Below are 104,196 nucleotides of genomic sequence, written 5' to 3'. Positions count from 1 at the left end.
AAACTTTAGATTACAGCTCAGAGGAGTAAAAGATAAATCTTTTTTTCTTTTTAGATTAACCAAACTTTTTGCGTAATCCACAACTTTTGGTGCTGATCCAATAAGATCCTTTGAAATATTTTGATTTTCGGGTTCCTTCTCTGGATCCCCTTCCCCATTTTCAAAAACATATTCTTTTCCATCTTTATCCAAAAGACTTATGTGAAGTTTATTCTTTTTCCGAACAGCGCGGAATTCATGGGGATTTGTCCATACATCTGCTAAAAGTGTTCTATTTAAAGTGACAACATTTACAAACTGAAGTGTGTTGTTATTAAACTCATATACAAAGTAAGTAGCATATTCTTCGGTAAAACCTGGAAATAATAAAACGCCTGATGAATCTGTACCATTATAAAGTAAATGACAGTCCTCCTCCACTGTTTCCCAGGAACTGTCATAATAAAAATTAACATTACAGAACTTCCAATCAGCAATGATTTTATGATCTATTCTATATTGGACATAAGCTCTGTCTTCAATATATCTGATCTTAAAATTGTAATCTTTAAAACTAAAATCAAAGCTCTGCATTGGTCCTTCTGCGTAATTGCTTACTTTTTTAACCTTCTTAATTTCATTATATATGATTGATCTATTCTCTTCCTCCATTAATCTTTTAAAAGCACTGCTATCTACGACAACAGCTCTGGTATCTATTGTGATACTGCTACCTTTCTGAATTGCATCATTGGTTTCAGATTCTTTTTTGCAGGAATAAATAACAGTCACCAAACTGATTAATAGAAGGAATTTTACTTTTTTCATATCATTAGTTTTTTAGATCAATACATCGCACTAAATATAGATGTATTGATCTTATTTTCTGACTGTTCCAGTAGAATGATAAAAAAGAGTGGACTTCTGCCATTGAGATTTATTACAACAGAACTCTTATTAGAAGGTTTAATAACACTGCCAAAAGACTTCTAACATTGAAAAAAGATACAAAAAGCTTGCATGGTATTATAAAATATTCTATTTTTGCACCACTTTAAAAACGACAAAGTAAATCAAACAATATAATGGTTTCTTAGCTCAGTTGGTAGAGCAATGGATTGAAAATCCATGTGTCCCTGGTTCGATTCCTGGAGAAACCACTTGAAAAGCCTCTGATTATTCGGAGGCTTTTTTGTTTTTATAGTAATCGTATCTGAATATAGTAAGAATAGCTACATCCTAAACAGGTTTTTCCTTTTACCTGACATACCCTAAATGCAAATCACCTGGATTTGATTTCAAAAAGTGATCTTTCACTTTGCTTTTCTACCTTTGATTAATTATGTGTTTTTATTAACTTTCTATTTAAAAACTTTGTTACATTTGGGAAATACGACAAAAAACAATTTTAACTTTTATGAAAAATCTAATCTTTCTTTTTCTGCTATCTCCATTGGCATGCATGGCTCAATTAAATTATAAGGATCTTACTTTTTTAGCCAATAATAAAATCGATAAAAATATCAAATACATTCAAAATAAAGGTTATACTTTCAGGCAGGAAAAAGTCACCGGAGATGGTACAAAACAAGTTTATTATGAAAAGGGAAAACTAAGCCAAACAATGGTCGTAATGCGAATATTAAATAATCTAAGCGTTGTTGTATCTTATGTTCCTGAAAACAAAAATAATTTTGAAAATATACAGAATGAAGTCAATAAAACAGGATTTAATCTGATAGATTCTACATCAAGCGACAGAGATTCCTGCACTTCTTATCAATCAAAAGAATATTTTACTAAGCTGTGTGAAGTACAATTTCCCGGAAGCTCTGAAAAATCTCATAATATTACTTTTTACAGAAATGACATTGCATCAAACAACTAAATGTCATTCCTAACGGATGATGCTGTATTGAAGTCGGTTTATCTTGCTTTAAAAGAATATAAAGTTACTATCGGCTCTGTATATTCATACATCATTAGGCTTCCTTTCTATCAATATTAAATCAATATTATTATCAAAAGAAAATTTTCCATAAATTCTAGATAATGAATTGGAATATTCATTCTTTTTAAAAGTATTATCATAGATATAATAACCGTTTTTGTCTTTATTATAAACAAATGATTTAGAATCAAATATTTAATCATGGAATAGAGTTTCACAGCCCGGAATGCAAAGAATTATTGCATATAAATGAGCCTGATCAAAGCATACTATACGATATAAGTATTGATAAGTATTATTTTCTTTTTGATACTTCTCTTCATTCTTTTATATTAATACAGTATCTACTAAACAGTATTAAGAGAGATACAGCCATTACAATTGAAGATTATATTACGTTTAGTATCCTATTAGTTTCAATAAGATTCCGGATACACTAAATTCACTGATCTTGTCACTTTTGTGGTAAAAGCAAAAAAATAAAATATAAGCAAATCACTGATGAACAAACGATTGGTATTAAAAGAAAGCCCTCATCATCTATCTTTTCAAAAAAACATTAGAAAAACCTTGCATGGTATTACAAAATGTTATACTTTTGCATCACTTTAAAACAACGAAGTAATAAACAAAAACATAATGGTTTCTTAGCTCAGTTGGTAGAGCAATGGATTGAAAATCCATGTGTCCCTGGTTCGATTCCTGGAGAAACCACTTTAAAGCCTCTGATTTTTCAGAGGTTTTTTTGTTTTTATATGGATCAATATTTTAATAAAAAATAAACTCCCTCAAATTAATTTGAGGGAGTTCTTATATTTAAAAGTTATATTGAATTGTATTATTTTTTAATAATAGCCTTCAGGTTTTCTATTTCTTTATTCTGAGAAATGGCATAGAGTGTTAGCTCTTCAATCTTTTGAAGTAATTTAATCTGAAAATCGCCTAAAGACAATCCGTTATCTGTCATTTCTTTTGCAGAAGGAATTTCAGGAAGATGGCTTTTTTCGGTGATAAATTTTTCAAGATCATGAATTCCTCTTAAGTTATAATCGGAAGCAAAAACATGATCTGCTGTAGGGGTGGCAGATACTAAAAATTCTTTAGCTTCCACCTTGCCCTGGATAGCAACATTGCCATTTTCTTTCCAACTCAAGACATTGAATTCGTTATTATCCTTCTTAATTCCTAAAGCACCACCTGTCCAGCCGTAAAGGAAAGGACCATCCAGCAATGAGTTATCACTATTGAATCTTTTATATTTCAAACCATGAGATGAAGAATGCCCACCTAGCTGGATCGGAGATCCTGCAGCAACATTGATACCTCCTGCGACGTCAAGTTTAGCCAAAGGGTTTGCTGTTCCCACACCTACATTTCCATCTTCTCTTACGGCTAAGAGAGCATTTTCATGAGTTCCTTTTGAAACCAGCCAATATTCAGTACCAAGATTTCCAAAAAACCAATTGTTAGTACCATCCAATAATCTGGATTGAATTCCTTGGGTAAATCCACCAAAATTTTCGCTTCTGTCTAAGTAAATAGTGGGTGAATAATCCGAAATTTTTTGGCTTCTGGATTTTGCTTCTCCATACACGTCAATATTTCCATTGAAAGAAGTCTGCCTATTTTCCGGATTAAATGAAACAATCTGATCTTCGTACTTTCCTATATAATATTTGTAGATCCGGTTCTGTTCTCCTACAGCACCAAAACCTCCTATATTTTGAGTTCCATTGTATGAAACAAAGTTATACCCTCTTGCCCACATTGTGTCATATCCTCGGATGGCGGTACCTCCAATAATAGGAGATTCACTATCAAATAATATTTTCCCCTGGATATCCAATGAGGCAAGTGGATTCTGGGTCTTAACTCCTACATTCCCCTCTTTATTGACTTTTAGTCCCACTTTTGCACTTTCGGTTGACACGAGATCTCCCACCCATAGATTCCACTCCTTGGTCATGGGCTGAAGAGGAATAGAAGCAGGATTATTTCCACGGATCTCCATGGCTGTCCATGCATTATTTTTATTAATAGACCGTATTTTTATAGAAACCTTCAATGGTTCATCTACAGAACCAACGGTATTAACGACTCTGATACGAAACTTTTTTAATCCGCCGTTAACATCAATTGTGAAATTATAATTTGAATCCCAGTCAAGATAATTATTTTTATTAATGGTACCACATTCTCTCCAGATATCGGAATTTGCATGCGAAACTGAAGCAATATGTGTTGCCGCAGAGGCAATAAATCCTCTGGTATATACAATAGATACCTCAAAAAAACCACCTGCTCCAACACCAGCAGGACTAAACTGTAAAAATTCTATATAATCTCCAACCTGAAAACCTACCGGAAATTCTACAGTTGTTGAATATTCTGATGATTCATCTTTGTGTACATAACTATCTATCAAGTCCCCAAACTGACTTTCAGTTGGTCTTTTTGCTGCTTTAAAATATTCTTTTAGTGCTGCTATTGTTTTTTTTGCCATGATTATTTTAATTTTAAAACATCAATCTCTTTTTTCATGGAGATCATGTATAGTGTTAATTCCTCAATTTTCTGAAGGAGTTTGATTTGAAAATCGCCTACTGAAACTCCATTTTCTGTCATTTCTTTTGCGGAAGGAATTTCCGGAAGGTGGCTTTTTTCAGAAATAAATTGTTCAAGCTCACTGATCTCTCTTAAGCTATAATCTTCTGCAAAAACATGATCTGCTGTAGTAGTAGTAGCTGTGATGACTACCTCTTTTGTTTCCAGCTTACCTTGAATAGCAACATTACCACTCTCTTTCCAGCTCAGAACATTGAATTCATTATCCCCTTTCTTAATTCCCAAAGCACCTCCTGTCCAGCCATAAAGAAAAGGACCATCCAACAATGTGTTATCACTGTTATTCCTTTTATATTTCAGACCATGAGCTAAATCATTACCACCTAACTGTATAGGAAATCCAGCAGCAATATTGATTCCTCCGGCAACATCAAGTTTAGCCTGAGGACCGATGGTTCCAATGCCTACATTTCCAGTATCGGCAATAGTCATTCTAGAACCATAATTATTTCCGTCAGCAGAATAGCTCCAAAACTGTAGCCCGTCACCATATCCCCCGGTCATATTACGGATTGTCCAGCGCTCAGCATTATTAGGTGCAGTTTTATTAGGATTCTGTAAAACGAAAGCACCTCCTTCACTGCTATTAACCTTAGATGTAATTGATCCTCTTACATCAAGCTTCTCCTGTGGATTATCTGTACCAATTCCTACACTTCCATTATAGTATACTGAATGCTTTTTTTGCCCACCCAATGGTTTAACATATATATCCGAAAGCCTTGCCTGGTCTACATATGCTTTATTATAAGAAAACTGCTTGATTCTGATAGCATATGGGTTTCTATTGGTACTTGTATGGTAAATGGTTAGTTTATATTCATTTCTTTCTGAATCCCATACAATATCTCCAATGTAAATATTATCTAAAATTGTTCCTGCTGCTTCTGCAATTCTGGCCGTAGTGGGATACCAAACACCCCCATCAGGATTAAGACCAATCTCAAATTGTTTTTTTATAATACCAACACTTGTCTGATGCATAAACGTACCTGTAATTTCAATTTCCAAGCTTCCATTCAGATAATTATTTCCTAAAAGAACATCCACTGCCATATCACCTTGTTGATGAGGAAATTCGACATATAAATATTTATAATTATAATTATCCGGGAAAATAGTTTTATCGTCTAAATTAGCATAGCTATCGATAAAATCTCCAAACTGGCTTTCAGTTGGCCTTTTTCCTGCTTTGAAATATTCTTTTAATGCTGCAATTGTTTTCTTTGCCATAATTTTTGTTTTTTGGTGAACAGTTCCCCCTTTTCCTTCCGGTAAGGGGGAATTATTTTTGTTATTATTAATTGTGTGAAAGGTTAATTAAGGTCTTACAATGAAAGTTCCCTGTAAGATCATTCCATCTGTTCCGTCATGAGAAATTCCACCGATGTCGGTCCATGTTTCTTCTTTATAAATAGTAAGAATCTTTTCTTCTGTACTGAACATATTGGATGTATTCTGAGATACCATTTTGAAATGATGATACAATACTCTTCCTTCTTCATCTTTAATTTTCATAGGATCCAGTCCTAATTTTTCAACAGGAAAGAAAAACTCATTTCCGGTCATATCAAATGCTTCTGCAAAGAGCCATTCTTCTGTATTGGTTGCCGGATTATTGCCATACACATAGAGTTTTGCTTTTGAGGTATCTTTTTCATCTGTATCTATTCTGGCAATCTCCTTCCAGTTCCCCGTTGGGCCCATTTTATAAAGATGATATTTCCCTTTATAGCAAACCTGATCCCAGGATAGAATTACCCAATTGATCACATCAGATTCAACCGGCTCTGAATGATACCTTAACACTGGTGCCGGCGGATTATAATTTTCCACCAACATGGTTACCGTTGTCTTTGAAGGTAATGATGGAGCCTGCTCCTGTACCGTTTTAGTAGCAGGTGGTGATACATTATAATCTGTTGTGGTATATTCTACTTTTCTGGAAGCCACTACACGATAGAAAAGCGGATCGCCATAAGGTTTCTCATCCAGATCTTCAAATTCATCATATACCGTCCATGGCCCGTTTTCAGGGTTCACTTCTACATCAGCAATCTTCACTGTTTTAATGTGTTTCATACTTAAGATGGAATCTGCATCCAGTTTGTTGGTTGCCCTGTAAATAGAAATCTCATTGATCTTGTGTACATCAGTATAAGAGTTCACTTCAATCCTTACTTTTGCAGAGATTCCTAATGTTGCATTGTCTACAACCGGCAATAAGCTTAAGATCTTTGGCGGTTCAGCAGGATTGGTATTCACCAGTTTAATAGGTCCCTGAAATTTACTGAACTCACCCATCTGCATTTGATTTCCTAATTCTCTTACTCCGTAGAAGTAGAAGTTATCCGAAGCACCATCAAGCGTAAAATCGGTAAACAATGTTGAATGTGCAGTTCCTCCTTGGCCTTGGCTATATACAGCTGCCATTGGAGCCATGTCAAAATCCTTATGATCAGTAGGTAGTAAATACCCTGAAGCATCCCTGACATTCTGCTTTTTATTTTTAGGTCTGTGCCCTTTCAGACTGTTGAAATCAAAATTATGAATCTGCTGATAAATAATAGGAACCTCCGTAAGAGGCAGGAAACAGTTGATCATCGCTTCTTTGATAAACTGGCCCAGACGTAGCTCACCAGACTGGCCAGATACTGCCTCAATTACAATATAATTAATTGGGTATTCTCCTTTTTTCCATTTTGTTTCATCCAATTGATTAACATATCCACTTTGCCCTACTTTCAATTTAAAATGTTCGTTATGATTTTTAATAAAAAAGTTAATGGCATCAAATAATATTTTACTATTCGGAAGCGGCATGGTAAAGTTTACAGGGTTATCCGGCGGAAATGCTTCAAATGATGTTTTAGTATTATCTTCAAGCATTTTGAAGTCAACAAAATTCATCCATCTGTCAGTAAAAAACTCTTCATCATTCCCTCCAAGAGCATTAAGACTGTTTTTAATTTCCACAATCTTTTCCGGTTCATATAAGGAAGCCAGTAATACTGCATTATTCGCTCTGAAAAACTGTACTGAATATGGTTTATGATCATATTCTGTAATAAAGCTATAGGTTGCCTTTCCGAATTTATCCGGTCTGGTGGCATATTGAGACCCTTTCGGCTTTCTAGGTGCTTTAGGTTCTACAATTCTATTGGCAAACATCACCGCTGGAACACTGAACTTAGATTTGTATTGAGTTCCTGACATATCCAAATTGTCCTTATCTACACTCTTAAATCCAAAGATAGAATACCTTACATCTTCATTCTCAGGTGGTAAAATAGCATCCTCAATTAAATTATTAGCTTCATTTTTATACAGGTATACCCTGTAAGAAGGATAGTAATTGACAAGAAGATTTTTCCCCATAATAGGGTCTGTAGAAAGTGGTACCGGATCCATAACGGGATCTTCTAGACTAGGTTCAAAATTGAAAATCGGTAGATGAGTAGTATCATCCTCCAGGATTCTGAAGTTCTCATCATAGATATAAAGTACAAGATCTTGGTTGATGTTGATATTTTCAGTTTTCACCACTTTAAAAATAGACCTGGATTCTTTAGGAACTCCATTATTATAGTTTTCCACGGTGAACAATCTCACAATACCATTAAACCATTCTACAGAGTTGGCATTCGGTAAATACTGGGAATTCTGTGCAAGTTGGAATCCTGGGAATGTAATCCTATACACTCCCCTGTGAACCTTACGGCTATTAGCTGGATTATCAATAACCTCACCTTTTTTATTCTGATATTTGTCTAGTAATTCGAAATGCAGTTCCACTTTTGCATTTTTCCAGAACCCTCTACTCTTTTCAAGGAATCTCTGAACAGATCCGTCTGATTGCTGAGTATGAATAATCTCTCTATGGATTTTCCAATCATTAGTCCCAATCTTCACCTTCAGTGAGTTCGGATTTTTAGGACCCCAGGTTGGTGTATTCTGCATATTTTCAGTGGCGCTGAACAACCCTTCAGTTCCGGGACTGAATGCAGGAAGCACTAAACTGCTCTGATCGATTACTGGTGAAGTACCGGAAATAATAGCCGCACTTGGTGCTTTTTTAAACACCGTAAATTTCAATCCTAAAGGTTTTACTTCAATACCATTAATGATATAACTTTCACCATCCAATAAGAAAATTCCTCCGATAAAATCATTGACGGTAGTTCCTGCAGGAATTTCCGATTTTAAAGTATTCTCCTGAATTGAAGGTTGGGCAGGATTAGCAGATCCTGAAGGAATAGTTCCTCCTGAACTTGGAAGGATATAATCTACCGTTTCAATCTCAGCCAAAAGTTGGTTATGCGGGTGATGGTTGATACTTGCGACCTTCGCAGAAATCTCCTTCATGGTATAATTTCTGTAGAAAATATCCACTTCATCTGCCATTACTTCTTTATCATCCGGGAAGATGGCATCCGGATCCAGGTAGTAATCATCATCTAACGTAGAATCAAATGGAATAGGATATACAATTTCGTCCTGATAAATATGATGATCAAAGCCTAATCTTACCAAAGTCTTATCCGGATCTGCGATGTTACTTCGACGGGTTTGTTCTCCTCCAGAAGTAAGGGTTACCGGATTTTCTTTCTGAATAAGGAAAGCTGTTGTTGCTGTTGGAGGTAATAACCTGTTGTTGGGTTTAATCTTGGTATCTATTGACAATTCCTCTCCTCCAATCTGTGCTCTTGAAAACCAGTTGATTCCATATCCTTTATAAAAATAAGTTCCGCTTTTATCCTGCTTATGCATATACAATGGTGCATAAGTATTGGGAATCTGAAGAGGCAAGGTTTCATAAGAATTAGGGGAATTATCTACATTAAAATATTTTGTATCATGACATAATTCCGGTTTTATCCATGTGTAATCATCTGCTTTCCCAGGTTCTACAACACGGTATTCAAGACCTGCATATACAGGAACCGTGAATGAAGATGCATCAAATTTCTGAGTTGATCCAAAGAAAACAGGGTTTACTTCAAGTTCAGGAATCTGATGATTATAAATACTGATGTAACGGTATTTTCCATTATGAGAATATCCTTCTGCATCATATAACCCTGCAGACTGCGGATTATCAGCATCCATTCCTTTATTCAGTTTCAACAGTTTTACAGGCAGTGAAAGTCTTTCGATTTCAGTAGAAACAGGAAGAGACATTGAAAGCAGCTGATAGCTCTTATCCTCTGAATTGATATCCAGATTTTTATTGGTATAGTATTCTGCAATGTAAATAAATTCTCTTCCGAAAACATCTTCTTTGATATCAAGATATCCTAACCCCAACATTCTTGCTACATGGTAATCCAAGGCAGCAATATTTAAAATATCCAGATTGGAAACCTGCATATCGCCTTGCTCAGGAAGGTTCGTGCTAACTTCAACCACCTGCTGTGAGCCTGTAGGTGAAAGGTTAATTGAAATGGTTTCATTGGCTTTTGGATTCTGCTGATCATTACTCAGCTCTACATATCTTTGAACTACCGTTTGAATATCTCTGTCTAAAGGCCCCACAGATGAATGTTCCCATTTTTTATGGTAGTTCCCGATATTTACATAAGCTTTATCATTATATCTTAGCCATGCTCCATCAACAGGATTCTCACCAGGTAAGGGATCTAACCTTTCAAAAGCGATATCTGCTTTATCCGTAAGAGAGAATTCTCCCATTAGTTCCCATGCGTTAGCCTGATTTCTACTGGTGATAAAATCTGAATAGAATTCAAAGTTAATTTCAGTAACAGTACAATTCTTAGGTCTAAAACGTAAGGTTTTTCCGTTCTCTACATTAAAATAAGTGTAGTTAAGATCGTTCCCGTAAGGCATTGCTCTATATGAAAGCTGCTGTTGAGATGTGTTATTCGGTTCTCCTACAGAAAGTGCCTCCAGCTCCAGACGTGAATCTGTCTGCGATTCTATTTTCAGTTCTGCAGCAAAGAAAATATCTGTTTTACAAAGAATCTCTATAATTTCATAACCATATAGCTGCATGAATTTAAGAGGATCAGCCATTGGATCTACAGACATTCTTACCTGTGCATATTTTGTTTTATTTTTGAAATAGACATAAAAAATTCTACTGTCATTATTAAACTTATACACCCACATTTTCTTATTGTCATCAATAAGCTGAGGAACGTGTGCAAATTCTAAAGTGAAAATCTGCTTTTCATAAGGAGCTCTGTATACATTTACAAAGTCACTAGGTTTGTTGAAATTGTTTTTATTGTCTGTCAATTTTCCTTTAGGAAGGTGATTTTCTCCTAATTCACCTCCAAATCCCCATCTCAGATGGATTCCCTTGGTACTGTCTTCTCCTTTGGAGCCTGCAGCCTGGAGATAGAAATTAGGGGTTTGCAGCCCCGAAAATTCATTGAAAGGAATTGTAATTCCATTTCCACTACATGCATCGCCCTGAGTACGTAATTTGTTTGTGATATTAAAATTCAGAGGTTCTTGCATCCAACCTGCACGATTAGTATGATAAGGAGCCTTCTCTTGCTCAAAAGTTCTTTCTGATAATCTAAATTTATTATCCTGAGATGTGTTACAGGTATTAATTGTATTGTCTACAAGCCCTGTAAAATAGGAGTTATAAAACCCTCTAATTGTCACCTCATTATCAGCAATCTGATCAATAACCATTTCTCTGCCATTGGCTTTTTTAACCCATATTGGGTCATAACCCGATGCAGGATCTGCATATAAAGAAAAGCTAAAGTTACGTCCCTTTTCTGTCTGAGCATAGAAAAAGTCTTTTCCATAAGTAAATGTAGCTGGTTTACCTTCCCAAGCTTCATATAAAAACACATTTTTTCGATTGGCAACCAATGCAGGAATATTGTTAACTTTACCAGACATATACAACTCATATGAACTGTTAACCTTTCTGCAATGAACCCCATTCAAAACGATAGGTTTTCCGCCTGCAGAAACATACGTCACAGAATCTGCCGGTGTATATACCTGTCCAGATAAGCATACTCCACGTTCTACCTCATCGAGAGTTTCATTAGCACTGATAAAAACCAATTCACTGTAGGTGCTAATCCCGGTAACTTCCAGAGTTGCCTCTGGATTACCGTTATTAATAATATCTGCACTATACTCCGCTTTTCCATCACTGCGTAATATAAGAGTTTTGTTGGTCTTTTTGTCTACATTATGAAAAGTAAGATAAACCATTGAATCAACAAATATGGTTGCATAAATGTGACTTTCATCTGTTTCAATGAATGGATAGCTATAACACCATGCTATTTGTCCATTTCCGTTGATTTTCATCACAACAGGAGTTATCTTGGAAGTTATCCCCACAACAGCAAAATTACCGTCTTTGAATGGTAACACCTTAACAAAGGTTGTATCTTCTCCCTGAGGAGACTGAAAAGCTTTACTCCATATTGGATTCCCGCTTTCGTCAAGAACTGTAATCAGTCCCGATGAATCTACGGTTCCTACCTCCATTACATATCCCTGATTCTTCGCAGAAGAATTAATTATTCCACTAGAACCTGAATAATTATAATTTTTAAAAAAACTCATTTTAGATTTAATTAATTGTTTAGTTTTAATTCGTTGATTGTTACCGTAGATTTCACCTCATATTTGGTTCCATCCCAAGATTTGTAATTGAACTCTAATGCTAATTTTGAATCTTTGATCTTATTGCTCTTGTGTACCACTAAAATCTGAGAATAATCTTTAGCATAAATGAGTTCGAAACCTTCAGTATGTTTGTTTAAAGCATTAAGAACCTTAAGACATTCCTTCATATCACCCAATGGAATTCTCGGATCATTGAATGGTTCCGGATTCCTTATCAGTAAAGCAACCACATCATTATTGGTGTTCACTATTTTGACAAATTCTGTATGGGTAGGAGGATTTAATGGTTTTAATCCCATTACTCCTTCAAAAGCACGATCAAATAATTCTGAATAGGTATTAGCTAATGTTTTTAAATTTGGATTTTCAGCACCTTTTGAAGCTAAGATATAAAGGTCATCAAGCTGCTGCTGTTTAAGGTCTGCTTTCACTTCATATATCGCATCTTTTTGTCCTATTACCACATTATTATCATCGTATTCTTTCAGCTTATAGCTTTCTACCTGCTCTTTGAAGTCCCTGTATCTTGAAGTCCTGAATACAAATTCATGGATCTTCTGGTTTTCTTCATATACTTTCTTAGGATCTTCCACTGTTGGTGCAGGTTGCGGTTTATAGAGTCCATCCCCGTCATCATCAAAAGCATTGTATACAATTGCTGTATATAGTTTCTCCGGATTCAGATCCTCCAGTTCCACTGAGTAGTTATATGATATTGGTTTAATAGGTTTTCCGAGATCAATGCTACATGCCATCCCCGTGTTTCCTTGATTAACATGATTTACATAGTTAAACATCTGCTGGATACCCAATGGTAAATTTGGATCACCTTCAATCCAACTTGGTATCACTCCAGGCACCGTTTCTTTTTTGGTCCAGTTCTCAGGTAAAGGATACGGAACACTCACATCTGTTATTGGATCTTTAATCACAATATTGATACTTCCTTTAATGTCTTTCACTCCCATTCCTGTATGGGCAGACCAGTTCTTAAGCATATTGTAGACATAAGGCTTGGTAAAGAAAAACTCTATTTTACACTGTTTATTACCGTAGAATAATGGTTTTGACATTAAAAGATCTCCATCTACATTAGGATATGATTTCTTCTGATCGATATATGATTTCAGAGAAGTAATCGGATATTCATCTATGTTTTTCCTTTTATTCGTCAGGTTTCCATCAGCATCTTTAAGTTTTTCAATGTATTTGTCATTTTTCTTCTCAAAATGTCCGATAGGTCCAGCTGTTTTAAAGGCAAAATAATAATCAATGATATGTGGTGTATCTCCATTTACATTATCTTTCAGTTTAAGATTGATATAATATACACTGTTTGGTCTCCAAACCGGCTGCACCACTTTACTCATCGCTTCCTGCATCAATTGCATATCTGCCTGTACAGCAAGTTGTGATGGAATAGTCTGCTGATATTCGTGCTCTTCAGCTGTAATCCATCTCACTCTATGGAATAAAGTATAACAATTTACCACTGTATTTCCAGGATCGTTATTGTCATCACTGCATCCGCAATTCCCAAGATTAAAGATGATATTATTAATTTCCTGTACCATTTGCAGACCTCTGTCCTTTGTAGCTCCTGGGGTATATAGGTATTTATCCAATTTGGCTAAAAGATCTCTTACATACCCCGGATCCTTCTTAACCAAACCATAGTCATAATTCCCACTATCAAACCTGTAAATCATTGATATATAAGTTTGAAAACACTTTTCATAATTAATCAGCGCATCTCCTCCATAAGAAGAAATACAATTATACAGTTTGCTAATAAGCTCTTTAAGGAAATCACAAAGTTTCGTATCTTTTGTACATGGTTCTTCTTTTGGAACACATCCACAATCAGGCGTAAACTTCAGGTTCAGAGGTTTTTGAGTCGTTTTACTTACTTTAATGATCACCGCCTTATTAATCTGTTCTTTCGGATAATCACTTGAGTAGCAAATATCAATACCTTCTGCCTTATCTGTAATTTTTGTAATAACGCTGTTATACTTAACCAAATCATTACCAGAGTTTCTTGGTAAATACAGGAAGATCACAGAATGGGTATTGAAGTCCACAAATGGCGGAGTATCACCTCCTGTTATCATTTTATACGGAACTTCATAATCTTCCCATTTAGTCGCTATCCCGGACATGCTAAAGTTTACAGGTCCATTTCCAAATCCTCTATAACCATTCTGCACATGCATTACATTGAAGTCAAGCTCCTTACATTGAGAAGTCGTACATCCTCCTGATTTCAGGTATTTTAATTTCTCAAGAAGCTCATTATATTTTGCCTGTTCTCCCGGAGAAAGTACAATGCTGGTTACTTCACCGGTTGTATTGGCTGTTGCATGGGCCCAGATCTGATCTATCTGTGCATTGATATCATCAATCTCCTGCTGGTTGACATTATATGGAATAATTTCAATTTTACTCACATATTGACCGCCATAATTAACTGATTCATATGACAGCTCTGATGCCAGTTCCGCTTTCGTTTTGGTTACTTCTGCAATCAATTCATAATTCTGATAAATCGCAGTAGAGAATACATTTTTATAGTATCTGATGGTTACCGTACTTGCCATCGTAGAAAGCAATAAATTTACTTTTGCAGATGATTCAGGAAGCAGAACAACCATTGTATTTCCATTGGTCATCTTCAACGACTTCGGTTCATTATGTGGATTGGAAGCATTAGAAACCACCATATAGTCTGTAGTATCCGATAATGTTCCCAGGAGGTTATAATACGCTCCATTAATGAAGTTATATGGTGCTCCTGCCGGCTGGTTATAAACCGTTCCTACTGTTTTGTCCAGTACATTAGACTCATGCCATACATCTTCCGTTTTTGTACAGAATAATGAAGAAGCTGTGATTCCGTATTGTTCAGGAATAAACCACCCCGGTTGTGCAGCATCTAAGAATGAGAATGGTGTAGACGCCAAAATCCTGATGGTATCATATTTACCATTTATTTTCTGCCAGAATCCTAATTTGAATTTATCAATATTAGAGATACTGTTGGCTTCATCCTCAGTCAATACAGCTCTGTAAGGATTGTACTTTTTCCAATCCAACTCATGATTATTAGGATCACTATTTTTCTTAGCAAGAATCTTAATCTCTACATCTTCAATAGAATACTGGTGTTTTACCTGACGGAGTACATGACCTCCCGGCTGGGTTTTCTGAGGCGGGATCAAATCTGTATATTCACTTGCTCCGCTGGTATGTCCACCAATTTTCTCACCTGCAACCGGAGTTGGAATAAGCCCCTTTTCGATTTTAATATCAATATAGGTATCCAATGGGATTGTTGGCAGATCAGGATTGTCTTTAATAGATGGTGCCGGTGCATTAAAAATCTCAACTACAGGAAGATCAAAGGTCTCATTGGTCAACATGTGAACTCCTTTCACCGCATTATTCAATCGTGCTTCTTTCGGATAATCAATTTCTGGTCGATCCGATTCATAAGTAAGAGGCGGTACAGCACTTGTATCTACCTTATCATTTTTTTCCCATTTGATACTTAAATGAACTTTAAGCTTAATTTTCAAGAGAAACAGCTTGATCCTAATTTCAAATTTAAGTTCTGCCAGGATCAGGAACGGGAAGATAAGTTCTACTCTGAAATAGATCGAAACAAATAAGGCTACACTGATAATGAAAAGATTGATCTCTGCTCCTCCTTCTACATAAATATATCCTCCTACCTGAGGTCTTTCAAAACTGATGTGAGCTCCTACTTCAATAGCAGCATAAACTTTTACAATGATCAGATTCAGGTTAAAATCTACCCTTGCTCCGGCTTCAATTCCTTTGGCAGCAATCATCAGATAAGACTCTGCCCTGATATTCACGGAATCTTTAAACAGGCTGGCTCTGATCGGTTTTTCCCTTGTTCCGAAATTGACATACCATGGTCTTTGATTTTTAAAGAAGAAGCCCATCTGAACCTCAGCCTTAATATCAATAAATGACCCGTTATTTTTGTTGAGCTGGAAGTTACCTCCTGCTCCAATTTCCAGTGAATTGTCCCCTACGATAACAAATGCATAGAATGGCGGAACTTTAGGGTCATCTTCTGTCAGCCCAAGACGTTCACTGATGATTGTTAATCCGGCATCAATGGCAAACATACTTGGTACTGAAAGCAATACCATTGCACGTAATGAGGCAAGACGTCCATCTAAGGTTGCCAGGGATGCTCCTGCTCCGAAGGCGAATGGTGCACTATACTCCTGGGTAAACTGAGGCCCGATAAACTTATCGGTATTGATTCCTCGCTGCGGATGTACATAATAATCATACCAGGTATCACTTTCTGTCATTCCGATAGCCTTTTTATGAGCAACATATCGGTATCCGATCAGTCCTCGGAATCCGAAAATACCAAATGAACCTAACGGAATCACAAATGGCAGTTCAACACTTGCATCTACCAAGAATCCCGGGTATTTAGGATCGAAAGCCATTTCTGCAGAACCGGAAATATTCATTTTCGGCAGCTGAAGAGAAACCTTCCCTCTATATTCTGTAGATACCCCTGGTTCCGGAATAGTAAGAGCTCCTTTGATAATGGCTACTGCAGAAGTTGCACTCGCCGTTCCAGGAATTACCAAGTCAACTTCTAAGGTTGAGATATGGAAATAAGAATCTCCAGCACCACCATATTGATCGTTATCAGCAGTATAATAGTATTTAACCCCATTCCCTCTTACATCAAGACCTAATGGGTTGATATTGATTCCCCCATCAAATCCGATATAATTATAGGTACGCATATTGCCGTCATACATACGCTGTATGGTTCCCATATGGACAGCTGTAACCGCCATACGTACAGGTCCTAAATTCAGGTGAAGGTTGGTTGGAATAATAGAACTTCCTCCGGCAATTTCAAATTTACCATTGGCGTAATAACGGATTGCCGGAAGATCAATTCCTTCTTTTCCCAGCAATCTTTCTCCAAATGTACCCTCAGGGAAACTGATTTTGGTATCGGCTTCAATATAGAAGTTATCATCTTTCTTACCAATTTCTATTCTCTGTAAGTTAAAGATCAGGAATTTAAACAGGTTCATTTCCAACCCTTTCGGAAGAAATGCAGCCGCAAGTTTAAAGTTTTCTTTACTTTCCCATTCTCCATCTACGGCAATGATTAATTCGGAATCTCCATCAGCACCTTTAAATTTTTTGATCTTCAGTGCAGCACTCAATGAGGAACGTACTACCTGTCCCTGATGGAAATCAATATCAAAATGACTGAATCCTAATTCCCATGCTTTTTCAGGATCTTTCCCAAGATCAAACCACAGCGTACGGTCCTTGTCCGAAAGGCTGTCTACGGAAAGGCTGGACAGAAATTTATAATAATCTTCTTCTTTCTGGAACTCCTTATGCTCTCCCGCAGTAGTTGTTAATCCGAAAGGATATACAAACTTAAGCTGAGATGGTGAATCTAATCCATTTATGAAAGTCTTCAGTGCCTGCATATCAGCAATAGTATGCTCCGTAGGATCAGACATTGATTTCACTTTTAGATTTTGATACTTAAGGGTGAAAAACTCACTGAAATAATCTACCACTTCTGTCTGTGTTCCCACAGCTTTAACGGCATAGCTAGGTCTGATAGCAATATTTCCTGAGAGACCTCCGGTTCCAATCAGCATATGATTGGCTGAAATACCGATGGTCTGTTTCTTATCTAATGCAGGATCTTTCTTTTTAAACCATTTTTTTGGCAGGAATATTTCGGTGTATTCCATATAGACCCCCATAAATTCCTTGGGTCTTCCGTCGGCATCAGCTTCTGCAATATTTTCCGTTTTACTCAGATCAATTTTCAGATTGTGAATATCGATCACAAAACCTGTATTTCCGATCTGAGCAGGATGGCTCATATTCAGAACCAAATCCATATTATATCCGAAACCTTTTTCTGTATCGGCATAAAATAAAGCCTCTCCAAAACTGATGGTCACTTTTTGAGATTCATCCTCTATAACCTCTAAAGGAGCAGTCGGGTGCTTTAGTGGGTGAACCGGTTTTAAAATACTTCTTGGAAATTCAATCGCTGCAGACAATACTAAAGTTGCCTTAAATTTCGGAACAACCACTTCTTTGATGAACTCATCAATATCCTGCGGCATCAGAGATTTAAAGAATGTTTTTACTTTATTTCCTGTTTCCTGAAGATCGCTTGTTAACAAATAAGCTCCAAATGCTGCTAAAGAAGCATACTTCCCTGCTCTTGAAAAAATCTGTTGTACAACTTCAGTAATTGTTGTTGCATTGGTAGGAACAGGAATTGGATTTCCGGACCATCCTCCATATACTGCATTCATATCTTTAACGAACTGCATCAATGGAGTGATATCCTGGTTTTCAGGTTTCACAAATGTATTCACAAAATGAGCAATGGCCTGTTCTTCCGTTACATTGAGCACTCTAAGTGCAACCTCGAAGATCTGCTGGGGTTCAAAGGAAAAGTTTCCTAAGCTGAAATAGCGTAAATACGCCAGGATCTTCCATTGGTATTCAACGGTGATGGGAAATGCAGAAATTTTGGAATCATTGTCTTTAAGATCCGGATTCAGAACCAAAGCGATTCCTGTTCCGGGAATTTCGATATCGATTCTTTTCGAAACGATCGATAAACTGTAAAAAGCCGAGTCTCCTTTTGGCCCTTTACTATACTGTAAATCTTTATAGTAGATTTTGTCGAGGAGGTTGGTGACCCCATCTTTTATGAATCCCAGCATATCCGGGATGTCGTCTTTTGTAACCACAGAGGATAACCTCGGGTAATACCTGTGTGTTACCGGTGTTTGATTTGACATAAAAATAATTTTGTGTTTGGGTGAGTGGAAGGCTTTCGTTTAGGCAAACAAAAGCCTTATTAAGTAGGGTTTACTTAATTTTCTCGTGGTATTTATATTCTTTCGATAGAATAATTTCAAAAGAATAGAATTTTTAATTTCCTAAAAACACATGACACCACTCGAATAATATTTATACATTTAATATTTTTGTGAAAATATTATTATAATTTAATCGAAATAACTCACCAACATTGGGGTGTTCAAACTTAAAGATCGCTGTAAAAGCATCTTAATTTCACTAGCAATATCAATATAGTATTCCATACTTTCTGGTACATAATCAGATAATATACATAATTCTGAACTCCAATTATTAGCTGTATTATTATTTATCTGTGCTTTTAAAGAAGCAAATCCTCCATATTTCCCCCACATATCTACAGTTTCATTTTGCATTGAAGGAATAAGAACAGTAGTTATAAAAGAAATCCCATCCTGCAAAAATGATGTGTTAAAGTAAGCAGGTAAATCTTCAGATGGATCTAGATTTGTATTAATATCATTTAATAATTCGTACATCGTCTTCTTTCTTAATGAAAAAAAAAGCTTTGATGCAATATTATCATTTATATTCTTTGCATAAAAAAGAAAAACAGATATATCTTCAGCTCTCAAGACTGTATCAAGGTTATCTATTTCATATCGTATGTCTGTCATAATTATTAATTTTAATCAGTTATTATTCTGTAATATAAACTTTCTATTAAGTCTTCTCTAGTGGTACCAAATGTATTAGGATTTATCTCAGTAAAATCACCTACAACATACGGAGTAGGTTGCAATTTCTGTTTAAATTGTTGTAGTGACATAAACTGTTCAGCATTATTCACATCTATATATCGTATTTCTATATAATGAATCTGTGAAAGCATATTTCCTTTTTTTACTTGTCCCCATACATTTTGCTTTTGCCCAATTATAAACTGCTTTGCCTCATCTATATTAATTGGTAAATTCCTAAAAAACTCTAATTTCTGTGCGTCTGTATATGCAGTTGAACCTTTACCTTTAAAAGATTTTTTTACATCCATCTTTGCACTATATGGAACCTTTATTTTATTTGAAGTCTTATCGATTAATAATCCATCAATATCCAACATTTCACGTTTTAAAACTCTTGAATTATCTGCTTTTCTAAATACAATATCTACACTAAACATTAATTCTTCATTCACATCTAATCTATCTTTTAAATAAATTCGCATTGGCATTTCTATAATATTTCCTTTTTGAAATTTAGCCGTTTCATTTAATAACTTCTCTGCCTTTACTTTATTTACTACATTTAAAAATAAATCATTATCTTTAAATACATCTACAGCATCTAGAATATCATCTTTAAACGAGTCTATATATTCATATCTATAGTTATTACTTAACCAGAAGTTTTTATTATCTTCTAATAATTTCCTACTTGCAGCATTTTTACTAATATATTCAGTTATTTTACCAGAATTTCTTCTAAAGCCATCAAAAAGTTTTTTTTCTAATCTACCAAACTTATTACAAAGTTCAATCTTATCAGCTATACTACATGCTTTAAACTCATCTATTAGATTCGGTTCAAATCTAAGCTGTTTCCAAGAATCAACAAAGTATATGTTACCTTTAATTTCATTTATCTGAGTAATAGAAGCTGTTTCAAATTCATCTAGAAATTTCAATCTTTTTTGAGTACTCAGCGCAGAAAGTGCTTGTCTCGTTTTGTAAGATTGATAAAAGTTAATAATATTATTTGTTCTAACATTATCTTTAATAACCTCAATTAGATTTCTATCAATAATATTTGCTGTATATAATTTATCCCAGTTTGCAATTACGTCTGCATTATTCATTTGAAGCAAAACATCATCCGGAGCATTTTTAAAGTCATCAAAAAACACATTCTTCTTTCCTTCTCCCCAAAGGTCAAATTTTGATGTAATTTCCTGATGAGCTCCAATTCTATTTTGGCGGAAGTTTTCAATTTGAGCAACTTCAACACCTGCTAAACTATTTACAGAATTTCTTACTTCTAATGGAAGGCTATCAAAATAAGATGCTCCTTTCACTAGTTTAGCTTGGTTTATAGCTAAACTCTTCATTGCTAAGGATGCTCCAGCCCCTAATATAGTCAAGTAAAAGAACATTTTATGTAAGGCTTCATACTTGGTAGTATCTTCTCCAGCATCAGCTTTTTCTTTCATAAAATCATAATATCGTGTACAGGTTGAGCTTAATAAAGTAAAAATCTCAGCAGCTGAACCCATTCCTTCTAATACAAGCACCGTATATGCAGCTCCCTGACCTGCTTTAAAAGCTCTACCAATTACAGTAATATACCTTAAATAGCTAAAGCTTTTAATAATACCAACTCCTCCACTTATGAAAAACAAACCAACATCGAATGCAACCCCTAAAGCAAAATTGAGTGTGGCATCCATTTCTTTCATTAGCTGATAATCTCTCGTATAATACCATAAGAATGCTGGAATATAAGGTACAGTAGGAAAGTTAGCTGATAATTTTTCATCAATTTTTAAACCATGTAAAGTTATAGGCTGATAAAGATGGAAAATTAAAGGTTGAGGAAAACCAACCGTTCCAGGTTTAACATCACCATCTGAACTGGTATAAAATGTATTATTAGACATTGATGATTGCAGAATAATTCCCTTTATAATAGGATCTGTATAACTTCTTACAATTGATCTTACCACCTTAATATCTTCCTGATTGGAATAAGGCTCACTATTTCCCTGCCATACAGTCCCATACTCAATAGTAAGATTACTAATCCTATTATCAACGGCATCATTATAATAATCCAATCCCTGCCCAGGGGTTAGAAAGAATGACTGTGTATTAATATTATTTTCAGGATTCATACTGTTGGAGAAGTAGTACATATTGTATTTAGATCTTTTCCATAGTTTGTATATCAAGAAAATATAGTTTGTCCTGTAATCTTTTTTTTGTAAAAAGAACCCAATAATAGGTGCAATTCTCATTATTCTTCCTACACTGAATTTCTTTTCCAGGATCTCAAAATTACTAAGATTATCATTACCTATCTGTAAAAGAAAATTGAGAAACGATTCCCCATCTTCCGGTACAGAATAAAAAGAAGACATAATTCTCAGACACTGATCTTCATCTTCTTGCGAAAATACAGGATTCTTTATAAAATCCTTGATAAGTCCCTCTCTGATTGAATAAGGGAGTAATGACAATGCTGAAGGAGGTAATATACTTTTTAATACTTTCAACCTTTCATCACTTCTCCACTTAAGTAATGCTGCCCCTTGTAATGGAATTGTAAATGAATTATGATAACCCAAATAGTAAGGTGAAGGATACATAAAAGAGTAATTGGATGGCGGCGGATTAAGCGGAAATAATCCATCTTCATTCTTCTCTCTTAAATTATGATAAAAATTATCCAGTGCTGAACTATAGTTAGAAAAAGCTTCATAATATCCATCATAGAAATAATCATTTTGAGGAATAGGAATAAGTTCTCTTGTATTATCTAAACCAGCGAATCCCCAGTCTCTTAATAAATGCCCTATAACCCGATCAATCTCTTGAAATTTATATTCTTGTCCTATTTTCTGGTCAATTGTTCCATTTTTGGAAGCTTCTTCAATACTCGCAATAGGATCCATTGCAAGGATATCCAATACTTCCTGTCTAATCCAGTAAATGGCAAAACAAATATTCATCATCTTCATGTAAAGTACTTTTTTTGCCGACAATTGAAGATTTGTTGAAGTTCTTATTTTATTGAAATTCTTTTCAAAGAAATGGCCTTCTTCTGTATCCAATCTTGATTTAAGAGAAACTGTTCTGACATTATATTTCGGACTTTGCAAATCTCCATTTACTACAGTAGGATAGGTATTATAATCATTATACTGAATAGTATCATCTCCCATTTTAAAGGATTGATCTAAAAAAGTATAATAGGTACTAAGATTATCATCAAAAATAAGTCGCCCTATCTGAAAAATATCACCTGTAGATCCTAGCTCCAAATGATTATCAAACCAGATCGAATCTATATTATTAATATTATGTATAACTTTATAAGCATTGACAGGATCATTCTTTAAACTAATAAAGTAAGATTTTTTTAAGAAACCCTGCCTCCCGTCATCTCTCTGTGAAGCTAAATAATAATGATTTTTTCCAGTAAATATATAGGTATTATCCAGATTAGGCAGTGCATCATTGACAGTAAATTCGACTATTTGTCCTTCTGCATCAAATCGCATATTTGTCAAAGAATATGTAGCATTTTGTTTTCCTAATCTATCTATACCACTACTTTTTATTACTTGCCCTTTAGGCGTTAAAAATGCTGTACTCATATTTGTGGTAATTTCATGTTTTCTGATACTCCTGAAAAATCGTAAGAAGAAGGCATCCATTTTGCGTACTCGTCCGAAGTAAATGTTACATTATCAAATGTATAAACATAGACTTGTTGCGTTGGTGCTACTATAATTAATTCACCTGCCTGATCTTCTCCAATAACTGACAAAGAATACTTCTTATATACTCTTTGTTCCTGAGAAGTATAACTTGCATTAGGATCTTCTAATAAATTCCTAAAATAGAATTTAGGATTGTTAATTTGTTGCTGATTAATTAATGGAATAAACAAAGAGTTTTCAGTAAATGTAATCCCTAATATTTTTTTACTTGAAACACTACCATCTTCGAGATGTAAAGACAAACTGGTTACTCTTTTTGCCTCATTATCAGTATAAGCAACAGGCTGTAAATAATATGGTTTTTCAGGAGTGTAAAAATTATTTATCTTATCACTATAGGAAACTGTGCCGCTGTTAGAATTATCCTGATAAGCAGCTCTACTTTCAAAAAATGCTCCTACATTCTGTCTAATATTATTCAACAGCGTCTCATAAGTAACTCTCTTTAAACTTTCCGTATCATTTTTCATGATCACATCCTCTACTTTCTTGGTAGTCACGGTTGCAATGTCTTTTCCGCCTGCTTTATTTTCAAAATCAATCAATAATAAATTCTGATCGATAACATAGGTAAGCTCATTTCCACCTTTAGACTGAACTTTCGGAGTCACATTAATCAATCCGAAGATGTCATCAATATCTTTCAAATCGTAAGCTGTGCTTACAACAGGATCACCCGGATTTGGGCCAGGAGTTTCAGAAGTAATTTTCACGGTTTTCCCTTCATAAATCAGCTGCACAAACGAAGCAACCGTTTTATTGGCACTTGTTTTACTTAAACTGAAGGTAATAGGTTTGGTAAAATTGGTATCTACTCCATTTCCCTCTTCCTGAAGCAAGTTTTTTCCTCTGATAAAATAATCTTCATTAGGAGTATCTGCATGTAGAACACCTTGTTTTACATACATCGCAGCGGCATCATTGTTATCGGTAGTCAACTGAATGACTAATAATGGCTGTGCCACCAGCTCTTTTACCGGCCAGCCTGCTTCAAACTGTTCTAAGGAAAGGTTATCAGCTGTTGGTCCGATTTTAATATTATGGGTACCTCCTTCCAGATTCTGATTTCCATAGAAATTGTAGGATCTCTGTCTGCTTCCCTGGATGTACAGATAGGTTGTGTCAGCTGTTTTAAAGCCTGAAATCTGACCGGCAATTTCTTCTGTCGTTTGCAACACAGAATTATCACTCATATGAACCTTCCCTTTTCCCTGTGTATGTAAGCCATAAAAAGCTGCTACATCAAGGAACTGAGTAGCAGTTTCCCTCATCAGCTTCTTTTCAAAAGCAGTATTCCCCTTCGCCTGGTCTAAAACGTGATCAGTACTTCGGGCAAAAGCCAGGTTTAATTTAAAAGGATTCGGGTCATTAGCTACCGTATAATCTCCTTCATTCAGTACGATATCAATTCCTACACTTCCTGTAGCATTTCCAAGATGCGTTCCTCTTGGGATCATAGGCAGTTCAAAAGCTTTTTTAGAGTCTACCTCAGTAGTGGTACTTCCGGTAGTCTGAACTTTAGAGATCTTAAGGAAATAGTCATCAATAAGGTCATCTGCTGACTGAGAATTTCCTACCGGAAACCCGATATGCTGAGCAGTAAACGGGGGTACAGTAATCCCCAGCATATTATACAGACCCGTAAACTCTTTTTTGATGACGTCTACAAAACCAGTTGTAGCTGTTGATTTGATAAGATCTCCTTCAAAGAAATCTGATCTGTTCAGGCCTCTGTATACGATATATTTGATCGCCAATCCTTTAACCGGCTGATTAAAAGGCTTCAGGATCGCATTTACTTTAGTGGAATCTCCTCCACAAGGTTGTAAAAATACCTGTCCCTGGCAAATAGTATATATTTTGCCGGTACCGTTAAGGCTTACTTTGGAGGTGGTCCTGAATACAGTTCCATTGGCTCCAAATTTTCCGTTCGTGTCCTGACTGAATGTCTGCCCTTTCTCCAGAAAGAAGAAAGACTCCGGCAGAAGATCAGGCCGTACGTTAAGCCCTTTGCTGTCGGGAGCTGTTGATAAGCTTCCCGATGGAATATTTTGTGGCATTTTTGTAATTTTTGGTGTTAATAAAAGATAAGACGGAGTAATGATAGGTCTTATAAAACCTGAAAAGTATCTGAACCCTTAAGGTTAATGAAGGCTGTAAGAATAATGAGCCTGGTTATTTTTTAAAGAGTGTTTTCCTAAAAATTTGATGTGATTTTTCTTCATGCATCTTAGCGGCTTCAATAATTTTTTTATTCAGAATTTTTTAGGTTGCAACAAGTGTTCAATAAGAAGTGTTTTATTTTTTTCCGGTAAAGACAAAACCCTTCCTGTACAATCATTCCGGTTGATTGTAGTATTGATTTTCACTGTGAAATAATCCTAGAATTATTGGGTGAAAATTACATATCCGTCTTTATCTTTTGGTAAATTTTGTAAGTTTCTCCAGGTTGCGTTGATCTTACGCTCTCCTTTCCAGATAAATCTGCGCTCAAAGTGAGACAGGTCTTTGAATGTTTTCCAGTTTCCGCCCCATTCCCAGCCATGTCTGGCAAAGATCTTTACACATTCGTACCAGTCGGCTACGCCATCATTATCCCAGTCTTTCGCAGTGTCCCAGCTTGCTATTTTTCCGTCGATAATCAGGCAGATATCTACCGCTAATCCGTAATTGTGAATACTTTGACCGGCTTTGGCATTGGTGACTTTCTTTCCGGCTTTCGTTCTTCCCTGCGCATATAATGCATCTTGTTCTTTAAAGGATCTTAATCCCTGGGTAATTCTTACTTTTGCTCTCCCGGTAAGGGCTTCATCACACTCTTTTACAATCTGTGTGACTTCTTTCCTTACCAATGGATGGAGATTTTTTATTCTGTTTTCACTTGGTTTATCCATGGATGATTACTATTTTGTGATTTGGTGTTTGATTCTTAAGCAAAGCTATTTCAGGCTGACGCCAAAACTTGACGTGTTATATTTTGTAATTAAAAAAAAGGAAAAGTTTACAGTCCTTTGTTATGATCTTTGATTTTCGGATAGGTGAATATCATGTTCATAAAAAGTAATATCATTATAGCTTGTTGTTTAATTCTGAAACAAAAGTATAGGCCGCTAACGTCAAAACTTGACGTATTATATTTTTTCCGATTTTCTAACAGATTTATCAACCACATTTCCGGCTGTTGCTGGGGGCTCATTATACCAGTCTACTTCCCACAGGCTCTCACATTCTTTACAAGCAATCTGAAAAACAGACCTATAGAAGATTATGTGTGACGCCCAGGGATCAACAAAAGCTTAATGAAACTGAGAAGAAAAAAGTGAACTGATATTTCATTTCTCCGAATTAAAGTATAATTTTACAGAAACAGTTCTGTTTTTTGGAAGTCATTTTTATGAAAACGCAAAGAAAAATATTCAGATGTTTTATTTTAAGGGGGCTAAGGTTTGCGGTAAATAGCTGATGAGGCGATAGGCTATACATCATTTAATCAGTAAAGTAAAATTATTGAATAATTATTCGCTTAAAATATGCTTCCATTGTTGTAAAACTTCTATAAACTCTTCCAATGGCATTTCTACAACAGATTCCTGTATAAGGATTTCATTTTCCAGGTAGAATACCTGAGTGTCTGCATTGACATAGCCATTTAAATCATCAAATGCGATCACTGTAAACCAGTTTCCAGAGACATTATGGGCTTCTAATCCTTCCCAGTCCCAATATCCTCCTAATCTTGTTTCAATAAATGTGTCTCTTAATTGGATATTATTCCAATGTTTTTTTAAATACAATAATTCGTTCAAAAAACTGTCTAAAGTTTTCAGATGATTAAAATCTGAGTTTAATAAGTTTTGAAGGTTATTATATTGGGGATCATTAAAATTAATTTTATGATGAGTGATGATATAGTTCTTCAAATCCATTGTCTATGATGAATAATGTGATAGTATTGGGTAATTATTTGCTTAGAATTTGCTTCCATTGCTGTAAGACGTCTATAAACTCTTCCAATGACATATCAATAACTGCTTCATTAGGAAGTAGGGAGTTTTCAAGATAAAAAGTTTTGGTATCAACATTAATATAACCTCCGAGATCTTCAAATTTGAAAAATGTAAACCAGTTTCCTGTTACCTTAGAATCCAGAAGGTCCTTCCAATCCCAATAACCGCCTTCTTTTTCTATAAATGCTTCTCTAACCGCTATATCTTCCCAATTTTCAATCAGGTTTATCAGTTCGGTTAAAAATTGGGTTACAACTGAGGTAGTTTTAAAATCGTTATTCAATAAATTTTCCAGATTGGCGTAATATGGATTATTAAAACTTATTTGGTGACTGATAATGGTAAAGTTTTTTAAGTTCATCATCATTAAAACTGTGCTAAAAATGGATTAAAATGGATCACGATACTTCTTCTTCATATCAATCCTATGATTTATAAAAGCAGATAATCTGCACAAGCACGAAATAAAAGAAACTTTGTATTCTTCGCAATACAATTCAGCATGCCGAACTATAGGATCATCCCCTTCATCAAGATGAACAAATAAGAAAGATTCTGCAAAATCACAGATTTCAATTACATAGAACGGGTGGTTAATTGCTTTATTATTCTCTTCCATCCATTCTCTGGGATCTTCCTGAAATTCATTAATTTCAAGAATATTATGTTCCAACACATAACAGTATTTCCCAGCCAGAAATAAAAGCTCCCGTAATGCTTTAGGAAAAGGTTTTCCATTATTATAGATCATTTCATGGTTTTGAATTTCAGAGAAAGACATTGGTTGTATTCTGCCTTCATATTCCTTATTCTCTGGGTAAGCTGCCGGATTGTCTCTTAAATAAGTTAAAATTTCAATTTCCACAGTGTTTAACTTTTAAAATGTTTAGTAATATTGAATAGATGAATAGGCTGGTAAGCTATTTTTCAAATTCCCAGTTTCCATTTTTTTTCTTTAATCTCAGCCCGATAGTCCCAAACCTTACTTGTTCTTCGGGAAGATCAATCTGAATATAGGCTCTTTCTCTGCTTTTGTCGAACAAAACTCTGTGGAATGTATAATGTCCTACATAATTCTCATCCTTAACTGCTTTCGTCACTTTTTTTAGATTTTCAGGATATTCTACCTTGCTAAAGTCGATCGGAACAGCCTTGTCTGATCTATTTTCAATCTCATTAAAGTAATAGGTCTGATGAAGAGCATCCCGGTTATCTTTTGGAATGTTCACAGGAACAAGTGTGTCAGACATCGTGAAAGTATATTTCTCTTTTTTCCTATAGCTGTCTATAATCGATATAGCCTCAGGGCCGCTTATCTTATATTTGGTTGCCGTATCTGATACAGCTCTTGGATCTAATTCTTTAAAGACAATTTTACTTATTGCTAAATTTAAAATCTTGTATTCATCGTTATCCAATGAATTACAGGAGAACAATAGTGACAATAGAAATAAAGCTATTAATGTATTTACTTTACTTTCTTTTAACATTCTCATATTATCTTTTCTAGTTTTCATTTAGTATGAAAGATTTATTTTATCTAAAAATTGGGAACAAGGGGTTCTGCATGGGTATAATAGTATATTTCTTCTTCAGAAAGACCCATTTCCTGAAAGAAATTACCCGCAGCGCGAAAAAACTGGGTCGCAGTATAAGCAAAATCATTACTAAAAAGAAAATCACTTACGTGCACTGCATCTAGCTCTCCATCTTCACCAAATCTAAAAAAAATTTCAGAATCCTCATCAAATACCGATCCTGGTTCTCCCCATGGAATAGGTTTATTTCCAAATTTATAGATTTTAAGCCCGCTTTTTACCTGGTGAGTAACGCTGTCATAAGTTATAATAGCGATCTCAATTCCTTCAGTATCTGAAACGATTCTTGTATAAGTAGTCTTCTTTACCAGATTATCATAACTTTTACAATCCCAAACTGGATAACCGTTGATAACCTGTTTATTATCTTTAATAGTCCAGTTCAGGCTTTGCCCCAATGCGATCAACACCTCTGTAACATTTTCTTCAGGTGATAGATAATAAACTCCGCCCCAAAGTTTATTTTCTCTATAAGATTCTTCTTTTTTTAAAGCATTATTGATCCATATATGTTTTGTATAGTTCCCTGCCTCCAATGCTTCTTCTTCAGTAAGAAATTCATCATCATAGGCAGTGGTAAAAAAAATCATTTTTGCGCTCATTTCATTAGTTTTTATTCGTTGTAGGATGAATACTTATTGTTCCGTTACATTTTGAATCTCTTACCATAATTCATTAACAAGTTAATATTTTGAAATTTGATTCATAGATATCAGTGAGAATTTGATTCATTATATATATCCAGATACCTTTTTTAGGAGTAAAGTATTTCGTAAAAACATCTAATATCCATAGAAAATTTTATATTCAAAGACAGTTAAAAATCTGACACACTTTAGCAGCACCTGATGGAGTTGTCTTCAGGAAATTCCTCCATTCTGTAACAATTTTTTTAAAATCCTGCAATGGAATACTGCTTACATATCCTTTAACATCATCATAAAAATTGACCTCATTCCTGTGCATAATGACATCTACCGTCGCAGAATCACTATCAATTTCTTCATCTGGATTGTTCAATGCATCATTAATATCCGGTAACAACGAGGCATTGATCTGTTCTGCAGAGTTCCAGCTGTTCAGGAAAATGGCTAAATATTGATTGTTTGTACTTACAGTTTTATTGATGCTCTTCCCTTGTATTCCCCAGTCCTGTACTTTATCTTCAAAAGTGAGATTGTACTGATCTGCTATATTATTATTCATTATTTTTTTTTGCTATTAATTTCAAAGTTGTTTTGTCTACTCGATTATAATCCACTATGCAAGCCCCATATCCTGGATATCATTTATTTCAAAATATTCTGTCCATGCCATTAAAATTTGTTTTAAATCTAAAGTAGGAATTTCCAATGGTACTTGTTTTCTGATACTCTTCACGAAACAATTTGCTTTCCCTGTCGTTACACTGGCAAACGTTGGACAACCATCCTCAGTTGGGTCGTAGTCAATATCATTGAGAGCTCTCTCAATATTTCTTAAAATAGTTTCAATAAATCCATCCGGATATCCTTCTATAAACAGATCTTCCAAGCTTGCACTTAATTTGTTTTCAGGATCTGTTGTTCTCACAATACCTGTTTTTCTTCCATTCATCATTATAATCGAGAATTCTAAATGATACTGGGTTAAAATTTGATAATTCATTTTTAAAAATTAGGGTAAACATCACCATTCACTACAAACTCCCGCCAGATTTTAACGATTTCTTTGAAGTCTGCTGTAGGTAAAGTAAAATCTGCTGTAATATCCGGATTTGAATCATACCTAGCAGAGTCGCGATAGATTTCAGTGGTAGCGTGTGTAATTTTGATAAGCTGCAACCCTTGTGTTGTATACAGTATTTCTCCCGGTGAGGATGGGGCCAGCTTAAGATTAATGGCCCCTAATAAATTATCACAATTAATAATATTCCTAAACTCAGTAATAATTGAATCCAAAGAAGAACTTATAGTACGTATGAACTTAAAATCACGATCATGAATTCTTTTAACCCCAAAACTTATTTTATAATCTATTACAATACTCATTATTTTTTTCGTGCTTTATTTCGATAATATTAAGGCTGTTTATTCAATAAATACCTCATACGTTTTATTCAGAATCTTCACTCTCTGATAAAAGTTTTTCAATTCTAATGTTTTCTGCATTAAATTAGGTATATATCCTGTATATCCCTCAATACTATTACTTTCATCAATTCCAATATACCCTAAATATACAGGCCCATCATAATATAGATTTAAAAAATTTCGCACTCCTCCATAAATATCTGTAACTATATCTTTATGCTGTAACGAGTTTTGCAGCGAAGGTATTAACTGACCATCGATAAAATGAATTAGCTCTTCCATATGATCCGGTCCATAGTGGGCTGAAGAATTATCAATGGTATAATTTCCTCTTGGTAAATCTTTTTCAACCCTATAGCTGTATTCAGATAATGTTGAATTCATCATTTTTTCGCCCATTACTGGATTTAAATTGTTTGCGAAAAAAATTAACGTTGCTATTGAACCTAAATCCGGATTAATTTTTTGGGTCCAATCAGTTTCTTCTGTTATTTCAAAGTATATTCTTCTTGACATTTTTAACTTAATTATTAATCTAGATTTAAAATTGAAACATTATTTTATGTGTAGAACTATTTTCTATCTATCCAAAGATAAAGGTAATAAAGGTTGTAAAGTATGATAGTATGAATGCTTATCCCAAAAATCTAAGCCCATCAACTCAATAAAGCCATCTTTGTTTTGTGTATGAATTTCACCTGTTGTTTCATTGAGATCTTTAATATAAGTAACAAATTGATTGGTAGTTTCATTAAATTCATATGTAAACATTAACTCTAAATTAGCCAGACCATTTGCTATATCTTCCGATGAAGCATAATAATACTTTATGGGTAGCGGAAACTTTTTAATCTCATTAGTTTGTATATCAAAATATACTCTTAAAATCAGTCTATCTTGAGAGTCAAATACAACTTTACTTTTAGCAATAAGTTCTCCGGTATTTGAGTAATTTTCAAAGTCCCACATTTTAAAACTAAAAGCGGTTTGCAAATTAGAATAAATACCAAGCCGATAATCATTAGTTTCGTCTGTATACTGTGGAATAATATCAGATTTGTTTTCCCCGGAATCAAGATAATATTCAAAAAACTTATAAGGTTGATTTCCTCTTTTTAATTTAAGTGTTTCTACTTTTTTGAGTAAGCCAGACTGATCATCTGTAGTATGAATCGCATATTCTTTTAATGAACTTATCTGTTGTTCACTAATTGATTCACCATTAAGATTTTTATATTGTATCATTATAATATTAGTATCTAAAAGTTATTCCCTGTGATTCATCATATTTGTCTTCTTTTATTAAAATAGCGAAATTTGAGTAAGTGCTGCTGCTTATTTTATGTTTAACAAAATCTGAGAGAAGAACGTTTAATCATAGTAGTAATCTATATCCATATCATAGTTTTTATGATCCCAATCTCCTTCAAGCATTTGAATCAAAGCATCTAACATCTTAATTAACTCAGCTGTAGGAAAAGGTTTTCTGTAAAATAGTTTAAAATCACCATCCACAGTTGGAATAGCCTGTAACTCCGTTAAAGGGATATAAGTTCCTTTATTATAAATCCTGGCTTTTACAATTTGAAGAATCTGAACCATCGTCTGTTCTTCTGAAGCATTTGATATATACTCATCCCAGAGAAAGGCAAACCAACCTGCCATCTGGCCATTTACTACAGTCTCATGATGATCTGTAAGAAGTTCTTTCCGAATGAAGGCATATTGGTCTTTTTTAAACTCTTCATGAATATAATAAAGGGCTAACTGCATAAAAATATCGGATGTTATAAACCCTTTATTCTTATAGTCCATTGGTTCTGTTGCCATCTTTTGGTATTTTTTCCTTGCTTCTCCAACTGTATGCTTTATCTTCAGGAGTATGATTGTATTGATCTGTTATTTTCTGATTCATTATATTCATGGACATTAACGCTTTAAACCATTCTGTCAAAAAATTCTCTTAATTTTTGCCATCCCTCCGGAGGAAATTTATTTTTTGTGATATTTATTGCTGCTTTATTCAGGCAGTAAAGGTTCTGAATATTGATAATATTCGAAACTATTCCAGGTAAAGGAACACCTGGGATTTCCGATCTCCCAACCAAAAATATCCTTTTCTCCATCGGTTTCATTATGAATCATAAAACAGTTTCCGGACTGGTCATATTCGAAGGTATAAGATGACGTTTCATCTTTATAATATTTTTCGGTTGCGTTATTAATCAATAATCCTGTAATGGTGTCAAATTTTTGTAAACAGATATATTGATCATTTTTATTCATGATCCATTTCTTTTGTTCTGTTAATCTTCCTTTTTCATATAAAAAAACATATTCAATTCTATAAGAACCTATATCAGTTATAGTAGAAAACGAAACTTTTTGATCCGGATAAAGAAGCAACAACTCATTGATAGATTCTGAAGCATCCAAATGATAATAGGTAATCTCTACTACTCCATTTTCTAACTGCTCTATTTTATTTATGACTCCATCCACAAAAGTCTCTACAGAATATTGCGTTGAAACTTCTGCTTCTTCTCTGGAAATTTCATTTCCAAAAAAGTCCTTGAATTGAGTTGTTGTCATAATTATTAATATTTTTCTGTGCTAAATAATATCTGACTCCGGTAAAAAAGGGACCGCCGAGTGAAAATAAGGATGCTGATCCCACGGAAATGCTCCTATACGAGCGTCCATAATAATCAATTCCTCCTTATCCATTGGCCATCCTCCTCCGAGTCCCCAAGTATCTTTTCTATCCAATATATATGATAAATTGTTTTGATTATTATATTCAAATATCAAAATGGATTCAGTATCTTCTCCTTTGAAATATCTTTTTGTTGCCCTTCTCATTTTATTACTTGATAAGTCAATAGAGCAATTAAAAATTTCTCTATTTTTTATATCAAGTACTCTTTTTCCTTTAAATATTATAGCTCCAGTATTATCAATATCGACCCAATTCCATAAAGTATAACCAAATGAAGAAGATTCTTTTGTGTGAAAAATCCATCTTTGTCCAGCTTGTACACAAAACTCTTGTATTTTTGACTGAAGATTTTCTGTATCATCTAAATAATATGTCCCTATAAAATACTTAGGAGTAATATCTTCAATCTTTTTAAGTTTCCCATCAAGAAAATATTTAATATAAAACTCATCCAATTGATCAGCTTCCTGTTCTGTGATTTCTTCAAAGTATCCGTTGTAGTATTTTTTATAATTCATGATTATCTTTTATTTCAGGAAAGAGAGGTGATGCGTAATTATAGTAGCTTTCAGGAAATTCTCCGGAAAATATCCCTCCATCACCTTCCTCAATGACATATACTTTACCGGATGCATCATAATAATACATATAGGCAATATCTCCGGAAGCATCATATTTCGTTTTAACAACTCTATCTTTTTTCACTTCTCCCGTTTCTGAATCATAAGATCCAAAGCAAATACATTGTTCCGTAGCATGGTGCACTATACTAAATGCACGAAGTCCACTCACATGATCATTATAAGTAACAATCTCTTCTCTCAGGTAATTTCCATGAATTTCCTTTCTATGAATAATATCAACCCCTATTGGTGGCGGATATAGGTCTAAAATATCAGCAATGGTTTCGGCTTCCTGGTAATAAGTGACCTCAACAATCGTATTTCCAACATATTCTTCTCTGATTTTTGTTTGGCCATTGATCTTTACAATTTTCACAAACTCATGGGAAAGCAGTGCCTCTTTCTCTGTGACAGGCTCAAAATATTCGTTTTCGTAACTTATTGTTATGTCCATTTACATTAATTATACTTCAGGAAACAGTGGTAGCACATTATCATAATATGATTCAGAGTATTCATTACATCCTCTTTCACCACTACCTTCTTCAATATACTCTATTTTGCCTGAACTATTATAACAGTAATTATAAGCAATATCCAAAAATTTATCGTATTGTATTTTCATGACACTTTTTAAGATAATATTACCTGTCTGTGAATCATAGTCCCCAAAACAAATGGTTTTTCCCGTTAAAGTATGGTCTATATTGAATGAATGTAGTTTTAATCCTTGATTTCTAAGATACCCAAAGACCTCTTCCCTTATATAATTCCCTTGAGCTTCTTTTCTTTTTGCTACATCAACTCTATTAAGTCCGGGATATTGATCAAATATTTCATCAATAGTCTCTCCTTCCTGATAGAATACCACATTACTCAATTCTCCATTGAAAAACTCTTCCTTAATTTTTGTTATGGAATCCACCTTAATAACTCTGGTAAACCCCTGCATCTTTTGAGCCTCTTCTTCCGTAATAAGCTGATAATGCTCATTTTCATAGGTTATTATTTTCATCTCTATTTTTTACACTTACTGTAATCTGAAATGATCCTGATCAGGTTTTCTTCATTCTTAAGATCAAGACTTTCATTTTTTAGCTGATCAGAAACAGACTTACAATCTTTAAGATAGTCTGCCAGCTTTTCGGATAACTTATCATTGGATCTGCTGTCCAGCATTTGCCCTTTAGGCTGCAGATCTGTTTTGATTACATATTTTTGAAGCTCTACAGGATCCTGAAGGAGCATAACTTTATTCTCTTTTGCAACCAATCTATAGAAATAGGAATTATTACCATGCAGACTTCCATAATTCTGAAGCTTTTTCATGAGCTCTCCTTTTACATCCAGTCCGTAGTAACATTCTTCATTTCCATTTGGAGAAACACAGAAATGGACTCCTGAATCGGCATCATATATTTTGGTAGCCATACTGTTCATACCCGGTAATCTTTTCTTCAGGGTTACACGCTGCCCAAAACGATCGGCACCATCCTGAGGAAGCTTTTGTCCCGTTCTTTCCGGATCCAGCATTTCAAACCAGATGGTCATTGCTCCTTCTGTTTTCTTACCTGACTTCTCAACCAAATATCCCGGAACGTCATATAAATTGATGCTACGGTTCACTGCATCATTCATTTTTGCCTGATGAAGTTCCTGATTTTTATAGTAAGCCTGATGTTCAAGAGTATAACCTTCAATAAAAAGATTAGCTACAAATTCATTGATAAACGCATAATCTGAAGGTGCATAAGGTCTTGTGGCTGTAAAGGTAAATTCATTATTATCAAAAGTTCTTACCAAATACGTCTTTAATCCCTGATTGGTTTGATACATAGAGGCCACCTTCACTCCATCCAGATCGCTCACTTCCAGACAAGAGCCGGTATTATTGAATCCTACACAGTTAAACGCTCTTGAATATCCAATAATTTTAGATTGATAACCTCCGCTATTGATCAAAATTTCTCCATTGGATCCCATTCTAGGGTTATAAAGACTTCTGATATTATCCAACCTGCTTTTTCTTGCATTATCTTCTGCAATACTATTGGTTTTTGCAGCCAGATATTTGTCACCCAGATTTTCTCTTGAGGTGCTAAAGAACTTTTCCAATTCTGTTTTATCAAAACCGTTTTCATTGAAGAGGTGATATTTTACCGCCAATTGATAAGCTACAATTCGATCTACCTTAAATGAGGTAACCAATACTTCATAAGGAATCTGAGTGGTTTTCCCATCTGCAGATTTCATATCGAGATAATAAAGAAACTGCTCTTTTGCTAAGGTCACTCCTTTTAAATCGGCATCAAAAACCTTCTCATTCGCCAGGTTATAAAACTCAAAGTGGTCTCTGTAAGGCGATTTCAGGATTCCCACTTCCTTTTCATTGAATAAAATCTTATCTTTTTTCAATTGTATCTTTTGTGAAAATACAGCTCCCGAAAGCATTACAGTAAGAAATAAGTATATTTTCATAGTCCTGAGTTTAAACAATTAATTTTAGCATGGAAAATACGAAAAAAATGAATAGGGGAAGGATGGGAAGCTGGAAGAGGGATGATGGAAGTTACTGTTCTATTATGAATGTTTACTTGTCTTTTGATGAACTTGGAGCTATATTCTATTTAGTTCATTAAAAATAGATATAACGCTACAAGGGTGACAAAGTGCAGATAAAAAAACTTAATCAGATATACTGACTACAGGTACCTCCAACATCCAGCATCTTTTCAACTAAAAAAATAACCACAAAAGTCACAAAAGACTTTAAACACTTAAGTAAGTTTAAGTTAAAAACATTGAGTATAAGAAGTACACATAAGTTTTAGAAAATCTCTGGTTTTCGTATCCGCAAAAATCTGTGGGAGGTTAAAAATCATCATAATACTTTATTTATGAGCTATGATGAGCAATTTCATCATTGATAAAGCTATATGATTCTTATGTGGTTAATAAAAAAACTATATAATCCAGCGAGGGTAATCTGGAAATGAGATGGCGAGATTATTCCTTCGTCAGAAACCGAAGATTCGGCGTACCCAATGACAAATATGGAAATTCAAAAAAGACTTAATGATATATTTTAACTACAAGTACTTCCCTCTTCCAGCATCAAGCTTCCAGCCCCTTATTGATTTTTCAACCAGTTCAGACACTCCGTGATCTGCATTTTACTGATAAACACCTCATCACTTACTTCAGGTTTAGGAGATAGCTGTAATTCTACTTTCTGACTTGAATGTTTGATGATTTCTGTAATCGCCTCTTTATTGATGATAAACTTACGGTTCACTTTAAAGAAAACCTGTGGATTCAGTTTTTGAATAATGTCTTTGATGGTATCATCATAAATATAGGTCTGATTATCCATTGTGGTAAGGAAAAGATATTTTCCCGAAGCAAAGAAGTAGGCTGTATTCTGCTCATCTACAGATCTCAACTTATTCCCTTCTCTTACCATAAAGCGTTTCATCACCTCAGTATCTTCTCCCTGACGTAATGTGGAAATGGATTTCAATAAAGGTTCCGGATCAAAATTATTTCTGATGGAAACAAATTTCTGTAATGCCTGATGAAGATCTTCTTCTTCAAAAGGTTTCAATACATAATCTATCGTGAAATGTTTGAAAACCCGAATAGCATACTCATCAAATGCCGTAATAAAGATAATGGGAGCGAAAAGTTCTACCTGTTCAAAGATCTCCAGGCTCATCCCGTCACCAAGATGAATATCCATAAAAATAAGATCGGCAACATCGTTTTCAAAAAAGTCTATTGCCTTTTTTTTGGAACGAAGAACCACTGTTTCCGTGACAGGAACTATGTTTTGTTTATCTAAAAGATCTTTCAGATAATTAACAGCCAGCAATTCATCTTCTATAATGGCAATTTTCATAAATGCAAAAGTACAAAAAAACCGCTAGAACGATTAAGTTCTAACGGTTTCAAGGGTTGTTAATATGAAGTGTTATAAATTAGGATTATTCTTCTTTGCACTTTGTGGATATGCAATCGTATATCTCGGATCATTCTGCTCAAGAATAAAATCCTTTCCTCCTAGCTTATGAGTAATCTTTTTCTGATTTGCTCTTCTTAAATCAAACCAACGATGACCTTCCACAGCAAATTCTCTAAACCTTTCATCCAGAATAAAATTCATGAAATCTGTAGTGTTCATTGAAGCTACATCATTTTGAACTGATGTATATCCTTCAGGAGTATATCTGTTTTTTAATACTTTTAATAAAGTCTCTTTTGCTTCATCAAGCCTATTCAACTTCAATAATGCTTCAGATTTGATAAAATACATTTCAGATGTTCTGAAGGTTACTTTAAATTCTGAATCTCCTTTTTTAATTATATTATAGCGGTCTGGAGCTTTTTCAAAATAAAGTCCAAATCTTTTATCCGTTGTTTTATTATATGCTGAAATCAACTCAGGAGCAGCAAAAGATAAATTATTCTTTACAGAACCGTCAAACGCTTTTTCTAAGGCAAGGATTGATTCTACAGAAGCATAATGGTGAGGCGCTACATTGGTTGTATTTAAATCACTCAATCCATCTTTGATTGCAAGCACCTGCTGTGAATAATCTAAAGCTCTGTTCCAATCTCCCTGGTACAATGCCATTCTTGCCTGTAAAGCCTTTAAAGAAATTTTGGAAAATCTGTAATTAATTCCTGCTGACTGCTGTTGTTCCTGCATCAATACCTCAGCTTTTGCAATATCAGAATGTACCTGATCATATACCTGCTGTACAGTAGAAGGCTTCAGTACAGCTTCTACATCAATTTCTAAACTAAGTGGTACTCCTTTATCAGTGGATGCAGTAGCAGCATTGTATTGCTTACCATATAAATTAATCAAATCAAAATAAGAATAGGCACGTAATGCATATGCTTCCGCCAATATTTGCTGCTTCACAGGAGAATCCGTCATGGTCTTACTTCCTTCATTGATGATCTGATTCATATAAAAGATCACAGAATAGAATCCTACCCAAGGAAATTCTGTCGTGTTTGAATCATAACCGGTATCTTTCCACATCGCGAGTTCACGATTGTAAGCAAACCCACTGGCATTTTCATCCAGACTAAGCTCATCTGTACGCAATGCCACTAAAGATTTGTGAGTCGGATATCTTGAATAAGCGGATGTAAGTACCTTTCTGTAATCCTCAGCGTTTACAGGAACTACTTTACCTTCCGGCTGTATATCTAAAAATCTATCACAGCCTATGCTGGTAAAACTAAGCGCTGCTAATGCGATAAATGTTGTTATTTTTCTCATTTTTTTCAAGTTTTAAAAAGAAACATTAAATCCAAAGGTCACTGAACGGGAGATAGGTTGTGCGTAAATATTTCCATACGTTTCCGGATCGAAATATCCTTTATAGCCATTACTGAATACAAACAGGTTACGCCCTTCAACACTCAGTCTCAAACTACTGATTCCCATTGGGCTGGTAAATTTCTTGGGAAGTGTATATCCTAAACGGATACTACTGATCCTAATATAGCTAATCTCCTTCGCCCATATATCTAACAGATTATAGACGTTATAGTCGTTGTTAAGAAGCCATTTATTCCCCATCCATCCAGGGTTACTATCTGCTTCAGGACTTGTAATCCCCGGAAGTGTAGTTCCTGCCTGATAAATATCTCTTGTATAGTTTCGCCCTCTATCCAACTCCATTCCTTTGTAAGACGGTGTCTTCATAACGGTCTGTTTAAGATTGAACGTTGCAGAAACCGTCAGGTCAAAGTCATGTATTTTAAAAGTATTGATAATACCTCCTGTAAATTTAGGATCTCTGTCTCCCACATATGTAAATAACTCTCTTAGCTCTTTACTTGAAAGCTTTGACTGTGAGAAGTATCCAGGAAGGAAATCTTCATAAGGATCATATAATCCAAATAGATCTTCAATTTTTACTTTTTCATTACCTTTCCAGAACATTGGGTTTCCGTTTTCATCCATTCCTGCAGTTTTCAATGCAAAAACAGCATTTACAGGAAGTCCTTCTCTGGTAGGAAGACGGGCATTATCACGAGGCTGCTCCGTTATCACATTACTTTTGTTATGTGCAAAATTGATCGTAGTTGACCACTTGAAGTTTTCTTTATTAATATTTCTGGTAGAAACAGCCAATTCAAAACCTTTATTGGTAAGACTTCCCCAGTTTGCCATCGTATATTCGAATCCTGATTCAAGAGGAGTTGATCTCATACTGATCATATCCGTCCCTTTTCTGTTGTAAACATCAGCAGTAAGGTTGATTCGGTTTTGGAATAACCCCAAATCGATACCAAAGTTGGTATTCGTTGTTTTCTCCCAACGAAGCTTGTCATTTGGCGGACTGATTACGTTGATCACATTTTCATTTACTCCAGGTAATATGGTTGTATTATTATATTCCCCGATAAAGAATGGAGAAGTATTACGATCAATATTTCCCTGTAGTCCATAAGACGCTCTCAGTCTAAGATTAGAGATAACAGGAACATTGCTCATAAAGTTTTCCTTTGTTACCAACCAAGACCCTGAAAGTGCCCATATCGGTAAATATCTATACTTTTTATTTACCCCAAATAAGTTTGTTCCATCATATCTCACACTTCCGAAGAAAGTGTACTTTTGATCATAAGTATAAGAAGCCGTAGCAAACATTGATGCATAAGCATTCTCTACAACAGGCATTTCACGGTATGTTTCATACTTCTTGTCTGCTGCAAAATCCGAACTAGGAAATACAATAGGAATACCTGCCTTAGTAAGACTGTTGAATCCAAAGGCTCTTGTAAGTGTAGTATTATCTTTTGTTCTTCTGATTTCTGTTCCAGCCATCACATCAATTTCATGTACTGAATTGATCTTTGTGCTGTACATCCCCTGCAACTTCCAGTTATATTGGAAATACTCATTATCCCAATTCTGCTTTATACCTCCTGCAGGTAAGAAATATTGGTATCCTCCGTTTTTGAAATAAGAGGTTCCTTCTCTGAATTTTCTTGTAAAATAAGTATTTTCAGCAGCATATTTCTCTGTCTTATTGGAGTCATACTGAAGTCCCAACTGTGAAGTAAACTTCAAACTTTTTGAAACCTTATATTCTAAATCCAATATTGCTTTTACCGAATGATTTTTCAGTGTATAGTTTGTATTTTCTCTTTCCTCCAGGAAGTTGAAAGGAATATATACATCTTTGTAACCATCCATATCCTTATCATATCTGTAGCTCCCATCAGCATTGTAAGGAGACAGATAAGGATTGGCATTTCTTGAATAATTAACAGGGCTTGCAGCGGCATCCGCATCTGTCATAAACGACTCCTTCTCACTTTTGGTACCAAAAATGGAGACCCCCGCGTTTAATTTATCGCTTATTTTATAATTGTTTTTTAAGGTGAAGTTATAACGCTTAAAACCTGTACCAATTGTTGTTCCCTCTTCATCATAGTACCCTAGAGACAGGTAATAATCAGAACGGTCACTTCCTCCTGAAATACTTAATCCGTATTGTTTATTCACTGCATTTCTATACAGTAATTTACCCCAATCGGTATTGTTATTTCTTAAAGCATTAATTTGTTGTTGTGTCAGTAAATTCAAAGCCCCAAAACCTCCGTTTCTGAAATTCTCCAACTGCTTGTTCTGAGTTAAAATTCTCATTACTTCCCCTCTATCAGAACGATATGTTAATCCTGCATTTCCAGCAAGGGATAATTCAAGGTCAACTTTTTCTGAAGCGTTCAGAAGATTAAGTTTATCAAAATCAGGACGAGCTGTAATAAATGTATCTGCTGAAAAGTTTAATCTCAAGTTTCCTTTTTTCCCTTTTTTTGTGGTAATAGAGATTACTCCGTTGGCTGCTCTTGCTCCATAAATTGCTGTTGCTGCAGCATCTTTAAGAATCGTAATATCTTCAATATCGTTCGGGTTCAATCCTGCAATAGAAAAGTTCTGAAGCTGGTCGATATTATCCTTATCGCTGAAATTAGGTACATCATTTCCTTCTAATGGAAGACCATCAATTACCCATAACGGATCCTGTGGTCCGGACAATGATGCTGTACCACGAATTCTGATTTTCGCCGGACTTCCCGGAGATCCTGTTTCAGGAGTCACCACTACCCCGGCAATCTGACCGGATAGCATCTGATCTACACTTGCTACCCCAGCCTGGCTGATATTATCCATTTTAACCGTAGCAACCGCTGAAGTCTGCTTACGTTTTTCAATTTTCTGGTATCCGGTAATGATAACTTCCTGAATCTTGTTTTTATCTGAAACCTCAGCAGTAAGTCTTACCGTATAATTGGTTTTGTCTTCATTGATGAGAATAATTCTGGATTCATAACCCGGATAGCTTACCAACAGAGATTTTGTTCCTGCCGGGATTTCCAGTGTAAATTTCCCGTCTTTATCAGCCACCGTACCTACGGACACACTTTCGATAATGCCATCCAGGTCGGTTTTGGTAGAAACAGACTGTGCTTCAATTTTTATAGATGCTCCTGCAATTACGCTGGAAGTATTACCATCTTCTACCTTTCCGGTAATTGTTTTCTTTTCCTGAGCAAACGCAACCTGAGCAGCTAAAAGAGGTAAAAGGATTAGAGTTTTTTTCATTGCTGTTTATTTGTTTAAAGCCTCTTCAATACGAATAATTAAATCTGTGTAATGCGCTCTTGAAGCGTCATCACCTCTGTATCTGGTGCTGTTCAGGAAGTTCAGAACCTTTTGTAGCTCTGCTCTCTTGTACGTTGTTACTTCAGATACTCTTTTCATGGATGAATAATTGATGTTTCTAAGGTTTTTACCTTCTTCATGATAGTTGCAGATCATTGGCATATTAAGCGTCTGATCTGTCTTTAATGTTTTTACGGCTGTTTTTTCGAATAATTTGTTCACCGAAACAATCAATGCGTCCACGTAGTTTTTCTGTGCCATTTTCTCAAGCATCGTAAGGCTTCCTTTCTTATTAAAAATGGCTGTTCTTACCTGTTCAAATAAGTTTTCTACAGTGTAGATCTTATCTTTTGAACCTGAAACTTCATGCTTCAATTCGTTCTCAAGGAGTCTAAGCAATCTGTCATCCATAAACAGTGAATAGATATTGGCATACTGCATTCCTCTTGCAAGGGTATACGGAGTCTGCTCAAAAGGTCCCATCGGAGAATTTTTTACCGAATATGTTTTCTCTGTAATCGGATTAAAGAATAACCATTCCGGAAGGTTGATCGAGTTTTTAACCAGATAATCAACTGCCCTTTTCTGGGTGTCAGCAGGTACTGCTTCATAGGCCTTTTTCTTATTACCAAAAACAGTATTGTTCAGGTAAATTCCTCCTACATTAGCCATCACATGTCCTGTATAAAGATCCCATTGCCCGATAACTCCCATATATAACCTTCCTGCATCTGTATAATCTTTACCGTCTTCATAGGTCCATTTTAAAAGATTATTGGATACAACTTTCAGGTTTTTCATTCCGTATTCGCTGGCTTTCATCGCATCATCACCCAAATCTTCAGACTGCGAACGCGGGTCTATTGTTTCCAGATAGCTTTGCTGTTCACCATAGAAATACAATGGATCATCTTCATGCTTATCTATCAGATTTCTAAGTGCTTTTTTCTCAACAAATTCATCCGGATACCAACGGTACCCCCATTCAATTGCATATTTGTCATAGATTCCGATCTTTGGAGTGATAGCTGTAACTCCATCTTCTGGCTGAGCAACATAATTGTAACGGGCATAATCCATAATGGAAGGTGCTGTTCCCCCCATCTTATCGGTAAATTCCTTTGAACGGAGAGATTCTACAGGGAATGCAAAGGAAGATCCCATATTATGCTTCAATCCGAAAGTATGTCCTACTTCGTGAGAGGATACAAAACGAATCGCTTCGCCCATATATTCATCACTGAATTTATTATCTCTTGCCCTAGGATCTATTGGTCCTATCTGAATTCTCATCCACTCCTGAAGAGAAGTCATTACATTGTGCCACCAGATAATATCCGCTTCAATAATTTCACCACTTCTCGGATCCACTACAGATGGTCCCATCGCATTAGATTTTGGAGAAGCTGCATAGGTAATCACAGAATATCTTACATCATCAATATCAAAATCTTCATCTTTTTCATCCGGCATTTTAGCGATGACAGCATTTTTGAAACCTGCCTGCTCAAATGCCACCTGCCAGTCATGAACTCCCGCAATGATTTTCTCACGCCATTGTTTTGGTGTGGAAGGATCTATGTAATATACAATCTGCTTTTTAGGCTCTACAAGTTCACCTCTCAGATATTTTTCTTTGTCTTCATCTTTAGGCTGCAGATTCCAGCGGGTAATGAAAAATTTCTCATCCATCTTCTGCTGGTGGTCATTAAAGAACCAGTGCTTTTCACTGAAAAAACCTACTCTTGCATCTGCTACCCTTGGTTTCATAGGAATTTTAGGAAGTAAAACAATATTACTGGTCACCCCAAGCGTTACAGGCAGATCAACACCCCCTTCGTTCACTGAAGTACTCAGTTGGGATTTCACCACAAGGTTTTCCGGAAATGTTTTTACCCGTTCAATAAAAGAAAGACTTGATTTTACGGATCCACCAAGGCCTACATTAGCCAAAACATCATTAAAGCTCTTCTGGTTCCCGTCAAAGACCTTGTTCACTTTAATAGCTACTGAAGTGGAATCATTATTCTGAGCTTCAATATCAAAAACTTCAATAACGGATTCTGAGAAGTTATCTTTAACAGATTTTGTAATCGCATCATTTTTAGGGGAAGAAACTTTCGCTTCAGATGTTTTCACCCATACTTTTTTAGCAACTCTGTCACGGTGAAAAGAGATGATCTTATTTTCATAATTCATTCCTTTATTCAGACCTGCTTCATTCACCTGCATCGGCACCTGAGAGAGTTTATTGACAACCAAAAACTGGCGGCCCATCAAACTGTCAGGAATTTCAAAATAAACATCCGTTTTTACCTGAATCGTATTAAAAAGTCCTTTTTTGTAAGACCCTTTTTTGATCAGTTCGTCAATTTTTTTTGTTTTTTTTGATGATGAAATATCTGCTTTTTCAGTTTTTTCCTTGGTCGTTTTTACAGTATCCTTTTTCTGAGCAAGAACTGCGGGCGATGCCATGGCTAGTCCAAGATACAGAGCAAGTCTGTAATTCTTCATTACAATAGTCCGATTCATTCCAAATAGTAAATATCTTAGTTTCAGCTGGCAAAGCTATAGGTATAGTGAATTATATAGAGTGTATTAGGGAGTGAAAGGTGATTATTCGGGAGTGAATGGATTTTTTCATTTTATTTCATTAATGGCAAAAAACATATAAAATATTCACCGTCTACAGAAATATGAAGTGGATTTTCTCTAAAATACTCATAAACCTGATTCAAATAGTCAATCCCGAATTTCTCTCCCTGAACAATTTCTGTTTTGGGCTGGTACGTATTCTTTACCGTAATTCCGTTTTCTTCTACTTCTATTGTAATTTCCAAGGGTTGATCTACAGTCGCAATATTATGTTTTACAGCATTTTCTGTCACGATTTGAAGAGACAGATAAGGAATACGTTTTTCTAAACCTGCAGGGTCTTTGATAATAAGCTGAAAATTCAGTTCTTCATCAAACCTGCTTGTCAAAAGTTCCATATATTTCTGAATAAAATCAATCTCTTTGGCAACAGGGACAATATTTTCCTTTGGCGGAACAATCAGGTATCTGTAGATTTTTGAAAGATTCATGGTGAATTTCTGGGCATTGTCTTTATTAATTCCAATCAGCATATACAAAGAGTTCAGAGAGTTGAACAGGAAATGTGGATTGATGTTATTCTTAAGCTGCTGAAGCTGGTTAATCACTTCTGCTTTATGCATCTTTTCATTCTCTACCAACAATAGATTTTTTTCAGACTGTATCTTTTCCTTTTCCCTATAAGCTATGCTCGTAGACCGTTGGAATAAAATAAAAACCGTTACAATCAGAAATAAAGCAGCCAGAAATATATAAACTGTATAAGCTTTTACTTTATCGATATTTTCATCCGTAATAAAATTGACATAATTCACTACTGCATATCCGTCAAAATTGTCGGTTTTCAAAGGTTTTATAAAACGTGTCACACCTATTCCCAGGTATTCAGATGTAGCAAGGCTTTCTGTATGTCCTGATTTTACCTTACTACACAAAGTGTCCTTTGCCTTGATATCCGTGAATTCGAAAACATTTTTCCCGATGTACTTTTTTTCAGGATGGGTAATACAAATTCCTTCCCTGGTAAAAACGTAAGCGTAGGTATTTGAGCTTTTATCTACATTGGTAAAATATTGATGAAGATCATCTAAACTTACGGTAGAACCATAATACAGTATATTTTTCTCTGGTAATACAAGAGAATCATAACTCACCCAGAACATGCTGTCTTTACGGCTTATTAAAAGATCTTTAAAATGTCCGGAACCGCTATTTTTTATGGAGACAGATCCTTCTGCTTTGTTTCTATCCTTGAAAATGCCGGATAATGGATTATTACTTTCATACTTTCCTGTTTTATTATTGTCATAGTAATACCAGCTATATGTTAACAGGTTTCTTTTTTTATTCAAATCATTTAAAACCAAAGAATAATCTCTGTAGTTTTTCAATCCGTCTTTTTGAATCAATTCACGAAGCAGATACTGATAATCTTCAATATTCCTGAATTCACTTTCCACAGATTCATATTTTCTAAAGAAAGTTTTTTTCGCAAAGTCTTCATTATTTTTACGGTTATCTTCAGCAATTAAATGACTTAAAACAGCAAAAGCCACTACTGCAATTAAACAGGTGGATAGGGCGGCAACGTAAATAGATTTTTGGGATAAGGCGTGTTTAAAATTAATACTCAAGGTCTTCTACATTCTATTCTCGTACACAGAAAACCTTAATTACGCTATAGTAAAGCCTGTATTTTTAAGATCACCTCTGTAGATAAATTATTCGTTTGCAAAGATATAACAAAGATTTCAGGACCATTGAGTGAAATAAAATTATCTTAAAACTAAGCTAAATACAAATGATTCCTGACAAAAATATTTAGGATAAAAGATTTCATTTCTAAAAAATAAAAACTGCCATACACGTACAGCAGTTTAAATATATTCATGCTTCTAACTCTTTTCTACAAATCTTCAAATAATTCTTCACTATTCAGGACAGTTGCAAATTCTTCATTCAAATTGGCTAATGCCATGAGATGAACCAGTTCTGCATCATATTTTTCTCCCTGTATTCCTATTCTGTCAAAAGCTGCTGTAGCATCTGAAATAACATAGGTTTCATATCCGAAGTTCCCAGCCATCCTTGTTGTTGTAGAAACACAATGATTTGTGGTAATTCCTAAAATAACGACCGTATTTATTTTCTGAAAATCTAGTTTTTCTTTTAAATCTGTTCCTATAAAAGCACTGTTTACATTTTTAGTGATAATACATTCCTCATTTTGAGGTAGGACATTATCATTGAATTCAAATCCCGGATCAGATTCATGCAGTTTAGATTGAGGATTTACTGAACTGTGCCGGACATGAAATACAGGCAAATTCAATTCCCGCCATCTTTCCAGTATTTTTCTGCTTATTTTTTCTGCGTCTTTATTATTTCTGTTTCCGCCCCAATAGTTTTCATCAAGAAATCCTTTCTGAATATCAATAAGAAGCAACGCCGGTTTTTTATCTCTTAATTTCATCTATTCTTATTTAAAGAGCCTGCTCATTAAAAACTTTTTATATTCATCAGTCAAAGGACAGCCAAAGAGATCGAATACATGTACCGCTCCGGGAACCACCCATAACTCAGTACTAACACCTGCCTGATATAAAAGCTGGGAGAATTCAATCCCTTCATCTCTTAAGGGATCAAGTTCACAAGCTACAATTGTAGTCTGAGGCAACGCAGAAAAGTTACGATAATGAGTAAGGTCTGAATAAGTTACTCTTTTGTCTCTATTTTCTTCACCCAAAAAATGCTGCCATGCTATTTCAGCATATTTTCTGCTCCATAATGGAGAATCTGTAAACTCCTGCATAGAAGGTGTATCCAGTCCATTATGGATAACAGGATATAATAAAAACTGGTGTTTTATATTATTAATATTCTGGTCTGCAGCCATCTGAGCTACTGCTGCAGCTAAATGTCCTCCAGCACTTGCTCCCATTACGGTAATCTGCTCAGCATTTACTCCAAGCTGGTTTTCACCTTCTTCAATCACCCATTTCAAGGCATCAAAACTATCCAAAACAGGTACAGGGAAACGATATTGAGGTGCTAATCTGTAATCTACAGATATAATTGTTGCCTTTAATCCATCTGCCATTTCAAACATTTGGCTGTCTACCTGTTCCGGCAAACCAAAAACATATCCCCCACCATGAAAATAAATCAAAGTATTATTCCTTTTAAATTCTTCAGATTGGTAAATATGCAACCGTATTTCTTCACCGTCCACCGAACTTCGGATAAAAATATCCTTCACCTTGATATGATCCGGCCGCTGAACAGGATAAGCCTTGGTAAATTCTATTCTTTCCTTCTGTATTATTTCCGGAGCATTCAAAAATATATTTTCATCGATCTCCAGTGAATAAGGAACACTTTCTATACTGGCCCTCAGCTCCTTATTAATTCTATTCAAATCCATAATATTACTATATAAAAAATCTATAATAAAAGTTTATGAAACCAGGACATACATCCTATATTTCCCGTTTTATTTGTAAATTTAAATCATCAGTGCACTATAGTACAAGTGTACAATAGGTTGTATGGAACGAACAAAAATGTTAGTATGAGTATTAAAGAATCATCCACCAATAATGAGAATAAAAAAACGTTGGAATCCAGCTGTTCTGAAATTTATGCCGTGAATCTCATCAGTGGCCGATGGATTCTTTCTATCTGTTATCATCTCAAACAGGAAAAACTAAGGTTTTTTGAACTGAAAAACAGAATTCCCAATATTTCCGAAAGAATGCTTACGCTACAGCTTAAAAAAATGGAACAGGAAAATCTGATTGTAAAAACAGTATATGCTGAGATTCCACCCAAAGTGGAATATGAATTATCAGAAATAGGGAAAAAACTATTGCCTGTCTTAAGCCAATTGGAAGTTTGGGGTAAGGAGCATAAAGAGTCTAAGAAAAAAGAGTAGGATTTAATTTTTTGTAAAAAGAGAGCAGATAAATCCACTCTCTTTCAAAAAAAATCAAACGTCTTCTATTGCACTTAAAATATCCTTTTCCATTTCGTTACAGAATTACGGCTCAGATTGAAATGTTTTGCCAGTTGGCTATCGTTAATTTTGTGTTTTTTTTGGTAATCCAGCATTTCCAGAATATCTGATTCTTTATAAGACCGATGTTTCTGATTACGGCTTACATTATATTCATCCTTACCGAATATCTTCTTATTGAGTGCTATAATATCAAGGGCAGACAATTTTTGCTTTTGTAAAAGATCCTGACATTCTTCATGCTTATGAGGAAATTTTTTAGTCAGAATATCTACATAGATTTTTTTATAATTAGGGAGAAACTCTTTCATACTTGTGTTTTTTATATTTTCTAATCATCCCAACATTGTATTGCTATCATACGAGGATTCGTTATTTTCTATACTTTTCCATCCATTTATAGAGTGTTGTTTTGGGAATATTATATTCTTTCATGATCTGGGTTCTGCTTTTTTCTCCTGTATCCACCATTTCTACAATAAAATCTATTATTTCAGCAGTATAAATACTCTTTCTGAAATGAGGCAATGAAGATTGCTTATTTTTTACTGTTGCTGAGGGAGGAGAATATAAAATCAAATGCTGTGAATAGAGCCTGAAAAAGTCATATTCTAAAAGTTTACTCCACTTTAGAACCGTATTGGTAGTAAGGTTTTCCTGAAGATACATGTTTTCTATTTCATCTTCTGTGCATTTAAAAAAATTACAGATCCTGGACATTTCTGTTTGGGTTTCATCAACCCGTTGTTTTATTAATGATCCCAGGTTTATATTTTTAAAAAGATTGTTCATTTAAATTAATTGAAAAGCCATACTTAAACACTGCAGAATAATATACAACCTACAGTATTCTAATGCTTTTGTTTAACATTAATATATTGTACCGGATCAGTATCTTAATATAATTTAGACAGCAAAGGGCTCAAGCTTCTATAATCTGATCTGGTAGAATTAATTTTATGCAGATTTCTGATTAATTAGTTACAAGGTAATAAAGGATATAGGTTTCATTCCAGGTAAAATTAAGTTTAACTTCACTTCGTTCTCCAGCAGCATTATCTATGAACAAATAATAGCGTTTTGGTCCTGTACTTAGATTATTAACCCTCAACATCCCATTCAATACTCCTAATCTTTATGATAATCCAAATGATGCGGATGCCAGCCTGGGCTCTACTGCATCTTTTGAAACATCAGTTCCCACAACGCCATGATCGTTGGTATCATCTTCAACTCTAAAACGTACAAAATGATTTCCAATACTGTACGCAGCATCCGCATTGGAAAAAGTCATTGCCACTACCAGATTAATAGCCCATCTTCCCAGTGGAAGATCAACATAGACACCTGCATATTTACTAACCGGTATATTCTCCGCCAAAGTAGAAGTACCTGACAGGCTAAGTTGCTTCATAAGCACTGCAGGAGCTTTCCATATTCCAACTCCATCTGCGTCAGAGGTCAAAACATAATCAGGCTTTTGATAACCATCATTAAGCTTAATTCCTGGAACAGGAGCAATGTCTGTTCCGCCTGTAACAATTTCCAGTTTTTTAGAAGGAACTGTTGTCCCTATTCCTACATTTCCTGAAGCGTTTACAACAAAATCATCCAACTGTTGTATTGCTGTAGGCTCATCCAAACTATTGTTATTCTTACCTGCATCTACATTGAAGACTCCCTGTGGGTTAGGTGTATGTATTCCGATTTCAGAGAATATCCATATTGGGTTTAACAGAATTGCACCTAACGCTAATAGCGCTTTTATATTGATGAGTTTTTTCATGGTTATTATTTATAAATATTTTGAGGAATAAGCGAACTTCTCACTGAAAAATATTCAGAAATAGTATATCAAATTCAATAAAAAAAACTGATTTCTAACATTAAAAAGAGTTGAACTTATGCCTTACGGGTTACCGACATAAAAATTTTCTTTTCACCAGTGACTTCCATACACCACCATTTGAATTCGTACCATCTGTATGTAGTACTATCAATCTGTACCTGTAGATTGGTGGTTTCTACTTCTGCATTTGCAGTTGTCCAAAAGACTATTTCATTAGCATCTACCTGAAGATAATTGTTGGGAAGTAAGTTATTATTAAGCGAAGTTTTATTTTCATTTCCTACCGTTGCAAATGATTGAAAGCTTACTAATTTAGAACTATTGGATATATTATATATTCGGGGATCATAATATGAAGGTCTACTTGGAACACCTGATATATTCATTTCCAATCCATCTATGGAAGGTAAAGCCGGAAGGTTATTAGCAATCAGATAGCTTTTCAAATTAAAAGAGCCTACAATTGCTATATTAGCAGGTACAGTATATATCCTGACTATAGCTTGTCCTATAGGTAATCCTCCGCCATCATTAGTTGTTGGTAACCCTTCCATATATCCTAAAATACCATTGGCATCTGCAACCAGAGTTTTAGTAGCTGTAAAAACCTGATCTTTGCTTTCGGACCTTGTTCCATCAGGCTTTGTAAAAATTGAATTGTTGGTATTGTGTTTTGGAAGTTCTCTTATCCTCTCAATACCAGCTACATCAAGAGTTTCCGTAGGATTAGATGTGTTGACACCTACCTGAGAGAAAAATAAGGAAGGAATAAGGGAAGCTACGAATAAAAATTTTCTTTTCATCTGTGTGTTGTTTTGGAATTTTTTTATTTTGTTATTAAATTTTACAGGTTTAATTTATCTAATAGATAAGCCATAAGATTATGAAGATATTTTTCCTGATCTGTATCTATAATAGTTCCAGCAATACTTGAATTCCTGAAGGCTCCCTCATCCCAAAAGAATATAGCTCTTCCTCCAGTACCTGCTGTCCAGATTCCTGCATCAGTTAATGATTCTGTTTGGCTATTACCCCCTCTCGCCAGTAATTCTGCCCCTGAAGGTAATTGAGTATTTAAAACCAAACCAGCCGTTTGACTCCCTGTAATCGTAACATTGCTAGCTGTATTTCCGAAAACCCCTGAAGTACCAATACTTCCAGATAATGGATAAGCATATATAGGAGCACTTAAAACGTTTCCTGAGATTCCGAATGCCTGAAGAGCTGTTTTATTACGTCCTCTATCAAGAAGCACTATAGCAACTCCACCCAAATCAACAAAATCTTTTATTTTAGTGGCATTTTCAATACTTATATCTTCACCAACCTTTAATCCTATACAAAAAACATCAACAAAGTTTTTCAACTGTGCTGCAGTATACATATCTAGCCGTATAGTTTCAAATTCCTGAAAATCTATCCCATCAATTTTATTATATGTTCCATTAGGTCCATAATTAAATTTGCTTTGAAGCTGGGAATTAAAAGTTGGAAAACCTGGCGCCCCAACAGCATAATAATTATTGTCCCATAATCCTGCCCAATAACCGATTGTTATTCTCTTTTTAGAATTATCTGGTGTAGTGTTCGGATTCCAGTCGGCGTAACCTAATACTCCGTTAGCATCCGCAACCACCATTTTTGTTGCCTTAAAAGGCTGATCTTTGTTTTCTGATTTTGTTCCGTCCGGTTTTGTGAAAATAGTGTTATCAGTATTATGTTTAGGAAGCTCTCTTATCCGTTCAATGCCGTTTACATCAAGAACTTCTGTGGGATTAGGAGTGCTGATGCCAACCTGAGAAAGGAATAAGGAAGGAATGAGGGAGGCTGTGAGCAATGTCTTTTTTTTCATCTGTGTGTTATTTTAAAATAAGTTGAAATTTCATTTCGAAATGATTAACTAAAATTGGATAAAAAAACCATAGTCGGGAATAGATTTTCATTGATGTTATCCAATAATAATTCAAAAATTTCAATGCAATAATAGGAAGTCTACCTCAACACCTACAACAATATGTATTCAAAAATTTGGAATTAAACACTGATATTTAAGTAATAAAATCTTTAAAAAGTCTCCATCATACAAATCATCGTTTTACAAAAAATAACATCTGAAAATCAACAATCTAATTCATATTACATATTTACTAATTTTGGAAAAGATTAACTCTAAAATATTGATTTATAACAAGAACAGGGAAATGAAATCTTTATCTTTGCCATGAACGAATAGAAAAAGAACAATGTTATTTTAACCGAAAAAGAGTAAAAATAATTTTCATTCAACATTAAAAACACCTTACCTTAAAAAAGGTCGGGGATTCCCTAATTTATTTTAATCAAAAAACATGAAAAAACTTTTATTTCTTTCCTTACTCTCCATTATACTAGCATGCACCAACGACCATAGTAGTAAGGAAAAGGAAATTGACAGAATGCTTGAACAAGCTAAAACAATGTCAGATTCAAGACTCCCAAATAGGGATACGAAAAAGATCATCACCTTTTATGAAGATATTGAGAAAAGAGCTGAAACCTCAGAATATAAAAAAGGACTGATGATCAGCAGTAAATATCTGATGGCCAATTATCTCAACTTTGCAGAAAATCCTAAAAAAAGCTTAGAATACAGTTATAAAACCGAAAAGTTAGCTAAAGAACTAGAAGATAATGAAGTCATAGCCCAAGTTCATGAATTCAGAGGCAGTGCTTATTTAGACCTTGGTTTTAATGATGAAGCCTATCATGAACTACAAAAAGCTATTATTTATTACAAGAACAAACAGCAACACTACAGACTTTACCGTACCTACCAAAATTTGCTCAACTATTATGAAACAACCAAAGCTCCACAGGATACTATGGTGGCGTACCTTAATAAAAGCCTGCATGAAATAGAATCCGTACAGGAAAATGATAGTGATCTTCCGTTTCCGGCTTCCAAATATTATCAGATTTCCCGTATCTATATGAATATGGGAATGTTTTATACGGGAGTTTACACTCCTCAGCAACCTCAGTTAGCAGAACAATACCTTCTGAAATCTTTAAAAATTCTTGAAGAGAGAAATCTTACCAATTCGACTAATCTACTATTCGTACTGAACTCATTAGGAAGGTTCTATGATAATCAACAGCAACCAGAAAAGGCCATACAATATGCTACCAATGCTTTACAGTTTGAAAAACAATCCCAACAGATAGGAGAAAGACAGATTTCTTATATGATACTGGCCAATTCTTATGAAGTAATAAAAGATAAAGATTCTGCCCTGAAATACTCAAAGCTGTATTCTAATCTTTCCGACAGTATTGCACTGACACAAAAAAAAGAAGCTGGAAATACCCTTGTAAAAATTACTTCACAAAAAGAAAAAAACTATCGAAATAACACCCGTAATATTATCATCTTAGCTGTTGTATCTATCATTACTATCCTATTAACAGGTTCGCTGTATCTAAAAAAGAAAAAAAATCAGGATAAAAGAAAATACCAAAAATTACTTGATAAACTCAAAGGTATGCACAACTGGACATCTCCTAAAAATGATACCGAAGAAGAGAAAAGAGCATCTGTTCCTATACAAATTTCTGAAGAAACACTTAAATCAATACTTATCAGACTGGAAAAATTTGAAAACTCAGACAGATATCTGAAGAAAAGCGTCAGCTTAAGCTCGCTTGCCCATGCTTTAAATACCAACCAAAGATACCTTACAGAAATTATAAAAATTCACAGAGGAAAATCTTTCAGTAACTATATCAACGGATTAAGGATAGAGTACATCACACGTAAACTTTATGAAGATGCTCAGTACAGAGAATATAAAATCAGTTATCTGGCAGAAGAATGTGGATTCGCATCTCATCAGGCTTTTATAACGGTTTTCAAGAAAGAAACAGGAGTTACTCCCTCCTACTTTATAGATCGCTTAAAAAATCCAGCCCAAAAGATATAAGTCTTAAAATTAGTTAATAAATCATTCAACCTTCAGATTCCCTCCTTTATATTTTGAAAATTATTTATCTTCGCTACAAATCTTATTTGAAAATGAAGAAGATCATCTCAGGGATATCTATTGTTTGCTCTATCATGATCTCCGCTCAGGAGACTATACAGTTCCAGGAACTACCATTTAAAGATATTATAGCCAAAGCTAAAAAGGAAAAAAAACTGGTTTTCATTGATGCTTATGCTTCCTGGTGCGGACCATGTAAGATGATGGAAAAAAATGTTTTTCCTCAGAAATCCGTAAGAGAATATTTCAATACCAATTTCATCAATGCAAGATTTGATATGGAAAAAGGAGAAGGAAGAGACCTTGCTTCTAAATTTGGAGTCCGTTCCTATCCTACTTATCTTTTCCTGAACGGTGAAGGTGAGCTTGTTTCCAGAAACACAGGCTATATGGAAGAAAGTATGTTTGTGGCTATGGCTCAGGATATCAATTCTCAAGGAAATAAAAAAGGTTCTCTGAAAGAGAGATTTGCCAACGGAGAAAAAGATCCCGAATTTCTGATCAATATAATGAGGCTAAATTCTGATACAGATTACGAGTTTGCTAAAAAGGCCTCCGAAAGGTATTTTGAAAACAAAAAAGCAGCTGAACCGCTTTCAAAAGATGACATAGGATTCATGCTATTTTTCTTAAAATCAACTGAAGATTCCAATTACAAAGCTTTTACTTCCAGAAAGGCAGAGATTGTCAAATTTCTTCCTGAAGAAACATATAACGAATTTGATGCCCAGCTTAAATTATCGAAGATCATAGAACAGTCTATTGATGACAAAAATAAAAGGATCAACGATGAATACTTTATAAAAATGGCTGAACCATTGGTAGGAAAACAAACAGCTACTACAAAACTCAACCAGACTAAGCTTAACTATTATGAGAGAAATGCCAATTTCCCTGAATACGAAAAAGCAGCATTGGATTATTATAAAACCCCGGATTCATTTAATCCTGATGAACTTTTAAGAGCAGCATGGGTATTTGTAGACCATGTAAAAACACCATCTTCATTAAAAAAAGCAACAGAATGGGCAGAAAAGTCCGTAATGAGAGGAGAAACTTCTGAAAACACTTATATCCTTGGTAAACTTTATTTCTTGACCGGAAATAAAGAAATGGCAAAAAACTACGCTGAAATGTCTAAAAACATGGCAGTTCAGGCTAACAGAGATTCCAAATTAGCTGAGGAATTATTAAAACAAATAAAATAAACATATTGATGAAATACAGAGTATTAATGGGAGCTTTGGCATTTCTGAGCATAGGATCTCTAAAGGCTCAGGAGCAGGAACAAAGCGAAGAGAAAAGTTTGTATGTAAAGGGAAATGCTCTTTTTTTACCGGTAGGTGTTTTTAATCTGGGTGTAGAAAAACAGATTAGTCCTAAATATACCCTTCAGGGAGATGTCTTTATCTCTCCATGGAAATCATTTTCAGGACATGAATTACAGTTTTATTCTGTTTCTGCTGAAGGAAGATATTATTTCAAAGAAGCTTTCAAGCACTGGTACCTAGGTGCCAATATTTCTTTGGCTGCCTATAATGCACAGAAATGGAATTATTGGAACAACAATGCTATTTCTATATCAGACAATGGAGATTCCTTCGTTATATCAAATCTCTATCAAAGAGGTTTTTCTATTATGTTAGGAGTCACAGGAGGTTATCAATTTCAGTTATCTGAAAGATGGAATCTTGATCTTTATGCCACTATTGGAACTGCACAAAGTTTTTATAAAGGGTATGACAGAACTACAGGAAAACGTTATGACATTGGGGTAGAAGGACTTAATAAAAGTGGTGAAATTTTGCCTTACAGAGGTGGAGTTATGATCTCTTACAAATTTAAATAATACAATGAAGCCATTCGGAAAAAATCATATCATCATTTCAGTGATCACTTTTGTGATCCTTTTTTTAATGAATTATCTGGGAAATGATCTTCCAGACAAATTACAGAGGGCTTTATTAACTGCTTTTGCAGGTGTAGTCGGATTAACAATCGGACTATTTATATTAAATAAGGGTAAAAACGATAAAAACCCGCCTCAAAATTTTGATTAGTTAAAGTTGGAAGCTGGAAGCATGAGGCTGGAAGTTACTTACAGTCGCATTACCACTAAGTGATTTTTAAAAAGAATAAAAGTCATGCTTTATGATCTTCATAACTTCAAGCTTCCATCCTCAAGCTTCCTGCCTATTCTAATTAATCTTCGTACGTCACATATCGGGTTCTGATCTTTTCAAAATCCTCCAGATCCTTTTTCCATGAAGCCTTAATTTCAGGAATTGATTTTCCGGCAATAATCTGTTTTCTGAATTCATCAGTTCCCGAAAGGGTATCAAACCACAGATTCTTCAAAAAGAAATCCAGCTGCGGATTTTTATAGGCCTGGTAAGCTTTGATTACCCATTCAAGATTCAGTTCTCTCAGGTCCTTAGGATAGCTGGAAAGGTCTTCTCCATAACACAGCTTCCCATTCAGAAATGGATCCTTAGCTCCATAGCTTGGTTTAGGGGTAAATTTATAGGGTAAACTTTCCGTCCACGGTGAACCATAAATCTGAAAAGGCTGATCAGTTCCTCTTCCTACAGAAACCTGAGTCCCTTCAAAAAAACATAAGATAGGGTATAAATTAATCGCCTTATCATTAGGTAAATTTGGTGATGGTTTGTCTAATATCGTATAGCGTTGCTTTTTATGGTAATTTTTCATTGGAATCAGGGTATATTTTGCCTGAACACCATTTTTCAGCCATTTTTCTCCATTTACCATATTTCCATATTCCCCGATAGTCAGTCCATAAACTACCGGAACTTCGTGCATTCCAACGAAACTGGCCCATTTTTTTCTCAAAACAGGGCCGTCTGTATATCCGTCATGCGGATTGGGGCGATCCAGAACCATTACTTCAACCTTATTTTCAGCACCTGCTTCCATGAGATAAGTTAGAGTAGAAATATATGTATAGAACCTCACTCCCACATCCTGAATATCAAAAACAACAATATCTATTCCTGCCAATTGTTCAGGTTTCGGCTTTTTATTACTGCCATACAGGGAAACAATGGGAATTCCGGTTTTTACATCCACCCCGTTTTTCACTTTTGCTCCCGCATCAGCATCTCCTCTGAAACCATGTTCAGGGGCAAAAATAGCTTTGATCTTCACCCCATTTTTGACTAAAAAATCTACGAGGTGAGTTCTGTCACTCATCAAACCTGTCTGATTGGTCACTACTCCAATCGTTTTATCTTTTAATAAGGATAAATAAAGCTCAGGCTGATCTGCTCCGGTTTTAAAATCCGGTTGAACTTGAGTTTGAGAATAATATTGGTTGAATACTCCTAAAAAAATTAGGCAAATCAGAAGTAAATTTTTAATTTTGAAATCTAAATTCATAAGCTTGAAGTTTCCTTTATATTTCTCTAGAAAAATAGCATTTTCCAAAGATAACAAAAATAACCTTTCAAGGGTTATCATCTTCATTGGCAGGCTTTCCGTAGCACTGGGAATCATTGTTTCCCTGATTACTGTAGCCACTGGATTCGGTTCCAAAAAAGCTATTAAGGAGAGACTGGCAGATTTCAGCGGACACATCACGGTAAGATCTACCCGATCCAATTCCTCTTATAACACCTCGGTTTTAGATAACCATGGATTGAATATTGCTAAAATAAGGGAACTTCCTGATGTGGAAAGTACCCAAAAATATGTGACTGTTACCGGGATTATGCGTAATGAGCATAATTTTGCAGGAATTATATTCAAAGGAATCGGAAAAGACTTCGACAGTTTAAGGTTTAAAAAATTCCTTATCGCTGGAACTACTCCCAAGGTTACAGAAGTAGGCTTCAACAGTGATGTGGCCATTTCACAAAAAATAGCCAAAGATCTCCACCTTAAAGTAAACGACAGTATCGTTACGGTTTTCTTAAAAGCAGATCAAAAACCACTTTATCGTAAATTCAAAATTATCGGAATCTATAGAACGGATATCAAACTTATTGATGAACAGTTTGTGATTGGTGGAATTAATCATGCCAGAAAAATTCAGGATATGAAGCCTGATGAGATTGGCGGAATCGACATTTTCCTGAAAAACGTTAATGACATCGACAAAGATTTTCCTGAAATCGAAAAACTGATCGGCTATAAGAATTATGCTGAAAAAGCAACTGAAAAATTTCCACAAATCACGGACTGGATCAGTATTTTCGATACCAACATCGCTCTGATCATCATTATCATGCTGATTGTAGTGGTTATCAATATTATTATGGTTCTTCTGATTCTTATTATTGAAAGAACCAATTCCATAGGTTTGCTGAAGACTTTAGGAGCTAGCAATGCGCAGATCAGAGCTACCTTTATCAATTATACACTTATCATCATGATTCCAGGTCTTTTATATGGTAATGCCATTGGATTAGGATTAATTCTTATCCAGAAATTCTTTGGAATTATTAAGCTTAACCCGGAAAATTACTATGTGAGTACAGTTCCGGTAGACCTTAACCCTGTGGCCATTGTATCTATTTCATTAGGAATTTTGGCTATATCTGCTCTTGCCTTAATTATTCCGAGTTATCTGATCAGTAAGATTTCCCCGGTGAAGGCAATCAAGTATAATTAAACTCAATATCAAAATTTAAAGTTTTTGCTGATCTGTTTTTGATCTTTAAAGACGTATGATCTCAATACAGATAATTTTAAAAGCATTATCTTTGCACCGCATATAAAACATTTATGAAATACGCAAAAAATATCCTTGAAACTATAGGAAATACACCATTGGTAAAACTTAACAATGTATTAGGTGAAGACTTTCCTGCATTAGTTTTAGCAAAAGTTGAGACCTTCAACCCCGGAAACTCGGTGAAGGACAGAATGGCTCTAAAAATGATCGAAGATGCCGAAAAAGACGGCAGATTAAAACCTGGGGGAACCATTATTGAAGGAACTTCCGGAAATACAGGAATGGGACTGGCGCTGGCTGCTATCATCAAAGGATACAAATGTATCTTTGTAACCAATTCCAAACAATCTAAAGAAAAGTGCGATATCCTTCGTGCTGTGGGTGCTGAAGTAATCGTTTGCCCTACAGATGTAAAACCTACAGATCCGCGTTCTTATTATTCAGTATCTAAAAGACTGGCTAAGGAAACAGAAAACGGATGGTATGTAAACCAATATGACAACTTATCCAACAGAACCGCTCACTACGAGTCTACGGCACCTGAGATCTGGGAACAGACGGAAGGGAAACTTACTCACTTTGTAGCAGGAGCAGGAACAGGAGGTACCGTTACAGGATGTGGAACATTCTTCAAGGAAAAAAATAAAGATATTAAAGTGATTGGAGTTGATACTTACGGTTCTATCCTTAAAGAATTCCATGAAACCGGAGAATTACACTACGATCACGCTTATACTTATATCACTGAAGGAATTGGTGAAGATATCATTCCTGAAAACTACGATATGTCTGTTATCGATCATTTTGAGAAAGTAACTGATAAAGATGGAGCCATCTATGCAAGAAAACTGGCTAAAGAAGAAGGAATCTTCTGTGGATACTCTGCAGGAAGTGCTATTGCATCATTGATTCAGATGAAAGATCAGTTCACTAAAGATGATGTTATTGTAGTATTGCTTCACGATCATGGTTCAAGATATGTAGGAAAGATCTACAATGACGAGTGGATGAAAGAAATGGGGTGGCTGGAATAAGCGAAAGACAACATTATAAAATAAAAAATCAGAGCGTTTTGCTCTGATTTTTTTATGATTTTATATTCTCTTTTAAAATGGTCTTAAGTAAAGAATATTCTCTTTCACTCATTGCCTTTCTGGGAAACATATAGCTGTATTTTCCTTCAAGGGAAATGAAATCATTGTTACTGTCAAAAAACTCAAAGTCTTTCCATTCACTGGTCTCTTTTTCATCATCAATATTGACTGTAAAAAAATTATGTTCGATTCTAATTTCGTAAATCTTACATTTTTCCAGAGTATTCAGGTAATGATTTACCTGTTTTTTCCATCTTGAAACCTTATTAACACTTACAGACAGATAAATAGCACAAAGCAGTAAAATAAAGCTGAAAAAGTATAAGATACCTTGACTTTCTTTACTAAAATTGTCTTTCAGAAGTAATGCAACCAATAAAATGATGGCTGCTGCAATTGTAGTTATTGTTTTACCTTTAGTGGTAGGAGAAAAAAGCAGACTTCCCTGATTTCCGCTAAAATAAATATCTTCAAAATTCTTTCTCTCAGGTTTTAATGTAATTACTTTTTCCTCACTCATAATACATGGTTGCTTTAAAAAGCTACAAAACTAAGCTAAATATCTTCATATTGGTCACTGATTGCTGAAAGTTTATTCATCAGCTCTCTGTTTCTCCGTTTTAAAGCGTCCAGTTTTTTCAGCATATTATGAATAACTTCCAAACCGGGAAGATTGATTTCAAGGTCATAATGCCAGTTGGCAAATTTTTCCAGATCCGGCAGGTCTTCATACATCAGATAATGAACTTCATTTTCAATGTATATGTTCAGCAGACCATAATCTACAAGCTCATCAAAAAAGGTGATTTCTATATTGTATATTCTTACGAGTTCTTCCCGTGATATTCTTTCACTCATAGCCTAGGAATTTTTAAGTTGTTCAAAAAGTTCTTTCTGCTTATCGGTAAGATTAACAGGCAGTTTCACTTCGTAGGTGACAAAAAGATCGCCATGTTCCCCATCTTTTTTATAGACAGGGAAGCCCTTTCCTTTCAGTCTTACGGTTATTCCGCTTTGGGTCTCCGGTTTTACTTTAAGATTTACACTTCCATCCAGTGTATTCACTTTTACGTCCCCTCCTAAAACTGCGGTATACAAATCAATAGCAATTTTTGTTTTAAGATCATCTCCTACCCTTTCAAAATCAGGATCTACAGGAATATTGAATATGATATAAAGATCCCCGTTTGGCCCCCCGCTCACTCCCGGATTTCCATGGCCTTTTAATTTGATTTTCTGCCCATCATAAACACCGGCAGGAATTGTAATTCTCACTTTTTTACCATTGATTTCAAAAGTTTGCGGGTGGGTTATCGCAGCATCTCTCAAATTCAGGGTTAGTTCTGCCTGTACATCCTGTCCTTTAAACTTTCCTGAAGCTCTTCCTCTGGAACTTTTACCAAAGCCATCAGCTCCACCAAACATATTTTGGAAGAAATCTGAAAAATCTTCGCCTTCTCCAAAGTCTGCACCAGAGAAACCTCCATCATGGTTCTGTTGCTGGTACTGTCTTTGCTGCTGTTGCGCTTTTTCATACTCTTCACCATGTTTCCAGTTTTCTCCGTATTTATCATACTTTGTACGGTTTTCAGGATTGCTGAGAACTTCATTGGCTTCGTTCAGCTCTTTGAATTTTCTTTCTGATTCTTTATCATCAGGATTAAGGTCCGGATGCAGCTTTCTGGCCAATTTCCGGTATGCCTTTTTGATATCATCCTGGGTTGCGCTTTTATCTACGCCTAAAATTTTATAGTAATCTATATAAGCCATAGAAACGATATTTACTCAAATTTATGAAATTAATCTCTGAAATCCCATAAAATAATAACAAACAAAATATAATCTTCAGTAGGAAATTGGCCTTTAAAATAACAATTGAATTTATAATAAAAAACAGATGAATTACTGAGGTCACTGAAAGATAAAAAGGGGTTGAAAAATGTAAAATTTGTTCATTAAAAGAAGGTTGTTACAAAGAAGGTTCTAAAACAAAAACGCATTCAGTCTCTATAAAATCAGAATTACATCAAGATCAAATGGCTTTTCAGAAAAGTGATTATTACAAAGAAAAACCAAAGTATCGGTATAGAATTGAAGCTAAAAACAATGAACTAAAAAACGTACATGGGTATGACAGAGCAAGCTCTTATGGCATTGAAAATATACAAATGCAGGGAGCAATGGCTATTTTCGCAGTCAATTTAAAAAGAATATTGAAACTTATCTAGAAAAAAACATATTCATCAAAGCAGACTTCAAAAAAGCTCAAAAAAAAAGAGCTTAATACGAGGTTTAAAATCACGTAATAAGCTCTTAATTTCTTACCCGAAATATATGCATTCAAAATGAATACACTTTTTCAGTGGTCTTGAATTACTTCATCCCTTTTTTATTTAATTTATTAAACATTACCTATGAATAATATTGTCAATTACACCATCTTTATCAGAACGGTAGTCTGCTAAAACGTAAGTATTTGTCGGTCCATATTTACCTGTATAATATTTGCCAAATGTTCCGTTAGTTAAAAATCCGTATTTATATTCCCAATAAGCAGATTTCACACTACCGTCTGCTTTTGGTGTCCCCAGAAGCAACACACCCGCAGCATGTGGTGATGCCATAGAAGTTCCACTAATGGTATTGTAACCACCATTCAACCATGTTGATTTTACTTGATAGCCGGGAGCTGCATAATCCACACAAGTTCCATAATTAGAAAAAGAAGCCCAGTAATCGCCTTGGGCTACAGCAGAAATCGTATAAATATTAGCATGATTAACAGCTGCTGGCGAATAATAATTAGCATCGTCATAGGAATTCCCTGCTGCTATTGCTATTTTAATCCCTTTTTCAGCAACTTTTAACACGGCCTGATCGGTAGTAGAAAGTCTAAGTCTTCCGTTTGCAGGGCCTAAGCTCATATTCACTACATCATTTACTGAAGCATTGGCATATACATAATCCAAAGCAGAAACAGTCCATGAAAAGTCACCAAATCCATCATTTTTCAAAACCTTTAATGCAACAACTTTTGCTCCAGCTGCTACACCTACCACTCCAATGTTATTATTAAGAGCTGCTATAGTTCCTGCAACATGCGTCCCATGCCCATTTCCATCATCAGGATTATTATCTCCTGCAAAAGAAACACTTCTCTGTGTATCTACATTAAGATCTGGATGATCTAAATCTATACCTGAATCAATAACCCAGGCTGTTTTTCCTGTCCCATCACCTGCCCCACCAATTCTGGTAATTCCCCAAGGGGTTTCTTGCGAAGAAACAGCTTGTGTAACAGCTCTGGTTGACGTCCCTAAAGAAACTTGATAATCTTGTTCAACACTTTTGATTCTAGAATCTTTTTTAAGTGTTTCAACCTCTGCATCTGTAAGGTTTTTAGCTACAAATCCTTCCAAAGCATAGCCGAAAGCATTAGAAATTTTTTGATTATCAATACCTAGTTTCAAACCATCACTATTTTTTAATTTATCTAATAGTACTCCGGTTTGTCTTAAATAGCTATCTCTGCTATTATTCGTCCCTTTAGAAACAGTAAATCCATTTTTTTCCAAAACACCATCATTTAAAACAACAACATATTGTCCGGGAATAGGCTTAGCATCACCAGAAGCTATAGCATCAGAATTCACTGCAGCATTTGCATCAGGATTAGATTCGGGACTATCACTAAGTCTGTCAGAGTTACAACTTACAGTGATTGCTGCAGCAAGCAACAATAGCGAAATTTTGTTTTTTCTTTTCATAATTTACAATATTTTTTTATTTGTGTTTTATAAAAATATCACAAACATTTGAAATAAAAAAAGAATTTATTAATATTTTTTGAAATAAATTGATGAAAACCAATAATATAAACACATAAATTACATATTAGATAATTTAAATATTTTCATTAATTTCAATTTTTAAAGAAAAAAAATATATAATTAATAATATTAACTATCCAATTTTATAGAAATAGATAAAAATCATTAAACAGGCAAATTCAGGTTAAATTCTAGTATATACATTGAAAATAAACTTATCTTTGATAAAAAACACTCTATGAAAGAGGTACTGAAAAACTACTCCGGAATCCTATTTTTACTTCTGGGAATCACTATTGGAAGCATTATAGGAATTGTTGCTCCAAGTTTTGTGGAATACATTAAACCATTGGGAGATATTTTCCTGAATCTTCTCTTTGTAAGTGTGGTACCTCTCGTATTCTTTGCTGTATCTAATTCAATAGCTTCTCTGGAGCAGCAATCCAAATTTGGAAAGATCATTCTTGTGATGGCACTTACCTTTCTGTTTTTTATTCTTACAGCAGCTATTTTTACCATCTGTGCAGTCTATCTGTTTCCGGTTTCCGGGGTTTCAGGAAGTTCTGACATGATTACAGAAGCGGCGAGTGAGGACAGTTGGGGAAATAGAATTGTAAGCTTCTTTACAGTAGGAGAATTCACAGCACTTTTTTCAAGACAAAACATGCTGGCACTCCTTATTTTTGCTTTCATGACTGGGTTTGCAGCCAGAAAAACAGGCGAAGCCGGAAAACCTTTCAGAGTGTTTATCGCATCCGGGTATGAAGTGATGAAAGAACTTCTTTTACTGGTCATGAAGCTGGCGCCTATTGGTCTGGGAGCTTATTTTGCTTATCAGGTTTCTACACTAGGGCCACAGCTTTTTGGATTTTATGCTAAACCTTTAGGGCTATATTATATTGCAGGAATTATTTATTTTCTTGTCTTCTTTTCCATTTATGCTTTTATGGCAAGTGGACAGAAAGGGGTGAAAAGTTTTTGGACCAATGCCATCTATCCTACTCTTACCGCTATAAGTACCTGCAGCAGTTTTGCTACGATGCCCGCCAATTTACAGGCTGCTTCTAAAATCGGAATTCCTAGTTCTATTGCCAATCTTGTGATTCCTATTGGAACTACTTTGCATAAAAACGGGTCTTCTATGTCTTCAATTATTAAAATCTATGTGGCTTTTTTAATTATTGGAAAAGACTTCTTTGATCCATCCAATTTACTGTTAGCATTGGGAATCACAGTGTTTGTAAGTATTGTGGCTGGTGGAATTCCTAATGGTGGATATATTGGTGAAATGCTGATGATCTCCGTATATAAATTACCTCAGGAAGCCATTCCTGCAGTAATGATTATCGGAACATTGGTAGATCCTTTGGCTACCGTTTTAAATTCTGTAGGAGATATTGTTGCTGCCATGTTTGTCAACCGGTTTGTCAAGGATTGACGAATACTATATAATAAACATTCTAAATTTATTCACTGCGTTGTACCGGTTCAAGATTTCCATATTCTTCAGGGGTGAAAAGTCTGTATTGAACTTTAAATGTTTTGCCTAAAGGAGTTTCCAGTGAAAAGCCTCCCGGTCCGAAACCATCTGTCACATCAAGGGTAAAATGCGAGTATTTCCAATATTCGAAAAGGTCGCGGTCTATCCAGAATTCATGGCCGTTAATGGTTCCGATCATCGCATCATTCATTCTTGGAAAAAAGCCTCCTTTTTCGAAACATTGTGGCTGCGTACCTTCACAACAGCCTCCAGCCTGATAAAACATCAGAGCACCATATTTTTCTTCAAGTTCACGGATGACTTCAAGGGCTTTTTCTGTAGCAGAAAGTCTGGATATTTTCGTTTCCATTTTATTGTTTTAAAGGCATTTATAAAAAATCCCGGTAAATAACACTTTTAACCGGGATCAATCACTTCATTATTTAATTTGAGCCTGCAATATCTAATACGATTCTGCCATCGATCTGTCCTTTTTTCATTTTGTCAAAGACATCATTAATATCTTCCAGTTTTGCTGATGTTACTGTAGCTTTTACAAGTCCTTCATTAGCAAAGTCCAATGCTTCCTGCATGTCTTTTCTGGTTCCTACAATAGATCCTCTTACTGTAATTCTTTTTAAAACAGTTTCAAAAATAGGGAGTTCAAATGATCCCGGCGGAAGTCCGTTAAGAGCAATTGTTCCTTTTCTTCTTAAAACATCTATCCCTTGTTTGAAAGCAATCGGCGAAACGGCAGTAATCAATGCTCCATGCATTCCTCCTACTTCTTTATGAAGATATTCACCAGGATCTGTATTTTTTGCATTCACAACAAGGTCTGCGCCAAGTTTTTTTGCCAAATCAAGTTTGTCATCTGCTACATCAATAGCGGCTACGTGCATTCCCATTGCTTTCGCATACTGAACTGCCACATGGCCCAAACCTCCGATTCCTGATATGGCAACCCATTCACCGGGTTTGGTTTCAGTTTCTTTTAGTCCTTTATAAACTGTTACCCCAGCACATAAAATAGGAGCAATTTCCAGAAAGTTTACATCTGACTTTAGGTGTCCTACATATCTTGAATCTGCAATTACATATTCCGCAAATCCTCCGTCTACACTGTATCCTCCATTTTTCTGAGCTTCACAAAGTGTTTCCCATCCTGTAATACAGTAGTCACAGCAACCGCAGGCACTGTAAAGCCATGGCACTCCTACCGCATCTCCTTCTTTTACAAAAGCTTCAGGTCCACAAGCTACTACAATTCCTACCCCTTCATGCCCGGGAATAAGCGGCATTTTAGGTTTAGCCGGCCAGTCTCCGTCTACTGCATGTAAATCTGTATGGCAAACACCACAGGCTATAACCTTTACAAGTACTTCATATCTTCCAGGGGCTCTAACAGGAACTTCTTCAATCTTCAGGGGCTGTCCATAGCCTTGCACTACTGCAGCCTTCATTGTTTTTGGGATCATATTTTATTTTTTGGATGAGTTTTTATCATGGTTATTTAAGTAATTATCCAATTCTCATTTTAAAAATTTACTTTTTTAATGTAGTATGTACATTAATAGTATTCTTTTTACGTGAGGGATGATAGTAAGGGCGGCGAGGCACGAGCCGATGCGGAATGTAATGAAGCATCAAAACAAAGTGAAGCCCCGCATAGCCCGGCCAGTTTGCCCTGGGATAAACCAAGGCAAGCGGCACGTCCTACATAATATTAAAAGAAGCCTAACTTATTTTTGTTGTAGGAGATCAGCATATTTTTAGTCTGACGGTAATGGTCAAGCATCATTTTATGATTCTCCCTCCCGATTCCGGACTGTTTGTACCCTCCAAAAGGAGCACCTGCCGGATACGAGTGATATTGATTCACCCAAACTCTTCCTGCCTCAATCTGGCGCGGAATATTGTATAGCTGATGGGCATCTCTGGTCCATACACCAGCTCCTAATCCATAGATAGTGTCGTTCGCTATTTTCACGGCATCTTCTTCGTCTTTAAAGGTCGTAAACGCCAGTACTGGCCCGAAGATCTCTTCCTGGAAAATTCTCATTCTGTTATTTCCTTTGAAAATAGTTGGCTGAATGTAATATCCTTCTTCCAGGTCTTCCCCAAGATGATTCACATCACCTCCTACCAATACTTCAGCTCCTTCCTCTACTCCTAACTGGATATAGGAAAGAATCTTATCTTTCTGTATTTTTGATGCCTGCGCTCCCATCATAACAGTTTTATCCAGTGGGTTTCCTACCTTGATCGCTTTCACTCTTTCTATCACTCTTTCTATAAATGCATCTGCAATGCTTTCCTGAACCAGAAGCCTTGACGGGCAGGTACAGATTTCCCCTTGGTTCAGAGCAAAAAGAACAGCTCCTTCAATGGCTTTATCTAAGAATTCATCATCAGCATCCATCACAGAATTGAAGAATACGTTAGGTGATTTCCCTCCTAATTCCAGTGTTACAGGAATAATATTTTCTGTTGCATACTGCATTACCATACGTCCTGTAGCTGTAGATCCGGTGAATGCTGCTTTGGCAACTTTAGGATTGGTTACCAAAGCTCTTCCAAGCTCTGCTCCAAAACCATTGACAATGTTCACAACTCCGGCAGGTAACAGATCACCTATCAGTTCCATTAAAATCATAATGGAAACAGGTGTACTTTCTGCAGGTTTTAAGACTACACAATTTCCGGCAGCCAGTGCGGGAGCCAGTTTCCATGTCGCCATGAGGATCGGGAAATTCCATGGAATAATCTGCGCAATAACTCCTAAAGGTTCGTGAACGATCAGGGAAACTGTATCTTTATCCAATTCATTATGTGATCCTTCTTCCGCACGGATAACAGAGGCGAAATATCTGAAATGATCGATAGCTAAAGGTATATCAGCTGCTAATGTTTCTCTGACTGCCTTCCCGTTATCAATGGTTTCTACTGTGGCAAGATATTCTAAATTCTGCTCTATTCTGTCTGCAATTTTATTAAGAATAATACTTCTTTCTGTAGACGAGGTATGTTTCCAGGTCTGAAATGCCTTTTCTGCAGCATCTACAGCAAGCTCCAGATCTTCTTTAGAAGAGTGAGCCACCTGAGTAAAATTCTTACCATCTACAGGTGAAACAACATCAAAATATTGTCCTTTAACGGGTGGGGTAAATTTCCCGTCAATATAATTATCATATCTGCTTTTAAACTCAGGGCGTTGTAATAGAGTTGTTGATCTTGGTTCTGTAAGAGTGCTCATATCAGTATTTATTTTAATTTTCGATACTGCCAAATTACACGGATGCATGAAAAACCTATAGCACAATCGTACAAAAAAAGTGCAGAATAGTGCAGAATTCAATTTTATTATTTTATTAACTGTAACGTTGACCCAAATTCCCTATATTTGAGTTACCGCCTTCGTTAAAATATTTAGAAATGAATAACAATAGTAAGATTTTATTAAATACTCCTGAATTACGCAAGGAAAACCAGCTATTGAGTCTTGTTGAAAACCAGACAAAGTTCACTCTAAACAATTGCGAATTCAGTATCTATGAAACGCATAAGGCAGCCTTTGGAGTGAAACTTCATTTTGAAAATATAGCATTTACGGCTATGCTGAGAGGTAAGAAACATATGAAACTGGATAATAAAACCAATTATTTCGATTATTTCCCGGGTGAAAGCATTCTTGTGGCTCCGGGAGAAACTATGGTCATTGATTTTCCTGAGGCCGATGAAACTCCTACACAATGTATTTCTTTAAGTCTAAACCCTGATTTTATTGAAGATTCTCTCAATTATTTAAACTATAATCTCCCTAAGGTAGATGAAACCTCACAATGGAATATTCAACTGGATGAATATTTTCTTTTTAATAATCAGGCACTGGCTTCTGCCACCAACAACATTATGAGAATTGCTATGGATGATAACTCTCAAAAGGATATCATGGCAGATTTTGCCCTGAAAGAACTTCTCATAAGGCTTATGCAGACACAGGCAAGAAGTATGGTGGAGAGAAATATTGTAAAAAATAAATCAAGAATTGGATTTGCTGTAGATTATATTAAAAGGAATCTTCATCAGAAACTGTCTATTGAAAGTATTGCTAAACTTGCTTATGTAAGCAAATCGAACTTCTTCAAGATGTTCAAAGATGAATTGGGAACTTCTCCCAATGATTTTATTCTGCAGGAAAGAATAAGTAAAGCTAAAGAATTGCTTGATACCCAAAACAGCATCAAGGAAACAGCCTACCAAACAGGATTTTCGGATACCAATTATTTTACCCGGGTTTTTAAACAACTAGAGGGCATAACTCCGAAGAACTATCAGAACAGGATGATTGTCCGGGAATAAATCTGTATAAAGAATTTATAGATACCAGGCATGGGATTCATGTTCTAAAAACACGTAACGATTCTCATATCAAAGTTCAAATAAAAAAAGAGCTCCATTTTCATGAAGCTCTTCCTATTTATATCAAAAACATTAATTCTTAATATTTGTCATTCTGTTGAATGTTCGGGTTAGCCTGAATTGCTGTTACAGGAATTGGCCATTGCCAAAGATCGCTGCCTGCTGCAAGAGTCTGCTTGATTGCTTTTGACCCGGTACCATCAGCAATATCTCCTTTACCTGATCTCTGAACAGAAAGACCTAATCTTTTCAATGTATACCATCTGTCATTTTCAAAAGCAAGTTCTAGTCTTCTTTCTTTAAGAATAGCATCCAATAGAGGCTGTCCTGCTTCTGTTCCAGGAGTGAATGAAGTATATCTTTCTTTTCTCAGTTGATTTAGCAAAGTAAGGGCTGTTACCTGATCCCCTTCTCTGAAAGAAGCTTCTGCTACGTTTAATAATACTTCAGCAGTTCTTAGGTATTTAACTGGAACGATATTTACCGGTCCACCATTACCAGCATATTTTGTAATGTGGTTATATACTTTTTTGTTGTATGTAGCTGGAGTAAAATAAACAGTTTTTCTCACGTCATTAGTAGCAAAAGAGTTGAAGAAATCATAATCTGCAACAAATTCTGATCTGTATTGACCATCAATTAACTGGTTGTAAGCAACTCCTACTGTATTACGCTCAGGTGCTGCGTTTGAAATCTGGAATAGAACTCCATCAGTAATCTTAGCCAATCCTTCGTTTTCCTTCCAGATTCTGTTAAAGTTATCTAATGTTGTCACACTTGGAGAAAGTCCTAATGCCAATTTACCATATTTTACAGTATTCGTATAATCTCCTTTATAAAGATATACTCTTGATAATAATCCGTACACAGCCGCTTTACTGAATCTTCCTTTATCAGCATCGTTCTGTGTAATTTTATCAGCAGCAATTAATAAGTCATCAATTACTTTCTGATATCCCTGATCTACTGTAAGATTTCTGGATGAATTATTATTTAGCGGATTATAAGATTCAGAATAATAAATTCCATACTGGTTTACCGCTGGTGAATTTTGTGTTGGAATTACAGAATATGCTCTTAAAATATCAAAATGAGCTGCAGCTCTGATGGCTCTGGCTTCTGCTTCTACATTATCTTTTGCTGCACCTGTTACGACTCCGTTATCAAGATAAGACATAACAAAGTTAGCTCTGCTGACTACTGCGTATGCAGCACTAAACAAACCTGTTGTCTGTGAATTATCTGATGAGAATTCAAAGTTGGAAGCTGCAGCGTTAGAGTTTCTTCCTGAATTTGTAATAATAAGGTTATCAGTAGTAAGGTCTCCCATAATAAGCTGATTACCTGTATCACTTGTATAATATCCTGTAGTTTTAAATGCTGTATAAGCTCCATCTAAAGCTTGTCTGAATGATTCTGGTCTGGTCATTGCCTGCTCTTCCGCTTCATTCACAGACGAGATCTGATCCAAATTTCTTTCACAAGACGTTAACGATACAAAAATGGTCAACGCAGCTAAACTTATTGTTATTATATTCTTTTTCATAAAGCTATTCAATATTAAAATTCTAATTGCATTCCCACCATGATCGTTCTTACAGTAGGATAAGTATAAAGGTTAAATGATCCAGGAACGAATAGTGCTGTAGACTCTCCAGATCCAATAGAAACTTCTGGCTCACCGTGGAAGTTAGTTACTGTAAATAAATTCTGTCCCTGTACATACATTCTTAGCTTACTCACTGGAGAATCTTCTCCCAGAACTGCTTTATCAAATGTATATCCTAATGTAAGGGATCTTAATCTTAAGTAATCTGATTTTTCAATCCACTGATCAGAATCACGCATACCATTAGTGTCTACTCTTTGGAATACACCTGGATTTTGTGGACTTCTCCACATGTCAGCAGCAGACTGCGCCATGTTTCTACCTCCTTTAGCCAAACTCTGGTCTACAGCAGCAGCGTACATATTGTTATATGTATATCCACCTAACTTGTATGTGAAATCTGCACTAAAGTCAAATCCTTTATATTGAATTGTAGTTCCGAAACCTCCGAAGCTTTTTGGGAAAGGAGTTTTATCTGTAATTGGAACTGCATCGGAAGCACTATATGTTTCAGTAATTTTTCCGGCTTTATCGTAATATTGAGCGTTTCCGTTTGCTGCGTTTACTCCTGCGAATCTAACATTATAGAACACATATGGAGCTTCTCCTACCTTAAGGTAAGTCGTTCCAAGGTTTCTTTCAGTTTGTCCGTCTGATAATTTATCAAGCGTTGCTTTTTGGAAAGAAATGTTAGCACGTACAGTCCATTGGAAATCTTTCTTTCTCATTACATCTACGCTTAATTCAGCTTCTAGACCTTTTTGTGACATATCTCCGGCATTGATATACTGATAATATGCACCTTCCTGTTTATCTAAAGGTACTAACTGTACAAAGTCTTTTCTCTTGTTTTGGTAGATCTCCACGGAACCACGGATTCTTCTTTTCCACATTGAGAAATCAACCCCAGCATTTGTTACGGCATTCGATTCCCATTTTAGGTTAGGGTTACCAATGATGTAAACTTTTTCATCTTTGTTGTATGTTCCAGGGAATAAAGATGCACCATTTCCGTATAAATCGAAACCAACATTTGCTACGTTATAATAATCAGATAATGAACCATCATTTCCTGTTGTACCATAAGAAGCTCTAATTTTCAAGTCGTTGAAGAAACCACCTTTCATGAAATCTTCTTTTGCGATGTTCCAGGCAGCACTTGTTGACCAGAAGATCCCGCTCTTGTTGTTAGCTCCGAATCTTGAAGAAGCATCTCTTCTTAAAGACCCTGTTAGTAAATATCTGCCTTCATAATCATAGTTTACCATACCTGCTAAACTGAAAAGGGTATTTCTGATCTTAGCTCCGGTAAATGTATTTCTGTCGGAAGGAGTAGTAATAGACGGAACGCTAAGTGTAGTAGATTTTAATCCATAAGCACTTGCCGCTAATGTTTCGTTGAAGTTATCATTATATTCGATAAATCCTAAGAAATCAAAATTATGTTTCCCAAATGATTTCTTATAGTTTAATGAGTTATTCCATGTATAGTTAAATCCATAGAATGAATTCTTACTTAATGAACCCGTAGGGATTTTATTTGTAGTTAAATCCAGGTTAGATCCTTTTTTCATCCATGAAGTAGACATGAACCAGTCGAAAAGTCCATTGAAATTTGTTTTGAATTTCAATCCGTCTATCACTTTATATTCTGCAAATAAAGTTGCAGGGATTCTTAATCTCTGGTCTTCTACTCTGTTGTTACGGATTTGCTCCACAGTATTTGAACCCGCTCTCATTTTTTGGTTGTAGCTTCCGTCTGGATTATAAATCGGCTCATAAGGAGCATATTTATACATCGCTGCGAATGGGTTCTGCGTATTGTTTCTGTCTCTGATGTTTTGTGTAACCTGATACTGAACACCCACGTTGATTCCTACATTCAGCTTCTCACTCAGTTTATTAGTAAACCCGAAGTTACCTGTATATCTCTTAAGTCCGTCTACATCTTTAAGAATACCATTATCAGAATCATATCCCAATGAATAGTAGAATGTACTTTCTCTGGATCCTCCCTGTGCACTGAACAAATAAGATTGAATGCTTGATGGTCTCAATAAGCTTTTTTGCCAATCATGATCATAAGCAGCAAGAGCATCAATTTCCTTTTGAGGTCTTATTTCTACGTTAAGATATCCTAATTCATTTTGGAAGTTCATTAACTCTCTGGAGTTCATCATCTTAAAGTTGTTATCTTTCAGTTTTTCACTGAAACCAAATTTACTTTCGAATGAATAATGAGTTTTTCCAGCTTTTCCGGCTTTAGTTGTTACTACAACTACTCCATTAGCCCCTCTTGCACCATACTGAGCTGTAGCAGCAGCATCCTTAAGAACGGAAATAGACTCTACATCAGCAGGATTAATTGCACTGAACTGTCTAGCATTCATATACATACCATTCACTACATAAGTAGGTTCAGAAGAACCACCAACACCGGCAACTCCTCTTACCATGATCGTAGCAACAGAACCAGGCTGTCCGGTAGCACTTTGTACATAAACCCCTGAAGCTCTACCCTGTAATGAATTTCCGATAGATGTTGTAGGAGAGTTTCTTCTGATAGCATCACCACTTACAACGGCCTGAGCCTGGGTAATTTGATCTGCTTTCTTCTTCTGATATCCCGTAACGACTACCTCATCGATCTTATTTTCTTTCAGAATAGAATCATTCTTAGTTTTTTGCGCATAGGCAGCTTGTCCTAAAAAAAACAAAGCTCCAGCACTTAATACATTCAACTTCACATTCATATTAACAGATTTTAATATATTCAAGGGAACAAATATGTTAATAAATATTAATAACATCAATTTATTAAAAGCTGAAAACCGCCTGCCAGATAAGAATTATTCTCAAATAACTCTAAAAAATGATGAATAAAAAGTTTAATTATATTTTAAATTTTAAAGAATGCCAAAGCATTTTGAATATTAATGGAATTTTAAAGAAAAATGAAATAAAAATTAATGTACATTAATTTAAAACATAAAATGAAAAAAATAAACCATAATTAATTATATAAACGAAAAAAATAAAATAAATCATATTCATTTTTTCGTTAAAATAAGCAAAAAGGCGAATACTTTTCAGCGAAAAAACATAAAAAACAACCTGATAAAAATCAGGAAGACCACCTAAAAAGGCAGTCTTCGTGAAAATAAAATTAAAAATCTGTTAATATATGATCTCTAAAAATCAGTTTAAATCAGCATACTTTTGAGAATGTTTTCTGACTTTATTTTGGGCATTTAAATTATATTTTTCACAAAATAAATTATACTTTTTTCCTTTAAACCGATCTTAGAATTCATTTTTTACCAACCTGGATTTTGTTGCGCAGCAAGAGTGGGATTATTCACCACTTCATCATTTGGAAGTGGCCATAAAATCCTGAAATCTGTTTTGGGAACCATAGCAACACCCAACGGTCCTGTGTATGAAGTTCCCAACGCAAAAGCAGATCCTGCAGGCATACCGTTTGCCATTTTAGCAGGAATACCAGGAGTAGGTACTAAATCATCATATAGTAACCTGTGGATATCTCCCCATCTCATCCCTTCTCCTAAAAACTCAATTCTTCTTTCTGTTATAATAGCATCTACCAAAGAAGTAGCATCAGTAAACGAAGCCAGTGTATATTCCTGAGTAGCCGGAGTAGCCAACGATCTGTTTCTCACTCGATTAAGCTGAGTAATTGCCGTTGCTGCATTACCTAGCCTGGCATTAGCTTCCGCCATAGATAAAAGTATTTCAGCATACCTTATAATTGGAGCTCCATCTGATAAATTAGTAACATCTTTATACTTATTGACAAATTTAACTCCTGTAGAAGCGGTTCTTACCATTGTCGTTTCTTCTCTTCTTTTATCATCAGCTAACCATCTAGGATTTCTCCAGATGATAGGACTAATACACACTAATGATCTATTATTATACATAGATGCTAGTCCCGCATTAGTCCCCGGATTTGTATTAGCAGAATTTTCAATAGAAAAAATAGATTCTGAATTATTATAATTACTTGCCAATATAAATGGTTGACTAGGAGAAGCAGTAAGGGAATAAACCGAATTTAACTTCGCTCCCTCGGTAAGGACTTTTGACCAATCTCTCATATTTAAGTAAGCTCTAACTTTCAATGCAATAGCAGCTTCTTTAGTTGCTCTGGTAATCTTGATATTGCCAGCCCTTGTACTACTACTTCCCGTCAAGGTTTCTGCCATATCTAAATCAGCAAGAATCTTTGAATATGTTTCCGCTACTGTCCCTCTACCTACTTTAAGAGCTTCATCAATTGTACTGGGGCTAGTAATAGCTGTCACCCGATAAGGTATTCCCGGATGAGTTGCACCAGACGTAAAATTATAGGGTCTGGAGAAATGCTTTAACAACTCTAAGTGAGCCAACGCTCGTAAAAAATACATCTCGCCCAAATAATTATCACGAACTTCTCCTGTAATCACACCACTACTCCCGGCCTTTCTCAGACCTTCTATTGCGATATTTGCTTTATTAATCAGTCCATAAGCATTCATCCAATAATGGACATTATTAGGTGAACCACCATCATAAGTTGCCGTATATGTCAGTTGGTAAAAAGTTGCCGTATTCACCATATCTTCTCCACGCATATCATTCTGCTCTATATAAGCTGCACCAAACACATATCCTCTAGGAGTATTCAGAGCATCAGGGCTCGTTTTATAAATTCCATTTTGTGCAGCATTATAAACCCCCATTATAGAAAGATCAACATTCCCTGCTGTTGAAAAAGCTAAATTCTCATCTACATTATTGTACGGCTGCAAGTCTAAGGTTTCTCTATCTGAACAAGAGTTCATTATTGCCATTAATAACGATATCGATAAAATTGACACTCCTTTTTTTATTATATTATTTTTTCTCATTGTTATCTTAATTTATAATGAAACATTAAGCCCCATACTAAATACTCTCTGACGAGGTGTCCCATTAAAATCTACACCAGCAGATTCCATTTCTGGGTCTAATCCTTTATATTTAGTAATGATAAAAGCATTTTGAGCCTGAAAATAAATCCTCAAACTTCTCACACCAATAGCCTTAAGGGCCTCCTTTGGAAAATTATATCCTAAACTAATCACATCAAACTTAATAAAACTAGCATCTTCCAAAAATCTTGACGAAGCATTACTTGTAGAATTACTAAGGGTATTATCTGCAAAAAATAATTTCGGAGTCATTCCATCTCCTGGATTTGAAGGACTCTGCCATCTTCCCAAAATTTCAGTTGAGTTATTATTGAAATTCAATGTCATTAAATCTCTTCTGGTAGCATTAAATATTTTATTACCTCCACTAAATCGAATAGTTGTACCCAAATCGAAATCATAGAATCTAAATTTAAAACTAAACCCTCCGAAATACTTTGGCAAAGAGCTACCCAACACCTTTCTATCCGTTAATGCACTTAAATTAGCCGCTTTCGACACATCATCAGGATTAGAAGGATTAAATACAGCATAAGCCCCCTTCCCAACAAGTCCCTGAACCAAACTCCCATCTGCTTTGTAATATACAGGATTCCCATTAGCTGCATTTACTCCCCAGTACTCAAATCCGTAAATAGATCTCAAAGATTCACCAGCCCGGATAATATTATTAGCACTTGAGAAAATATCTGCATTATTATTTGCAAGAGTCAACACTTTATTTTTCATAAACGTAACATTCGCATTGACATCTAATCCAAAATTTTGTGTATTAATCACACTGTAGTCTACAGAAAATTCCAGCCCTTTATTCTGCATATCTCCAATATTTTTAGAAATACTATTATTAGGTACCCCAAGCGACAGTGCCAAAGGAGCATCCAAAATCATATCTGAAATCTTGTTTTCAAAATAATCAAAAGTTAATCTCAATTTATTTCTAAACAATGCTAAATCTACCCCATAGTCAATTTTTTTGCTTGTCTCCCATCGTAATTCATCATTCCCAATCTGTGAATATGCCAAGCCATTATAATTTGCATATTTCAAATTACTAAATAACCCTAAATATGGATAATTACCAATATCAGTATTTCCAACTTTGGCATAAGAAGCTCTTAGCTTAAGATCAGATATTACATCACTAACACCTTGCATGAAGTTTTCTTTACTAACAGTCCAACCTGCAGACACTCCTGGAAAGTTCCCCCATTTATTTTTCGACGGCAAAGAAGACAATCCATCCCTTCTAACAGATGCCTGTAAAAAGTATTTACCAGCATAATTGTAGTTAAACCTCGCTGCATATGACAATATACCTTGTTCGGTTATTCCTCCTCCTGATTGTGGAGTTCCCATAGAACCTGAAATAACTCCATTGTTAAAAAAAGTATTAGATAAATCTTTTCCGCCACCATAAAAACTTTGAAGTTTCTGTTTTTGATATTCGTTTACCAATACTAAGGTAACATTATGCTTTTCTGCAAATGTTTTATTAAATGTCAAAATATTTTGGATATTATTTCTTAGATAATCTGAAAAATCATTTCTGATTTCACCATTTCCTCCCTGCCCATCACCATGTAATGGGTTGTAATAATAAAAACCTTTGGTTTGAGACTGGTCAGCACTCACCTGAATTCTATAATTCAAAAAAGGATACAGTCTTACATCCGCATATACAGACCCAATCAATCTATTTACACCGGATTGCAATTTATTATTATCAAGCACATACATAATGTTGGTAATATTATCTCCTGCCTGCAATAAGTTCTGCCATCTTCCTACTATCCGGGGATCTTGAAAATCAATATTGTATCCTGTCGGATGATTTGGGTTATAAATCGGAGTATTAGGCAACTGTTTAATTGCATTATAAACGTTACCAGAAAGTGAAGAAGACCCTGTATTTAAACCCACATAGTCTGTTTTTGTAAAACTGAGATTCGTTCCGATTTTTAACCAATCAAAAGCTTGATGATCTATATTTGCCCGGGTAGAAAATCTTGTCATTTCGTTAGGTATCGCAACTCCTTCCTGCTTTGTATATCCTATAGAAGTATAGTAATTGGATTTCCCAAATGAACCCGAGGCAGACAACAGATTATCCGTCTGAAAGGCAGCTGATCGCAAAACCGCTTTTTGCCAATCTGTATTATACTCTGTTCCCACAGCAATAGCAGACTGCCCTGCATTTGATCTTTTTTCATTTGAAATTGCTATAAACTCTGGAGTCTGAAGTAATTTATACAAACCTACCGGCATTGCATACCCTGCATAATTACTGAAATTCAGGCTTAATCGTCCTCCTTTTCCTTTTTTAGTAGTGATCAAAATTACTCCATTGGCAGCTCTTGAGCCATAAATTGCTGTTGAAGCCCCATCTTTTAAAACCTCGAAAGATTCAATATCATTTGGGTTAATGTCACCCAATCCATTTGTTGAGGTTTGCCCTCCAATATCTCCTGAAAAAATCGGAATACCATCGACAATATATAGAGGTGATATTCCCGAATTTATGGATGCCACTCCTCTAATCCTTACTCTAGGAGCCTCTCCCAATACTCCTGTAGTACTTGTAATTTGAACCCCCGCAGCTTTACCTGCCAACTGCTGTTCAAAACTTGGAGCAGCTATAGTGGCAACATCAGCAGCTTTAATAGAAGTCACAGCACCTGTAATTTCTTTTTTCTTCTGAGTACCATATCCTACTACGAGGACTTCATCAATTTCCTTTGTGGAAATGGTGTCCTTTTTTACTTTTTGTGCTGAAATCCCCTGTCCTATAAAAAACAGCACACCAGCACTTAATACATTTAATTTCACATTCATATTAACATTTTTTTCTGAAGTAAATTTGTTAATAAAAACAAAAAATCCAAACTAATAAATAGCTATAAAACAACAGGTTATAACGTATTAATTTCGTTTTTATAAAAAAATAACAAAATACTTACCTGTATTTTGTTAAAAAAAAGTTAAAGAATTTTTAAAAAAAATAATATTAGATAAATTTTAATAATCGTTAAAAATTTCAACACATTATATAAAATCTAGAAAATGAATGAAAAATTTATATTAAAATGTGATTTTAAATGAACAATATGTAAATTTAAAATTACATTTTACCAATAAAACAGATGAAATAATAAAAAATAAACAAATAAATCAACCAATAAAGACAAAGCATTCTAAAAATTAGAATGCTTTTAATAACTTAAATATTTATTTTTAATTCTGACGATGGTAATATCTTGCCCCAATTAAAACAGGATTCTTAGTTTCTATAGAAACAAGGCCAAATCCTTTGTAATCGGGATTTACAGATTGACTTAATCGCTTTTTGTGAAGCTTTTCATAGGTCTCAAAATCAACAGCTCTTCTATTATTCAGGTTTTTGAATAAATTCCATTTCTCCACCACTGTTTTCCAGTTGGGAGAGATTTTACCTGCAAATACTTTTGACTTGGAACCACTTCCATATCCGAAGAATCCTATCTCTTTTCCAGACAGGTCTTCATTCTCATTAAAGGAAGTCTGCAAACCGGAAAGTAACGCCATAAAAATAGAAGCCGTATACATATTTCCAATTTCTGAAGAAGCTCTTTGAGTCTTTTCAATAGCTGAATTAATCAGCTGCATATAATTTTCAGATTTAGCAACCGCTTTCTGCTCATTCGGCGTTTGATACGAAATTCCGTTTTCAAGACTGTAGATTTCGGTAAATACTCTTTTACCATGGAAAGCATAAGGAAGATGAAAAACAAGATACTTCCAGTCTTTATAAGGTTTTTCTTTACCTGTAATCTCTTTATAATGCTGATAAGCCTCTCTTATTCTATCCTGATAACACTGGTTAGAATACTGTCCATCAAAAACAGGTTCGTCAGTAAAGACTTCAATCTTATCAGGATACATTTCCGGAGCTCCGTTCAAATCTTCTTTGTTATACTGTCTTCTTGGTTTGAAGAAATCGAAAACACTTTCTGTAGCTACTCCCCAGTTATTTTCTATTTCAAGAAGATCAGGTTTTGCAGAAATAAGTAACGCAACTGCTCCGCCACCCTGTGTATATTCTCCTGAAGAGGCTAATTCATATTTTGCATAATCACTGGCAACGACTACAGCTTTTTTATCGGGATTTACTCTTACAAAATCCAATGCGTTATGTAAGGCATCTACTCCACCTACACATGCAAAAGTCATATCTACTACATCACAGTTTCTGAAAACTCTTTCCCCCAATGATTCTTCCAATACTTTTTCGACCATTTGCATGGCATAAGAAGCTGTTGGTTTTGCAGCATCTAAAGCACTTTCTGTTCCCAGATAAATTCTTGATATCTCTTTAGGATTAATCGTATAATCCTGAATTAATCTTAATAAGGCCTCAGCCGCAAAAGTTGCAGCGTCTTCATGTACATCAGGCAATCCCATTTTATGAAGTCCTAACCCTTTCTCCAATTTCGCCGGTTCTATACCTCTTTCTTCGGCTAAATCTTTAATTTCCAAATACAAAGAAGGTACATAATAGCTTGCTGCTTCAATTCCAAAACTCATATTTCTTTAAATTTTAAACGAATTTATGAAAGATACCGCAAAAAACAACAGCAAAAATACCTGATTTTTATACTATTGTTAAAAATCAGTGCAAATCAGATAGATTCCGTAAAAACCCATTATTTTTTACCGACTCAGTTCTATTGTAACAGGGTTCTATACATAAAAGTCTTTGGAAATTGTATATCCATTAATAAGAAAGCCGGCAAATTTTGCCGGCTTTACATTTTATTTATAATTTTCAATGGCCTTATTCAGAGCATCGATCTGTTTATTGATACTTGCAGCATTTTGTGGATTCTGTTTCAGCAATTCCATTTTTTTACTTAACCCATCTTTCAGCATTTGCACCACCATCATTTTAGCCTGTGGATTATCTCCCATCTGATTTTTAGCGTATCCTAAAATCTTAGTTATACTCTCGGTAGCTTTCAGATTATCAGAGGTCATGATCCAATTGAACCCTTCTTCTGCCGATTTACCCAATTCCGGATTCTGGAATTTGATAAACGGATAAAATGCTGCCAGTGGAGCAATTTTCGACATTTGGGAAGTCACCTTATTCTTTACAATAATTGGAAGCAACTGTGCCTGTAACTCATCTGAAGCTCCATCCAGATTGATTTTATCTGCTAATGAATTGGCTTTTGACGGGTCTACAGCAAGCACACCTCCTAATGAGCTTCCTTTCACAGCATTGGAAACAGCACCCACTCCTTTTTCAAAAAGCGGAAGGTATTTTCTATCTTTTGTTTTTGCCAAAGCAGCAATAGCAGCCGCCTGTGTCAGGGTTTTAGGATCACTGGAAGCCAGTTTTTCAACATCAGCCCCTAATACTTTCATTTGTTCAGGATTGGTAAGATCCATTAATTCCAAAGCTTTCATTCTTATTCTGAAAAACGGGTCTTTCAGCGCTGCTGCCAATAATTTTGTTGCCGCAGGATTCTTTCCTACCTGATCTTTTATTCCCGTTAAAGCTGTATATCTGCTTTTAAATTCTTTGGAGTTTGTAAACTGCAACAGATTCTGTTCCGGAGTTTTTGTATCGGTAATATCTGCCAACAAAACTCCATCAGCATTGATATTCACTAAGTCTGGTGCTTTAGAAACATCAAAATTGAATGTATTCTTTGCATCTGCATTTACCCATACATTATATCTCTTTGGTTTTCCATTGTCATAGACATCAATAGCCAGAGGAAATTCAAACATCTGATCCTGGGTCTGATTAATGATCACCGACACCTGTTTTTTCACAGGCTCAAAGGTAAATGAGTAATTAACCTTAGGGTTTCCGCTTCCAAAATACCATTGATTGAAGAACCAGTTCAAGTCTTTTCCGGAAACTTTTTCAAAGGAAAGTCTCAGCTGATGTGCTTCTGCATTCTGATATTCATAGGTCTTCAGGTAATCATTCATACCGGCAAAAAAAGCATCATCACCTAAATAGTTTCGCAGCATATTCAAAATCCCTCCTCCTTTTTGGTAGGTAACCAGATCAAAGACATCTTCACGGGAATCATAATTGAATCTTACCAGGTTTTTCTTAAAATCATTAGGATTATGAAGGTACATATTCACGTCCTTCATAAGGTGATAATCTGCCTGATCTTTTCCATATTTATATTCATTCCAAAGGTATTCGGAATAATTGGCAAAAGATTCATTTACGGTAAGGTTGCTCCAACTTTCTGCTGTTACGAGGTCCCCAAACCAATGATGAAACAATTCATGGGCAATGGTATCTTCCCATGTATTTTCATCAATCAGCTGTCCGGGCTTTTGAAGAATATCGCTTCCATGAAGGGTTGCTGTTGTATTTTCCATCGCTCCGCTCACATAATTTCTACCGGAAATCTGTGCATATTTTGCCCATGGATAATCATAATTTAACTTTTTAGAAAAAAACTCGATCATTTCAGGAGTGTTTCCATAGATCTGTTTCGCATAAGGTTCGTATTCTTTCTCGATATAGTAATCTACCGGAATATTCTTCCATTTGTCTTTTACAATAGCATATTCTCCTACTCCCATAAAGAAAAGATAAGTCGAATGCCTTTTATCCATTACCCAATGATCGGTTCTAAGGCTGTTGGATTCTTTTTGAGAATCTTTCAAGAGACCATTGGAAAGCGTCACATACTTATCAGGAACTGTCATATAGATTTCCTGAGTTGTTTTCTGATTGGATTTATCGATGGTTGGGAACCATGCAGAGGATGATTCTGTTTCTCCCTGCGTCCAGATCTGAGTCGGGAGATCAGAATCTGTTCCCTGGGCATTGATGAAATAAAGCCCTTTCGCATCATTGATCGCCATACTTCCCTGTTGTTTCACTTCATTTGGACGGGATGTATATTTGATGTAAACTGTATAGTCCTGATTTTTCTGGTAAGTTTTATCCAGTGTGATTTTCAGAACATCGTCTTTATATTCATATTTTAGAGGAGATTTTTTACCATTATTATCAAGGGCTACTTCATGGATCAACATTGCTTTTGCATCAAGAATCAGCTCATTGGTAGGGTAGAAATAGGGAGAGGCAGTTAACCATTCTTCTCCATTCATTTGTTCTTTCTGATAATCGAAGTTTACCTTCAGTTTGGTGTGTTTCAGTTCTGTTACCTTGGTGTGGGTAGCTCTGTACACACTTTCTCTTCCTGAAGTTTCGGTCTGTGCTGATACGTTGGCGGAAAAAAAGATTCCGAGTATCGCAATCGATAATATGGCCTTTCTCATCTGTCTACTTTATAATTTTAGAGTTATTTTTTTATGATAATATCGAAAATATCATTGACTAAAGTTTCGTAATCTCCTGTTTTCAACTGCTCTTTTGTTTTGGCAAAAGCTTTTTTCAGTTCACTTTCCGGATTTTCGTCATCAACGATTTCGGCTGAAGCAACCCCTTTCAACTGAAGTACAATATTTTTTAGTACTTCAGGATCGGCATTTTCTTCAATATTTATTTTTAAATACTTCATGATCTTGTGATTGGTTTATAATTATTCCTTTTGTTAAAAGGTTAATATCAAGTTCTTTCAAATTTAAAACTTATTTTAGAAAGAATAGGTCTGTTGGCGCTTTTTTAAAGGTGATTTTTGTGGGAAAGAGGAAGGATGGAAGATGGAATCGGAAAGCTGGAGGGTACTAGCCAACCGGAGACGATTTACAGGCTTTCTAAGATATGTTGAGGTATATTATAAACATCAATAGGATAGAATCTTCATTTCGCTCCGTTTCATTCAGAATGATCAGTAAACAATATTCAAAAATAAAACAACAGTCATATTAAGGTTGCAATAACTTCCAGCCTCAGGCTTCCTTACTCAATACATTACCTCTCTCTGATAATTTTTCCGTCTTTATACAGAAACACCATCTCACATTTCGTTTGTCTGTCTGCATTAAAAACCTTGACTTTTTTAGCATCGATCCCATTTATTTCAGACAGCATCCGGCATTCCCAATTGTTATAGAAAATAGGTTCTCTAAGAATAAAATGCGGATTAGTCTTGAGTTCCGTAAACATATCATATCTCAGACAGACTACTCCACTTTCGATATGATCTGCTTTAAGAGCTACACTCAGCTGATGAAACATGGTATTATTGAACCGACTGGCATAGATCCATGCATTTTTCACACTGATATTGGTTATAACAAGAATGAAAGTCAAGACAGCAAAAAGAGTGCTGACAGTTTTATTGCCCAACTTAAATTTAAAGGACAGGTAAATGATTCCTGAAATGATAAAGATGGTATAAAAGAGTCTAACAGCTCCAAGACTTCGGTTATCAAACCCAAAAAGTGTAGGAATATAGGAGGAAACATAGTAAACACTTACTGCAAGAACAATTGAAATCAAAGAAATTAATCCTATATTTTTAATGTCTTTTAATTTGCTTTTAAAATCATAAGCGGAAAATATCTTATAAACTATAGAAGACATGATCAAAGCTAACAATACTTCTATAATATAAAGGTTTCTAAGATTTAATATCCCTTTATAAATCCCGACAAAGATATCTTTGAAAAATAACTTTGCAGTTAAAACAGTTACCTGCACGACTCTTTTCAATTCGAAGATTTTCCCAACCTCATCTCTTTGATATGAGTGAGCAAATATCTCCGGCTGAATTACTTTCCTGAAAAAAACAATTGTACCAAGTGTCAACAGCAGGAATATAACCCGTTTTTTATTTTCTTTGATAAGAAACAAGTTTAAAAGAATAAGCGGCAGGAAAATCTCATAACTTAATATGGACAGTATAAAAAACAGAGCACTCCAGAGAATATTTTTACGAACATATGTGTAATAAATACTTAGAGAAAAGAACAGGGTTGCCAGATTTGAGTTCAGCATGATTGGAGAAAACTGAATGCTTGTACCAATCAGAGAACATGAATACAATAAGGTAATCAGGCTTGCCAATTCTTTTGACAGAATTTTTTGTATCACCCAATATAAAGCAATTAAAGAAAGCGGAAAAAACAGTATTCCTAAAAGATAAACGGAAGCATTATACTGTGAAAGAAAAACCAAAGTTCCTGTCACGAATCCGGATACCGGCCTTGCTGCCATATTGGAAGAATCCAGATAGGAATAAATATAGCTTACATAAGGTTTCGAAATATATTTCGAATTGTATGCCTCTTTTAAGTCATCTGCTACGATTACCTTTTCTATAAAAATGGACAGCCATATATAAAGATTGTAAACAATGATCAGGATATTCAACAATATCAGATAACGATTGTTTAATTTTTTTTCCATAATATTTTTCAAAATCTGTGATGAGCAATATATTCTCACAAACTTCAAAAATAACAGAAATCTGCCAATTACAAAAGACAATCAGGAAATCAGGTCATATTAAATAGCTACAGGAGCTTTAATTCCCGGATGTGGATCATAGTTTTCTAAGGTAAAATCTTCAAAATCGAAATCAAAGATATTTTTCACTTCCGGATTCAGCTTCATGGTCGGAAGAGATTTTGTTTCTCTTGAAAGCTGTCTGTTTACCTGTTCAAAGTGGTTGTTATAAATATGAACATCCCCAAAACTATGTACGTAATCTCCCACTTCAAGATCACAAACCTGTGCTACCATCATCAGTAACAGTGCATAACTGGCAATATTGAAAGGAACTCCAAGAAAAACATCTGCACTTCTCTGATAAAGCTGTAATGATAATTTACCGTCTGCTACATAAAACTGAAATAATGCATGACAAGGTGCCAGCGCCATATTCGGGATCTCTGCCACATTCCATGCGGAAACGATCAGCCTTCTGGAGTCCGGATTCTTTTTGATCTGGTCGATTACTTCCGTGATCTGATCCACTATTTTTCCGTCTGATCCATTCCAGCTTCTCCATTGTGCCCCGTAAACAGGTCCAAGGTCACCATTTTCATCTGCCCATTCATCCCAGATACTTACTCCGTTATCTTTAAGATATTTGATATTGGTATCTCCTTTCAGAAACCAAAGCAATTCGTAGATAATGGATTTCAAATGCACTTTTTTGGTGGTCACCAAAGGAAACCCTTTTGACAGATCATATCTTAGCTGATAACCAAACACACTTCTTGTTCCGGTGCCTGTTCTATCAGTTTTATCGGTTCCGTTGTCTAAAATATGCTGTAAAAGATCCAGGTAGTTTTGCATTTTGAAAGGAATTTTATGCCCCAAATTTAGTAAAAAAGCATCAAAAAAAGCACCCATTGTATGAATGCTTTTTATAATAGGTATATCCGTTTTCTATTAAACAGTTGTATATCTGTCATCTACGGAATATTAAAATAATTTATTCTTTTTGATAGAATTATAATACTGTTACACTAATTTTCTCACTGTTTCCGTTGATTGATTTCAACTGTCCGTATCTATTTTTATCAATAAACTTATCATTCGAATAATCCAGTTTTACCGGGCCGAATTTCACAAGCTTTTTAAACTTACTTTCATCGATAATATCCTTAGTTCCGTAATCTATGGAAATATCACCTATTGTTTTCAGTTTTCCCAACCTGCTATTATCCATAATATCATCTCCCCAGTAATCTACATTAAGATTTCCTATTTTCTTTACTTTACCAGCTTTTTCTCTGGTAAATGCGGTGTCATCCCAATAATCCACAGCGATATTTCCTATACTCTTTATTTTACCGGCTTTTTCTCTGGTAAATGCGGAGTCATCCCAATAGTCTATTTTAATACCGCCTATACTCTTCAGTTTACCATATTTGATCTTGTCAAAAATAGCATCCTCGTAATATTCAACTTTCCCGTTGAGGTCAGGAGCATTGAAATCGGAGATTAACCCTTCTGCATTAAGGGTAACTACAAAACCATCTACAGTAAGTTTTACCGTTTCCAAATCATATGTTCTCCCGGAAACTGAGGCACGAACCTGTGCATTGCTTGCTAAACTGCCCAAGAGAAAAACAAGGGGAAGTAAATTTTTAAATTTCATAATATTTTAAAGATTGATTTACCAGATATTCTCAATATTCTGATTGATATTGTTGATGGTAAATGTCTCTCCCATTTTCTTGCCAAACATTGCTTTTACTAAAGGAGATTCTGCAGATACCGTCATAACCTTCTTGTTATCACAAAGAAACTCTCCCATTGAAGCAGCAATATAGAATAATCCCTTATCGGTTTTTACCAAAGCACCATTCTGAACTTTTTCAGAAGGGTCTGATGTAATCTTTTGTAAAATAGCCTGTTGATTCAAGACTTCATTAAGCTGACGCTGCAGGTTATTGATTTCCTGCTGAAGCATTTCCCTGCCCGTTTCGTACTTATCTCCCATAGAGCTTTTAGTATCATTGTTGGAAGCGCGGGTTTCTGCGATAAGGTTTTCGAAATACTGGATTTTGTCTGCTAATTTGGTTTTAGCTATGTTTATGATTTCCTCTTTGTTCATTGTAATACTGCTTTTATTGAGAGTGGAAAAACCACCCGTCAAAATCATAGATTCTGATACCTCCCCAGAAAAGGGGGAAGTTGTACCGTTCTAAAATGGCGATTAAAGTTTATAGTTTCATCCTAAATTTCAGTAACATAAATGGTTACTTTTCAAATACGGCATAGTCTGAAACTTTAAAACTGAAGTCTTTTCCTTCATCGAAATTCCTTTTTGTTTTTTCGAATACGTTTCTGAATGTTCCTGAAATATTTCCATCTTCAATGGTAAAGTTGACAGGTTCTTTCGACATGTTTAAAACAACCAGTACTTCATCTTTTCCATTTTTTCTTACGTATGCTAATATTTTGTCATTAGCCGTTGTATTCAGGAGATAAGTGCTCACATTCGGATCTCCTCCTCTCAAAGCAGGGTTGAAAGCTTTTAAATCCAATAATGTTTTATAAAAATCAGCAACCTGATAAGTCTTAGTCCATTTAATCGGATCTTTCTCAAAAAACTCAAGTCTTTTCATATTGGGAAGTTCCTGACCTGAATATAATAATGGAACTCCGTTCCATGTAGCTGAAAATACAGCCATCGGTTTTGCAATTACTGCATATTTTTCATATTCTGTCCCGTTCCACGAATTTTCATCATGATTAGCCGTAAACCAGGCTCTCATTGAGTTATCTCCGATATTGGAATATTGCACCAATAAATCCTTCAGCTCCTGAAGCGGCTCGTTTTTTTTGTAGTAATCTGCAGATTTGTGCATCCATTTCCAGGAATAGCTTGCATCAAAAACTTTTCCATACTCAGGACTTTCCAATTCATCAAATTCTCCCAGCCAGAAAAGAGGTTTTACTTTCTCTACTTCCGGACGTGCCTGTTGCCAGAAATCTACTTCCACCCATGAAGCCAGATCGCATCTGAAACCGTCGATATCCGTTTCCGTTACCCAGAATTTCATGGCATCAATCATAGCCTTACGCATTTCCTGATTTTTATAATCCAGTTCAATGATATCATCCATTCCGGAAGCAATATGGAATTTCCCATCGGAATCTTTCAGATAAAATCCAGGATGAGTCTTCGTCCAGACATGATCCCAGCCTGTGTGATTGGCTACCCAGTCAATGATCACTTTGAATCCCAGTCTGTGCGCTTCATTCACTATAGCTTTGAAATCTTCCATTGTCCCGAATTCCGGATTGATGGAGGTATAATCTGCTGCTGCATAAGGGCTTCCCAAGCTTCCTTTTTTATTTTGCTGAGCAATCGGGGTAATGGGCATAAACCAGAGAGTTCTTACTCCCATCGCTTTCAGTCGGGGCATTTCTTTTGCAAATGCTTTAAAAGTCCCTTCCTGAGTATATTGTCTGATATTTACTTCGTAGATATTTGTAGTATGTTTCCATTCTTTTGGCAATTCTGTCATCTTCCCGGTATTTTTTTGAGTGGTACAGGAAACAATTCCCAGACCAATTACAGCTAATAAAATTAATTTCTTCATTAATCTATTTTTAACAAAAGTAAGGATTGTTTTTCAGGGAAGGGGGCTAAAAGGGAAAATTACGGACGTCCTTTTTGAAATAATACAGATTAAAAAATAATTGACTTATGGTAAATTTTCCTTTATCTTAATATGATTATAATGGTTGGGAAATAAAGCTGTCCCATTAATGGTTGAAATTTGGCGCAAAGTTTTTAATCTGTTCTAAATTATTTTTAGAGAGAAGGTGAGGAATCAACTTCAAACTTTCAGTCTGATCTGTAATTCTTTAAAAATGAAATGTTATAAATTTCTTTTATTTCTATAAAAAAGCCCCGGATTGTTTAATCCGGGGCAATATTTCTATGTCTACATCTTATCTTTCTTCATCGCTATCATCTTCGTCATCAAAGATGTCATCGTTGTAGTCTTCTTCCTCCTCATCATCGTAGCTGTCGTCTTCATCGGCAAAATTTCCGCCGCCTCCGAAGTCATCTTCGAAACCAAACTCATCGTCTGCCAAAGGCATTGCTGATTTCTTTCTGGAACCTCCTCCATTTCCATTTTTACTAGGAGCTTTTAATGGAACATTTCCAAATCTGTATACCGTAATCGGGTAGTTTACTCCTTTTGTCTCATCAATGATTTCTATAAGCTCACAGAAGAATTCCCAAAGATCAAGAAGCCCATACTGGAATTGTGCTTTATCCCCTTTGTTTTCAAAAGCTTCATCAATGTATACGTCTGACATAATCTCACCATCACCATCATCGCTCATATCTTCCAATGGGACACCTTTTACGATCGTTCCGTCTTCTTCTAACAGATTAAAAGTAGAAAGTTCTTCTCCCTGCAGACTGAATGCACTTTTAATTCCTAAATGTAAGTTCCATAACGTTTGTTTTCCCTTAACTTCAATATCACGGAAAATATCCTCTTTCGCATCTAATATTACGCGGATTTTGTAAACCATATCAGTTTCTTAAATTACTTTTTTGCCTTTATAATTATGATAAATCTCTGGTGCAAATATATAATAAATGACATGTGACAAAAAAATATTTCAGGATTTTTTAAAATATTTTTTTTCCTTACATTTTGACGGAATTATTTACTTTTTTCAAGCATAAAACTGAATTTCGTTCCTTCGAGGTAAACACTTTCTACAGTAATGTTTTCATTGTGAGCCTCAAGGATGTGCTTTACAATGGCAAGTCCTAATCCGGAACCACCTTCTCTTCGGCTTCGGCTGGTTTCTACACGATAGAAACGTTCGAAGATTCTTGGAAGAATTTCAGATTTGATCCCCATCCCGTTATCGATCACTTCAATAAGTACTTTATTCTTTAAAACGCTCGTTTTAACGATCACTTTTGCTTCCTGTCTGTTGGCATAGTGAATTGCATTTGATATCAGATTGATAAAGACCTGAGAAATTTTCTGTTTATCTGCTTCTACAAAAATCTGTGGATGCAGGGTCTGGATCTGTAATGTGGTATTCCGTTTTTCGGCTTCAAGGTCAAGAAGATCAAAAATCTCCCTGATCAGAAGGTTAACATCAAATTTTGAAACGGTAAGATTGATCTCCCCTGCTTCAAGCCTGTTGATCATATCAAGGTCTGTAACGATGGCAATCAGTCTTTCTACAGACTTATCAATCCTTTCAAGATATTTATCACGGATGGTCAGATTATCTACACCACCGTCTCTTAAGGTTTCCACATAGCCCTGAATGGAAAATAAAGGAGTTTTAAGTTCATGGGAAACATTACCGATATATTCTTTACGGTAGCTTTCCATTTCTTTCATCATATCTATTTCTGTGGCTCTCTGCTGATTGAGATCTGAAAATCTTTCTCCCAATTCTTTGATGGTAATATTCTCATCGTTATCATGAACCATTTCCTGTGGTAGGATTCCGGAAAGTCCTTTTACCTGTTTTCTTCCGTAATAGTTGAAAAGAAGTTCCAATACCACACAGTTGATAATAAAGATAAGAACTACACAGATTAAAAGACCCGTTTTGAATAAAGGGGTCTCATAATAGATATCTTTAAGTGAATCGAAAACGACCACCAGAAAAAGCATTACCAATGTCAGCAGACAGGAGGCAACGAGCGTAAGCCTGTAAAATTTCAATTTTACAAAGTTTTAAGGATTGAACGTAAAGATAAGGTTTTTAAAGGATTAAACGATCAGTTTATATCCAATTCCTTTTAAAGTCTGAATGGTATTGATGCCCAGTTTTTCTCTCAGTCTTCTGATGTGAACATCAATGGTTCTTTCTCCTACAATAACATCATTACCCCAAACTTTTTCAAGAATTTCTTCTCTTTTGAAAACTTTTTCAGTGTTGGAAGCCAAAAGATACAGTAGATCAAATTCTTTTTTAGGAAGAAGAAACTGCTGTCCACTTTTAGAAACTCTGAAATTATCTTTATCAATAACAAGATCCCCGATTTCAATCAGCTTGGCGTTGTCAGAAACCTGTGAAGTCAATTGTAATAAAGCGTTTACTTTAGAGATAAGAATTTTCGGTTTGATCAGTTTTACAACGTAATCATTAGCGCCTGCCTGGAAGCCTGCTAACTGGGAAAACTCTTCGCTTCTTGCGGAAAGGAAAACAATAAGTGTCTTTTGGAGTTCTTTCACTTTACGAAGTTCCTGACAAGTTTCAATACCATCTTTTTCTGGCATCATTACATCCAGTAGAATAAGATCAGGAATTATTTCCTTTGCTTTTTCTATTCCCTCATTACCATTGGTAGCAGTATGGATTTCATATCCTTCCTTTTCCAGGTTGTAAGACAGAATCTCTAAAATGTCCAGTTCGTCGTCTATTAAAAGAATTTTTTTGCTCATCTTCTAGTTTAAGAATTCCCACAAAAGTAACTATTTTCATTGATTTCATCTATCCTCCCAATGTTAACTAATTATTAAAAAGCGAATATTTTCACAGTAATTAAAAAATCAACAATAAAAAGAATAAATAAATGAATTAAAATCAAATATACGAAACATTTTCTATAAAACAAATAAAATAAAACCATTAAAAAAACAAAGATCAATAACGTAAACAACTTATAATTCATTAATACAAACTTCACAATTAATTAAGATTATCCTAAACTTTTCCTAAAAACTTAGCCTTTATTTTGCCCTTGAAAAAGAAGTAAAAGAAGTAAAATGAAAAAACAACTCCACAAGAGCATTATGCTGCTTGCCTTGTTTTCTGCTGGCTATGCTTTTGCACAGAGCCAAATTCTTGAAGGTAGGGTATTGGATGAGAAGGACAACACTCCTATAGAAGGTGTAAAAGTAAAGGTTAATGACCAGGAAGTAGTCACAGACCTTTCCGGATACTATTCTATCAATTTATCCCCTGGTGCCAACTATATAATAACGGTGAGCTCTAACGGGTACAATAAAAAGGAGATCAGTGAAGTTATCGTAAAAAATGACGGAAACACTCATCTTGATATTGTTTTGGAAAAACCAACTGCTAAAGAGAAAGAAATCGAGGGGGTTGTCATTAAATCTAATGCAAGAAAAGAAACGATTGCCTCTACCATCGGATTACAGAAAAACGCAGGTGTAGTTTCTCAGGTTATTGGTATTGAAGCAATTAAAAGAAGTCCGGACAGAAACACCGGTGAAGTTCTGAAAAGAGTTTCAGGGGTAAGTTTATTTGATGGAAAATATATAGTCGTAAGAGGATTATCTGACCGTTATAACCAGGCCATGCTAAACGGTATTCAGCTATCCAGTACGGAACCGGACAGAAAGACTTTCTCTTTTGACCTTTTCCCTGCCAATGTTATCGAAACCCTTGTTATCAATAAAACCTTTATTCCTGAATATACCGGTGAATGGGGAGGCGGACTGATTCAGGTAAACACTAAAGACATTCCTAATAAAGACTTCTTCAATGCACAAGTGGGTGTGGGAGGTAACAACATTACCATGAACCATGAGTTTTTTATGCAGAAAGGAGGAAAATGGGACTTTGTAGGAATTGATGATGGTTACAGAAAATTACCTACCAATATGCCTGCAAAGAATGCGTTCAGTATTCTGAGTGAAGGTCAAAAAACAGATATTGGTAAAGGATTTGCTAAAAATCTAGGATACAATACGATAGGTTATCCTGAAAACGTAAGTTTACAATTAGATGGAGGTTTCAATACAAAGGTTTTCGGAAAAGACTTAGGGGTTATTGCAGTTTTAAACTACAGTAACAATAAAAGAAGAACTGTAACCAACAACCGTTTCTTCACCATCAACGACGAAATTGCAAATACAAACTTCGATTATTATACTGAAAAATATACCAACGATGTTATTCTTGGCGGGATGTTGAATCTAGCGCTAAAGTTTAACAGCAACAATAAAATTACCTTAAAGAACATCATCACCAATAATACGGTGAACCACATGTCTTTCAGATCAGGAAAAGATTTTGAATTTGACCCTATCAACGGAACCAATATCCAGGCAAGGGAAATTGGATTTAAAGAAACTATTTTCTATAATTCAACTCTTACCGGAACTCACAAAATAGATGCTCTTGGTGGTCTTACCGTAAACTGGTACGGAAGCTTCGGGATTCTGGATCAGTATATTCCTTTGCTACAGCGTTTGCAGTATAACCAATACACGAATATGGATGGAAGTCCTTACCTGGCCTTAATATCGAATGGTCTTTCCCAGAAATCAGGAAGTGTTTTCTATTCTACACTGAGTGATTATCTGTATAATGCAGGAGGTGATGTCTCTAAATCATTTACTTTATTCGGTCAGAAGCAAACCATTAAGGGAGGATATTTATTCCAGGTAAAAGACAGAATCTACAACTCAAGGCCATTCTCTGTAAGGCTTGAAAAATACAACCAGGGATTACTTTCCCAACCTTTTGAGACGATCTTTAATTCTGAAAACTTCGGAACTGACGGTAGATTTACATTTGATGAAATTGCCGGAAACCAATACCGATATATTGCCAACACCATCCTTAACGCAGGATATCTACAGTTTGACAACAACTTTACCCCTTGGTTAAGAGCTGTTTGGGGATTAAGAGTTGAAAACTTTGATCAGCTGGTAGGTAGTACCAAAAGAAGCGATGACCGTTTTGTAAATACACGTGTTACAGATTTCTTACCAGCGCTTAACTTAACTTTCAAAGTGAATCCTAAAATGAATATCCGTCTTGCCGGTTCACAGACTGTGGTAAGACCTGAGTTCAGAGAGGTTTCTCCTTTAGCTTATTATGATTTTGATCTGGGAGCTACTGTAATCGGAAGCAAGGATATTGAAAGAACTAAAATTACAAGTGCCGACCTACGTTGGGAATTCTATCCAAGAAATGGAGAGATCCTTTCCGTGGCAGCGTTCTATAAAAACTTCAAAAAACCGATTGAATTGTATTTCAACCAATCGGGGGTAGGAACAAGTAATACCTTCAACTATCTGAATGTAGACAAGGCTGATGCTTACGGAGTTGAATTGGAATTCAGAAAAAAACTGGATTTTGTAAGCACTCTTAAAGACTTCACGTTGGGTGGTAACTTCGCTTATATTAAAAACAAAGTAACAGATGAGGCTACCAGAATTGACAGACCCATGCAGGGACAGTCTCCTTACACCATCAACTTAAGTCTTCAGTATGATGCTGAGAAGTCAGGATGGTCTTCTACTGTACTATTCAACATGATCGGAAGAAGAATCCTTTATGTAGGAAATGATCAAGTTCCGCCAATCTGGGAAGCTCCGAGACCACTTTTAGACTTCCAGGTTGCTAAGAAGATCTGGAACAAGAAAGGAGAAATCAAGCTAAACGTTTCTGATATCCTGAACCGTCGTGCTAAATTCTATCATGATCTGAACAATAACAAAAAGTATGATACTACTGACGCTCTTGCCATAGATCGATTAACAGGTACCAACTTCAGTTTAACACTAGGGTACAGCTTTTAATAATTCATTCAAAATAATCTAATAAAAATAATTTAATTCTTACAATATGAAAAAGTTCGTTTTATATTCTTTAATGCTTGGTGCTTTAGTGTCAACTACTGCATGTAGAAATATAGAAGAAGATGGACCAACCATCGTTCAAAATGGAGGTAACGGAAACGGAGGAGATTCTGAAAACCTAATTCTTACAGGAAAAATCACTTCTGATCTTACTCTTAAGGCTAATAAAATTTATAAACTAAGAGGTTTAGTATATGTAACTAAGGGAGCGACTTTAACAATCGAACCTGGTACAAAAATCGTAGGTGAAGCTGATAAAAACGGAGCTTTAATCATTACGAGAGGAAGTAAAATCATGGCTAAAGGAACGGCTACCAATCCAATTATCTTTACTTCAGAAAAACCTAGTCCAAAAAGAGGTGACTGGGCAGGTCTTGTTATCTTAGGAAATGCACCTACCAATGCTACATTTAAAGGACAAAACGGTGTTGGAGAAATGGAAGGAGGTATCAATGATGCTGATGGCCTTGGGCTTTACGGAGGAAATAATGCAGCTGACAACAGTGGTGTATTACAATATGTAAGAGTAGAATATGCAGGGTATGCATTCTTACCAGATAAAGAGATCAATGGGATCACATTCGGAGGGGTAGGTAACGGAACTCTTGTAGATTATGTGGAGGTTGCTTATGCTAATGATGACAGTTTCGAATGGTTCGGAGGAACGGTAAACTGTTCTCACCTTATTGCTTACAAAGGTCTTGATGATGATTTCGATACTGATAACGGTTATTCAGGAAATGTACAGTTCGGTATTGCCGTAAGGGATTCCCAGGTAGCTGACGTTTCAGGATCTAACGCATTTGAATCTGATAATGATGCTAATGGTTCTGTAACTGCACCTCAGACGTCTGCTACATTCTCTAACATGACGATTATCGGGCCAATCAACTCTGCTGCCCCTGGTCAAATCAATGCTTTATTCCAAAATGCATTACAGATCAGAAGAAACTCATCTATTTCAGTATTCAACTCTGTATTTACAGGATTCCCGGTTGGTTTATTTATTGATGCCACCAAAGGAACTGCAACAGATCTTAATATTACAGGAAATAGATTATTCTTTGAAAACAATGTTTTAGCAGGAAATACAACTCCTCTGAAATTCGGACCTTCTTCTCCTACCACTTATTCAATTGAACTTCTTACAACGTGGTTTAATAATGGTGGAAATTCGATCTTAGGTTCTACAGCTGATGTAAAACTTACTAACGCATGGGCTCCTGGCGGAACTACTCCGAACTTTGCTCCTGCTTCAGGATCTCCACTATTGGCCGGAGCTAAATTTACTAATACTAAAGTAAGTAACTGGTTCCAAAAAGTAGCTTACAAAGGCGCTGTAGCAGACCTTAGTGATACTTGGTATGCGGGATGGACAAACTTCAATTTATAAAATAATATAGTAGTTAGATTTTATTCATAAAAAGCCTTCGGAAGTTTTTCCGAAGGCTTTTTTTAACGTCATTATGTGAAAATAACGATTACAGAAATTTTCAATATTACGACATGTTCATATTTAAAATATAGACCTTATCTTTTTGTGAACATAAAATAATGTTTTTGATTAGTTTATTAATCTTCTGATCTTAGGTTTTGGCTAAAGCCAATGGAATACTTTATATTTATTTGGCTGGACTAAAGCCCCTCCCTATTGATGCTGATATCCGCGTGGATAATGGTTGTTTAGCTACAATACTTTTTACTTTTTACTTTTTACTTTTTACTTTTTACTTTTTACTTTTTACTTTTTACTTTTTACTTTTTACTTTTATATCAATAAAAAAACAGCCATCGGAAAATCTCCGACAGCTGATTCACAAAAAACAAGTGTATAAAAAATATATACATTATCATTTAACTTCTCCAGAACAGAGTCCCGTCATGCATCAGGGCTTCTATTTTAGACATCCTGGAAACGGCTTCTGCTGAACATGAGGCATCTGCTAAAACAACAGCTGCATTATCACCGGCTTTAGGCCACTGTTGCTTTCCTTTCTCGTCCAAAGGAAGAATACTTTGAGTAGCGAACTGTAATGCTCTTGAGAGCGCAAATTCAGTTGCATAGCCATAGAGTTCAGCAATCAGATTCGCTTTCTGTAACATACTTCCTGATCCGAAAGTACTCCAGAAATCCTGTACGTTATCATTTCCAACCAAAACATTTACTCCGTGTTTTTTCAAAGTCGGGATTGGCATTATCGTCTTTTTAAATGGTACGGAAGAAGCTATTCCCACTTTTCCGGCAGCCAGTCTTTCAGAGATCTCTTCTGCTTCTTTTGGAGATAGATGAGCCAATGCAAAAGCGTGACTTACAAAAGTTTTTCCTTGAAGCGCGGGATTTTCTATAGCTTTATCAATCAGGTAATTGATTGTCTTCATTCCGGACTCTCCTATTTCATGCAGGTGAATATCAATTCCTTTGTTGTGATCCAGTGCCAGCTGTACGGTGAAGTCCATTACTTTTTCAATGCTTCCGTCAATACTTAATGGGTCTAATCCTCCTATAAAAGCAACGCTTTCTAATTTTGCAGCTTCTTTCATCAAAGGAGCTGATTCTGTATAATATACTCCGTGTTGCGGGAAAGCTACAAGTTCTGCTTTAAAAGAGTCTTTTTTATTTTGAAGCGCCTGTTCCAGATTCTCCAGTGATTTTAGCCCTGAAGTAGGATCAATATTGAAGTGCGTTCTTGCAAAATGAGTTCCGTAATGCTGCAACAGACTGATTAACTGTTCTGCTCTCTCTACTGAAGTTTTTAACAGTTCCGGAATGATTTCCTGTTCATAGGCTATCATATCCTTTACGCTTTTCCTTTTTGGAGATAATGCCTGCCACGGAAGACCATACCATGTTTTATCAAGGTGAATATGCATATCTCTGAAAGCAGGAAGCATCAGATATCCTTTAGCATCAATAGAATCAGAAGCAGGATCATTAGTCTTTACCGATTTAATTTTTCCATCTTCAATTTCTATACTGAAAAGGTCTGTCTTTGTTCCGGTCACCTCATCATTTTCGTATTCAAAACCTGTTTCCAGACGTACATTTTTAAGGGAGTAGTTTCCTTTTGCAGTTAGTTGATAGGGAAATTGCATGATTTAATATTTTAACCCTACAAAATTACACCAGCTTCTCATCAAAACCGGTGTATCAATTATGTCTTGTTTTGTATAAATTATTCCTTGAACTGAGAGGGCGTCATTCCCGTCTGCACTTTAAAGAATTTTGAAAAGCTGGCATGATCATAAAAACCCAGATCATATACAATATCTTTCACAGACATTTCCGAGACTTTCAAAAGACGTTTTGCTTCCAGTAAAATACGGTCCTGAATAAGGGATGATGCGGAAGTATTGAGATTCTTTTTACAGACAATATTCAGGTAATTCGCTGAGATATTCAACTTATCAGCATAAAAGGAAACAGATCTTTCAGTTTTGAAGTGTTCATCAATCAGGTGTAAAAATTTAGAAATAATAGGGTTTGAATTATAAACTTCAAAATCCTTAAAAACTCCTTCTACAGACTGGCTGACCAATAAACCGATTAGCTCACTTCTCTTCTGGATCAGTTCCCAAAATACCTTTTCACCATTCAGTTCTTTCTGAATTGCCTGAAATTCATACAAAAATGTTTTAAAAACATCCTGGGTAAGATTAATAACAGGATGATTCTGATAATAAGAAGCTGAAAACCTCAGTGAGGGCAAAAAGCTTTCAAACCAATCTCTGCTGATCATCAGCTGATACCCTACTGTTTCTTTTTCAATCACCCATTGATGTACCTGATCGGGAAAAACAAGATGAATCTGATAATCCTTTACCTGATGTTCTGTAAAATCTATGGTGTGCGAACCTACTCCATGCTCAAAAAGATTGATGATAAAAAAATCATGTTTATGGGGATCATCAATGGAGCGCGCTCCGTAAAGTTCATTAAACAGCAAATGGCAGCCGCTAAGCTGATCCTCACTAAACTCCTGAATTCCTAAAATGGGAAAATGATCTGTATGATAACTCACGCTACCTGAATTTCTTCTAAAATTAATAAAATTTACGGGAGAAAAAATTAAAATAGCCACAAAAGAAACAAATGGGTCTTCTGTGGCTAAAACACCAACTAAATTATATATCTGAGTTTTATTAATTTTCTTGTATTGGAAATCGCAACGGCACTAAGATTTAACTAATTATACTGTATTTAAGGCGCAAAGATTTTATCTCCGATCAAATTTAATACAGTTGATTTTATAATCTGTAAATATTGCTTTTTATGATTTCAGGATCAGAGCGATTTCTTTAAACCCTAATGATTCGGCATGTTGTAAAGGCGTTTTGCCTGCATAATCGGGAATCGTGAGATTAGCTCCGTTATCTTTCAATATTTGCACAATTTCCTGATATTTCTGAGTTCCATTTCCAAGAATTACCGCTTCCATTAAAGCAGTCCATCCTAATTTGTTCACATGATTGATGGGGAAACCTTTTGTTTTAACCAATACTTTCACGGTTTCTACATGGCCACGTTCGCAGGCCGGTATCAAAGCGGTTCCGTTATAACGGTTGAACAGGTCAAAGCGTGCTCCATTTTCCAGGTATAAGGTAACCAATTCCGTCTGTCCGCTTGCTCCGGCGTATAAAAATGCACTGTCCAGCTGATCATCCTGAAGATTCACATCAGCCTTATAGGAAATCAACAATTTTGCCATTTCTGTTTGTTTGTCTAATGTTGCAATCAACAGTAAAGAACGTCCTTTTCTGTCCCGTGTATTTACATCCGTTCCGTTTTCAAGAGCAGATTTTACGGCAGAAATATTATTATTCTTTACCTGACTAATGATGTCTTTTTCCTGCATGATTTCTTCGTTTGGAAAATCACCAGATTTCTCCTGACAGGCACTCAGACTTCCGAATGCTAAAAGAAATACCAATATTTTCTTCATTTTAAATCCAATTTAAAAAACTACATTTCCCTGATGTACCAAGGATTCTACATTTGAAATTCTAGATACAGCTTCTGCAGAACAGCTTGCATTCAGCAGTACGAAATCTGCCTTATCTCCGGTTTTAGGCCATTGCTGAGTTCCTTTATCATCTAACGGTAGAATATTTCCTGTTGCAAGCTTTAAGCTTCTGGATAATAAAAACTCCGTTGAGTATCCGTACAGTTGAGCCATTAAATTGGCTTTCTGGAGGACGCTTCCGGTTCCGAAAGTATTCCAGTGATCTACAATACTGTCATTTCCTGTAAGTACTGTTACATTATGTTTGTACAGTGTGGGTATCGGCATGATCATTCTTCCGAAAGGAATGGTGGAAACAATTCCGACCTGTGCTTCTGCCAGCTTTTCAGCAATCTCTTCCTGTTTTGCTTCTTCTAATTTTGCCAATATAAAACAGTGGCTCAGATAAGTTTTTCCTTTTAAAGAAGGATTTTCATTTACTTTTTTAATAAGATACTCCACTGTTTTTAATCCGGAGTCTCCGGTTTCATGAAGGTGGATGTCTATTCCTTTTTTATGGTCTAAAGCCAACTGAACCGTAAAGTCTATTACTTTCTCAATATCACCGTCTATGTTGAATGGATCTACTCCACCGATAAAATCAATATCCATTTTAGCAGCCTCCTCCAGATAAGGTACAGAATCTGTATAATACACTCCGTGTTGTGGGAAAGCGACTAATTCTGCTCCGAAACTTTTCTTTTTATTGTCTAAAGCTTTCTGTAGATTTTTTAAGGACTGAAGTTTTGAAGTAGGTTCAATATTCACGTGACTTCTTGCAAAAGAGGTTCCTTTTGATTGTAATAATTCAATCATTTTCTCAGCCTTGAATGTGGAGTTTTTCAGCATTTCGGGAAGCATTTTCTGCTCCAGTCCGATCATTCCTTTTACCCCACCTGTTCTTTTTCTTACCGCCTGCCATTTATCCCCATAAAAGGTTTTATCCAAATGGATGTGCATGTCTTTAAATGCAGGAAGCATTAGTAATCCTTTTGCATCGATAGCCTTTGCGTTAGGTTGGTTAGGGGCTATTTTAGAAATTTTCCCGTTTTCAACTTCTATATAAAACAGATCTGTCTTTGTGGCGGAAACCTCTTCTTCATCATATTCAAAACCAGTTTCCAAACGAACATTTTTAAGGCTCAGCTTTCCTTTTGCTGAAATATTCTTCTCATTAAAAAAAGGGGATGCTGTCATCATATTCGGTATTAAAGTTAAACCTGCCATAGCCAACGCTGAATTTCTGATAAAATCCTTACGGGACATATTATTGTCTGAAGTCTTCATTTCCAATCTATTTATGACAAAATTAAAAAGAAGTGTTCTGATCAAAGTGTATAGTTTATTACAAAATCTGTATAATTTATACTTTTTTACCATTGTAATAAAAATCTCTATAATAACACATTATTAATTATGTTTTCACCAAAATAATTTTTTATATATGTGTTTTTAAACCATAAATCATACCCTTCAATACATTTCACGTAATAAAAAACGAACTTTATTTTTTTTTGTATAATTTATATTTGTAAGAAAAAAAAACATGAAAAAATTGATTAGTTTGATTTTAATAGGTACGGCACCTATTGTATTTGCTCAAATAGGTATTAATACTGATAATCCTAAAGCAACCCTGGATGTTACCTCAAAAAATGATGCTTTAGCAATTGAAGGCTTATTACCTCCAAGATTGACGCGTGCAGAACTTACAGAAAAAGGCAATACTTTATATGGAACAGAACAGGATGGTGCCATAATATACATTAATGATGCTTCCGGAGGCGATCAACAAAGCCAAAGAGAGTATATTGATGGTAAAGGACTTTATATCTTTGATGCGGAAGCTTCCAACAAAGAAGGAAGATGGATGTGCCTGTACTGTTACGCTGTTCTTTAATTAATTTATATATAAAAAAGAGACCGGATTTTAAATTTACCTTTGAAAAAATATATGAAAAAAATCATTAGCATTCTTTCAGTATGTGCAACTTCTATTGCATTTGCCCAAACAGGGATCAACACCGAAACTCCAAAAGCAACTCTTGATGTTACTGCCAAAAAAGAAGTTTTAACCATTGATGGGTTATTACCTCCCAGATTAACACGTGCAGAACTTACAGCAAAAGGGAATACGTTATATGGAAAAGAGCAGGATGGCACCATCATCTATATTACAGATGCTTCCGGTGGAGATGAACTTAGCCAACGAGAACATATACAAAGCAAAGGGCTTATATTTTCGATGCCGATGAGGCGAATAAAGAAGGGCGATGGATGTGTTTATTCTGCTATGGTTTTGCTTAATAAACTTACAGATATAAA

At 35.4% G+C, this 104,196-nt stretch carries 79 protein-coding genes, 2 tRNA genes and 1 pseudogene (1 of these 82 running past the window's edge); 18 read left to right on the top strand and 64 right to left on the bottom strand.

Going from position 1 to position 104,196, the window contains the following annotated elements; genetic code table 11:
• On the bottom strand, nucleotides 1-807 hold an 807-nt coding region (locus DRF65_RS05765), incomplete at its 3' end, for a hypothetical protein (RefSeq protein ID WP_133297833.1).
• 259 nt (nucleotides 808-1,066) lie between these two features.
• On the opposite strand from DRF65_RS05765, the gene DRF65_RS05760 reads away from it, so the two are divergent.
• The 3 genes from DRF65_RS05760 to DRF65_RS05750 all read left to right on the top strand — a co-directional run bounded on the left by DRF65_RS05760 (nucleotide 1,067) and on the right by DRF65_RS05750 (nucleotide 2,644).
• Nucleotides 1,067-1,139: transfer RNA gene (locus tag DRF65_RS05760), tRNA-Phe, on the top strand.
• Nucleotides 1,140-1,396: 257 nt separating this feature from the next.
• On the top strand, nucleotides 1,397-1,867 hold the full coding sequence (locus DRF65_RS05755; RefSeq protein WP_123947287.1) for a hypothetical protein: 471 nt from the start codon (nucleotides 1,397-1,399) through the stop codon (nucleotides 1,865-1,867).
• A gap of 704 nt (nucleotides 1,868-2,571) precedes the next feature.
• Nucleotides 2,572-2,644 (top strand) — tRNA-Phe (locus DRF65_RS05750).
• A 124-nt stretch (nucleotides 2,645-2,768) separates the two neighbouring features.
• Here DRF65_RS05750 and DRF65_RS05745 read toward each other — a convergent pair.
• The 24 genes from DRF65_RS05745 to DRF65_RS05630 all read right to left on the bottom strand — a co-directional run bounded on the left by DRF65_RS05745 (nucleotide 2,769) and on the right by DRF65_RS05630 (nucleotide 37,064).
• Nucleotides 2,769-4,433 (bottom strand): hypothetical protein, encoded by a 1,665-nt coding sequence (locus DRF65_RS05745; protein WP_115969639.1) that lies wholly within the window; start codon nucleotides 4,431-4,433, stop codon nucleotides 2,769-2,771.
• 2 nt (nucleotides 4,434-4,435) lie between these two features.
• Nucleotides 4,436-5,788: a hypothetical protein gene (locus tag DRF65_RS05740; protein WP_115969637.1), complete on the bottom strand. Its 1,353-nt coding sequence runs from the start codon at nucleotides 5,786-5,788 to the stop codon at nucleotides 4,436-4,438.
• Between the two features lie 87 nt (nucleotides 5,789-5,875).
• Entirely contained in the window at nucleotides 5,876-12,121 is a 6,246-nt protein-coding gene (locus DRF65_RS05735) for a hypothetical protein (RefSeq protein WP_115969635.1), read from the bottom strand.
• An 11-nt stretch (nucleotides 12,122-12,132) separates the two neighbouring features.
• Nucleotides 12,133-19,047: a hypothetical protein gene (locus DRF65_RS05730; protein ID WP_123947286.1), complete on the bottom strand. Its 6,915-nt coding sequence runs from the start codon at nucleotides 19,045-19,047 to the stop codon at nucleotides 12,133-12,135.
• A gap of 210 nt (nucleotides 19,048-19,257) precedes the next feature.
• Nucleotides 19,258-19,746, bottom strand: coding sequence for a hypothetical protein (locus DRF65_RS05725; RefSeq protein ID WP_115969631.1), 489 nt, complete (start codon nucleotides 19,744-19,746; stop codon nucleotides 19,258-19,260).
• An 11-nt stretch (nucleotides 19,747-19,757) separates the two neighbouring features.
• Nucleotides 19,758-23,441: a hypothetical protein gene (locus DRF65_RS05720; protein ID WP_115969629.1), complete on the bottom strand. Its 3,684-nt coding sequence runs from the start codon at nucleotides 23,439-23,441 to the stop codon at nucleotides 19,758-19,760.
• Nucleotides 23,438-25,627, bottom strand: a complete 2,190-nt coding sequence (locus tag DRF65_RS05715; RefSeq protein WP_115969627.1) for a hypothetical protein — start codon at nucleotides 25,625-25,627, stop codon at nucleotides 23,438-23,440. Before DRF65_RS05715 ends, DRF65_RS05720 begins: the two co-directional genes overlap by 4 nt.
• Before the next feature lie 327 nt (nucleotides 25,628-25,954).
• Nucleotides 25,955-26,461, bottom strand: coding sequence for a M15 family metallopeptidase (locus DRF65_RS05710; RefSeq protein ID WP_115969625.1), 507 nt, complete (start codon nucleotides 26,459-26,461; stop codon nucleotides 25,955-25,957).
• 621 nt (nucleotides 26,462-27,082) lie between these two features.
• Complete coding sequence (locus DRF65_RS05705; RefSeq protein WP_115969623.1) at nucleotides 27,083-27,493, bottom strand: hypothetical protein; 411 nt, start codon at nucleotides 27,491-27,493, stop codon at nucleotides 27,083-27,085.
• Nucleotides 27,494-27,527: 34 nt separating this feature from the next.
• A complete protein-coding gene (locus DRF65_RS05700) occupies nucleotides 27,528-27,941 on the bottom strand; it encodes a hypothetical protein (RefSeq protein WP_115969621.1) in 414 nt (137 codons plus the stop codon).
• 21 nt (nucleotides 27,942-27,962) lie between these two features.
• Nucleotides 27,963-28,439 (bottom strand): hypothetical protein, encoded by a 477-nt coding sequence (locus tag DRF65_RS05695; protein WP_115969619.1) that lies wholly within the window; start codon nucleotides 28,437-28,439, stop codon nucleotides 27,963-27,965.
• Nucleotides 28,440-28,494: 55 nt separating this feature from the next.
• The gene (locus DRF65_RS05690; protein WP_115969617.1) at nucleotides 28,495-29,091 is read right to left on the bottom strand and encodes a hypothetical protein; all 597 of its coding nucleotides are present in this window, start codon (nucleotides 29,089-29,091) and stop codon (nucleotides 28,495-28,497) included.
• Nucleotides 29,092-29,114: 23 nt separating this feature from the next.
• Complete coding sequence (locus DRF65_RS05685; protein WP_115969615.1) at nucleotides 29,115-29,774, bottom strand: hypothetical protein; 660 nt, start codon at nucleotides 29,772-29,774, stop codon at nucleotides 29,115-29,117.
• Nucleotides 29,775-29,979: 205 nt separating this feature from the next.
• On the bottom strand, nucleotides 29,980-30,378 hold the full coding sequence (locus tag DRF65_RS05680) for a hypothetical protein (protein ID WP_115969613.1): 399 nt from the start codon (nucleotides 30,376-30,378) through the stop codon (nucleotides 29,980-29,982).
• A gap of 54 nt (nucleotides 30,379-30,432) precedes the next feature.
• On the bottom strand, nucleotides 30,433-30,771 hold the full coding sequence (locus tag DRF65_RS05675; protein WP_123947285.1) for a hypothetical protein: 339 nt from the start codon (nucleotides 30,769-30,771) through the stop codon (nucleotides 30,433-30,435).
• A 50-nt stretch (nucleotides 30,772-30,821) separates the two neighbouring features.
• Nucleotides 30,822-31,202: a hypothetical protein gene (locus tag DRF65_RS05670; RefSeq protein WP_115969609.1), complete on the bottom strand. Its 381-nt coding sequence runs from the start codon at nucleotides 31,200-31,202 to the stop codon at nucleotides 30,822-30,824.
• 39 nt (nucleotides 31,203-31,241) lie between these two features.
• On the bottom strand, nucleotides 31,242-31,760 hold the full coding sequence (locus tag DRF65_RS05665; RefSeq protein ID WP_115969607.1) for a hypothetical protein: 519 nt from the start codon (nucleotides 31,758-31,760) through the stop codon (nucleotides 31,242-31,244).
• Between the two features lie 63 nt (nucleotides 31,761-31,823).
• A complete protein-coding gene (locus DRF65_RS05660; RefSeq protein WP_115969605.1) occupies nucleotides 31,824-32,489 on the bottom strand; it encodes a hypothetical protein in 666 nt (221 codons plus the stop codon).
• Between the two features lie 126 nt (nucleotides 32,490-32,615).
• The gene (locus DRF65_RS05655) at nucleotides 32,616-33,074 is read right to left on the bottom strand and encodes a hypothetical protein (RefSeq protein WP_123947284.1); all 459 of its coding nucleotides are present in this window, start codon (nucleotides 33,072-33,074) and stop codon (nucleotides 32,616-32,618) included.
• A gap of 189 nt (nucleotides 33,075-33,263) precedes the next feature.
• Nucleotides 33,264-33,836, bottom strand: coding sequence for a hypothetical protein (locus tag DRF65_RS05650; protein WP_115969601.1), 573 nt, complete (start codon nucleotides 33,834-33,836; stop codon nucleotides 33,264-33,266).
• A 21-nt stretch (nucleotides 33,837-33,857) separates the two neighbouring features.
• Nucleotides 33,858-34,481: a hypothetical protein gene (locus DRF65_RS05645; protein ID WP_115969599.1), complete on the bottom strand. Its 624-nt coding sequence runs from the start codon at nucleotides 34,479-34,481 to the stop codon at nucleotides 33,858-33,860.
• Nucleotides 34,471-35,040, bottom strand: coding sequence for a hypothetical protein (locus DRF65_RS05640; RefSeq protein WP_115969597.1), 570 nt, complete (start codon nucleotides 35,038-35,040; stop codon nucleotides 34,471-34,473). The genes DRF65_RS05645 and DRF65_RS05640 overlap by 11 nt, the downstream gene beginning before the upstream one ends.
• A gap of 9 nt (nucleotides 35,041-35,049) precedes the next feature.
• Nucleotides 35,050-35,601, bottom strand: a complete 552-nt coding sequence (locus tag DRF65_RS05635) for a hypothetical protein (RefSeq protein ID WP_115969595.1) — start codon at nucleotides 35,599-35,601, stop codon at nucleotides 35,050-35,052.
• Nucleotides 35,602-35,603: 2 nt separating this feature from the next.
• A complete protein-coding gene (locus DRF65_RS05630; RefSeq protein ID WP_115969593.1) occupies nucleotides 35,604-37,064 on the bottom strand; it encodes a hypothetical protein in 1,461 nt (486 codons plus the stop codon).
• 29 nt (nucleotides 37,065-37,093) lie between these two features.
• On the opposite strand from DRF65_RS05630, the gene DRF65_RS29085 reads away from it, so the two are divergent.
• Nucleotides 37,094-37,225 carry a hypothetical protein gene (locus DRF65_RS29085; RefSeq protein WP_262511435.1) on the top strand — a complete coding sequence of 44 codons (132 nt, stop codon included), beginning with the start codon at nucleotides 37,094-37,096 and terminating at the stop codon, nucleotides 37,223-37,225.
• A gap of 491 nt (nucleotides 37,226-37,716) precedes the next feature.
• Here DRF65_RS29085 and DRF65_RS05625 read toward each other — a convergent pair whose 3' ends face one another.
• The 7 genes from DRF65_RS05625 to DRF65_RS05595 all read right to left on the bottom strand — a co-directional run bounded on the left by DRF65_RS05625 (nucleotide 37,717) and on the right by DRF65_RS05595 (nucleotide 49,300).
• Nucleotides 37,717-38,484: a LytR/AlgR family response regulator transcription factor gene (locus tag DRF65_RS05625; RefSeq protein WP_115969591.1), complete on the bottom strand. Its 768-nt coding sequence runs from the start codon at nucleotides 38,482-38,484 to the stop codon at nucleotides 37,717-37,719.
• A gap of 72 nt (nucleotides 38,485-38,556) precedes the next feature.
• Nucleotides 38,557-39,879, bottom strand: a complete 1,323-nt coding sequence (locus DRF65_RS05620) for a RagB/SusD family nutrient uptake outer membrane protein (RefSeq protein ID WP_115969589.1) — start codon at nucleotides 39,877-39,879, stop codon at nucleotides 38,557-38,559.
• A gap of 12 nt (nucleotides 39,880-39,891) precedes the next feature.
• The gene (locus tag DRF65_RS05615; protein WP_115969587.1) at nucleotides 39,892-43,221 is read right to left on the bottom strand and encodes a SusC/RagA family TonB-linked outer membrane protein; all 3,330 of its coding nucleotides are present in this window, start codon (nucleotides 43,219-43,221) and stop codon (nucleotides 39,892-39,894) included.
• Between the two features lie 6 nt (nucleotides 43,222-43,227).
• Nucleotides 43,228-45,813: a zinc-dependent metalloprotease gene (locus DRF65_RS05610; RefSeq protein ID WP_115969585.1), complete on the bottom strand. Its 2,586-nt coding sequence runs from the start codon at nucleotides 45,811-45,813 to the stop codon at nucleotides 43,228-43,230.
• Between the two features lie 113 nt (nucleotides 45,814-45,926).
• The gene (locus tag DRF65_RS05605) at nucleotides 45,927-47,510 is read right to left on the bottom strand and encodes a histidine kinase (RefSeq protein ID WP_115969583.1); all 1,584 of its coding nucleotides are present in this window, start codon (nucleotides 47,508-47,510) and stop codon (nucleotides 45,927-45,929) included.
• Nucleotides 47,511-47,782: 272 nt separating this feature from the next.
• A complete protein-coding gene (locus tag DRF65_RS05600; protein ID WP_115969581.1) occupies nucleotides 47,783-48,349 on the bottom strand; it encodes a cysteine hydrolase family protein in 567 nt (188 codons plus the stop codon).
• Nucleotides 48,350-48,355: 6 nt separating this feature from the next.
• Nucleotides 48,356-49,300, bottom strand: a complete 945-nt coding sequence (locus tag DRF65_RS05595) for an alpha/beta hydrolase (RefSeq protein WP_115969579.1) — start codon at nucleotides 49,298-49,300, stop codon at nucleotides 48,356-48,358.
• 147 nt (nucleotides 49,301-49,447) lie between these two features.
• On the opposite strand from DRF65_RS05595, the gene DRF65_RS05590 reads away from it, so the two are divergent.
• Nucleotides 49,448-49,810 carry a winged helix-turn-helix transcriptional regulator gene (locus tag DRF65_RS05590; RefSeq protein WP_115969577.1) on the top strand — a complete coding sequence of 121 codons (363 nt, stop codon included), beginning with the start codon at nucleotides 49,448-49,450 and terminating at the stop codon, nucleotides 49,808-49,810.
• 74 nt (nucleotides 49,811-49,884) lie between these two features.
• Here DRF65_RS05590 and DRF65_RS05585 read toward each other — a convergent pair whose 3' ends face one another.
• The 5 genes from DRF65_RS05585 to DRF65_RS05565 form a co-directional block, all read right to left on the bottom strand.
• Nucleotides 49,885-50,202, bottom strand: a complete 318-nt coding sequence (locus DRF65_RS05585; RefSeq protein ID WP_115969575.1) for a helix-turn-helix domain-containing protein — start codon at nucleotides 50,200-50,202, stop codon at nucleotides 49,885-49,887.
• 61 nt (nucleotides 50,203-50,263) lie between these two features.
• Complete coding sequence (locus DRF65_RS05580) at nucleotides 50,264-50,683, bottom strand: helix-turn-helix domain-containing protein (RefSeq protein ID WP_115969573.1); 420 nt, start codon at nucleotides 50,681-50,683, stop codon at nucleotides 50,264-50,266.
• 343 nt (nucleotides 50,684-51,026) lie between these two features.
• Complete coding sequence (locus DRF65_RS05575) at nucleotides 51,027-51,677, bottom strand: hypothetical protein (RefSeq protein ID WP_115969571.1); 651 nt, start codon at nucleotides 51,675-51,677, stop codon at nucleotides 51,027-51,029.
• Nucleotides 51,678-51,793: 116 nt separating this feature from the next.
• A complete protein-coding gene (locus DRF65_RS05570; protein ID WP_115969569.1) occupies nucleotides 51,794-52,543 on the bottom strand; it encodes a hypothetical protein in 750 nt (249 codons plus the stop codon).
• A 41-nt stretch (nucleotides 52,544-52,584) separates the two neighbouring features.
• On the bottom strand, nucleotides 52,585-53,592 hold the full coding sequence (locus tag DRF65_RS05565; RefSeq protein ID WP_115969567.1) for a hypothetical protein: 1,008 nt from the start codon (nucleotides 53,590-53,592) through the stop codon (nucleotides 52,585-52,587).
• 496 nt (nucleotides 53,593-54,088) lie between these two features.
• On the opposite strand from DRF65_RS05565, the gene DRF65_RS05560 reads away from it, so the two are divergent.
• The 4 genes from DRF65_RS05560 (at nucleotide 54,089) to DRF65_RS05545 (ending at nucleotide 57,819) form a co-directional block, all read left to right on the top strand.
• Nucleotides 54,089-55,699, top strand: coding sequence for a helix-turn-helix domain-containing protein (locus tag DRF65_RS05560; protein ID WP_115969565.1), 1,611 nt, complete (start codon nucleotides 54,089-54,091; stop codon nucleotides 55,697-55,699).
• Nucleotides 55,700-55,791: 92 nt separating this feature from the next.
• Entirely contained in the window at nucleotides 55,792-56,967 is a 1,176-nt protein-coding gene (locus tag DRF65_RS05555) for a thioredoxin family protein (protein WP_115969563.1), read from the top strand.
• An 8-nt stretch (nucleotides 56,968-56,975) separates the two neighbouring features.
• Complete coding sequence (locus tag DRF65_RS05550) at nucleotides 56,976-57,608, top strand: DUF3575 domain-containing protein (protein WP_115969561.1); 633 nt, start codon at nucleotides 56,976-56,978, stop codon at nucleotides 57,606-57,608.
• Between the two features lie 4 nt (nucleotides 57,609-57,612).
• Complete coding sequence (locus DRF65_RS05545; protein ID WP_065398796.1) at nucleotides 57,613-57,819, top strand: hypothetical protein; 207 nt, start codon at nucleotides 57,613-57,615, stop codon at nucleotides 57,817-57,819.
• A 142-nt stretch (nucleotides 57,820-57,961) separates the two neighbouring features.
• On the opposite strand, the gene DRF65_RS05540 is transcribed toward DRF65_RS05545, so the two are convergent.
• Complete coding sequence (locus tag DRF65_RS05540) at nucleotides 57,962-59,158, bottom strand: exo-beta-N-acetylmuramidase NamZ family protein (RefSeq protein WP_115969668.1); 1,197 nt, start codon at nucleotides 59,156-59,158, stop codon at nucleotides 57,962-57,964.
• 4 nt (nucleotides 59,159-59,162) lie between these two features.
• Here DRF65_RS05540 and DRF65_RS05535 point away from each other — a divergent pair, with 4 nt between their 5' ends.
• Both DRF65_RS05535 and DRF65_RS05530 read left to right on the top strand, forming a co-directional pair.
• Entirely contained in the window at nucleotides 59,163-60,392 is a 1,230-nt protein-coding gene (locus DRF65_RS05535; protein WP_115969559.1) for an ABC transporter permease, read from the top strand.
• Between the two features lie 113 nt (nucleotides 60,393-60,505).
• On the top strand, nucleotides 60,506-61,489 hold the full coding sequence (locus DRF65_RS05530) for a PLP-dependent cysteine synthase family protein (protein ID WP_089737281.1): 984 nt from the start codon (nucleotides 60,506-60,508) through the stop codon (nucleotides 61,487-61,489).
• Nucleotides 61,490-61,541: 52 nt separating this feature from the next.
• On the opposite strand, the gene DRF65_RS05525 is transcribed toward DRF65_RS05530, so the two are convergent.
• The 3 genes from DRF65_RS05525 to DRF65_RS05515 are packed head-to-tail and all read right to left on the bottom strand — an operon-like array spanning nucleotide 61,542 to nucleotide 63,319.
• Nucleotides 61,542-62,069, bottom strand: a complete 528-nt coding sequence (locus DRF65_RS05525; RefSeq protein ID WP_115969557.1) for a hypothetical protein — start codon at nucleotides 62,067-62,069, stop codon at nucleotides 61,542-61,544.
• A 35-nt stretch (nucleotides 62,070-62,104) separates the two neighbouring features.
• A complete protein-coding gene (locus DRF65_RS05520) occupies nucleotides 62,105-62,407 on the bottom strand; it encodes a chaperone modulator CbpM (RefSeq protein ID WP_115969555.1) in 303 nt (100 codons plus the stop codon).
• Between the two features lie 3 nt (nucleotides 62,408-62,410).
• Entirely contained in the window at nucleotides 62,411-63,319 is a 909-nt protein-coding gene (locus DRF65_RS05515; protein ID WP_115969553.1) for a DnaJ C-terminal domain-containing protein, read from the bottom strand.
• A gap of 161 nt (nucleotides 63,320-63,480) precedes the next feature.
• Here DRF65_RS05515 and DRF65_RS05510 point away from each other — a divergent pair.
• Nucleotides 63,481-63,777: pseudogene (locus tag DRF65_RS05510) on the top strand (transposase); the annotation flags it as partial.
• 180 nt (nucleotides 63,778-63,957) lie between these two features.
• Here the strand turns inward: DRF65_RS05510 and DRF65_RS05505 are convergent.
• Nucleotides 63,958-65,316: a S8 family serine peptidase gene (locus DRF65_RS05505; RefSeq protein WP_115969551.1), complete on the bottom strand. Its 1,359-nt coding sequence runs from the start codon at nucleotides 65,314-65,316 to the stop codon at nucleotides 63,958-63,960.
• A 301-nt stretch (nucleotides 65,317-65,617) separates the two neighbouring features.
• Here DRF65_RS05505 and DRF65_RS05500 point away from each other — a divergent pair, with 301 nt between their 5' ends.
• Nucleotides 65,618-66,817, top strand: a complete 1,200-nt coding sequence (locus DRF65_RS05500) for a dicarboxylate/amino acid:cation symporter (protein WP_115969549.1) — start codon at nucleotides 65,618-65,620, stop codon at nucleotides 66,815-66,817.
• Between the two features lie 28 nt (nucleotides 66,818-66,845).
• On the opposite strand, the gene DRF65_RS05495 is transcribed toward DRF65_RS05500, so the two are convergent.
• The 3 genes from DRF65_RS05495 to DRF65_RS05485 all read right to left on the bottom strand — a co-directional run bounded on the left by DRF65_RS05495 (nucleotide 66,846) and on the right by DRF65_RS05485 (nucleotide 70,115).
• The gene (locus tag DRF65_RS05495) at nucleotides 66,846-67,229 is read right to left on the bottom strand and encodes a DUF779 domain-containing protein (RefSeq protein ID WP_115969547.1); all 384 of its coding nucleotides are present in this window, start codon (nucleotides 67,227-67,229) and stop codon (nucleotides 66,846-66,848) included.
• A 73-nt stretch (nucleotides 67,230-67,302) separates the two neighbouring features.
• Nucleotides 67,303-68,337: an alcohol dehydrogenase AdhP gene (gene adhP / locus DRF65_RS05490; RefSeq protein WP_115969545.1), complete on the bottom strand. Its 1,035-nt coding sequence runs from the start codon at nucleotides 68,335-68,337 to the stop codon at nucleotides 67,303-67,305.
• A 248-nt stretch (nucleotides 68,338-68,585) separates the two neighbouring features.
• Nucleotides 68,586-70,115 (bottom strand): aldehyde dehydrogenase family protein, encoded by a 1,530-nt coding sequence (locus DRF65_RS05485; protein WP_115969666.1) that lies wholly within the window; start codon nucleotides 70,113-70,115, stop codon nucleotides 68,586-68,588.
• Between the two features lie 179 nt (nucleotides 70,116-70,294).
• Here DRF65_RS05485 and DRF65_RS05480 point away from each other — a divergent pair, with 179 nt between their 5' ends.
• Nucleotides 70,295-71,221 (top strand): AraC family transcriptional regulator, encoded by a 927-nt coding sequence (locus DRF65_RS05480; RefSeq protein WP_115969543.1) that lies wholly within the window; start codon nucleotides 70,295-70,297, stop codon nucleotides 71,219-71,221.
• A gap of 139 nt (nucleotides 71,222-71,360) precedes the next feature.
• On the opposite strand, the gene DRF65_RS05475 is transcribed toward DRF65_RS05480, so the two are convergent.
• From DRF65_RS05475 to DRF65_RS05405, 15 genes are all read right to left on the bottom strand, one after another.
• Complete coding sequence (locus DRF65_RS05475) at nucleotides 71,361-72,827, bottom strand: RagB/SusD family nutrient uptake outer membrane protein (protein ID WP_115969541.1); 1,467 nt, start codon at nucleotides 72,825-72,827, stop codon at nucleotides 71,361-71,363.
• A 14-nt stretch (nucleotides 72,828-72,841) separates the two neighbouring features.
• Nucleotides 72,842-75,643, bottom strand: a complete 2,802-nt coding sequence (locus tag DRF65_RS05470; protein WP_115969539.1) for a SusC/RagA family TonB-linked outer membrane protein — start codon at nucleotides 75,641-75,643, stop codon at nucleotides 72,842-72,844.
• A gap of 564 nt (nucleotides 75,644-76,207) precedes the next feature.
• Nucleotides 76,208-77,743, bottom strand: coding sequence for a RagB/SusD family nutrient uptake outer membrane protein (locus tag DRF65_RS05465; protein ID WP_228438547.1), 1,536 nt, complete (start codon nucleotides 77,741-77,743; stop codon nucleotides 76,208-76,210).
• A gap of 69 nt (nucleotides 77,744-77,812) precedes the next feature.
• Nucleotides 77,813-80,698: a SusC/RagA family TonB-linked outer membrane protein gene (locus tag DRF65_RS05460; protein WP_115969535.1), complete on the bottom strand. Its 2,886-nt coding sequence runs from the start codon at nucleotides 80,696-80,698 to the stop codon at nucleotides 77,813-77,815.
• Between the two features lie 399 nt (nucleotides 80,699-81,097).
• Entirely contained in the window at nucleotides 81,098-82,426 is a 1,329-nt protein-coding gene (locus DRF65_RS05455) for a hydroxymethylglutaryl-CoA synthase family protein (protein ID WP_115969533.1), read from the bottom strand.
• Nucleotides 82,427-82,654: 228 nt separating this feature from the next.
• Nucleotides 82,655-85,165, bottom strand: coding sequence for a M1 family metallopeptidase (locus DRF65_RS05450; RefSeq protein ID WP_115969531.1), 2,511 nt, complete (start codon nucleotides 85,163-85,165; stop codon nucleotides 82,655-82,657).
• A gap of 23 nt (nucleotides 85,166-85,188) precedes the next feature.
• The gene (locus DRF65_RS05445) at nucleotides 85,189-85,407 is read right to left on the bottom strand and encodes a hypothetical protein (protein WP_068944240.1); all 219 of its coding nucleotides are present in this window, start codon (nucleotides 85,405-85,407) and stop codon (nucleotides 85,189-85,191) included.
• A 353-nt stretch (nucleotides 85,408-85,760) separates the two neighbouring features.
• Nucleotides 85,761-87,200 (bottom strand): hypothetical protein, encoded by a 1,440-nt coding sequence (locus DRF65_RS05440; RefSeq protein WP_115969529.1) that lies wholly within the window; start codon nucleotides 87,198-87,200, stop codon nucleotides 85,761-85,763.
• A gap of 99 nt (nucleotides 87,201-87,299) precedes the next feature.
• Nucleotides 87,300-88,094, bottom strand: coding sequence for a thymidylate synthase (locus tag DRF65_RS05435; protein ID WP_115969664.1), 795 nt, complete (start codon nucleotides 88,092-88,094; stop codon nucleotides 87,300-87,302).
• A 157-nt stretch (nucleotides 88,095-88,251) separates the two neighbouring features.
• Nucleotides 88,252-88,902 carry a hypothetical protein gene (locus DRF65_RS05430; protein WP_115969527.1) on the bottom strand — a complete coding sequence of 217 codons (651 nt, stop codon included), beginning with the start codon at nucleotides 88,900-88,902 and terminating at the stop codon, nucleotides 88,252-88,254.
• Nucleotides 88,903-88,920: 18 nt separating this feature from the next.
• A complete protein-coding gene (locus DRF65_RS05425; RefSeq protein ID WP_115969662.1) occupies nucleotides 88,921-89,361 on the bottom strand; it encodes a hypothetical protein in 441 nt (146 codons plus the stop codon).
• A gap of 145 nt (nucleotides 89,362-89,506) precedes the next feature.
• The gene (locus DRF65_RS05420; protein WP_115969525.1) at nucleotides 89,507-90,856 is read right to left on the bottom strand and encodes an alpha-amylase family glycosyl hydrolase; all 1,350 of its coding nucleotides are present in this window, start codon (nucleotides 90,854-90,856) and stop codon (nucleotides 89,507-89,509) included.
• Between the two features lie 355 nt (nucleotides 90,857-91,211).
• Nucleotides 91,212-91,808 carry an IS1096 element passenger TnpR family protein gene (locus DRF65_RS05415; protein WP_115969523.1) on the bottom strand — a complete coding sequence of 199 codons (597 nt, stop codon included), beginning with the start codon at nucleotides 91,806-91,808 and terminating at the stop codon, nucleotides 91,212-91,214.
• A gap of 134 nt (nucleotides 91,809-91,942) precedes the next feature.
• The gene (locus tag DRF65_RS05410) at nucleotides 91,943-92,974 is read right to left on the bottom strand and encodes a sensor histidine kinase (RefSeq protein ID WP_115969521.1); all 1,032 of its coding nucleotides are present in this window, start codon (nucleotides 92,972-92,974) and stop codon (nucleotides 91,943-91,945) included.
• A gap of 48 nt (nucleotides 92,975-93,022) precedes the next feature.
• Nucleotides 93,023-93,697 (bottom strand): response regulator transcription factor, encoded by a 675-nt coding sequence (locus DRF65_RS05405; RefSeq protein WP_115969519.1) that lies wholly within the window; start codon nucleotides 93,695-93,697, stop codon nucleotides 93,023-93,025.
• Between the two features lie 324 nt (nucleotides 93,698-94,021).
• Here DRF65_RS05405 and DRF65_RS05400 point away from each other — a divergent pair, with 324 nt between their 5' ends.
• Together DRF65_RS05400 and DRF65_RS05395 are read left to right on the top strand one after the other, a co-directional pair.
• A complete protein-coding gene (locus tag DRF65_RS05400; protein WP_115969517.1) occupies nucleotides 94,022-96,811 on the top strand; it encodes a TonB-dependent receptor domain-containing protein in 2,790 nt (929 codons plus the stop codon).
• Nucleotides 96,812-96,857: 46 nt separating this feature from the next.
• The gene (locus DRF65_RS05395) at nucleotides 96,858-98,264 is read left to right on the top strand and encodes a hypothetical protein (protein WP_115969515.1); all 1,407 of its coding nucleotides are present in this window, start codon (nucleotides 96,858-96,860) and stop codon (nucleotides 98,262-98,264) included.
• Nucleotides 98,265-98,725: 461 nt separating this feature from the next.
• Here DRF65_RS05395 and DRF65_RS05390 read toward each other — a convergent pair whose 3' ends face one another.
• The 4 genes from DRF65_RS05390 to DRF65_RS05375 all read right to left on the bottom strand — a co-directional run bounded on the left by DRF65_RS05390 (nucleotide 98,726) and on the right by DRF65_RS05375 (nucleotide 103,158).
• Nucleotides 98,726-99,964 (bottom strand): amidohydrolase, encoded by a 1,239-nt coding sequence (locus DRF65_RS05390; RefSeq protein WP_115969513.1) that lies wholly within the window; start codon nucleotides 99,962-99,964, stop codon nucleotides 98,726-98,728.
• An 80-nt stretch (nucleotides 99,965-100,044) separates the two neighbouring features.
• Nucleotides 100,045-100,890 (bottom strand): helix-turn-helix domain-containing protein, encoded by an 846-nt coding sequence (locus DRF65_RS05385; protein ID WP_115969661.1) that lies wholly within the window; start codon nucleotides 100,888-100,890, stop codon nucleotides 100,045-100,047.
• A gap of 249 nt (nucleotides 100,891-101,139) precedes the next feature.
• Nucleotides 101,140-101,811, bottom strand: coding sequence for an ankyrin repeat domain-containing protein (locus DRF65_RS05380; RefSeq protein WP_115969511.1), 672 nt, complete (start codon nucleotides 101,809-101,811; stop codon nucleotides 101,140-101,142).
• Nucleotides 101,812-101,823: 12 nt separating this feature from the next.
• On the bottom strand, nucleotides 101,824-103,158 hold the full coding sequence (locus DRF65_RS05375) for an amidohydrolase (RefSeq protein ID WP_115969509.1): 1,335 nt from the start codon (nucleotides 103,156-103,158) through the stop codon (nucleotides 101,824-101,826).
• A 259-nt stretch (nucleotides 103,159-103,417) separates the two neighbouring features.
• On the opposite strand from DRF65_RS05375, the gene DRF65_RS05370 reads away from it, so the two are divergent.
• Entirely contained in the window at nucleotides 103,418-103,771 is a 354-nt protein-coding gene (locus DRF65_RS05370; protein WP_115969507.1) for a hypothetical protein, read from the top strand.
• 54 nt (nucleotides 103,772-103,825) lie between these two features.
• Nucleotides 103,826-104,196: the 5' portion of a hypothetical protein gene (locus DRF65_RS05365; protein ID WP_115969505.1), read on the top strand. 7 nt of this gene lie beyond the right edge of the window; only the first 371 of its 378 coding nucleotides appear in the window; it begins with the start codon at nucleotides 103,826-103,828; its stop codon lies off the right edge, out of view.

The organism is Chryseobacterium pennae (genome assembly GCF_003385515.1).
Taxonomy (GTDB): Bacteria; Bacteroidota; Bacteroidia; order Flavobacteriales; family Weeksellaceae; genus Chryseobacterium; species Chryseobacterium pennae.
The sequence above is the reverse complement of the archived record's forward strand: the minus strand, read 5'-3'. Positions and strand labels throughout refer to the sequence as shown.

Excerpts from the sequence above, each read along its gene's own strand:
- DRF65_RS05755 (WP_123947287.1), top strand. The coding sequence starts at position 1,397 with ATGAAAAATCTAATCTTTCTTTTTCTGCTATCTCCATTGGCATGCATG.
- DRF65_RS05745 (WP_115969639.1), bottom strand. The coding sequence starts at position 4,433 with ATGGCAAAAAAAACAATAGCAGCACTAAAAGAATATTTTAAAGCAGCA.
- DRF65_RS05740 (WP_115969637.1), bottom strand. The coding sequence starts at position 5,788 with ATGGCAAAGAAAACAATTGCAGCATTAAAAGAATATTTCAAAGCAGGA.
- DRF65_RS05735 (WP_115969635.1), bottom strand. The coding sequence starts at position 12,121 with ATGAGTTTTTTTAAAAATTATAATTATTCAGGTTCTAGTGGAATAATT.
- DRF65_RS05730 (WP_123947286.1), bottom strand. The coding sequence starts at position 19,047 with ATGTCAAATCAAACACCGGTAACACACAGGTATTACCCGAGGTTATCC.
- DRF65_RS05725 (WP_115969631.1), bottom strand. The coding sequence starts at position 19,746 with ATGACAGACATACGATATGAAATAGATAACCTTGATACAGTCTTGAGA.
- DRF65_RS05720 (WP_115969629.1), bottom strand. The coding sequence starts at position 23,441 with ATGAGTACAGCATTTTTAACGCCTAAAGGGCAAGTAATAAAAAGTAGT.
- DRF65_RS05715 (WP_115969627.1), bottom strand. The coding sequence starts at position 25,627 with ATGCCACAAAATATTCCATCGGGAAGCTTATCAACAGCTCCCGACAGC.
- DRF65_RS05710 (WP_115969625.1), bottom strand. The coding sequence starts at position 26,461 with ATGGATAAACCAAGTGAAAACAGAATAAAAAATCTCCATCCATTGGTA.
- DRF65_RS05705 (WP_115969623.1), bottom strand. The coding sequence starts at position 27,493 with ATGGATTTGAAGAACTATATCATCACTCATCATAAAATTAATTTTAAT.
- DRF65_RS05700 (WP_115969621.1), bottom strand. The coding sequence starts at position 27,941 with ATGATGATGAACTTAAAAAACTTTACCATTATCAGTCACCAAATAAGT.
- DRF65_RS05690 (WP_115969617.1), bottom strand. The coding sequence starts at position 29,091 with ATGAAAACTAGAAAAGATAATATGAGAATGTTAAAAGAAAGTAAAGTA.
- DRF65_RS05685 (WP_115969615.1), bottom strand. The coding sequence starts at position 29,774 with ATGAGCGCAAAAATGATTTTTTTTACCACTGCCTATGATGATGAATTT.
- DRF65_RS05680 (WP_115969613.1), bottom strand. The coding sequence starts at position 30,378 with ATGAATAATAATATAGCAGATCAGTACAATCTCACTTTTGAAGATAAA.
- DRF65_RS05675 (WP_123947285.1), bottom strand. The coding sequence starts at position 30,771 with ATGATGAATGGAAGAAAAACAGGTATTGTGAGAACAACAGATCCTGAA.
- DRF65_RS05670 (WP_115969609.1), bottom strand. The coding sequence starts at position 31,202 with ATGAGTATTGTAATAGATTATAAAATAAGTTTTGGGGTTAAAAGAATT.
- DRF65_RS05665 (WP_115969607.1), bottom strand. The coding sequence starts at position 31,760 with ATGTCAAGAAGAATATACTTTGAAATAACAGAAGAAACTGATTGGACC.
- DRF65_RS05660 (WP_115969605.1), bottom strand. The coding sequence starts at position 32,489 with ATGATACAATATAAAAATCTTAATGGTGAATCAATTAGTGAACAACAG.
- DRF65_RS05655 (WP_123947284.1), bottom strand. The coding sequence starts at position 33,074 with ATGGCAACAGAACCAATGGACTATAAGAATAAAGGGTTTATAACATCC.
- DRF65_RS05650 (WP_115969601.1), bottom strand. The coding sequence starts at position 33,836 with ATGACAACAACTCAATTCAAGGACTTTTTTGGAAATGAAATTTCCAGA.
- DRF65_RS05645 (WP_115969599.1), bottom strand. The coding sequence starts at position 34,481 with ATGAATTATAAAAAATACTACAACGGATACTTTGAAGAAATCACAGAA.
- DRF65_RS05640 (WP_115969597.1), bottom strand. The coding sequence starts at position 35,040 with ATGGACATAACAATAAGTTACGAAAACGAATATTTTGAGCCTGTCACA.
- DRF65_RS05635 (WP_115969595.1), bottom strand. The coding sequence starts at position 35,601 with ATGAAAATAATAACCTATGAAAATGAGCATTATCAGCTTATTACGGAA.
- DRF65_RS05630 (WP_115969593.1), bottom strand. The coding sequence starts at position 37,064 with ATGAAAATATACTTATTTCTTACTGTAATGCTTTCGGGAGCTGTATTT.
- DRF65_RS29085 (WP_262511435.1), top strand. The coding sequence starts at position 37,094 with ATGGAAAATACGAAAAAAATGAATAGGGGAAGGATGGGAAGCTGGAAG.
- DRF65_RS05625 (WP_115969591.1), bottom strand. The coding sequence starts at position 38,484 with ATGAAAATTGCCATTATAGAAGATGAATTGCTGGCTGTTAATTATCTG.
- DRF65_RS05620 (WP_115969589.1), bottom strand. The coding sequence starts at position 39,879 with ATGAGAAAAATAACAACATTTATCGCATTAGCAGCGCTTAGTTTTACC.
- DRF65_RS05615 (WP_115969587.1), bottom strand. The coding sequence starts at position 43,221 with ATGAAAAAAACTCTAATCCTTTTACCTCTTTTAGCTGCTCAGGTTGCG.
- DRF65_RS05610 (WP_115969585.1), bottom strand. The coding sequence starts at position 45,813 with ATGAATCGGACTATTGTAATGAAGAATTACAGACTTGCTCTGTATCTT.
- DRF65_RS05600 (WP_115969581.1), bottom strand. The coding sequence starts at position 48,349 with ATGAAATTAAGAGATAAAAAACCGGCGTTGCTTCTTATTGATATTCAG.
- DRF65_RS05595 (WP_115969579.1), bottom strand. The coding sequence starts at position 49,300 with ATGGATTTGAATAGAATTAATAAGGAGCTGAGGGCCAGTATAGAAAGT.
- DRF65_RS05590 (WP_115969577.1), top strand. The coding sequence starts at position 49,448 with ATGAGTATTAAAGAATCATCCACCAATAATGAGAATAAAAAAACGTTG.
- DRF65_RS05585 (WP_115969575.1), bottom strand. The coding sequence starts at position 50,202 with ATGAAAGAGTTTCTCCCTAATTATAAAAAAATCTATGTAGATATTCTG.
- DRF65_RS05580 (WP_115969573.1), bottom strand. The coding sequence starts at position 50,683 with ATGAACAATCTTTTTAAAAATATAAACCTGGGATCATTAATAAAACAA.
- DRF65_RS05575 (WP_115969571.1), bottom strand. The coding sequence starts at position 51,677 with ATGAAAAAACTCATCAATATAAAAGCGCTATTAGCGTTAGGTGCAATT.
- DRF65_RS05570 (WP_115969569.1), bottom strand. The coding sequence starts at position 52,543 with ATGAAAAGAAAATTTTTATTCGTAGCTTCCCTTATTCCTTCCTTATTT.
- DRF65_RS05565 (WP_115969567.1), bottom strand. The coding sequence starts at position 53,592 with ATGAAAAAAAAGACATTGCTCACAGCCTCCCTCATTCCTTCCTTATTC.
- DRF65_RS05560 (WP_115969565.1), top strand. The coding sequence starts at position 54,089 with ATGAAAAAACTTTTATTTCTTTCCTTACTCTCCATTATACTAGCATGC.
- DRF65_RS05555 (WP_115969563.1), top strand. The coding sequence starts at position 55,792 with ATGAAGAAGATCATCTCAGGGATATCTATTGTTTGCTCTATCATGATC.
- DRF65_RS05550 (WP_115969561.1), top strand. The coding sequence starts at position 56,976 with ATGAAATACAGAGTATTAATGGGAGCTTTGGCATTTCTGAGCATAGGA.
- DRF65_RS05545 (WP_065398796.1), top strand. The coding sequence starts at position 57,613 with ATGAAGCCATTCGGAAAAAATCATATCATCATTTCAGTGATCACTTTT.
- DRF65_RS05540 (WP_115969668.1), bottom strand. The coding sequence starts at position 59,158 with ATGAATTTAGATTTCAAAATTAAAAATTTACTTCTGATTTGCCTAATT.
- DRF65_RS05530 (WP_089737281.1), top strand. The coding sequence starts at position 60,506 with ATGAAATACGCAAAAAATATCCTTGAAACTATAGGAAATACACCATTG.
- DRF65_RS05525 (WP_115969557.1), bottom strand. The coding sequence starts at position 62,069 with ATGAGTGAGGAAAAAGTAATTACATTAAAACCTGAGAGAAAGAATTTT.
- DRF65_RS05520 (WP_115969555.1), bottom strand. The coding sequence starts at position 62,407 with ATGAGTGAAAGAATATCACGGGAAGAACTCGTAAGAATATACAATATA.
- DRF65_RS05515 (WP_115969553.1), bottom strand. The coding sequence starts at position 63,319 with ATGGCTTATATAGATTACTATAAAATTTTAGGCGTAGATAAAAGCGCA.
- DRF65_RS05505 (WP_115969551.1), bottom strand. The coding sequence starts at position 65,316 with ATGAAAAGAAAAAACAAAATTTCGCTATTGTTGCTTGCTGCAGCAATC.
- DRF65_RS05500 (WP_115969549.1), top strand. The coding sequence starts at position 65,618 with ATGAAAGAGGTACTGAAAAACTACTCCGGAATCCTATTTTTACTTCTG.
- DRF65_RS05495 (WP_115969547.1), bottom strand. The coding sequence starts at position 67,229 with ATGGAAACGAAAATATCCAGACTTTCTGCTACAGAAAAAGCCCTTGAA.
- adhP (WP_115969545.1), bottom strand. The coding sequence starts at position 68,337 with ATGATCCCAAAAACAATGAAGGCTGCAGTAGTGCAAGGCTATGGACAG.
- DRF65_RS05485 (WP_115969666.1), bottom strand. The coding sequence starts at position 70,115 with ATGAGCACTCTTACAGAACCAAGATCAACAACTCTATTACAACGCCCT.
- DRF65_RS05480 (WP_115969543.1), top strand. The coding sequence starts at position 70,295 with ATGAATAACAATAGTAAGATTTTATTAAATACTCCTGAATTACGCAAG.
- DRF65_RS05475 (WP_115969541.1), bottom strand. The coding sequence starts at position 72,827 with ATGAAAAAGAATATAATAACAATAAGTTTAGCTGCGTTGACCATTTTT.
- DRF65_RS05470 (WP_115969539.1), bottom strand. The coding sequence starts at position 75,643 with ATGAATGTGAAGTTGAATGTATTAAGTGCTGGAGCTTTGTTTTTTTTA.
- DRF65_RS05465 (WP_228438547.1), bottom strand. The coding sequence starts at position 77,743 with ATGGCAATAATGAACTCTTGTTCAGATAGAGAAACCTTAGACTTGCAG.
- DRF65_RS05460 (WP_115969535.1), bottom strand. The coding sequence starts at position 80,698 with ATGAATGTGAAATTAAATGTATTAAGTGCTGGTGTGCTGTTTTTTATA.
- DRF65_RS05455 (WP_115969533.1), bottom strand. The coding sequence starts at position 82,426 with ATGAGTTTTGGAATTGAAGCAGCAAGCTATTATGTACCTTCTTTGTAT.
- DRF65_RS05450 (WP_115969531.1), bottom strand. The coding sequence starts at position 85,165 with ATGAGAAAGGCCATATTATCGATTGCGATACTCGGAATCTTTTTTTCC.
- DRF65_RS05445 (WP_068944240.1), bottom strand. The coding sequence starts at position 85,407 with ATGAAGTATTTAAAAATAAATATTGAAGAAAATGCCGATCCTGAAGTA.
- DRF65_RS05440 (WP_115969529.1), bottom strand. The coding sequence starts at position 87,200 with ATGGAAAAAAAATTAAACAATCGTTATCTGATATTGTTGAATATCCTG.
- DRF65_RS05435 (WP_115969664.1), bottom strand. The coding sequence starts at position 88,094 with ATGCAAAACTACCTGGATCTTTTACAGCATATTTTAGACAACGGAACC.
- DRF65_RS05430 (WP_115969527.1), bottom strand. The coding sequence starts at position 88,902 with ATGAAATTTAAAAATTTACTTCCCCTTGTTTTTCTCTTGGGCAGTTTA.
- DRF65_RS05425 (WP_115969662.1), bottom strand. The coding sequence starts at position 89,361 with ATGAACAAAGAGGAAATCATAAACATAGCTAAAACCAAATTAGCAGAC.
- DRF65_RS05420 (WP_115969525.1), bottom strand. The coding sequence starts at position 90,856 with ATGAAGAAATTAATTTTATTAGCTGTAATTGGTCTGGGAATTGTTTCC.
- DRF65_RS05415 (WP_115969523.1), bottom strand. The coding sequence starts at position 91,808 with ATGGTTTACAAAATCCGCGTAATATTAGATGCGAAAGAGGATATTTTC.
- DRF65_RS05405 (WP_115969519.1), bottom strand. The coding sequence starts at position 93,697 with ATGAGCAAAAAAATTCTTTTAATAGACGACGAACTGGACATTTTAGAG.
- DRF65_RS05400 (WP_115969517.1), top strand. The coding sequence starts at position 94,022 with ATGAAAAAACAACTCCACAAGAGCATTATGCTGCTTGCCTTGTTTTCT.
- DRF65_RS05395 (WP_115969515.1), top strand. The coding sequence starts at position 96,858 with ATGAAAAAGTTCGTTTTATATTCTTTAATGCTTGGTGCTTTAGTGTCA.
- DRF65_RS05390 (WP_115969513.1), bottom strand. The coding sequence starts at position 99,964 with ATGCAATTTCCCTATCAACTAACTGCAAAAGGAAACTACTCCCTTAAA.
- DRF65_RS05380 (WP_115969511.1), bottom strand. The coding sequence starts at position 101,811 with ATGAAGAAAATATTGGTATTTCTTTTAGCATTCGGAAGTCTGAGTGCC.
- DRF65_RS05375 (WP_115969509.1), bottom strand. The coding sequence starts at position 103,158 with ATGAAGACTTCAGACAATAATATGTCCCGTAAGGATTTTATCAGAAAT.
- DRF65_RS05370 (WP_115969507.1), top strand. The coding sequence starts at position 103,418 with ATGAAAAAATTGATTAGTTTGATTTTAATAGGTACGGCACCTATTGTA.